Source organism: Pseudomonas sp. GM60, from assembly GCF_000282415.1.
GTDB classification, from domain to species: domain Bacteria; phylum Pseudomonadota; class Gammaproteobacteria; order Pseudomonadales; family Pseudomonadaceae; genus Aquipseudomonas; species Aquipseudomonas migulae.
The window spans coordinates 1-88,793 of the sequence record NZ_AKJI01000027.1; the positions used below are offsets into that span (position 1 = coordinate 1).

The following is an 88,793-nucleotide window of genomic DNA, read 5'->3' on the forward strand; positions in this document are numbered from 1 at the left end:
GCGAGGCACCGAACGAAAGGGGCAAGAGCCCTTGGTTACTTGGGGCTCTTCCAAGTGACTCGCCGTAAGGGCGAAACCCATAGCGGCCGTTACCCCAGAAATGGATATGTACCCCATCCAACACCGCCCTCCAGCTCGCGTGCTTCGTGGTGCTCACTAAAACGCAGCGATAAAAAAAGGCGCGAACCTCACGGAACGCGCCTTTTTCGTTGCAGCGATGTATCAGCTGGCCAGTGCCTTCGACGCCAGCCAGAACAGGCCGGCCGACAGGCCCACGGTTGCCGGCAGGGTCAGGACCCAGGCCAGCAGGATGGTTTTGACGGTGCCGCCCTGCAGGCCGCTTTTGTTGGCGACCATGGTGCCGGCCACGCCAGAAGACAGCACGTGGGTGGTGGACACCGGCAGGCTGAAGATGTTCGCCATGCCGATCAGGCTCGCCGTCGTGATCTGTGCCGACATGCCCTGGGAGTAAGTCATGCCTTGCTTGCCGATCTTCTCGCCGATGGTCAGTACCACGCGTTTCCAGCCAACCATGGTACCGAGGCCCAGAGCCAGTGCGACCGCCAGGATTACCCAGAACGGAGCGTATTCGGTGGTGGTTGTCAGGTCTTTGCGCAGCTTGTCCAGGTCAGCCTTTTCACGGGCCGCGAGGCTTGGCAGTTTGCTGACTTTCTTGGCCGTGTCGTCCAGGCAGAGCAGGTAGCGACGCACTTCGATGCGGCTTTCCGCCGACAACGAGTGGTAATCGGCCACACCTTTAAGGGTGTCGAGCAGGGCGGAAATGGTCGGTTCGGTCTGTTTCGGGTTGCAACGGAATTTCTCCGGCAGATCGCCTTCCACGCTTTTGCCCAGTGCCAGGAACTCGCCCAGCGTATCGGCATTGCGTTTGTAGAACTGGCTCAGGTGCAGGGTCGCATCGCGAGTCCGTTCGATCTGGTACGTGGTGCTGCCCAGGTCGAGCACGAACTGCGCCGGCACGATACCGATCAGCACCAGCATGATCAGGCCGATACCTTTCTGACCATCGTTGGAACCGTGCACGAAGCTCACGGCCATGGCCGAGATCACCAGCACCAGGCGGTTCCAGAACGGCGGATGCTTCTTGTCGTCGATCTTGCGGCGCTGTTCCGGCGTCTTGTGCATCTTCGACAGCGGACGCCACCATTTAAGGCCGATCAGAATCAGCGCGGCGACCAGGAAGCCGGCCATTGGCGAGAACACCAGGGAGGCACCGATATCGATCGCCTTCTGCCAGTTCACGCCATCGGCCAACGGAATGTCGTTGATCAGGGCGTTGGCCAGGCCGACCCCGAGGATCGAACCGATCAGCGTGTGGGAGCTGGAGGCCGGGATACCGAAGTACCAGGTGCCCAGGTTCCAGGTGATGGCGGCGGCGAGCAACGAGAACACCATGGCCAGCCCGTGACCGGTGTTCACATTGATCAGCAGTTCTACCGGCAGCAGGTGGACGATGGCATACGCCACGCCGACACCGCCCAGCAGCACGCCAAGAAAGTTGAACACACCGGAAAAGAACACGGCCAGATGAGGCGGCATGGCTTTGGTGTAGATAACAGTGGCCACCGCGTTTGCAGTGTCATGAAAGCCGTTGATGAACTCGAAGGCGAGGACAAAGGCGAGGGCGAGCAAGAGGCTCACAAGCACCCAAGCATCCAGTCCGCTGAATAAATCGATCATGAAGGTTTTCTGACCCGGTCATAAGGGGGCGCGATTATGCCAGAAAAGACTGCTAATCGATGCACTAGCTGCTCATCGGTAACATTCTTCAACGAATTAGTTTGCGGAAATAGCCCAGGCGCCGGGTTTTTACCGGGTTTTGCAAGTCGTTGAATTTCTTTGGAAAGCCCGCAGGCACAAGGGTTTCTCTCCTGTAAGTGAGAGGCTTGAACGCTTGTGTGAAATATCTGAGAAGAGGGCCAGACATGAGCCATTTGCCTCATCAGATGGATGAGGAGGCCGCTGCCCGCTCGTAGCGGCCGCGAATGGCAACATCATTGCTTCCCGCTTTTAACGGGGGCAGGCGCGGGCCCTTGAAAGGAATCAGGCCGGAGCAATCATGGCTCTTCGGCTTTGAGTTCCTTTTCCATCTTCTGCAATTCCTGGGAAAAAGCCTGATCCTGAACGGTGGCGCGTTTACGCCAGGGTTTGCGTTCCGGTTCGGGCTGAGCGGCGTAGGTGGTGACTTCCCCGCCGTAAACTTCCTTGTAACGTTGTTCCTGGCGCTCAAGTTCCGCGCGCAGTTCGTCTTTCGTCACAGTGCTACCTGTATGGGTTGAGATTAATTCTGGTAAATCGCGCTGCAGCAAATGCATTGACCACGCTCGCCGAAAGGACAATGCCCGCAAAGGCATCGTTTTACGACACGGCAATCAATACTTCCATGTTGCAGGCGGCCACGGCACCAGAGCAAAACGGCTGACGTAGCATCAGTTTCCTGTTTCAGCGAGCGCGCTGGCGGAGCATATGAAATGAACGACAGGCACTTGCTGCGGGCAGCCGCGATGGAACATCGTGCTGCCGGGTGACGCAATCGGCAAGTAAAAACCGAGGGGTCACTGAGTTGCATTATAGCGGTCGATTTGCAGAACACTATCGTCAAGGAGTTAAAAATGAATGGCAATGTGTGATTGTTTTGTTACTTGAAAGTTTTGCGGTCACTTAGCAGTGATGTCTTTCTGGCGTCATTAAGCCGAACAAGTTAAAGAATACATGAGGTGCTTTAACGGCGGGTTCAAGCAAAGGTAAAACATATAATAGAGGGCGCGAGCCGAAATCTGCACAGCGACTGTCGCGTCCATAGGGCTGATTGCGATTATCGGTCGGCCGTTCGATAATCGCCCGATCTTGGCTGCCTGTGGCTTGTGCGCCGAACCCGGGGCCGCATGTAATAGCCTTCGCCGATCCGTGTGGGAAAAGGACCTGATATGAACGAGCAAATGCGCAATTCCTTCGCTTCAGTAGCGCCGCCGATAGTCGCGTCGCCCGCCAAGCGGATCCAGGCCCTGACCGGCGACCCGGATTTCATGACGTCCCTGGCCCGTGGCCTGGCCGTGGTGCAAGCGTTCCAGGAGCGCAAACGGCATTTGACCATCGCCCAGATCAGTCACCGCACGGAAATTCCCCGCGCCGCTGTGCGACGTTGCCTGCACACCCTGATCAAACTCGGCTACGCCACCACCGACGGTCGCACCTATTCGCTGCTGCCCAAAGTGCTGACCCTCGGCCATGCCTATCTGTCCTCGACCCCGCTGGCGGTGTCGGCCCAGCCTTACCTCGACCGCATGAGCGAGCAACTTCATGAGGCCTGCAACATGGCCACACTGGAAGGCGACGACATTTTGTACATCGCCCGCTCGGCGACCACTCAGCGTCTGATCTCGGTGGACCTGTCGGTGGGCGGACGCCTGCCCGCCTATTGCACTTCCATGGGCAGGATTCTTCTCGCGGCACTGGACGACACGTCGCTGCGCGAATACCTCGATCATGCCGACCTGCAAGCCAAGACCAGTCGCACTCTGCATACCCCCGAAGCGTTGCTCGAGTGCCTGCAGGAAGTACGGCAACAAGGTTGGTGCATCGTCGATCAGGAACTGGAACAAGGCCTGCGCTCAATTGCCGTTCCGGTGTACGACGCTTCCGGGCAAGTGGTGGCGGCGCTCAACGTCAGCACGCACGCCGGCCGGGTCAGCCGCAACGAGCTGGAGCAACGGTTCCTGCCGGGTCTGCTGGCGGCCAGCCGCAACCTCAGCGCCCAGCTGTTTGCCTAAGCTGTTCGGTAATCGCCCAGACTCGCGTTTAACGAATTGACGCACTTTCCCCAGGATCACTAATGTCGCGGCAGCGCCAGCCTAGGCTGGCACCTGTCCGACTGCGTTCTTGCGTGGAATAAAAATAATGAACCAGCCTCAGTCTGCTGTAGGAAACTGCCTCGACGTGCAGTCCTTCATCAATGCTCAACCCATTTCGCGCTACCAGTGGCGAGTGGTGATCCTGTGTTTCCTGATTGTCTTCCTCGATGGCCTCGACACCGCCGCGATGGGCTTCATCGCGCCGGCACTGTCCCAGGACTGGGGCATCGATCGCGCCAGCCTCGGCCCGGTGATGAGTGCGGCGTTGATCGGCATGGTCTTCGGCGCACTGGGTTCCGGCCCGTTGGCTGACCGCTTCGGGCGAAAAGTCGTACTGGTGGGCGCCGTGTTGTTGTTCGGCGCCTTCAGCCTGGCGTCGGCTTACAGCACCAATGTCGATCAATTGCTGGTGCTGCGCTTCCTGACCGGCCTGGGCCTGGGCGCCGGTATGCCGAACGCCACGACGTTGCTGTCGGAATACACCCCGGAGCGCAAAAAATCCCTGCTGGTAACCAGCATGTTTTGCGGCTTCAACCTCGGCATGGCCGGTGGCGGGTTTATTTCGGCCAAGCTGATTCCGGCGTTCGGCTGGCACAGCCTGTTGCTGATCGGCGGAATTCTGCCGCTGATCCTCACCGTCGTTTTGCTGCTCTGGCTGCCGGAATCGGCGCGTTACCTGGTTGTGCGCAATCGCGGCACCGACAAGGTACGCAAGGCGCTGGCGCCGATCGATCCGAGCGTTGTCGCTCAGGCATCCAGCTTCAGTGTGCCGGAACAGAAAACCGTGAAGGCGCGCAACGTGTTTGCGGTGATCTTCTCCGGCACTTACAGCACCGGCACCTTGCTGTTGTGGCTGACCTACTTCATGGGCCTGGTGATCGTTTACCTGCTGACCAGTTGGCTGCCGACGTTGATGCGTGACAGCGGCGCGAGCATGGAGCAAGCGGCGTTTATCGGTGCGCTGTTCCAGTTCGGCGGCGTGTTGAGCGCCGTGGGTGTGGGTTGGGCGATGGACCGGTTCAATCCGCACAAAGTCATCGGCACTTTCTACTTGCTGGCCGGGGTGTTTGCCTACGCGGTAGGGCAGAGCCTGGGCAACATCACGCTGTTGGCAACCCTGGTGCTGGTGGCGGGGATGTGTGTCAACGGCGCGCAATCGGCGATGCCTTCTTTGGCGGCGCGGTTTTATCCGACTCAAGGGCGGGCGACGGGCGTGTCGTGGATGCTCGGGGTTGGTCGCTTTGGCGCGATCCTCGGGGCGTGGATGGGCGCGACGTTGCTGGGGTTGGGCTGGAACTTTGAACAAGTGCTGACGGCGCTGGTGATTCCGGCGGCGTTGGCGACGACGGCGGTGGTGATCAAAGGCATGGTCAGTCATGCGGATGCGACCTGAGTCCGGGTTTCAGAATCTTCAGTGAGTTTGATGGCCTCTTCGCGGGCAAGCCTCGCTCCTACAGGTAGTCACTGAACCTGTAGGAGCGAGGCTTGCCCGCGAAGCTTTTGAGGTCGGTAGCGAGACAACAATCTGTTCGATAAACGAACACTCAGTCGATTATCGGATTGTTTGGCGTTTTTATGGGGCTTACTCTCTAGTCATTCCGGCGCGCGCATCGCGCCTTTTTCTACCACTGTCGGTTCATAACAAAACGGGAGCCTGCCCCATGGCTGAAATCCTTTCGCTGCACGACGCGGTGAAGCAATTCGTTAACGACGGCGATACCGTTGCGCTCGAAGGCTTCACTCACCTGATCCCTACGGCGGCGGGTCATGAAATCATTCGTCAGGGCAAGAAAGATCTGACGCTGGTACGGATGACGCCTGACCTGATCTACGACCAATTGATCGGCGCCGGTTGTGCTCGCAAGCTGATTTTCTCCTGGGGCGGCAACCCGGGCGTGGGTTCGCTGCACCGTCTGCGTGATGCGGTCGAGAAGCAGTGGCCGCACCCGCTGGAAATCGAAGAACACAGCCACGCCGACCTGGCGAACGCCTACGTCGCTGGTGCCTCCGGCCTGCCGTTCGCGGTGCTGCGTGCCTACGCCGGTTCCGACCTGCCGAAGGTCAACCCGCTGATCAAATCCGTTACCTGCCCGTTCACCGGCGAAGTGTTGGCCGCTGTGCCTTCGGTGCGTCCGGACATCACCGTGATCCACGCGCAGAAAGCCGACCGTAAAGGCAACGTGCTGCTCTGGGGCATCCTAGGTGTGCAAAAAGAAGCCGCACTCGCCGCCAAGCGTTGCATCGTCACCGTCGAAGAAATCGTCGACGACCTCAACGCACCGATGAACTCCTGCGTGCTGCCGACCTGGGCGTTGAGCGCTGTCTGCCATGTTCCCGGCGGTGCGCATCCGTCCTACGCCCACGGCTACAACGAGCGTGACAACCGTTTCTACCAGGCCTGGGACCCGATTGCCCGCGATCGTGAAACCTTCACCGCGTGGATCAACGAGTACATCCATGGCTGCGCTGACTTCAGCGAGTTCCAGGCCAAGCTGGCCGCTGCTTCGGAGGCGAAGTAATGACTTACACCACCAATGAAATGATGACCGTTGCCGCCGCTCGCCGACTGAAGAACGGTTCGGTGTGCTTCGTTGGAATCGGCCTGCCGTCGAAAGCGGCCAATCTGGCGCGGCTGACGTCCTCGCCGGACGTGGTCCTGATCTATGAATCGGGTCCGATCGGTGCCAAGCCGAGTGTATTGCCGCTGTCGATTGGTGACGGTGAACTGGCGGAAACCGCTGACACCGTCGTCCCGACCGGTGAGATTTTTCGCTACTGGTTGCAGGGCGGGCGCATCGACGTCGGTTTTCTCGGTGCCGCGCAAGTGGACCGCTTCGGCAACATCAACACCACGGTAGTCGGCGATTATCACGCACCGAAAGTGCGTCTGCCGGGCGCCGGTGGCGCGCCGGAAATCGCCGGTTCGGCCAAAAGCGTGTTGATCATCCTTAAACAGTCGTCGCGTTCCTTCGTCGACAAGCTCGACTTCATCACCTCGGTCGGCCATGGCGAGGGCGGCGATTCGCGCAAGCGTCTGGGTCTGCCGGGCGCCGGTCCGGTCGGCATCATTACCGACCTGTGCATCATGGAACCGGAAGCGGGCACCCATGAATTCGTGGTCACGGCGTTGCACCCTGGCGTGACCCGCGAGCAAGTGGTTGCGGCCACCGGTTGGGCGATTCGTTTCGCCGACACTGTTGAGCACACCGCCGAGCCGACCGAGGTTGAACTCAAGGCACTCAGGGATCTGGAAGCCCGCACCGCTGCCGCCCACGGCCAAGCACCCGGAGAAGCGTGATGCGTGACGTTTATATCTGCGACGCGATTCGCACCCCCATCGGCCGTTTCGGCGGTGGCCTGTCGGCGGTTCGCGCCGACGACCTGGCTGCCGTGCCGATCAAGGCCTTGATGGAGCGCAACCCGTCGGTGGACTGGAACGCCGTGGACGAAGTGTTCCTCGGCTGCGCCAACCAGGCCGGTGAAGACAATCGCAACGTGGCGCGCATGGCGCTGCTGTTGGCGGGCCTGCCGGAAACCATTCCGGGCGTGACCCTCAATCGCCTCTGCGCTTCGGGCATGGATGCCATCGGCACCGCGTTCCGCGCCATCGCCAGCGGTGAAATGGAACTGGCGATTGCCGGCGGCGTCGAGTCGATGTCCCGCGCACCGTTCGTGATGGGCAAGGCCGATGCGGCGTTCTCGCGCAACATGAAGCTGGAAGACACCACCATCGGCTGGCGTTTCATCAACCCGTTGATGAAAGCGCAATACGGTGTCGATGCGATGCCGCAGACCGCCGATAACGTGGCGGACGATTATGAAGTGTCCCGTGAGGATCAGGACGCGTTTGCCCTGCGCAGTCAGCAGCGGACAGCCGCCGCGCAAGCTGCAGGATTTTTCGCGGAAGAAATCGTCGAAGTGCGGATTGCCCACAAGAAGGGTGAAACCGTCGTCAGCCAGGACGAACATCCTCGCGCCGACACTACGCTGGAAACCCTGGCCAAACTGAAACCGGTCAACGGTCCCGACAAAACCGTCACCGCCGGCAATGCGTCGGGTGTGAACGACGGCGCGGCGGCACTGATTCTGGCCTCGGCCGAAGCGGTGAAGAAACACGGTTTGACCGCTCGCGCCAAAGTGCTGGGCATGTCCAGCGCCGGTGTCGCACCGCGTGTCATGGGCATTGGCCCGGTGCCGGCGGTGCGCAAGCTGACCGAACGCTTCGGCCTGGCGGTCAGCGATTTCGATGTGATCGAACTCAACGAAGCCTTCGCCAGCCAAGGCTTGGCGGTGTTGCGTGAACTGGGTCTGGCGGACGACGCGGCGCAGGTCAACCCCAACGGTGGCGCCATTGCCCTGGGCCATCCGCTGGGCATGAGCGGTGCGCGCCTGGTGTTGACGGCGTTGCATCAGCTGGAAAAAACCGGTGGCAAGAAAGGTCTGGCGACCATGTGCGTCGGCGTTGGCCAGGGTCTGGCCTTGGCCATCGAACGGGTCTGACCCACAGCAGTGACAATAAGAACTGAGGAAAGCGAAATGACTGACAAGCCTGGTTACCGTCGCCCGCAGGAAGGCACCCAGCCGGAGTACCTGCACCCGACTTATCAATCCACTAACTTGCGCTCACCGTCGAAGCCGTTGGTGTTTTTGCCTCATTCGTTGTCGGAAATTACCGGTCCGACCGTCGGCGCCGAACGCGTCAACGAGAATGACAATGACCTGACCGCCCAGCACAAGGGCGAGCCGCTGGGCGAGCGCATCATCATTCACGGCCGCGTACTGGATGAAAACGGTCTGCCGGTGCCGGGGATTCTGGTGGAGATCTGGCAGGCCAACGCCGCCGGTCGCTACAACCATGCCCGTGACCTGCACGACGCGCCACTGGACCCGAACTTCACCGGCACCGGCCGCACCGTGACCGACGCCGATGGCTGGTATCAATTCCAGACCATCAAGCCCGGCGCTTACCCGTGGGGCAACCACCACAATGCCTGGCGTCCGGCGCACATCCATTTTTCGCTGTTCGGGCCGAGCATCCTGACGCGCCTCGTCACGCAGATGTATTTCCCCGGCGACCCGTTGCTGGCGTACGACCCGATCTACAACTGCGTGCCCGATACCAGCGCCAAAGAGCGCTTGATCGCCAGTTTCGACCTGGAAAAAACCATCCCTTCCTATGCCCTCGGTTACCGCTGGGACATCGTATTGCGCGGCCGCGACGCCACGCCGATGGAGAAATAAGATGACGCTGACTGCGACCACGTCCCACACCGTCGGGCCGTATTACCACATCGGCCTGACCTGGCTGAACCGCGAAAACCTGACCGTCGAACAAACCCTGGGCGAGCGCGTGGCGATCACCGGGCAAGTCATCGATGGCAACGGTGACATCGTCAACGATGCGATGCTGGAAGTCTGGCAGGCCAACGCCGCCGGCAAGTACGACCATCCCGAAGACGATCAGGCCAAACCGCTGGACCCGAACTTCGAAGGCTTTGGCCGGATCCCGGTGGATGCCGAAGGGCGCTTCCGCTTCACCACGATCAAGCCGGGCACGGTGGAAGGCCTGAAAGGTTCGACCCAGGCGCCACACCTGGTGGTGCTGGTGTTTGCCCGCGGGCTGGTGAAGCACTTGCTGACGCGGATTTACTTTGATGGCGAGCCGGCCAACGTCGCGGATCCGTTGTTGGAGTGCGTGCCAGCCGAACGCCGCAATACCTTGCTGGCGAAGCAGGATGCGACCGGTGTTTATCAGTGGAATGTGATTCTGCAAGGCACGGATGCGGAGACGGTGTTCTTCGATTATTGATAACACCACAAATCCCTGTAGGAGCCAGCTTGCTGGCGATGGTCGTTAACGATGACGCGTATTCATGGGTTATCCGCGTCGCTCTTGCGTTCATCGCTGGCAAGCCAGCTCCTACAGGGGGATCTGTATTGCTTGTGTGGAACGGGACTGTTGCAAAGTGTGTCTAGACTCTCACTGTCCCCATTGAGTGAAAAACAATGACAACGCCAATCGCTTCAACCGCGCTATACACCGGCGAAGAGCGCAGCAAACGGATCTTCGCGATTGTCGGCGCCTCGTCCGGCAACCTCGTCGAATGGTTCGACTTCTACGTCTACGCCTTTTGCGCGATCTATTTCGCCCCTGCCTTTTTCCCGTCCGATAACCCGACGGTGCAGCTGGTCAACACCGCGGGCGTGTTTGCCGCCGGGTTCCTGATGCGCCCGATTGGCGGCTGGATTTTCGGTCGCGTCGCGGACAAGCACGGGCGCAAGAATTCGATGCTGATATCGATTCTGATGATGTGCTTCGGTTCGTTGCTCATCGCCTGTCTGCCGACCTACAAGGACATCGGCGTCTGGGCGCCGATCATGCTGCTGTTCGCCCGTTTGCTCCAGGGCCTGTCGGTGGGCGGCGAATACGGCACCACCGCCACCTACATGAGCGAAGTGGCCCTCAAGGGCCAACGCGGCTTCTTCGCCTCGTTCCAGTACGTCACGCTGATCGGCGGGCAACTGCTGGCGGTGTCGCTGGTGGTGGTGCTGCAACAGTTCCTCACCGAGGATGACCTGCGTGCCTACGGCTGGCGGATTCCGTTCGTGGTCGGTGCCATGGCGGCATTGGTTTCGCTGTACCTGCGTCGCTCGCTGAAAGAAACCACCAGCAAGGAAATGCGCGAGAACAAGGACGCCGGCAGCATTCGCGCGCTGTTCCGCGACCATAAGGCCGCGTTCATTACCGTGCTCGGTTACACCGCAGGCGGCTCGCTGATTTTCTACACCTTCACCACGTACATGCAGAAGTATCTGGTGAACACCGCCGGCATGCATGCCAAGACCGCCAGCTACATCATGACCGGCGCGCTGTTCCTTTATATGTGCATGCAGCCGATCTTCGGCATGCTCTCGGACAAGATCGGCCGCCGGAACTCGATGCTGTGGTTTGGCGCACTCGGCACGCTGTGCACCGTGCCGATTCTGCTCAGCCTGAAAAGCGTCACCAGTCCGTTCCTGGCCTTCGTGCTAATTACCCTGGCGCTGGCGATTGTCAGTTTCTACACCTCGATCAGCGGTCTGGTAAAAGCCGAAATGTTCCCGCCTGAGGTGCGTGCATTGGGTGTTGGCCTGGCTTACGCGGTGGCGAATGCAATATTCGGTGGCTCAGCGGAGTATGTAGCCTTGAGCCTCAAAGCGGTCGGCATGGAAAACTCCTTCTACTGGTACGTGACGTTGATGATGGCGATAGCGTTCCTGTTCAGCCTGCGTCTGCCCAAACATGCGAAGTATCTAGAAAACGACCTTTGATCCACACCCGCGGGCCCAAGCGGCCCGCGCCTCCAGGGACTGTTTATGAACCAGCGACCGGGCAATCAATTGTTCGATGCCTATTTCACTGCGCGCGATATGCGCGAGGTGTTTTGCGATCAGGGCCGGGTTCAGGCCATGCTCGATTTCGAAGCGGCGCTGGCCCGCGCCGAGGCGCATGTCGGGTTGATTCCGCAGACGGCGGTGGCGCCTATCGAAGCGGCTTGCCGCGCCGGGCATTACGATTTCGCCGCCCTCGGCGAGGCGATTGCCACGGCCGGTAATTCGGCGATTCCGCTGGTGAAAGCGTTGGGCAAACAGATCGCGACCACCGATGCCGAAGCCGAGCGCTATGTGCATCTGGGCGCCACCAGCCAGGACGTGATGGACACCGGCCTGGTGCTGCAATTGCGCCGGGCGCTGGAACTGATTGAGAGCGATCTGGCGCAACTGGGCGAAACCCTTTCAACGCAAGCCCAGCGTTATGTCGCCACGCCGTTGGCCGGTCGCACCTGGTTGCAGCACGCAACGCCGGTCACCTTGGGCATGAAGATCGCCGGATGGCTGGGCGCCGTCACCCGCAGCCGTCAACGCCTGCAAGAACTCAAACCGCGCCTGCTGGTGCTGCAATTCGGCGGCGCCTCCGGGACCCTCGCGGCCCTCGGTGCGCAAGCGCTGCCGATTGCCGACGCGCTGGCCACGGAGCTGCACCTGACGTTGCCCGACCAACCGTGGCACACGCAACGCGACCGCTTGGTGGAGTTCGGTTCGGTGCTGGGATTGATCGCCGGCAGCCTCGGCAAGCTCGGTCGCGACATCAGCTTGTTGATGCAAACCGAAGCAGGCGAAGTGTTCGAGCCCTCGGCGCCGGGCAAGGGCGGTTCGTCGACCATGCCGCACAAACGCAACCCGGTGGGCGCCGCCGTGCTGATCGGCGCTGCAACACGGGTTCCCGGTCTGCTCTCGACCCTGTTCAGTGCGATGCCGCAAGAGCACGAGCGCAGCCTCGGCCTGTGGCATGCCGAGTGGGAAACCCTGCCGGAGATTTGCTGCCTGGTGTCCGGCAGCCTCAAGCAGGCATTGCTGGTGGCAGACGGACTGGAAGTGGACGCCGAACGCATGGCCCGCAACCTCGACCTGACCCAAGGCCTGGTGCTGGCCGAAGCGGTGAGCATCGTTCTCGCGCAACGGGTCGGCCGCGACACCGCGCATCATTTACTGGAGCAGTGCTGCAAGCGCGCCGTGGCCGAGCAACGGCATTTGCGCACGGTGCTGGGCGACGAGCCGCACGTGACCGCCGAACTCTCGGCCGCTGAACTCGATCATCTGCTGGACCCCGCTCACTACCTCGGACAGGCCCGTACCTGGGTCGAGCGAGCGGTGGCTGAACATTCTGCGTTAAGTGCCTGAAGGAGACTGCTGTGGCTTTCGTACAACTCGCCGAGGGCGAACTGCATTACCAAATTGAAGGGCCGCAACTCGATGGACCGGACGATGCACCGGTGCTGGTGCTGTCCAACTCGCTGGGCACCGACCTGCACATGTGGGACGCGCAAATTGCCGCGTTCACCGAGCATTTCCGGGTGCTGCGTTTTGATACCCGTGGCCACGGCAAATCCCTGGTCACGCCGGGGCCTTACAGCATCGAGCAACTGGGCCGAGACGTGCTGGCGCTGCTGGATGCGTTGCACATTGAGAAGGCACATTTCTGCGGTTTGTCGATGGGCGGCTTGATCGGCCAGTGGCTGGGCATCAATGCCGGTGATCGATTGAACAAACTGGTGGTGTGCAACACCGCCGCGAAAATCGGCGACCCGTCGATCTGGAACCCGCGCATCGAGACCGTGCTGCGTGACGGCGCGGCGGCCATGGTTGCGCTGCGCGATGCATCGATCGCGCGCTGGTTTACCCCGGACTTTTCCGAGGCCAATCCGGCGGCGGCGAAACGGATTACCGACATGCTCGCGGCCACTTCGCCGCAAGGTTACGCAGCCAATTGCGCTGCCGTGCGCGATGCCGATTTCCGTGATCAGCTGTCCTCGATCAAAGTGCCGCTGCTGGTGATCGCCGGCACCGAAGACGCGGTGACGCCGCCGTCCGGTGGGCACTTCATCCAGGAACATGTGGCAGGTGCCGAGTACGCCGAGTTCTACGCGGCGCACCTGTCCAACGTGCAGGCCGGCGATGCGTTCAGTGATCGCGTTCTCGCTTTTTTGCTGGGCCATTGAGGGGAAAATCCGTGGACGAGAAACAACGTTACGACGAGGGCATGAACGTCCGTCGCGCAGTCCTCGGCGACGCCCATGTCGACCGCAGCCTGAACGCGCTGACCGAGTTCAATTCGGAGTTTCAGGAGATGATCACCCGCCACGCGTGGGGCGACATCTGGACCCGTCCTGGCCTGCCGCGCCATACCCGCAGCCTGATCACCATCGCCATGTTGATCGGCATGAACCGGGAGGGCGAACTCAAACTGCACCTGCGTGCCGCCGCCAACAATGGCGTGACCCGTGGCGAGATCAAGGAAGTGATCATGCAGAGCGCCATCTACTGCGGCATCCCGGCGGCGAATGCGACGTTTCATTTGGCCGAGTCGGTTTGGGATGAGTTGGGCGTCGAGTCCCGGGAATAGACCAAACGCCACAAACCTGTAGGAGCCGGCTTGCTGGCGATTTGGACGACGCGGTTTGTCAGGCGGATCGCGTCGATCCTATCGCCAGCAAGCCGGCTCCTACAGGATTTGTGTTGCCGGGTGGATCTGGACTGTATTCAGACGGTCGCGACGATGAATATGCGTTTGAACGGAAACAGCGTTCGCCCGTCGCTCTCCGGCGGGTAATGCGCGTGTATGCGCATCAGGTAGTGGTAGATGAAGCGTGCCTGTTCGTCGGGCTTGAGTCCCTGCATCACTGGTCGCAGCGCCGAGACCTTGACCCAGTCATAGATCGGCGATTGGCCGCAGACCACCTGCAATTGCTCGGTCTCCCAGATGTCCAGGGTTTCGGTGATCGGGGCGAGCAAGCGGTAGTAATCTTCCAGCGACATGAGTGTTCGTGCGGCCATGGCCTCGCGCAGTTGCGCCGTGCCTAACGGTTGGCCGCACGCCCCCGCGTCTTCCAGCGTGTCGAGCACCAACCGATACCACAAGGCATCCCGCCAGTCGGGCATGTGCGCTGCCAGGCAACCGCCTGGGTTGAGCTGCCTGAGCAGTCGCGGCAGCAGTTGATGGTGATCCTTGATGAAGTGCAAAACGGCGGCGGCGAACAGCAGGTCTGCTGGCTGTTCGGGCTGCCAGTCGAGCAGGTCACACTGTTTCCACAGCGCCTTGATGGGCAGAAGGCGGGCTTCGTCGAGCATTTGTCCGGAGCTGTCGATGCCCTGCAACTGCGCGCGAGGCCAACGCTTGGCCAACAGTTGCGTGGCGATGCCGGTGCCGCACCCCAGGTCATAAATGCGTTGGGGTGATTTGAGTTCGACACGACCGAGCAATTCATTGACCGGTCGTTGCCTGAGACGCGAAAACTGCTGGTACGCCTTGGCGTCCCAGTGCGTGCAGGCGCTCCCTGCCTTATCAAGTTTGACGCTCATGAGGTGGTCCTCTCTGGCGGTTACAGTTGTCTTCCGATGACGTTCAGGGTTTTCAGGACAACAGCCACACCTTTGCGCGTGTCCGGCTCGTTCAGCAGTTTGATCAAGGCGTAGACCCCCGGTGGTTCCGGGGCGGCGGCGACTTCGGCGTGGGCCATGCGCACGGCGTTACTTAAAGTCCAGGTGGTTGCGGTAGCGTTTTCGAGCAACCGCGCCAGTTTTTCCACCATGGCCGCGTCCAGCAGGTCGACCATGTCCGAGGTCAACGAGAGCAGATCGACAAGGTTATCCAGTCGCCCGCCATCGATCAGTGGTTGCAGTTTTGCCATCAAGGCCTTGAGCCCCTCCGACCTGTCGGCCGTGCCGATGGCGAGGGTTTCATCTGTCAGGTTTGTCATTGCATTTTCCTCCCTGAGCCCGTCACAGCATGCCCCGGGCAACCAACCAGTACAGGCCATGATTGAAGCCGTGTCTGAGCAGGCCACCGAGTTTGGTCGGTGGAGTTGGCAGAACGTCGCACGCGTAGTTGTACCAAAGCGGCATGCCGGCACAGAGGCCCATTTGTGCGACGGCCTGAACCCGTCCGTCGTAGACATCGATGGGACCACCGAGGCGGATTTCAGCGGTAATGTTGTTGGCGATCACCGGTGCCTGGTTATGGCATGCGCCACCGGCCTTGCTCACCGGTAGATCGACGGTGTCGCCGATCACGTAGACGTTTTCCAGGTCGTAGACTTTCAGGGTTTCATGATTGGTGGGCAGCCAGCCTTCGTTATTGGGCGCTTGTGACGCTCCGGACTCGAGCACGGCATCCACGGCGCGGATCGGCGGCGTTGCCATCAGGATGTCGTAGGACTGCGCGTCGCCTTCTGCGGAGTAGGCGATTTTGCTGTCGGGATCGACACGATCCAGGGTGAACCCACGCTGAAAACGGATGTTTTTCTGCTCGAAAATACTCGGCAGAATTTCCCCTGTCGGTCGTTGCAGGAACAGGCAGTTACGCAGTAACTGAGCGGTTGTCGGGTAGGTGTAGATAATTTCCACTTTGTCTCGCACACCCCGACGCCGCAAATAATCATCGAGCATCAAGGTGGTTTCGACGGGCGCGATACCGCATTGATGCGGCACGTTGGGCGTTTGCGGGAAGGACACGGTAATGAAGATCCGGCCTTTTTCGATGGTGCTCAGCTTCTGCGCCAGTTGCCGGGCCGGGTCGTATTGATAGAAGTGGTCGCCGCCTTCTTTCAAACCTTCGATGCGTTCCGGGGCGGGCACGCAACCGGTGGCGATGACCAGATAATCGTAGTCGTAGACTTTGCCGCTGCGCGTCTTCAGGCGTTGCCCAGGGAAATCGAAACGCGTCACTTCTTCAACGTTGAAGGTGATTTCCGGGCGTAGCAATGAGCGTTCCGGGCGTTTGAGTTCTTCCTGAAAAAACAGGTTGAACGCCACGTACATGAACGCAGGTTTGTAGAAGTGATCGGGGGAGTTGGACAGCAGGGTAATCAGGACTTCGCCGCGCAGGATTTCTGGATACAGCTTGTTGACCAGTTGATTGGCCAGCATGGTTCCACCGACGCCGCCACCGACGATAACTATTCGCTTGCTCATACCTGACCTCCGTGGTCATGGCAGCTTCGCGTACAGCATCCGGAGATAACGGAAGAAAATGGGGGCTCCTACATCAGGCTGGAGAACTTGAACGCCTTGATGACTGTATCTGCGGTTCTGCAATTCGCCAGTTCATCGCGACCAGTGGTCAGCGCCAGCGTTTCCCACAAGGAGTCAACGCTGGCGCTGAGGCTTACAACAAACTGATCGGGTAGCTGATGATCAACCGGTTCTCGTCGAACTCGTTGTTGCTGTAATCGCGGCGCATGGTCGAGTTGCGCCATTTGACGTTCAGGTCTTTCAGCGCACCGCTCTGCACGGTGTAGCCCAGTTCACTCTCGCGGCCCCATTCCTTGCCGTCGGTGATGGTGCCGGTGTGTACGTTTTCGCCGCTGATGTAGCGGTTCATCAGGGTCAGGCCCGGTACGCCGAGCGCGACGAAGTTGTAGTCGTGACGTACTTGCCAGGATTTTTCCCGCGCGTTGTCATAGCTGGAGTTGTAGCTGTCGTTGGCCAGGGTGCCGCCGCTGGTGCCGTTGACGCGCATCCAGGCGCTGTCGCCGGTGAGTTTTTGCAGGCCGACGTAGAAGGTGTTGCCGCCGTACTTCGCGGAAAGCATTCCCGACCAGGTCTTGTTGTCCAGATCGCCGGCGCGGGCGCTGCCGTCTTCCTTGCCGTAGAAGAAACCGAGGTTGGCGCCCAGGGTCCAGTCGCCGACGGGTTGGCTGTGGGTCAGGTTGACGAATTGCTGGCTGTAGATGTCCTTGAGTTCGGCGTTCCACAGGCCGATCTGGGTGCGCTTCTCGTTGAACAGGTATTCGCCGCCCTGGAAGTTGAAGCGGTCGGAGGTGAACGCCGCTTTGCCGGTCATCGACATGTCGTTCATGCTGCTGTCGTCACGCGGGCTGTTCTGGCGGAACTGGCCGCCGTAGAGCGTCAGGCCGTTGATTTCCTTTGAGGTGATCTGACCGCCACGGAAGGTTTGTGGCAGCGAGCGCCCATCGTCCGAACGCAGGATCGGCAGCACCGGCATCCATTCGCCGACCTTCACTTCGGTCTGCGACAGCTTGGCCTTGAACGCCACGTTGGTGCGACCGAAGTTGTCCGCCGGGCGACCATCGTGGTCCAGCGGCAGCAACTGCGTACCGCCGGTGCCTTTACCGCCGTCGAGTTTTACCGAGTACAGCCCCAGCACATCCATGCCGAAGCCGACGGTGCCTTGGGTGAACCCGGATTTGGCGTCGAGGATGAAACTTTGCGTCCACTCTTCAGCCTTGCCTTGTGCCTTGGTCGGGTTGGTGAAGTTGCGGTTGATGTAGAAGTTGCGCAGGTTCAGGTTGACCTTGGCCCCTTCGACAAAACCCGCCTCTTCGGCCGAGGCGGGCAGGGCGACGCCGGCCAGTGCGAGGGCGATCAGGCTGGGAACGAAATAAGTGGAAGGCGTCATGGGCTCGGTCTCTCTAATTCTTGGAGATGAAACGGGGCGATGCCGCAACCGTCCGGTTGCAGACAAAAAGATTCGAATTCAAATGAAACGGGGCGAGATCAGCCGGACAGGGCGGGGCGCGGGGGCATGGTGTCGAACCTGTTGTTATTGGTTTTGTGTGGCGAATGGTGCGGGGAATGAACTGGATGGTTCAATTGGTAAAAGCGGGTTTTGGGCGATTATCGAACCGAGATTGCCTTGGATTGTGTGTTGGCATGCCGGCCCCATCGCGAGCAGGCTCACTCCCACAAAGAACCGCATTTCTTCTGCAAGAGCTCGGTTAACTGTAGGAGTGAGCCTGCTCGCGATGGGGCCGTAACAGACACCACAACTTTTCCAGCAGCCAACAAAAAGCCCACCAAACGGTGGGCTTCGTGTTTACAGCAACTCGATCAAAACAACTTCAGCTTCGGCGCTTCTTCTTTCAGCGGCTCGACTTTCGCAGTCTGCTCGTTCCAGCCACCGCCCAGTGCCTTGTACAGATTCACGGCGCTGGTCAGTTGCGCCAGGCGGTCGGTGATCAGCGCCTGTTGCGCACTGAACAGCTGACGCTGGGCATCGAGGAAGGTCAGGTTGCTGTCGACGCCAATGCGATAACGACGCTCCGCCAGACGGTAGTAGTCCTGGTTGGCGGTGACGAAATCACGCTGGGCCTGCAACTGCTCGGTGTAGGTCTGGCGGGCGGCCAGGCCGTCGGCGACTTCCTGGAAGGCCGTCTGAATGGACTTCTCGTAGTTCGCCACGCCGATGTCTTTCTGGATTTTCGAGTAATCCAGGCTGGCGCGCAGGCTGCCGGCGTTGAAGATCGGCAGGTTGATCTGCGGCTGGAACAACCACGTGCCCGAACCACCCTTGAACAGACCGGACAGGTCAGGGCTCAACGTACCGGCATTGGCGGTGAGGCTGATGCTCGGGAAGAACGCTGCGCGCGCCGCGCCGATGTTGGCGTTGGCCGCTTTCAGGTTGTATTCGGCTTGCAGAATGTCCGGACGACGTTGCAGCAGGTCCGACGGCAGGCCGGGCGGTACATCGCTCAGCAAATCGTCAGACAGCGGCCTGGCTTCTCGAAGATTGGCCGGGATGCCGGTGCCGAGCAGCAGCACCAGGCTGTTTTCGTCCTGGGCCACCTGACGCGTGTAACGGGCCAGTTGCGCACGGGCGTTTTCTACCGAGGTGCGCGACTGCGCCAGGTCCAGCGCCGAGGCTACGCCCACTTCGTTGCTGCGCGCGGTGAGCTTGTAGCTCTCCTCGAACGCAGCGAGGGTGTCCTGAGTCAGCTTGCGCAGCTCTTTGTCGGCCTGCCAGGTCAGGTAGGCATTCGCCACGCTGGCCACCAGGCTGATTTGCGTGCTGCGACGGCCTTCTTCGGTGGCGAAGTACTTTTGCAGGGCTTCTTCGTTCAGGCTGCGAACCCGACCAAACAGGTCGAGTTCATAGGCGCTGATGCCGACGGTGGCCGAGTAGGAACTGGTGATGCCTGCCTGACCGCTCTGTGAAGCGTCAGCCGGAACCCGCTGGCGACTGCCGGTACCGTTGGCCGAAACCGCCGGGAACAGGTCGGCACGCGAGATGCGGTACTGCGCCGCGAACGCGTCGATGTTCAGCGCCGCGACACGCAGGTCACGGTTGTTTTCCAGGGACAGCTGGATCAGCTGCTGCAGTGCCGGGTCATGGAAAAACTGCTTCCAGCCCTGTTCGGCGGCAGCCTGGCTCGGCGCCTGGGCCGGCGAATACGCCGGGCCTTGCGGGAACTGGGCGGCCACCGGTGCTTCAGGCTGCTGATAATCGGGTATCAGCGAGCAGCCGCTCAGCACGAAGGCCGCGACTGCGATGGAGAGTAGCGACTTGCTCATTAGCCAGCCTCTTTAGAAGGTTCAATAGCGTCGTCCTGATCGGCGATTTTTCGCTGACCCATGGCCGACACGGTGACGAAGAACAACGGGACCCAGAAGATCGCCAATACGGTGGCGGTGATCATACCGCCAATTACCACGGTACCGATGGCGTGTTGGCTGCCCGAGCCGGCGCCGCTGGAAATGGCCAGCGGCACCACGCCGAGAATGAACGCCAGGGAGGTCATGATGATCGGGCGCAAACGCATGCGACAAGCCTCGATGGCAGCCTCCTGCAAGCTCTTGCCCTGTTCATGCAGATCCTTGGCGAACTCGACGATCAGAATGGCGTTTTTCGCCGCCAGACCGATGGTGGTCAACAGACCCACGAGGAAGTACACGTCGTTGGACAGACCCCGCAGGCTGGTGGCCATCAACGCACCGATAATCCCCAGTGGCACCACGAGCACGACGGCAATCGGAATCGACCAGCTTTCATACAACGCCGCCAGGCACAGGAACACCATCAGAATCGACAGCGCGAACAGCGCAGGCGCCTGGGAGCCCGCCAGTCGTTCTTCATACGACAGACCGGTCCAGGAAATACCGACACCGGCCGGCAGTTTCAGGGCAAGCGCCTCGACTTCGGCCATGGCTTCACCGGTGGAATAACCCGGGGCAGGGGAGCCGAGGATTTCCATCGCTTCTACGCCGTTGTAACGGGCCAGTTTTGGCGAACCGTAAATCCACTCACCCTTGGCAAACGCGGTGAAGGGAACCATGGTCCCGGTGCTGTTGCGCACGTACCACTTCTTCAGGTCTTCAGGGCTCATACGCGCGCCGGGCTGGCCTTGCACGTAAACCTTCTTCACACGACCACGGTCGATGAAGTCGTTCACATAGCTACTGCCCAAGGCAATCGACAGGGTGTTGTTGATGTCGGCGATGGTAACGCCCAGCGCACTGGCCTTCTCATCGTCGATTTCCAACTGGAATTGCGGCTCGTCGTTCAGACCGTTCGGGCGCACTTGCGCCAGCACTTTGCTCTGCGCCGCCATGCCGAGGAACTGGTTACGGGCAGCCATCAGCTTTTCGTGACCGATACCGGCGCGGTCTTGCAGGAACACGTCGAAACCGGTGGCGTTACCCAGCTCCAGCACCGCTGGCGGTGCGAACGCGAACACCATGGCGTCACGGAAGGTGAAGAAGTGCTGTTGGGCACGGGCCGCGACCTTGAACACGTTGTTGTCGGCGTTACGTTCGTGCCACGGCCTCATCATGATGAACGCCATACCCGAACTCTGGCCACGGCCGGCGAAGTTGAAGCCGGTCACGGTAAACACCGAGTTCACCGCATCGCCTTCACCGCCATCCTTGCTTGGGCGCAGCAGGAATTCACGCATCTCGTCCACGACGACCTGAGTGCGCTGGGCAGTCGAGCCGGCCGGGGTTTGTACTTGAGCAAACAGTACGCCCTGGTCTTCCTCCGGGAGGAACGAGGATGGAATACGCATGAACAACCAGATCATGCCGACGACGATGATCACGTAGGCCAGCAGGTACGGCGCCTTGTTGCGCAGAATGTTGCCGACGCCACGCTCGTAGCTTTTCACGCTACGGTCGAAGTTGCGGTTGAACCAGCCGAAGAAACCGCGTTTCGGCACGCCGTGCTCGCCCTTGGGAATGGCTTTGAGCATGGTGGCGCAGAGCGCCGGGGTGAAGATCAGCGCGACCAGTACCGACAGGGCCATGGCGGAGACGATGGTGATCGAGAACTGCTTGTAGATCACACCCGTGGAACCGCCGAAGAACGCCATCGGCAACAGTACCGCCGAGAGCACCAGGGCAATACCGACCAGCGCACCCTGGATCTGCCCCATGGATTTCTTGGTGGCTTCCTTGGGTGACAGGCCTTCTTCGCTCATGACCCGTTCGACGTTTTCCACCACGACGATGGCATCGTCCACCAACAAGCCGATGGCCAACACCATACCGAACATGGTCAGGGTGTTGATGCTGAAACCGAACGCCGCGAGGATGCCGAACGTACCCAGCAATACCACCGGGACTGTCATCGTGGTGATGACGGTGGCGCGGAAGTTCTGCAGGAACAGGAACATCACCAGGAACACCAGCACGATTGCTTCGACCAGGGTTTCAACCACACCCTTGATCGACTCGGTCACCACTGGCGTGGTGTCGTACGGGAACACCACTTCCATCCCTTGCGGGAAGAACGGCTTGAGGCTGTCGATGGTCTTGCGCAGGGCTTTCGCGGTGTCGAGGGCGTTGGCACCGTTGGCCAGTTTCACCGCCAGGCCGGAAGCCGGGGCGCCGTTGAACTGGGCGTTGATGCTGTAGTTCTCGCCACCCAGACCGACGTCGGCGACATCTTTCAAGCGAACCTGGGAGCCGTCCTTGTTGACCTTGAGCAGGATTCTGTTGAATTGCTCAGCGGTCTGCAGGCGGGTCTTGCCGATGATTGTCGCGTTCAACTGAGTGCCGGGCAGGGCAGGCAGGCCGCCGAGCTGGCCGGACGATACCTGGACGTTTTGCGCGGCGATGGCGGTTTTGACGTCGATCGGGGTCAGGTTGAAGTTGTTCAACTTGGCCGGGTCGAGCCAGATACGCATGGCGTACTGGGAACCGAACACCTGGAAGTCGCCCACGCCGGCTGTCCGCGAGATCGGATCCTGCATGTTGGACACGATGTAGTTGGACAGGTCGTCCTTGGTCATGCTGCCGTCACGCGAGACCACGCCGATCACCAGCAGGAAGTTCTTCACGGCCTTGGTCACGCGGATACCTTGCTGCTGTACTTCTTGCGGCAGCAGCGGGGTGGCCAGGTTCAGTTTGTTCTGGACCTGAACCTGCGCGGTATCGGAGTTGGTGCCTTGCTCGAAGGTCGCGGTGATCGTCATGGTACCGTCGGAGTTACTTTCCGAGGACACATAACGCAGGTTGTCGATACCGTTGAGCTGCTGCTCGATCACCTGAACCACGGTGTCTTGCACGGTTTGCGCGGAAGCGCCCGGGTAGGCCACGGAAATGGCGATCGCCGGAGGCGCAATGCTCGGGTACTGGTTGATCGGCAACTTGAGGATCGATAGAGCCCCGACCAGCATGATCACCAGGGCAATTACCCAGGCGAAAATCGGACGGTCGATAAAAAATTTCGACATGGTTTACTCCCCTTTGCCGCTGGAAGCCTTGTTAGCTGCCTGTGCGGGGGCCGGGTTCTTTGCGCCAACGTTAGTTGCCTCAGTGGCCTTGACTTCAATGCCAGGTTTGACGAATTGCAGCCCTTCGGTGATCAGGCGATCACCGGCTTTCAGGCCGTCCTCGATCAGCCACTGGCTGCCGACAGTGCGGCTGGCCTTGAGCTGACGCAGCTCGACCTTGTTGTCCGCACCGACGACCAGCGCGGTCGGGGAGCCTTTCAGGTCGCGGGTCACGCCTTGTTGCGGCGCCAGGATGGCAGCTGCATTCACGCCGGCCTGAAGCTGGGCGTGAACGAACATGCCGGGCAACAGGGTGTGATCAGGGTTCGGGAACACCGCACGCAGGGTGACGGAACCGGTGGTCTGGTCAACCGAGACTTCGGAGAATTCGAGCTTGCCGTCGAGCTTGTACTGGCTGCCGTCTTCGAGGGTCAGCTTGACCGCAGCCGAGTTGTCGCCGGCCTTTTGCAGGCGACCGCTTTCCAGTTCGCGGCGCAGTTCAAGCAGCTCTACCGAGGACTGGGTGACGTCGACGTAGATCGGGTCGAGTTGCTGGATCACAGCCATGGCGTCCGCCTGGCCACTGGTGACCAGCGCGCCTTCGGTCACGCTGGAACGACCGATGCGACCGGACAGTGGCGCATAGACCTTGGTGTAGCGCACATTGATCTGGGCGCTTTGCAGGGCGGCTTCCGATTGCAGGCGGTTGGCCTGTGCGGTGTCGTATTCCTGACGGCTCACAGCCTGTTCGTTGACCAGTTGCTTGTAGCGATCGGAGATCGACTTGGTCTGTTGCAGGTTGGCTTCGGCGCTTTTCAGCGTGGCTTCATAGACGGCTGGATCGATCTGATACAGCTGTTGGCCGGCCTTGACGTCGCCGCCTTCCTTGAACAGACGTTTGAGAATGATGCCGTTGACCTGCGGGCGAACTTCCGCGATGCGGTAGGCGCTGGTGCGGCCCGGCAGCTCGGACGTCAGGGTGAAGGCTTGAGGTTGCAGGGTGACAACGCCGACCTGAGGCGGTGGAGCGGCCGGTGCCGCTTCTTCCTTTTTGCATCCGCTGAGCAGCGATGCCAAGGCGACGGCAGTGACCAGAGCGGTAACAGCTGGCTTGAATTGCATGAAAATCCTCGGGTCAGGCGCGCAAAAAAACGCACAAGAAAAGATGGAAGGTTAAAAATTGGGTACCGGGTGGATAAGTAGCATGCTAAGGAATATACTTACATTCACGGTTGTTTGTAAATACCTTGGCTGTGTACCCTCGCTGTTACAGAGGCCGTCGCAAGGTTGGAATTGTAGGCCCGGGGACGAGTCCCAAGAGCGCTCGCCCCACTTTTATTCAGCTGATATTCAGACATCGCTGAAGCATCCTGATTGAGGTTGTACTGCCATGGTCCGTCGCACCAAAGAGGAAGCTCAAGAAACCCGCAGCCAGATACTCGAGGCGGCCGAAAAAGCCTTTTTCGAGCGGGGCGTGGCCCGCACGACGCTGGCGGACATCGCAACCCTGGCCGGCGTCACTCGCGGCGCCATCTACTGGCATTTCAGCAACAAGGCCGATCTGGTGCAGGCCATGCTCGACAGCTTGCATGAGCCCCTTGATGAGCTGGCCAAAGCCGCGGAGAGCGAAGACGAGCTCGATCCGCTGGGCTGCATGCGTCGGCTGCTGATTCATTTGTTTCATGAAGTTGCGCTGGACCCCAAGACCCGGCGCATCAACGAGATTCTGTTTCATAAGTGCGAATTCACCGATGAAATGTGCGATCTGCGCCAGCAGCGCCGAACGGCCAGCCTCGAATGCAACACGCGCATTGGCCTGACCCTGCGTAATGCGGTGAATCGCGGGCAGTTGCCGGAAAATCTCGACACCGCCCGTGCGGCCATCAGCATTCATGCCTATATAGATGGCCTGCTGTACCAATGGTTGCTCGCGCCGGACAGCTTTGAACTGCATATCGATGCCGAACGTTGGGTCGATACCGGGCTGGACATGCTGCGTTTCAGTCCCAGCCTGCAAAAATGAAGCAACATGCGTAATTGGATCCGTTTATGTCAATAGACGCGGGCGAAGATCAACTCTTCGCCCGCTTTGACGTACTGGGGTGCTTTTATATAGGGACGCGCTTCAGGATGACAGGTAGCGAGCTACGTATTTTGTAGGAAATTTGTGTCGCAGATGTGAAAAGCCAAGAGCGATCCCCAGTGGTCGCTGCTTCAGCCCAGTGTGATTTCCACCTCAAAGTTGAAAGGCTGATCCTCTGCCATGCGGGTGATTTTGGTGGAACAATTGATTTTGGATGAGCCAATGGAGGTGACGGTGTTTTTTACCGTTGCCCTGTGTCTTGGCGAAATAACGCCGAAGGATTTGTTCATGATCATGCCGAGGTCAAAACGTACCCCGACGTTCTGATCGATAAAATCCACGAATTGATTGAACATGATTTTGTTCTTTGGCCACGGCGCGGCGTACGTATAGGCAAAGTCGGATTTGAATGCTGTCTTTGCGTGAGCCCGGAGCAGGAATGACTCGCGCTCTGATGGGTGTAAAGGCAGACTGGTTTGTGCGATTTTAAAAGTGTGCGGTGTGTTGTTAATGAGTTTGACGATCACACGAGTGTTTTTCGAGCTTTCATCTTGATGTCGCCACTGTTCTATTTTCTGATTCAACTCGCGTTCTGACTCGATTTTTTCGAGGAGGCCGATTAATTCCACCTCGGCGATCCCTATCAACTCATCCAGTGCTTGCTGATTCTCTTCGCTGAATAGTAGTGGTGTCAGGTTGTAAAGTGTGCCAATGGAAGTGTAATTGAAAAACGATAGTAGATCTTCGTACTTGTTACTGGTTTCTTTGATGTCGTTCATGTCGATTTTTTATTTTGCTAAGTAGGTGAGCTCCAGGTGCTTTTACCTGGGGGTTTATTTATTAAGAAGCGCAGATGCTGCTGAGCACCGCTTTGAACGCAATCGGGTTCTTCAGGCTAATTCACCAAGAGTAATTAGCACGCCGTAGCTATAAGGACTCTCTCTCATGCCTCGTGAGAGGCTGGAAGTACAAGTCAGTGAAGATTTACCAATAGAGTTTATCTGGTGATCCGCGTAGGGGGTTGACTTGCCGCCCGAATGCCTTAAATAAAGCTGCGAGGAAAAATCGAATGCGAATTTTTCGCTACGATACGTAAAGCCGTGGTTCACTTTGCTCGACACATGAATCTGCCGATGGGGGATACGTTGAGGTATGTCGCTGCGCAGTATGAATGACGTGTACTGCAAGGGCTTGATTTCATAGTCTTGAGCGGGGAGTTTGTCGTTGTTCCAGCTGGAGTAATCGAGTTTGAAAGTTTCTTCGGTAGCATTGAAGATGTAGAAGAGAACACTGGTGTGAGATTTTATGCGTTTAAGGGATGCCCAGGTTTCTTCCTCCCTCTTGAGGCTTTCCTTGCCAAGGGCCTCAAAGTATTTATCGACTTCCAGTTCTGTTCTTAGTCTTTCCTGGGTCTCAGGAGAAAAAAGAGTTGTGGCAGCACTTTGAAGAAAGCTTAGTATCATCGGAAAAGTGGAAAGAGTTGCAAGAGTGCTGGCTTGCTCGTAGAGGTTTTTTTCAAATGTCACATTCTGAATGTCTTCGTAGACTTCCTGGTCTTCGGAGGCGGCCTTTATAGGGGTATCATCCATGATGTCGATCTCTCTTGAGTTGAGTTGAATTGAGAGATTGAATATATCAGCGAGTCAAAAGGTCTGTTAGTTGGGTGTGTATTTGTTTGTTGCACGTGGTTGATGGAGCGCATAAAAAAGCCCCGGCTCTTTCGAGCCGGGGCTTTGCAATTGTTTAGTTGAAGTTACATCGCTGGATAGTCGATATAACCGACCGGGCCTTTGCCGTAGAACAACTCCGGACGCGCTTCGTTCAGCGGCGCATCGGCCTTCAACCGTGCCGGCAAATCCGGGTTGGCAATGAACGGCACACCGAAGGCGACCGCGTCAGCCTTGCCACTGGCCAGCCAGGCGTTGGCGCTGTCCTTGGTGAAGCGTTCGTTGACGATGTACGGACCGCCGAAGGCTTCCTTGATTTGCGGGCCGAGGCTGTCGGTGCCTTCTTTTTCGCGGGAGCAGATGAACGCGATGCCACGTTTGCCCAGTTCGCGAGCGACGTAGGTGAAGGTTTCGGCGAGGTTGTCGTCACCCATGTCATGGGAGTCTGCACGCGGTGCCAGGTGCACACCAACGCGGCCGGCGCCCCAGACTTCGATGGCGGCATCGGTCACTTCCAGCAGCAGGCGTGCACGGTTTTCCACGGAGCCGCCGTATTGGTCGGTACGCTGGTTGGTGCTGCTTTGCAGGAACTGGTCGAGCAGGTAACCGTTGGCACCGTGGATTTCCACGCCATCAAAACCGGCGGCCTTGGCGTTTTCGGCACCGACGCGGTAAGCGTCGACGATGTCGGCGATTTCAGCGGTTTCCAGAGCGCGCGGCGTCGGGTAATCGGCCAGTGGGCGAACCAGGCTAACGTGACCTTTGGGCTGGATGGCGCTCGGTGCGACCGGTTTTTCGCCGTTCAGGTACGACTCGTGGGAAACCCGGCCGACGTGCCACAGTTGCAGGAAGATCTTGCCGCCCGCGCCGTGGATCGCCTTGGTGACGTTGGTCCAGCCGCGCACTTGATCGTTGGACCAGATGCCCGGAGTGTCCGGGTAGCCAACGCCCATCGGCGTGACCGAGGTGGCTTCGCTGAGGATCAGGCCGGCCGAGGCGCGTTGAACGTAGTACTCGGCCATCAGCGCGTTCGGCACACGACCTTCGTCGGCGCGGCAGCGGGTCAGCGGAGCCATGATGATGCGGTTGGCCAACTCGAGGTCGCCCAGTTTGATCGGATCGAAAATAGTTGTCATGAAATGCACCCTCGTGAGGTATCAGTGAGTCAGTTGGTAGCAGGGGCCAGTTCGGGATTACCGCTCTGACGGAAAGTAATCAGGGTCACCAGCAGGGCGAGTACCGCCAGTGCGGCGGCCGCCAGTGGCACGCTGGTCAGGCCGTAGCCGTGGGCGATGACGCTGCCGCCGACCCAGGCACCGAGTGCGTTGCCGACGTTGAAGGCGCCGATGTTCAGGGTCGACACCAGGTTCGGTGCAGCCTTGCCGTAGGTCACCACGTTCACTTGCAGGGCGGGTACGGCGGCAAAGCACGCGGTAGCCCAGAGGAACAGGGTGATTTCGGTCGGGATCAGCGCAACGCTCGTCCAGGTCAGCACGGTGGACACCACGGCCATGCTGATGAACACCCCGATCAGCGTCGCCGCCAGGCCTTTGTCGGCCAGTTTGCCGCCGATGATGTTGCCGACCGTCAGGCCCAGACCGATGAGCATCAGCGTCCAGGTCACGCCGCGTGGCGAGACGCCGGTCACCTCGCCCAGCAGCGGGGCGACGTAGGTGAACAAGGTGAACACCGACGCGGCGAACAGCGCGGTCATGCTCAACGACAGCCAGATACCGGCGCCTTTGAGGGCACGCAGCTCGGCGCGCATGTCGAGTTTCTCTTCATCGCGCTTGGCCGGCAGGAAACGGATCAGGCCAATCAAGGCGATTACGCCGATAACGGTCACCGCCCAGAACGTCGAGCGCCAGCCGGCTTGTTGACCCAGCGCGGTGCCCAGCGGCACGCCGAGGACGTTGGCCAGGGTCAGGCCGGTGAACATCAGGGCCACGGCCGAAGCGCGTTTGTTGGCTGGCACCAGACCCGCAGCCACTACCGAACCGATACCGAAGAACGCACCGTGGCAAAGGGCAGTCACCACTCGGGCAAACATCAGCACGTTGTAGTCACTGGCCACTGCGCAGAGCAGATTGCCGATGATGAATATCCCCATCAACGCCACCAGTGCGGCCTTGCGCGGCAGCCTGGCGGTGGCCAGTGCCATGAACGGCGCACCGATGGCCACGCCCAGGGCGTAACCGGTCACCAGCCAGCCGGCGCCGGGGATCGACACACCGAGGTCAGCCGCCACATCGGGCAGCAAGCCCATGATGACGAACTCGGTGGTGCCGATGGCGAAGGCGCTCAAGGCCAGGATGAGGAGCGAGAGGGGCATTGTTGATTCCTTGTCAGCTTAAGGGTCAGAGCTCTTTACTGAAGGTTTTGAGGAATTCCTGGATGGTTTCCTCGTTGCGTTTGAAAAAGTGCCACTGGCCGACTTTGCGGCTGCTGATCAGGCCGGCGCGTTGCAGGGTCGCCAGGTGTGCGGACACCGTGGACTGCGACAAACCGCACCGTTGATCGATCTGCCCGGCGCAGACGCCGTGCTCGTTGCTGTGGGTCTGGTCGGGAAATTCGACGTCCGGGTCTTTGAGCCAGTGCAGGATTTCTCGCCGTACTGGGTGTGCCAGGGCTTTTATTATTTCGTCGAGGTCGAGGTTCATGGCTTGGGGCTCGTGATGAGTAAAACGCTATATCGCGATGAGGCGAACTTTAAATCGGTATTTCGCGATATACCAATATGATTTTGATCTGATGATCGCGTAAATCGGTATATCGGGTTATAACGATATGAATGCCGCAGTGTTAAGCTGGGCGGCATGAACTATCTCGCACATCTTCACCTCGGTGGCCAGCGTCCCGGTCAATTGCTCGGCAGTCTGTATGGCGATTTCGTCAAAGGACGGCTGCAAGGGCAGTTCGCCCCGGAGATCGAGGCGGCTATCCAGTTGCATCGCAGCATCGACGTGTTTACCGACCGCCATCCGATGGTGGACGTGGCGTTGTCGCGGTTTTCCCTGACCCGCCGGCGTTATGCCGGGATCATGCTCGATGTGTTTTTTGACCATTGCCTGGCGCGGGACTGGACGCTGTACGCCGACCGGCCGCTGGCGCTGTTCACCGGCGACGTGTATCGGGTGCTGTCCAATGAACCGCAATTACCGGAACGCCTGGCGAAGATTGCGCCGCACATGGTGGCGAATGACTGGTTGGGTTCTTACCGGGAGTTCGACGTGTTGGAGCAGGTCCTGCGGGGGATTTCGCGGCGGTTGACCAGGCCCGAGGAACTGGCGGCGGCGATGCAGGAGCTGCGGGTGTTGTATGAGCCGTTGAGCGAGGACTTTCGGTTGTTCTACCCACAGCTACAGGACTTCGCCCAAAACTACCCAACAACATAAATCCCTGTAGGAGCCGGCTTGCCGGCTCCTACAGGGGTTATGTGTTCAGGCAGCGATTGCCGGGCGCATCGGCGCTTGCTGTTTTTCGGGAATCGCGCCGAACAACACCTTCTGCACCGCCTGCTGCGCTTCGAATGCCAGCGCCGCACGTTCCCGGCCTTCGCAGGCAATCGGCTTGAGCAGATGAATCTCCACATCGCCCCGGTCGTTGGCAAACAAGCGCATCAGGTGTGAGAGCAAGTCATCATCGCCAATGAACGGCGCCAGCGAATCGATTTCACCCTCGCGCAAGTAACGAATCGCCAACGGTTGCAGCTTCGCTTGCGAATCAATCGCCGCCGACAGCAAGCGACCATGGAAGGTGCGCAACGAACGGCCATCGGTGGTGGTGCCTTCCGGGAACATCAGCAGCGGGTGCGCTTGCTCCAGGTGGCGCGTCATCTGTTTGCGGATCAACTGACTGTCACCCGAACCACGGCGGATAAACAGGCTGCCGGCCTTGGCCGCCAACCAGCCCGCCACCGGCCAGGTGCGCACTTCGGCCTTGGACAGGAACGACATCGGCGTGAGCATGCCCAGTAGCGGAATGTCCGTCCAGGACACGTGGTTGCTGACCCAGAGCATCGGCTCCTTCGGCAATTCACCGTGCACGGTCACGCGAAAGGGCAGGGCATTCGCCAGGCGCGCCATGAAAAACCGCGACCAGCGCTGACGGCGGACCATCGAATGGGCGATGCCCAAGCGTTCGAACAAACCGAAGACACTGGCCATGCTCAGCCCCAATGCCACCACGACCAACACTCGCGCAATCCGCGCGTACACCCGCAGGCGGCTCATTACACAGCCGCCTTGAAGTGCTTGGCGTAGCGCGGGCAGAGTTCGTCGCGTTTGAGCAGGATGAACACGTCGGCAACCTGGAAGTCTTCGTCCCAGCACGGCTCGCCGCAGATCTTCGCACCGAGACGCATGTAGGCCTTGAGCAGCGGCGGCATTTCGGCGATGACGTTGGAGGGGATGTCCAGAACCGGCAACGGTTTTTTCGGTTCGGCGCGCAGGTTCTCGGTGCACAGATAACGCTCGCGCAGACGCTGCATGATCGCGTGAGCCTGGATGCCGCCGTCTTGCATCGGGATGCTCGCGCAACCCATCAGATAACTGTAGCCGCCCTGGTTCAGGACTTCGGCCAGTTCCCCCCAGAGCACTGCGATGGTCCCGCCGTTGCGGTAGGCCGGGTCGACACAGGTACGGCCGATTTCGAGGATCGGGCCTTTGAGTTGGATCAGACCGTGCAGGCTGAATTCTTCTTCGCTGTAAAACTTGCCCAGGCTGCTGGCGGCGGTGTGGTCGAGCAAACGGGTGGTTGCCACCAGGCGACCGGTGTTCAGGTCACGCACGCCGATGTGGGCGCAGTGAACGTCATAGTCATCCATGTCCAGACCCAGTTCCGCGCCTTTGAGCTTGGCGTTGAACTCGCCGCTGAACACGTTGAAGCGCAAAGCCTGGGCTTCCTGCAAGGCCTCGGCGCCCACCAGGCGTTCGGCTTGCAGGCGGCGTTCATTGCCGGTGTCGCTGATGCGGGCGATCTGAGTCATTGCGATTCTCCGTGCGGGCTGGTCACCCGTCTTGGGTTAGAGCCGATCGACTTTCTTTATGCGGCCGTGTTGTGCAAAGTCAGGCTATGTAGCCCCGGTGTCATCGCCATGAAGCTTTGGTGATGCTTATATGACAGCCCACAAGGAGCCTCTTATGCCCTGGCAAACCCTGTTGAAACGCCGCGATCGCTTGCCCGCCAATCCGGACCTCGGTGAAGGCTTCGCGACCTTGTTGCAGCAGTTGGGCACGGTCACGCCGTTTGAGTTGGCGGTGGGCGGTGGACGCCTGATGGCGACACCGGGGCTGGCGTTTCTGGTGGGCTATCAGGCGGCTTTACGCATGCTGTGGCCGAGCGCGCCGCCGAGTCTTGGCGCGTTGTGCGCGACCGAGCAACGCAGCCTGCGGGTGGCGGACATGCAGACGCGCCTGAGCGAACTGCGCCTGAGCGGACGCAAGGATTTCGTGACCGCCGGCGATGCGGCCGACTGGCTGCTGATCGCTGCGCGCAGTGAAGCGCCTGGCGAGTCGCCGCGCCTGAGCCTGGCGGTGGTTTATCCCGGTGAGCCGGGTGTGCGTCTGGAAAAACTCCCGCCGATCCCGCTGATGCCGGACATCAGTCATGGCCGGCTGTTTCTCGACCATGCCTTGTGTGAATTGCTGGCGGGGGATGGCTGGGACGCGTACGTCAAACCGTTCAGAACGCTGGAGGACGTCTATGTGTTGAGCGCGATGACAGCGTGGTTGTATGGCGTCGGCCAGGACAGCGACTGGCCGCAGGCCTTGCAGTTGCGTTTGCTGGCGCTGTTGGCCGGGTGTGCGGAAATGAGCCGGCAGGCGCCGAACAATCCGGCGGGGCATGTGTTGCTGGGCGGGTTGTTTGCGCAGTTCGACGGGTTGAAGGTTGAGGTGAACCAGGCATTGGCCGATGGCCCGCCGCAGTGGACGGCGATGTGGCAGCGGGATCAGGCGGTGATGGATTTGGCGGCGGGGGCGCGGGGCAAGCGGTTGGCCAAGGCGTTGGCGGCGATCTGACGGGCCTCTTCGCGGGCAAGCCTCGCTCCTACAGGAGAGCGCATACCTCTGTAGGAGCGAGGCTTGCCCGCGAAGGCGTCTTCATTGACGACACAAACTCCAAAACTGTCATCAACCTCAACTAGGCTCAGCAATCAAATCCGCCGAGCCCCCACCATGTTCAAAGGCGTGTCCCTGTTTTTCATGCTGCTGCTCAGTCTCTCGACCCAGGCCGAAACCTGGCCCACCGAGCAATGGTCGCCCGGCCTCACCCCGAGCGGCCCGGCGCTGCAAGCCCTGGAAACCTACGCCTTCCCGCCCCGTGATGACATCAGCCGAAAAGGCATCCGCACCGACGCTTTGCTGGTGATCCGCGACGGTCAGTTGATCTACGAACGCTACGCCGGCCCGACCAGCGCCGACACGCCGCACCTGACCTGGTCGATCAGCAAGAGCCTCATGGCCACGGTGCTCGGCGTCGCCTATGGCGAAGGCCTGTTCAAATTGCAGGACCCGGCGCTGAAGTTCTATCCAGCGCTGGAAAAGCACCCGGCGATCACCCTGGCCGATCTGCTGCACTGGGCCTCGGGCCTGGACTGGCAGGAAGACTATGAATACGCGCCGTTGAAGTCCTCGGTGGTGGCGATGCTCTACACCCGCGGCCATCACGACATGGCCGCCTTCACCACCGATCACGCCGAGTACGCCAAGCCCGGTCAGGCTTTTCGCTATTCCAGCGGCGACAGCAATCTGTTGTCCGCGGCGCTGAAAAACATCGTCGGCCCGGCGCGTTATCCCGACTATCCATGGACCGCGCTGTTCGAGCCGCTGGGGATTCGTCACGCGGTGTGGGAAACCGACGGCACGGGCACTTTCGTCGCCTCGTCCTATGCCTACCTCACCGCCCGCGACCTGGCGCGAGTCGGCTTGTTGATGGCGCGTGACGGCCGTTGGGGGGACCGGCAATTGCTGCCCAAAGACTGGGTCACCTTCAATCGCGAGTCCTTCGCCCACTATCAAGCGAATCAGGACGACGCAGTGCCGGGCGGTCAGTGGTGGCTCAATCGCGCCGTGGATGGCGCCGCACAACCCTGGCCCGATGCACCTCCCGATACCTTCGCCGCACTTGGCCATTGGGGGCAGGCGATGTACGTGATCCCCAGCGAAAAACTGGTGATCGTGCGCTACGGCGACGACCGCGACGGTAGCTACAACCACAACGCATTGCTCAACCTTTCGCGCAAGGCATTCGCCGGGAAGGTGCAGCCATGAGCCGTCGCCCGTTTGTCCGCCGCCGACCGTTCAGCTCGCTGTTGTTGATCCTGCTGATCGCCTTGCTTGGCTGGATCTGGCACGAGCGCGTGGCGCTATGGGCCTTCCCGGACATCATCAGCGCCTACACCGCCAAGGAATACTGCTCGTGCCGATACGTGATGGACAACGACGCCGAGTATTGCCGTGGCTATGTGAAACAATGGCTGCCCTTCAGCGGTTTTACCGATGACGCCACCGGCAAACGCGTGACGGTCAGCGGCATGGGCCGCAGCAACAGCGCGCAATGGATCGGCGAACACCAAGGCTGCCGTCTGCAACCCTGACAGGTCGTCTTTGTAGGAGCCGGCTTGCCGGCGATGGCAATCTCCGGAACGCCATCGCCAGCAAGCCGGCTCCTACAGGTTTGGCGTGAACCTTCAATCTCGAGCACACCGCAAATCCGTAGGAGCCGGCTTGCTGGCGATGGCGATCTTTCGGGCGCTATCGCCGGCAAGCCGGGCTCCTACAGGTGCTGTGTTTGGACGTCGCGGTTTGCAATGCGCTCGCGGGCGGTTAAGGTTCGTTCAGGTTTATCTGCCCCACGAGTCTTTATGTTCAAGCGGTCCCTCACCAAAACCCTCGCCTTTGTGCTGCTGGCCAGCGCTACTTTGTCGGCTCAGGCCAATTGGTACCTGGACGGCGAATCCTCGCGGCTGTCGTTCGTCAGCACCAAAAACGCCAATGTTTCCGAAGTGCAGCGCTTCCTGGTGCTGCATGGCAAGGTCAGTCCCAAAGGCCTGGCCGAGGTGGAAGTCGAGCTGGATTCGATAAACAGCGGCATCCCCTTGCGTGACGAACGCATGCGCAAGGAGCTGTTCGAGATCCAGAACTTTCCCGAAGCGTTGATCACTGCGCAGATTGATTTGCGCCCGATCAACGACCTCGCTCCCGGTGCGCAACTCGAGCTGCGCTTGCCGGTCACCGTCAACCTCCACGGCAAAACCCGTGAGTACAACGCCGAGCTGTTGGCGACTCGCCTCGATGACCGACGCTTTCAAGTGGTGACGCTCGAACCGCTGGTGATCAACGCCGAGGATTTTGATCTGGCGCCGGGGCTGGACAGCTTGCGCAAGGTCGCCGGGTTGTCGGCCATCAGTCTGTCGGTGCCGGTGGGTGCGGTGCTGATTTTCACGGCGCGCTGACATGGCCGGCGCGATTTTTCCCTGGCGTGAAGGCAACAGCTTCGAACTGCTGATCGACGGTCCGCAGTTCTTTCCGCGGATGCTGGTCGCGATTGCGCGCGCCGAGGAACAAGTCGAACTGGAGCTGTACCTGGTGGAGGCGGGCGCGTGTGCCGAGGCCATGGTTCAGGCACTGGTCCAGGCCGCCGAGCGCGGCGTGCGGGTGCGCTGCCTGTTCGATGATTACGGCAGCCTCGCGTTTACCCTGACCCTGCGTCAGCGGCTGATGGCGGCCGGCGTAGAGCTGCGCTTCTACAACCGCCTGAGCTGGCGGCGCTGGGTCGGCAATTTCTACCGCGATCATCGCAAGCTGTTGCTGGTCGATCAGAGCATGGCCGTAGTCGGCGGCACCGGTGTCACCGATGAGTTCTGGACGCCGGGCGAAGACGCCAGCGAATGGCACGAAGTGATGGTGGAAATCACCGGCCCTCTGGTCATCGACTGGCAGTTGTTGTTCGATCGCCAATGGATCGCCAACCGCCATCGCCGCGCCTGGAAACCTGCCTCGCATTTCGGTTTGCCGCGATTGCCCCGCGTGCCGCCGATGGGCGAGGGCATGGGCCGGGTCGCGTATGCCGACGCCCGCCAACACCGCGATATCCTGCAATCGCTGGTTCGTGCGCTGAACAGCGGGCAAAAGCGAATCTGGCTGGCCACACCGTATTTCCTGCCGACGTGGAAAGTCCGCCGCTCGTTGCGTCGGGCGGCAGCTCGAGGCGTTGATGTGCGTCTGTTATTGACCGGTCCGCGCACCGATCACCCGTCGGTGCGTTATGCCGGGCATCGCTACTACCCGCGATTGCTCAAGGCCGGGGTGCAGATCTTCGAATACCAGCCGTGTTTCCTGCACCTGAAAATGGTGCTGGTCGATGATTGGGTGAGCATTGGCTCATGCAACTTCGATCACTGGAATTTGCGATTCAACCTGGAAGCCAACCTTGAAGCTCTGGACCCGGGGCTGACGCGTGCGGTGGCGGCGAGTTTCGAGAATGACTTTGCGCAGAGCCAGGAAGTCAGCCTGGAGGCCTGGCAACGCCGACCGCTGTGGCGGCGGGTGAAGCAAAGGATTTGGGGATGGGTGGATCGGCTGGTGGTGAATCTGCTGGATCGTAGAGGCTGATCCCGCTCTTCTGAACACCACAAACCACTGTGGGAGCGAGCCTGCTCGCGATGAGGCCCTGACATTCAACATCTCAGTTGACTGTCAGGCCGCCATCGCGAGCAGGCTCGCTCCTACAGGGGGCGGTGTTACAGGAGTTCGAAGCTCTGCTGCGTCACGTCCTGGGAGTCCAGGCCGATCTGCACGTTGAACTTGCCTGGCTCTGCTGCGTACTTCAACTGAGCGTTGAAGAACTTCAGGTCATCCTCGGTGATGGTGAAGTGCACGACTTTCTGTTCACCGGCCTTGAGCGTGATTTTCTGGAAGTTCTTCAGTTCCTTCAGTGGCCGGATCATCGAGCCGGTCACGTCCTGGATGTACAGCTGCACCACGGTTTCGCCGTCGCGCTTGCCGGTGTTTTTCACCATGACGCTGGCGTCGAGCTTGCCGGTCTTGTTCAGCGTGGTCGATGACAGGGCCATGTCGGTCAGGCTGAAATCGGTGTAGCTCAGACCGAAGCCGAACGGAAACAGGGGGCCGGTGGTGTCATCGAAATACTGCGAGGTGTAGTTGCCCGGTTTGCCCGGCGTGAACGGCCGGCCAATGCTCAGGTGGTTGTAGTAGGTCGGAATCTGACCCACCGAACGCGGGAAGGTGATCGGCAGTTTGCCCGACGGGTTGTAGTCGCCGAACAGCACGTCGGCGATGGCGTTGCCGCCTTCGGTGCCGCTGAACCAGGTTTCCAGAATCGCGTCAGCCTGGTCTTTCTCTTCGAGAATCGACAGCGGACGGCCGTTCATCAACACCAGCACCAGCGGTTTGCCGGTGGCTTTCAACGCCTTGATCAGGTCGCGCTGATTGGCCGGGATGTTCAGGTCGGTGCGGCTGGAGGATTCGTGGGACATGCCACGGGATTCGCCGACCGCCGCGACGATCACGTCCGCATCCTTGGCGGCTTTCACCGCTTCGTCGATCAGCACTTGCGCCGAGCGCGGGTCATCGACCACTTCCGGTGCGTCGAAGTTGAGGAAGTTCAGGTAATCCAGAACCTTCTTGTCGCTGGTGATGTTGGCGCCACGGGCGTAGACCAGCGTCGCCTTGTCGGCCACGGCAGCGTTCATGCCGTCGAACAGTGTCACCGATTGCGCGGGACGACCGGCGGCGGCCCAGCTGCCCATCATGTCGATCGGTGCCTTGGCCAACGGGCCGGTCAGCATGATCTTCGCGGTTTTCTTCAACGGCAGGGTTTCGCCCTGGTTCTTCAACAACACCAGGCTGCGGCGCGCAACGTCGCGGGCCTCGGCGCGGTGCAGGCGGCTGTCGGCGTAGGTGTCGGCCGGATCATCTTCCGCCTTGCCGATGCGCAGGTACGGGTCCTTGAACAGGCCCATGTCGTACTTGGCGGCGAGCACTTCACGCACGGCGTTGTCGATGTCGCTTTGCTCGATCTCACCGGCCTTCAACAGCCCCGGCAGTTCTTTGCCGTACAGGGTGTCGTTCATGCTCATGTCGATGCCGGCCTTGATCGCCAGCTTCGCAGCTTCGCGACCGTCAGCGGCAACACCGTGCTTGATCAGCTCGAAAATCGCCCCGTGGTCGCTGACCGCCAGGCCTTTGAAGCCCCATTCCTTGCGCAACAGGTCGTTCATCAGCCAGGTGTTGGCGGTGGCCGGTACGCCGTTGATCGAGTTCAACGCAACCATGACGCCGCCGGCGCCGGCGTCAATCGCCGCGCGGTACGGTGGCAGGTAGTCCTGGTACATCTTGACCGGGCTCATGTCGACGACGTTGTAGTCGCGACCACCCTCGACCGCGCCGTACAAGGCGAAGTGCTTGACGCTGGCCATGATGCTGTCGGCCGCGTTCGCACCGGTGCCCTGGAAGGCCCGGACCATGACGCCGGCAATGCGCGACACCAGGTAGGTGTCTTCGCCGAAGCCTTCGGAGGTGCGGCCCCAACGCGGGTCACGGGAAATGTCGACCATCGGCGCGAAGGTGATGTCGAGGCTGTCCGCCGCGGCTTCCTTGGCGGCGATGCGCCCGGACAGGCCGATGGCGTCCATGTCCCAGCTCGAAGCGAGGGCGATAGGGATCGGGAAAATCGTGCGGTGGCCGTGGATTACGTCGTAGGCGAAGAACATCGGGATCTTCAACCGGCTGCGCATCGCCGCGTCCTGCATCGGACGGTTTTCCGGACGGGTAATCGAGTTGAACGTACCGCCGATGTTACCGGCGGCAATTTCCTTGCGGATCAGCTCCCGAGGCATTTCCGGGCCGATGCTGATCAAGCGCAACTGGCCGATTTTTTCATCGAGGGTCATCTGCTTCATCAGGTTGCTGATGAAAGCGTCCTTGTTTTCCAGAGGTGTGGGCGTCGTGGCGGCCAATACGTTATGACTGGCCAGGCTGACGAACAGGCCCAGCAAACACAGCTTCTTCATGAATGGTTTTCTCAAAAGCCCAAACGGCAGTGAATACGCGCCGGTCAGCCAAAATTTAGGGAGCGACTATTGTTGTTCAAGTAAATGCGGGCACACTTGCGCAGTGTTTTCGCGCAGGGGCATCTTTTAGCCCATTGGCTCGATGCAATCCAGTGGCGGCGGCAGATTATGCCCGAAGAGTCCGGTCAGGAGGTTGCTGGTTGTTTTATCAACGGAATGTGCACGGGAGCGTCAACCAGATGAATGTACGACATCACACTCGGTCGAGCCTGCAGGTCGCAGCCTTGATGTTGCTGACCACGTTGCTGGCCGGTTGCGGCATCAACAATATTCCGACCCTCGACGAACAGGCCAAGGCCGCCTGGGGCCAGGTGCAGAACCAGTACCAGCGCCGCGCCGACCTGATCCCCAACCTGGTGGAAACCGTCAAAGGCTATGCGAAACACGAGGAGGAAACCCTGACTGCGGTGATCGAAGCCCGGGCCAAGGCGACGTCGATTCAGGTGGATGCCAGCACCCTCGACAACCCCGAGAAACTCAAGCAGTTCCAGCAGGCGCAGGATCAGCTGACCGGTGCCTTGAGCCGTTTGATGGTGGTGTCCGAGCGTTATCCGGACCTCAAGGCCAACCAGAATTTCCTGGCGTTGCAATCGCAACTGGAAGGCACCGAGAATCGCATCGCCGTGGCGCGTCGGGATTTCATTCTCGCGGTGCAGAACTACAACACCGAAATCCGCACTTTCCCGGGCCGCTTGTGGCACACCGTGATGTACAGCGACTTGCCGATCCGCGAAACCTTTGAAGCCACCACCCCCGGTGCCGAGAAAGCGCCTGAAGTGAAATTCTGACCGGCTTGAAGCATAACCACGGATGAGGTTGCCAATGCGCGTGTTGAATGTGGGCCTGGCGCTGTTGCTTTGGGTGTTTGCTGCCACGGCCCAGGCCGAGCTGAAGTTTCCGGAGTTGACCGGGCGGGTGGTGGACAACGCCGGGATGATCGAGCCGTCGGTGCGCGAGCAGCTGACGCAACAGCTCAATGCCCATGAAAAGGCCACCGGCGAGCAGTTGGTGGTGGTGACGTTGCCGGACTTGCAGGGCGCCGAGATTGCCGACTTCGGTTACCAACTCGGGCGTCATTGGGGCATCGGCCAGAAGGACAAGAACAATGGCGCGCTGCTGATTGTCGCCCGTGATGAGCGCAAGCTGCGGATTGAAGTCGGTTATGGCCTGGAAGATCGCCTGACCGATGCGCAGAGTTCGGTGGTCATCCATCAGGTGATCACCCCGGCGTTCAAGGCCGGTAACTTCAGCAAGGGCATCAGCGACGGGGTCGCGGCGATGCTGGTGGTGTTGGGCGGCAGCCCGCTGGATGAACCGTCGACTATTTATGAGTCGGGCGGCGATCAGGACGGTGATTTTGTTTCCCGACACCCGGGGATTTTCGTGTTTCTGGTGGTGCTGTTCATCCTGACGATATTCGTCTTGCAGATGTTCGGGATTCTGCCGGCGGGCCGAGGCGGGTCGGGCGGTTCGAGTGGTGGTTTCGGCGGTGGAGGTTTTGGGGGTGGCGGCGGTGGAGGCGGGGGCTTCAGCGGCGGTGGGGGCAGTTTCGGGGGCGGCGGTTCGTCGGGCGGCTGGTGATAACAATAATGAACGAGCACTTTAAGACATGGCATTACTGACTGAACACGAACAACGCAAAGTCGCCGAGGCAATCGCCCGGGTCGAGCGCGACACCGACGCCGAGCTGGTGACGGTGCTTGCAGCCCGTGCCGACGACTATGCGTACATCCCGCTGCTATGGGCCAGCCTGCTGGCGCTGGTGGTGCCGGGTGTCGTGCATTATTTGACCGGCTGGCTGACCATGCACAGCCTGCTGCTGGTGCAATGGCTCACCTTCATCGTGCTGTGCCTGGTGTTCCGTATTCCGAAAGTCACCACGCACCTGATCCCGCGCTCGGTGCGTCACTGGCGCGCCTCGAACCTGGCGCGCCGGCAGTTCCTGGAGCAAAACCTGCACCACACCGTCGGCAGCACCGGCATGCTGATTTTCGTTTGCGAGGCCGAGCGCTATGTGGAAATCCTGGTGGACGAAGGGATTTCCAAACGGCTGGACAACAAGAACTGGGACGCCATTGTGGCGGCGTTCACCCAGCAGGTGAAACAGGGGCAGACGTTGCAGGGTTTTGTCACGTGCGTGGAGGCGTGCGGCGAGTTGCTCAAGGTGCACGTGCCGGTGACGCATGTGCGCAATGAGCTGCCGAATCGGTTGGTGGTTCTAGGCTGACGCTGATCCCCTGTGGGAGCGAGCCCGCTCGCGATGGTCGTCAACGATGACGCGGGGTTGCAGGAAAATCGCGGTGCTCTTGAATCCATCGCCGGCAAGCCGGTCTCGCTCCCACAGGGGAATGCGTTCACATGCTGAACCGTTCGGGAAATTAGCCGTGCCCTGAACGGCCATCCCCCCTAAAATACCCGCCATTCCCGATTCGCTCCGCCCGAGGCCGTTTTTTCCATGTCTGTCACCGCCACTCCCGCCAGCCTCGCGCCGGATCACCACGCCCAGTTCATCGACCTGCTGCAAACCAGCCTCGACGCCAATGCCTTCATCAAACTGGTGCTGGCCAAATACGTCGGCACCGAAGCGGATCTGCAACGGCTGATCATCAAGCAACTGACGGTCAAGGATCAGCCTTGCCTGTCCTTCGTCTACCGCTACAAAACCCGCGACATCACCAAGAACCTGCCGCTGGCCGAGGGCGTGGCGACCATCGCCGCGTTGCTGCCGGCCTCGTTCAAAAATGCGCATTTGTTATCGCTGACCGACGAAGCCCAGCTCGAATACAGCAAAAAGGGCAAGTCTTCGCTGTTCAAGAGCAAACCTCAGCAATTGCGCGAAGTGCCGTCCGCCGAGCACAACCGCGAGAAAAACCGCTTCCTCGACCTCAGCCGGCCGTTCCTCGCCGACCTTGGTGTGACCAACAGCAAGCACGAGCTGATCCCGGCGATGTCGCGCAAGTGGAAGCAGATCAACAAGTTCATCGAAGTCTTCAGCCATGCCCTGACCACCTCGCCGCTGGCGCTGGACAAACCGGTGCGGGTCGCGGACTTCGGTTCGGGCAAGGGCTACCTGACGTTCGCGATCCACGACTATTTGCGCAACACCCTGAACGCCAAAGGCGAAGTGACCGGCGTCGAGCTGCGTGAAGAGATGGTCAACCTGTGCAACGCCGCCGCCGCGAAGCTGGAACACCCGGGGCTGGTGTTCAAGTGCGGTGACGTGCGCAGTGTGGCGCCGAGCGAGCTGGACGTGATGATCGCGCTGCATGCCTGCGACATCGCCACTGATTATGCGATCCACACCGGCATTCGTTCCGGCGCGTCGATCATCATGTGCTCGCCGTGCTGCCACAAGCAGATCCGCCTGCAAATCCAGAGCCCGGCGCTGCTCAAGCCGATGCTGCAGTACGGTTTGCACCTGGGTCAGCAAGCGGAAATGGTCACCGACAGTTTGCGTGCGTTGTTTCTTGAAGCCTGCGGTTACGAAACCAAGGTGTTTGAGTTCATCTCACTGGACCACACCAACAAGAACAAGATGATCCTGGCGGTCAAGCGCGCCGAACCGGTGGACCCGGCGCAGTTGTTGGTGAAGATTCAGGAGCTGAAGGATTTCTACCACATCACCGAACATTGCCTGGAAACCCTGCTGCGCGCTGACAACTACCTCTGAAACACCTTGTAGGAGCCGGCTTGCCGGCGATGGCGATTTCATGGACGCCATCGCCGGCAAGCCGGCTCCTACAGGATTGAGTTGTGTCAGTGCATTCGGGGGCGGTTAGAGTTATGCAGTGGCTATACGTGCAGGTTTGACCGCCGTTTTACGCCCCAACATCACCGTCACGATCACCCCGGCAGCAAACAGCCAGGTGATCGGTTCGATGTGTTCACCGAAAAACAACGCCGAGAACGCGATGGTGAAGAAGATCTGCAACAGCTGGATCTGACTGACCCGGGCAATGCCACCCATGGCCAACCCGGCGTACCAGGCGAAGAAGCCGATGAACTGCGAGAACAGCGAAACATAACCAAAGGCCCACCAGGTCTTGGCCGAAATTTCGCCCTGGTGTTGCAGCGCCAGGTACACCACCGGTCCGATCAACAGCGGCGTCGACAGCACCAGCGCCCAGCAGATCACCTGCCAGCCACCCATTTCCTTGGCCAAACGACCCCCTTCGGCATACCCCAGACCGCCTACGGCAATTGCGCCGAGCATCAGCAAATCACCGGCCTGAATGCTCCCGGCACCGCTGATCAGCGCGTAACCCAGCACCAGCGCACTGCCCAGCGCGGCGCAGGCCCAGAAGGCTTTCGACGGGCGTTCGTGGGACAACCACGCGGCGTACAGCGCCACGCACAAGGGTTGCAGGCCGTTGACCAGTGCGCCGTGGGACGCGGGCAAGGTTTGCATCGCCCAGGCGGATAAAACCGGGAAGCCAAGGATCACGCCGGCGATCACCAGCGTCAGGCCTTTGACCTGTTTCCAGGTCGGCCATTTTTCCCTGCGCCACAGCAACAACAGCGCCGCCGGAATCGCCGCGAACAGCGCACGTCCGAGGCCGTTGAGCAACGGATGGAGTTCCTGCACGACGATCCGTGTGAAGGGCAGGGTCAGGCTGAAAATCACAACGCCGAGCAGGCCGAGGGCCATGCCGGTGTTTTCGCGCGTGGACATGAGGGCAACCAGAATTCAGGGTGGCGGGGAGGTGGCTTCATCTAGCCATAAACTGTGCGGGGTGCGGTGCTACAGCTAGGCGCAGAGTTATCCGTACAGTTTGAGGGTCCCATCGCGAGCAGGCTCGCTCCCACATTTGGAATGCGTTCCCCTGTGGGAGCGAGCCTGCTCGCGATGAACGATAACGTGGTCTTCAAGTAGTAGCTGGTTATTACCCGCCCCCCTGGATAACGACTACCTTGAATACTCCTAAGCATTTCCCCAGAGGAGTCCTCCCCATGGCTGCCAAGAAAATCCTGATGCTGGTCGGCGATTACGTCGAAGACTACGAAGTGATGGTGCCGTTCCAGGCACTGCTGATGGTCGGCCACACGGTGCACGCCGTCTGCCCGGACAAATCCGCCGGCCAGACCGTGCGCACGGCGATCCACGACTTCGAAGGCGACCAGACCTACAGCGAAAAGCCCGGCCATCTGTTTGCCTTGAACTTCGATTTTGCCAAGGTCGCTGAAGCCGACTACGACGCGCTGCTGATCCCCGGCGGTCGTGCCCCGGAATACCTGCGCCTGAACGAAAAAGTCCTGGACCTGGTGCGTGCCTTCGACAAGGCCGGCAAACCGATCGCCGCCGTGTGCCACGGTGCGCAATTGCTGGCGGCGGCGGGAGTTCTGGAAGGTCGCGAATGCAGCGCCTACCCGGCTTGCGCACCGGAAGTGCGCTTGGCCGGCGGTACGTTTATCGATATCCCGGTGACGGAAGGTCATGTTCAAGGCAATCTGGCCACTGCTCCGGCCTGGCCGGCCCACCCGAGCTGGCTAGCCGGTTTCCTCGGGTTGCTGGGCACCAAAATCACGCTGTAACGAGGGACTTTTTCATGTGCGAGCTCTACGTCAAGGCCGACCCGATTCTCTACGAATCGCGCTCCCGCTCGCTGCGCATCTGCGGGGTGGTCACCACCCTGCGACTGGAGAATCAGTTCTGGGACATCCTCAGCGAAATCGCCGAGGTCGACGGCATGACCACCAACCAGTTGATCGCCAAGCTGTATGAAGAGGTGATGGATTATCGCGGGGAAGTGGTGAATTTTGCTTCGTTCTTGCGGGTGAGTTGTACGCGGTATTTGTCGCAACGGCGGGTGCAGGCGCCGGAGCTGTCGGTGGTGCGTGCTGTGGTGAAATAGCTTAGACCGTGTCGACCCCATCGCGAGCAGGCTCGCTCCCACATTGGAATGCGTTCCCCTGTAGGAGCGAGGCTTGCCCGCGAAGAGGCCGGTTCAGGCGACAAAAATCCATGGCTGGTCTTTACTCTGAAGCGCGAAACCCCTCAATCGCCAAGGAGAAAAATTATGTCTGGATGGTATGAGTTGAGCAAAACCAGCAACGGCCAGTTTCGTTTCGTGCTGAAAGCGGCGAATGCCGAAACCATTCTGAACAGCGAGCACTACACCACTCGCAGCGCCGCCGAAAACGGCATCGCCTCAGTGCAGAAGAACAGCCCGCTGGATGAGCGCTACGAGAAAAAGACTACCAAGGATGGCCATCCGTATTTCAACCTCAAGGCTGCCAACCACGAGATCATCGGCAGCAGTGAGGCCTATTCTTCCGAGGCCGCGCGGGAAAAAGGCATTGCCAGCGTGAAGACCAACGGCCCGACCACCGTGATCAAGGACAAGACCTTGCCGGTGCTCTAACAACACAAAACCCTTGTAGGAGCCGGCTTGCCGGCGATGGTGTGTCAGCTACACAGGTGTCGACTGACACACCATCGCCAGCAAGCTGGCTCCTACAGGGTTTGGTGATCAGCGTAACGCGTTCAACAAGCCTTGAAGCTGACTCAGCCCAGCCTCACCGAGAGGAAACACCGGCAATCGCGGATCCCCCACTTCCAGCCCGGTCGCACGCAAACCGGCCTTGATCGTCGCCGGCAGCCCACCCTTCAAAATGAAGTCCAGCAACGGCAACTGGCGATAGAACAGTTCACGCGCCTTGCTCAAATCGTTGGCCAATACCGCTTCATACAAATCGAGATTGAGCTGCGCAATCAGGTTCGGCGCCGCCGTGCACCAGCCTTTCGCCCCGGCGGCAAACGCCTCCAGTGCCAGCGGATTGCAGCCGTTGTAGAACGGCACCTGACCCTCGCCGAGCCGTTGCAGTTGATGCATGCGCTGGATGTCGCCGGTGCTCTCCTTGACCATGGTCACGTTGTCCACGGTGTTGACGATGCGCAGGATCAGGTCGACCGACATGTCCGTGCCGCTGGTGCCCGGGTTGTTGTAGAGCATGATCGGCACGCCGATGCTGTCGCCGATGGCGCGGTAATGGGCGAGGATTTCCGCCTCGCTGAGTTTCCAGTAAGACGTCGGCAAGACCATCACCACGTCGGCGCCATGGGCTTCGGCGAAACGTGCGCGGCGCACCGCTTTGGCGGTGGTCAGGTCGGATACGCTGACGATGGTCGGCACCCGTTTGGCCACGTGTTTGATACTGAACTCGCTGACCTGGTCCCACTCCGCGTCGCTCAGGTAAGCGCCTTCGCCGGTGCTGCCCAGCGGCGCGATCGAGTGGACGCCGTCGTCGATCAGACGGTCGATGGAACGTCCGAGCGCGTCGAGATCAACGCCTTCGCCATTGGCGGTGAACGGGGTGATGGTGTAGCCGATGATGCCGTGAATCGTTGGGGTCGACATGGCGACGCTCCTCTTGAAAATGCGTGGGTTCAGTTCAGGCAATCGGCGTGTTGGCGCAGGTTCTGCCGAGCGTAGTAGTTGAACGCAGCGCCATGGCGCTTGGGTTTCGAGATCCAGTCGTGGGCTTCACGGCCCAGTTCCGGAATGATCGGCTTGATGGTCCCGGCGCTCATGGCCAACAGTTGCAGTTTCGCGGCGCGTTCGATCAGTTGCGCGATCACGCAGGCTTCCTCGATGGTCGTGCCGGTGGACAACTGGCCGTGGTGCGACAGCAGGACCGCGCGCTTGTCGCCGAGGGCGCCGGCAATCAGCTCGCCTTCTTCATTACCGACCGGCACACCCGGCCAGCCTTCGAGAAACGCGCAATCGTCGTAGAGCGGGCAGAGGTCCATGTGGGAAATCTGCAGCGGCACTTCGAGCATCGACAGCGCCGCGACGTGCGTCGGGTGCGTGTGAATGATGCAATTCACGTCCGGCCGGGCGCGGTACACCCAACTGTGGAAACGGTTGGCCGGGTTGGGCATGCCGTGGCCTTCAAGCACTTCCAGGTCTTCGTTGACCAGCAGCAGGTTGCTGGCGGTGATTTCGTCGAAACCCAGGCCCAGTTGTTGAGTGTAGTAAGTGCCGGGCTGCGGGCCACGGGCGGTGATCTGCCCGGCTAGGCCGGAGTCGTGGCCATGCTCGAACAGAATGCGGCACGTCAGGGCCAGCTTTTGCCGGTCGGTCCACGTATTATCTGCCAGGGTATTTTGCATCTGGGTCAGCGCTTGCTTGACCAGTTGCTCTTTGGGTAATGCTAAGGTCTTGGCCATATCGGTGTCCTTTGGGTGGTTCAATGGACGTCGGATTTGCCGTTCACTCGTTGCTCGCAAGGCCTTGGTGAATGCAAATGACACAAATGATGCTATATGACACTTTGTGTCATTGGCAAGGATGAATCGTTGCCTCCTCGATGGATTAATCGTTCTGCATGTCTATCCGTTTGAAATTATTGAGAAAAAAACTGGGCGTGACGCTCGAGGCCCTGGCTGAAAAATCCGGGATGACCAAGAGCTATCTGTCGAAAGTCGAGCGCGGGTTGAATACGCCGTCCATTGCGGCTGCGCTGAAACTGGCCAAGGCGCTGAACGTCAAGGTCGAGGAATTGTTCTCCGAAGACAGCGTCAGCCTCGACAGCTACAGCCTGGTGCGCAGCCATGAGCGTCAGTCGCTGGCGGCCAATGATGAGAGCCCCGGCTATGCGGTGCTGGCGCATCAGGTGAGTGAGCGCAGTCTGCTGCCGTTCATCATTTATCCGCCGTACGAATTCGCGGACAAAACCTTCAAGGAACACGTGGGGGAGGAGTTTCTGTTTGTCCACGAAGGGCAGGTGGAAGTGGACTTCATGAATGAGCGCGTGCTGCTCGAACGCGGTGATGCGCTGCACTTCAATGCGCAGAAACCGCACCGGATCCGCTCAGTGGGCGAGGTTCAGGCGCAGTTGCTGGTGGTGGTGCATAGCGCTGAAGAGTGAGCTGCATAACACCGCATACCCCTGTAGGAGCCAGCTTGCTGGCGATAGCGGTGGGTCAATCAACATCTGCATTGACTGAGCCACCGCCATCGCCAGCAAGCCGGCTCCTACAGGACCGGTGTTACACCTCGACGGGAACGGTGAGCTTGGGACTTCCAAGCGCATGCGTCTTCGAATCAAAAAAACGCAGCTCTGATCCGGTCCCCTCAAACACCTTCGCGTAATGCCGCTTCTGATGCTGGATAAACGCCTTGCTGCGCGGATAAATCGAAATCGCGACCACCTTGGGTTTCGCCTGGCGCAGCGCATGAATGATGTGGCTGTCCTGCTCGCCCAGCGCATGCCCAAAGATGCACAAGCCTTCGGCATGCCCCAATAACTGGTCATAGCAAAACGACAAATAATCCGAGCTGCGGATGGTCTTGAGCTTGTCTGCGCTCGGCCCTTCGTTCACAAACAGCGGCACGTCATCCAGCGTCTTGATCGTGTTGTTGATCGCAAAGCTGCCCAGCAGCGTGCCTTCGGTCGACATCAGTTTGCGTGCCGTGCCGTCCTGATTGCGCACCAGATGCAAACCGCCGTGCAGGTACAGCAGACGGGTTTTATCGGTCGCCGTGGCGCTCAAATCAAACCCCGGCTCGGCCCCTTGGAACAGGTCGGTGATCGCATCCGGCTGGTGCTGGATCGCCCAGTAGTTGAGCAAGTCGTAATTGGTGGTGAACACCGTCCGGTAACGGCCCAGTTCCTGATTGATCGTCGCCAGTGTCGAAGGCACCACCAGTCGCCACGGGATGTGCACCGCGTGCACGGTGTTGATCAGCGCTTCCTTGATCGCGTAGTAGCGATTGCGCGGCGCGGCGGAGCTGACGGCCAGGGCCTTGTTCACCCGGCTGGTGGTTTTCAGCGCACCCAGCACCTGCTCGAAACTGCGCGTTTGCATCGCGTCGAAAACGCTGAGCTCGGACTGGCTCAGGGGTTTTTCTTCGACGGTGCGGGCGTTTTCGAACAGCGAGTCGTAGCCGAAATCGTCCCAGACCGCGCGGCTGGCGCCGTTGCCCACCAGCAGGCCGCTGATCGAGGCGGTGGCGCGCAGGGCGTTCCAGTCTTCAAGTTGGGCATCGACATCCTGGAAATCGGTCATTGCGGTCGTCGTCTCAAAAAGCAAAAGGTCGGATGGGCGGCGACTTTATCACGACCCGGACTTGAGCCAGATCAAGTTAACGCCGCGCCGATGGGTCGATCCTGTGGGTATCCGCCGGATCGAACCACCGATACGGCCCAGACCTGGAGATTCGCCATGAGCAGCACGTTTTTCATCCCCGCCGTGAACATCATGGGTATTGGTTGCCTCGACGAGGCCATGGACGCCATCGGCAAGTACGGTTTTAAAAAGGCGCTGATCGTCACCGACGCCGGGCTGGCCAAGGCGGGCGTGGCTGCGATGATCGCCGAAAGGCTGGCAATGAAAGACATCGACTCGGTCATCTTCGACGGCGCCAAGCCCAACCCGAGCATCGCCAACGTCGAGAGCGGGCTGGGCCTGCTCAAGGAAAGTCGCTGTGATTTCGTGGTATCGCTGGGCGGTGGTTCGCCCCACGACTGCGCCAAAGGCATCGCGTTGTGCGCGACCAATGGCGGGCAGATCCGTGACTACGAAGGCGTCGATCAATCCGAGAAGCCGCAACTGCCGTTGATCGCCATCAACACCACCGCCGGCACCGCCAGCGAGATGACGCGTTTCTGCATCATCACTGACGAAACCCGTCACGTGAAAATGGCCATCGTCGACCGCAACGTCACGCCGCTGCTATCGGTCAACGACCCGGCGCTGATGGTCGCCATGCCCAAAAGCCTGACCGCCGCCACCGGCATGGACGCGCTGACCCACGCCATCGAAGCCTACGTGTCCACCGCCGCCAACCCGATCACCGATGCCTGCGCGCTGAAGGCGATGACGCTGATCAGCAGCAACCTGCGTCTGGCCGTGCGCGATGGCAGCGACCTGGCCGCGCGGGAAAACATGGCTTACGCACAGTTTCTCGCAGGCATGGCGTTCAACAATGCGTCCCTTGGCTACGTGCATGCCATGGCCCACCAGTTGGGTGGTTTCTACGACTTGCCCCATGGCGTCTGTAACGCCGTGCTGTTGCCGCATGTGCAAAGTTTCAACGCGCTGGTGTGCGCCGAACGCCTGACCGACGTGGCCCACGCAATGGGAGCCGATATTCGCGGCTTCAGCCCGGAAGAGGGCGCTCAGGCAGCCATCACGGCGATCCGCAGCCTGGCCAGGGATGTGGAAATCCCCGCCGGATTGCGTGAACTCGGTGCCCGCCTCAACGACATCCCGACGCTCGCCAGCAACGCCTTGAAAGACGCGTGCGGCGTGACCAACCCACGTGCGGCGGATCAGCGGCAGATCGAGGAGATTTTCCGCAGCGCGTTCTAAGCGGTTTTACGGCCGGGCGCGATGATCACGCAGAGCATCGCGCCCAGGGCCAGCAACGTGCATAACAGTGACAACGGCCATGCCTGCTGGCTGGCGATCAGGCTCGCGATACCACCGATGACGGCAGCCATCAGTTGATGGATGAACCCGCTCAACGCCATCGCATACGCACCGCCGACCGGCGAACCGTCGTTGGCCAGCGACAGGCTGATCGGGTAATTCAACGACTGGCCGAACACCGCTACGCAGTAGGGCAACCAGAACAACAGCGCAATCGAAGTGCCGGCGATGCTCCCCAGCAACATTACCGCACTGCCGGCCAGCACCAGCCCCACCCCCGCCGTCATCATCCGACGCTGACCGGTGCGCAGCACTAGACCGTTGACCGCCAATGCCCCGAGAAAATACCCCGCGCTAATGGGCCAGCCCAACAGCCCGTATTCCACGGCCGACCAGTTGAACGGTCCTTGCAGAATCAGCGGCGCCGCGGTGTTGAAGGCGATGATCACCCCATAACCCAACCCACCGGTGAGCGCCGGCAGCAGAAAGGCCCTATCACGCAGAATGCGCCAATAGCTCGGCCACGCGGACGACTGAACAGTGTCTTCCACCCGCACCGGGAACGTGACCCGTGCCACGACCATCGCCAGCAACAGACTCACACTGCCCAGCAGGTAGAAAATCGCCGGCCAGCCCAACGCGACCTGGATGACCGACCCCAGATACTGGCCGATCCCCAGCGCCACCACGAAAGAAATCGAAAGCCAGGACAGCGCTTTGGCCAACAGGTCGCCACGAAAACTGTCACGGATCAACACCCGGGCCATGACCGAAATTCCGCTGGCGCCGATGCCCTGAGCCAGTCTGAAAAAGAGAAAGGATTCCAGCGTCTGGCCCAAGGGCAGCGCAAGGTTGCCCACCCCATAAATACCAAGCGCCGCCAGCAGCACCGGTTTTCGGCCGATGCGCTGACCAAGGCTGCCCCAGAACAGCATCGGCAGCGCCATTCCGATCAGATACACGGCCAGTCCCCACGAAACCTGCGAGGCGTCGGCAGACAGATACCGAGCCATCTCCGGCAGCGCCGGCAGGTAAATGCTCATGCCTAACTGCGCGAGAAAAACCGTGCTGCAGGTGACGAGGAGGGTGGTGCTGCTCTTCATGGAAAGCCTTGGGTGATGTTTTCAGTCGGGCGTTTTGATTGCGGCAAGACTATACCGAGGTGACCGGTCGCGGACGAATCGTCCATGGTTTTGTGTTGCCAGACCTCAATGGCGATATCCTCCCGACTCCGCCACCCCCAAAACCATCGAGCCCTCCATGTTGCAAAAAAGCCTGATCCGCCGTCTCGATCTGATGACCCTTCAGTTGTTCGTCGCCGTCCACGAAGAAGGCACGCTGACCCGTGCCGCTGCGCGCGAAGCGATTGCGGTGTCGGCGGCGAGCAAGCGGTTGATGGAGTTGGAGGAGGCGCTGGGCATCAGTCTGTTTGTGCGTCAGGCCAAAGGCATGACCCTGACACCGGCCGGCGAAACCCTGTTGCACCACGCTCGGCAGATGTTGTTCAACGTCGAGAAAATGGGCCTGGAGTTGGGCGAGCACAGCCACGGTATTCGCGGCTATGTGCGGATGCTCGCCAACCTGTCGGCGATCATTCAATTCCTGCCGGAAGACTTGCGGGACTTTTCCGAACGTCATCCGCAGGTCAAGACCGACCTCGAAGAACGCCCCAGCAGCGGGGTGATTCAAGGGGTGCTGGATGGCGTGGCGGACCTCGGGATCTGTTCCAGCGACAGCGATGTGAAAGGTCTGCACAGCGTGCTGTATCGCCAGGACAAACTGGTGGTGCTGATGCTGCCGGATCATCCCTTGGCCAGCCGTTCCAGCCTGGCGTTCGCCGATACGCTGGACAGCGATTACGTCGGCCTGCACGCCGCCAGTTCCATCAACATGCGCACCCACGCAGCCGCGCGTCAGGCGGGCAAAGTGCTGCGGCTGCGGATTCATGTGCCGGGGTTCGATGCGATGTGCCGGATGGTCCAGGCCAACATGGGCATCGGGATTTTGCCGCAGAAGGCTTACGAGTTGTTTGGCCGGGCGCTGGGGTTGCATGCGGTGCCGTTGACGGATGACTGGTCGGATCGGGCGTTGATCATCGTCGTGCGCGATGAAGCAGCGTTGTCGCCGGTGAGCCGGATGTTGTTTGAGCAGTTGCGCGGGCAGGGTTGAGATTATTGTTGGCAGGTCCGGCGCCTTCGCGGGCAAGCCTCGCTCCTACAGGGATCTCGCAAACCTGTAGGAGCGAGGCTCGCCCGCGAAGACTGACCTGAGGTCGCGGCAATTCCTCTACCGACCGTTCGCGTTTGGCGAACGCCCGTTGCCAACTGAAGGTTGGATTCCATTCCCCTCGCTCCTCTAGCCTTGGCGCATATTCCAAGAATAAGAGGTACCCCGCGATGACTGCCCCCCTGAGCGCAATCAAAGTGATCGAAATCGGCACGCTGATCGCCGCGCCGTTCGCCGCCCGCATGCTCGCCGAGTTCGGCGCCGAAGTGATCAAGATCGAAGCCATGGGCCAGGGCGACCCCCTGCGCAAATGGCGCAAACTGCACGAAGGCACCTCGCTGTGGTGGTACCTGCAATCGCGCAACAAGAAGTCTCTGGCGCTGAACCTGAAATCCCCCGAAGGCATCGAACTGGTCAAGCAACTGGCGACCAGCGCCGACGTGTTGATCGAAAACCTGCGCCCCGGCGCCCTGGAAAAACTCGGTCTGGGCTGGGACGTGCTGCATGCGCTCAATCCCAACCTGACGCTGGTACGCATCTCCGGTTACGGCCAGACCGGCCCTTACCGCGACCGTCCGGGTTTCGGCGCGATCGGCGAGGCCATGGGCGGCATTCGCTACACCACCGGCACCCCCGGTTCGCCGCCGGCGCGGGTCGGTGTCAGCCTTGGCGATTCCCTGGCGTCTTTGCACGCGGTGATCGGTGCGTTGATGTCGCTGCTGCGGGTCAAGACCGGGCAGGGCGGGGGGCAAGTGGTCGACGTGTCGCTGGCTGAAAGCGTGTTCAATGTCATGGAAAGCCTGGTGCCGGAATACGACATGCTCGGTCATGTCCGTGAACGCAGCGGCGGTGCCTTGCCGGGCATCGCGCCGTCCAACACCTACCTGACGGCCGATGGCGCCTACGTGGTGATCGCCGGTAACAGCGACCCGATCTACAAGCGTTTGATGGAGGTGATCGGTCGCCGCGATCTGGCCGAAGCGCCAGAGTTCGCTCACAACGATGGCCGCGCATTGAAAAGTAATGTGCTCGACGCCGCCATCACCCACTGGACCAGCAGCCTGCCCATCGATGACGTGCTGGCGGCACTGGAAGCCGCTGAAGTACCGGCCGGGCGCATCTATTCCGTGGCCGACATCGTCGCCGACCCGCACTATCAGGCGCGGGACATGTTGCTCAGCGCCGACCTGCCCGGCGGCGCGAAAGTGAAGATGCCGGGCATCGTGCCCAAACTTTCCGAAACCCCCGGCGGCGTGAATTGGTCGGGGCCGGGCCTGGGCCAGCACACCGACGGGATTCTTGCGGGGCTGGGCCTGACGGATGCGGACATCGAACGCCTGAAAACCCAAGGGGTTGTGCAATGATCACTGATTTTTCCGAGACCCTGATCGTTCAGGAAGTCTCCCCGCGCGACGGCTTGCAGATAGAGCCGACCTGGGTGGAAACGGTCGACAAAATCGCGTTGATCGATCAGCTGTCACTGGCTGGATTCAGCCGCATCGAAGCCGGCTCGTTCGTGTCGCCCAAAGCCATTCCCGCCCTGCGCGATGGCGAGCTGGTGTTCAAGGGCATCACCCGCCAACCGGGGGTGATCTATGTCGCGTTGATCCCCAACCTCAAGGGCGCGCAACGGGCGTTGGCGTGCCGCGCCGATGAGCTGAATCTGGTGATGTCCGCCAGCCAGACTCACAACCTGGCCAACATGCGCATGCGTTGCGAAGCTTCATTGGCTGCGTTCGGCGAAATCGTGCAATACGTGGGTGACACCAAGGTGCGATTGAACGGCAGCATCGCCACCACTTTCGGTTGCCCGTTCGAGGGCAAGATCGATGAGGACCGCGTGCTGCAAATCGTCGATGAATATCAGGAGCTTGGAATTCAGGGCATCACCCTGGCCGACACCACTGGCATGGCCAATCCGCGGCAGGTGGATCGGCTGGTACGGCGGGTGTTGCAGCGGGTTTCACCTGCGGATTTGACCCTGCATTTCCACAACACCCGCGGCCTCGGCTTGTGCAACGTGCTGGCGGCTTACGAGGCGGGTGCCCGACGCTTCGACGCGGCCCTCGGCGGGCTCGGTGGTTGCCCGTTCGCACCCGGCGCCTCGGGCAATATCTGCACCGAAGACCTGGTCAACCTGTGCGATGAAATCGGCATTCATACCGGCATCGATCTGCCATTGTTGTTGAACTTGTCGCGAGGATTACCCGCGCTGCTCGGCCACGAAGTCCCCGGCCAACTGGCCAAGGCCGGCCGCAATTGCGACCTGCACCCAAGCCCCTCCTGACCACACAAATCCCCCTGTAGGAGCCGGCTTGCTGGCGATAGGGCCCGTCCATCCAACATGGATGCTGCCTGAACCACCGCTATCGCCAGCAAGCCGGCTCCTACAAAAAAGCGATATCCACCAGACAACAAAAACAATCGGACACCCACGGGAAGTCCGCCTGGAGAAACAGCATGAGCCTCAATGTACTGGAGGCGGGCGCGAGCCCGTCCGTTAGCCACGACGAAGAAAAAGCCCTGGTCAGCAAAGTCGCCTGGCGCCTGATGCCGCTGATCATGGTCTGCTACCTGTTCGCCTTTTTCGACCGTATCAACATCAGCTTCGCCAAGTTCCAGTTGCAGGCCGACCTGAGCCTGAGCGACACCGCGTACGGCCTCGGCGCCGGGCTGTTCGTGGTCGGCTATGTGATCTTCGAAGTGCCGAGCAACATGATGCTGTACAAGGTCGGCGCCCGGCGCTGGATCGCCCGAATCATGATGTCCTGGGGCCTTGCGACGGCGGCGATGGTCTTCGTCAACAGCGAATGGCAGTTCTACGCGCTGCGCTTCGTGATCGGCGCGATGGAAGCGGGTTTTGCGCCGGGCGTGCTGTATTACCTGACGCTGTGGTTCCCGCAGCATTATCGTGGGCGCATCACCTCGATGCTGTTCCTGTCATCAGCATTTGCCGGGCTGGTCGGTGCACCGTTCTCCGGGCTGGTGCTGCAACACCTCGATGGTTTCCTGGACATGCGCGGCTGGCATTGGCTGTTTCTGCTCGGCGGCGTGCCCTGCATCGGCCTCGGTTTGCTGGTGCTGACCTTGCTCAAGGACCGCATCGAAGACGCCCATTGGCTGACACCGTCGGAGAAGACGTTGCTGGCCAGCCGCATCGCCCACCACGAACCGCACAAGAGCGGTGGCTCGCTGCTCGCCGCGCTGCGGATTCCCGGTTTTCTCACGCTGGGCCTGATCTACTTCCTGATTCAGGTGGCGTCCTACGGCTTGAACTTCTGGGCACCGCAACTGATCCGCAGTGCAGGCACCGAGAGCCCGGTGATGATCGGTTTGCTGACCGCGATTCCGTACATCTGCGGCGCTATCAGCATGGTGGTGATCGGGCGGTTGTCCGACTCGACCGGCGAGCGGCGCAAGTTCGTCGCCGGGCTGGTGGCGGTGGGCGCGCTAGGGTTCTTCTGTGCCGGGATCTTCGCCAACCACACGACTTTCCTGATCGTCGCGCTGGGTTTGCTCGGCGCCGGGATCATCGCCTCGATTCCGAGCTTCTGGACCCTGCCACCGAAACTGCTGGCCGGTGCCGGCGCAGGGGCTGCGGGCGGGATCGCGGTGATCAACACCCTCGGCCAATTCGGCGGCATCGTCAGCCCGGTCATGGTCGGGCGCATCAAAGACCTGACCGGCAGCACCACACCGGCGCTGTACGTCATCGGCGTCTGCGCGCTGATCGCGGTTGCGCTGTTGTTGTGGGGGCTGCCGCAAAAACTGCGCACACTCGACAAATTTTAGGGAAGTACACAGCCCTGTAGGAGCCGGCTTGCTGGCGATGAGTCCCTCGAAAACCGCATTGCAATCTCAGACCGCAATCGCCAGCAAGCTAGCTCATACAAGAAATCTGGTCCTGGATCAGACGTTGAACGGGTTGTATGAGCGGATTGAGGAGGAGATATTGCACAGCCTGTCTTTCGACGTTCGAGGTAATCAGATTGCTAACCGGCCTCAACCACCTGACCCTCGCCGTCACCGACCTGAACCGCAGCGTGGCGTTCTATCGCGACATCCTGCAGCTTCAGCTCGAAGCCACATGGGACTCCGGCGCCTATCTCTCGCTACCCGGCCTGTGGTTGTGCCTTTCCCTCGATCCGCAACGCAACACCGAGCCCGCCACCGACTACACCCATTACGCCTTCAGCATCAGCGCATCCGGCTTCCCGCCATTCGTCGAACGTCTTCGAGCCGCCAACGTCCGCGAATGGCGCGAAAACCGCAGCGAAGGCGCGTCGTTCTACTTCCTCGACCCCGACGGCCACAAGCTCGAAGCCCATGTCGGCGACCTGGCGTCGCGATTGGCCGCCTGTCGTCAGCGGCCGTACGCAGGAATGAAGTTCTTCGACGATCAGTCAGTCGATTCCCCGGGACCTGATATAGACTTGCGCCCATTCACCGGATAGTACAAAAGGATTTCCCGATGACCCCATCGCTGCTAATGGCCGTTCTCGCCTCGGGCTTTATCTACGGCATCACGCCCGGGCCCGGCGTTTTGGCGGTGTTCGGTATTGGTGCAGCGCGTGGACGAAGGGCAGGGGCAGGCTTTTTGTGCGGGCATTTGCTCGGGGACTTGGTCTGGTGCAGCACCGCGCTGATCGCGATTGTCGGTGCGCGGGAAATCGGCAGCACCGCGTTTGACGTGTTGGGCGTGCTCAGCGGGCTCTATCTTTTCTGGCTCGGTTTGCGCGCAGTGCGGGCCAAACGCAGCAGCGCCGAAGTGCCGCAAGGCCCGGCGCGGCAGCCGTTCTGGCACGGCATTCTGTTCGGTCTGACCAATCCGAAAGCCTATCCGGTGGCGGTGGCGACTTTTACGGCGTTGCTGTCCAGCCGTGCGGAACTGCTGCATTGGTCGATGTTGCCCTGGCTGATCGTTCTGAGCTTCGTTGGCGGTTTGATCGCCTACGCTATCCTCATTGGCATCGTCGGTGCACGGCAGGTGCGCAGCCTGTATCAACGGCATGAACTGGCGATCACCCGGTTGTGCGGGGTGATGTTTATCGGTTTCGCCATCAACGCCCTGGTGCATGCCTTGCCGGGGCTGATGCCGAACAAGGCTTGAAACTGATCGCAGGGACGCGTCAGCGGCATCATCACTGGTCAGGGATGGTTCTTTATTGCTGCATTGTTCGGACATGCTCTCTGCACCATGGCAACCAGAAATTCCGCGCCGTCGGCGAGTTACATCGATCTACTGCTGGACGCCGTTTGCGCGGTCGATAAACAGGGTCGCTTCGTTTTTGTCAGCGCGGCCTGCGAGCGCATTTTCGGCTACACGCCTGACGAGTTGGTCGGCCAGCCGATGATCGAACTGGTGCATCCCGCCGACCGCCAGCGCACCCTCGACGCCGCGCGGGAGATCATGGGCGGCGACCCCAAACTCAACTTCGAAAACCGCTACGTGCGCAAGGATGGCCGGGTGGTGCACATCCTGTGGTCCGCACGCTGGTCGGAAGTCGATCAACTGCGCATCGCCGTGGCCCGTGACATCACCGAACGCAAGCAGGCCGAGTCCCGACAAGCGGCGCTGTACGCAATTTCCGAAGCGGCCCACGCGGCGGAAGATTTGTTGGCGTTGTTCAAACGCATCCACCTGATCATCGGTGAATGGCTGCCGGCGCTGAACTTCTCCGTGGCGCTGTATGACGAGCATTGCGCGCAGCTCAATTTCCCTTACCACGTCGACGACAACGAGCAGCAACCCGAACAGCCTGGAACGGTGACCGGACGCTTGTGTGCCGAAGTAATCCGCAGCGGTCAACCGATCCTGCTGACCCCGAATCAGGAAAACACCCCCGCCGGATTCGAGGCACTGGTCACGGGCCAGCATTCGCCGTGCTGGCTGGGCGTGCCGTTGAACTCTCAGAAAGGCACCATCGGCGCGCTGATCGTCAAAAGTGTGGCGGGCGGCGAGCGCTACACCGAGCAAGACAAGGAACTGTTGCAGTACGTGTGTGCCCAGGTCGCCACCGCCATTGAGCGCAAGCAGTTGCATGCCCGGCTGCAGCGCATGGCCCAATACGATCAACTGACCCAACTGCCCAATCGCGAGTTGCTCCGGGACCGGCTGAAAGCCTCACTGGCACTGGCCAAGTCGGAAAGCGGGCGCATGGCGCTGTTGTACGTCGACCTCGACCGCTTCAAGGAAGTCAACGACACCCACGGCCATGCAGTCGGCGACATGCTGCTGCAAGCGGTCGCCAATCGCCTGAAAGGCTGCGTGCGTGAAACCGACACCGTGGCGCGTATCGGCGGCGATGAGTTCGTGGTGCTGCTGCACAGCATCCAGGCCTCGGAAGATGCCGACAGCGTGGCGGGCAAAATCCGTCATATCCTCGCGCAACCGCTGCGGCTGGATGGGCACAGCCTGAACATTCAATTGAGCATCGGCGTCGCGCATTTCCCCGAGCATGGCACAGAAGAAAAGCAATTGTTCCGCCATGCCGACGAGGCGATGTACACAGCCAAACGCCAGCATCACCTGCGGCTCGGGGCCTGAAAACCACGGCACCGTTCGTCGCGTCGATCCCGTTTTTTTTTAAACCTTTGCGGTGATGGAAATTCAGATCCTATGCGGGCTCCTGCTCGCTGCGATCATCACCAAGAGGTAGAGAATCATGCCTAACTCAAGAAACTCGAACTCGGGAAGTTTCGCCAACGATCGAACGAAGGCGTCTGAAGCCGGTCGCAAAGGTGGGAAAACGACCACCACGACTGTCGATAAAGAACCTTTGAAACCCGACATGGGCCGCAAAGGTGGCCAGAAATCCAAGTAGTGGTGAAAGTGGTTTTGATTGAGAGGCGGGAGCGAAAGCTCCCGTTTGAATTTATAGAGAGGAGGGCGCGACCATGAGCCAGATGGCCACCCGATTATGCAGCACCGGATTTGCCACGTTACTGGGCCTGTGTGCCAGCAGTGCCTTTGCCCAGTCCCCCGCCGAATTCATCAACGATGCCTCGGCCAAAGGCATGGCCGACATCGAAGCCAGTCGCCTGGCGCACCAGAAGTCCGAATCCAAAGAGATCAAGGACTTCACCATCATCGTCATCAACGACCGCACCACCGCGAACCAGCACCTGGCAAAAATCGCCAGGCAACTGGACCTGCCGGTAGCGCCACGGGAAGAGGTGGTCGACAAGGCCAAAGCCTTGATGCCGCAAGTGCAGGAGGGCGATTCTTTTGATCAGGCATACGCCGCCAGCCAGGTGAAAACCACGCAGGAAGCCATCGAACAACTGGAGCAGGAGGCGCAGAGCACGGACGTACCGGAAATCAAAGCCTTCGCTGAAGAAACCCTGCCCAAACTGCAGAACCACCTGCAAATGGCCAGGGAGCTGCAAGCAGATTGCTGACGCGCTTTCTGTAGGAGCCGGCTTGCTGGCGATCCGGACAACGCGGTGTGGCTGATTAACCGCGGTGATGCCATCGCCAGCAAGCCGGCTCCTACAGATCAGGGCACCCTTATTTCAACCGCCCAGCTGAAATACCCCAACGCCTCGCAGTTTTTATCAACCAGCATGAAATGCAGCTCACACGCCTCGACCCCGGCGGCGAGTCGGGTGCATGCCCAATAATGATCATCGGCTTGGTGAGTACCCGGTTCAGTCGGGTTTTCAGGGGCGGGTGCCGGCACTGTGAGGTCGCCCCGCACCACCAGTTCCGGCGTCGACAATACGCCGGCGTCACCCACAGACATCTCGTAAAACACCACGCTGTGCTCAGCGAGCAAGCTGACGGTTCTTCCGCGGATATGGAAAGTCGCATCGCCGCCAGCGGTCAACGTGATCAGGCTGTCATTTGTTGTACTTTGTGGTTCTGACGATCCGTTGATGCTGAAGACGAATCCATCGGAAATGGGGGTCGGATTGTCCGCCTCAAGACTCGGGTCCGGGTAGCGTAGAAGCAGTGATTCGGCATCGACGATCAGCAACACATTGTTGGCAGTCGCGACGCTTGAGGAAGGAGATTTGATCGGTTCGGAAGTCATCATGGATTCCTTTCATGATGGTGACACTTGACGGTAGCCGCTTCGGTTTATGCAAGGCATTCCGTTCCTGTCGAGGCGGCAACGCAGTCAGCAAAAGCCCCTCGTTACCAAGGGGCCTGACGCTCGTCAGTTGCGGATGGTAATGAATGGGTCCCACGAACAGCAGCCGACAATCTTGCACTCGCGATCCACGATCAGGAAGTGGAAGTGATACGTCACGCTGCCGCTGGACAGGGTTTCCGAAGACCAGTAATGGTTATCGACTTTCTGGCAGCTGGGCACTGATGGATTGCTGGTGTTGGGCACGGCTACGCAGGCGACAGCCTTGCGTGGCGTGGGTGTGGAGATCAAGTCGAGGCCGATATTGCCGACGAACTTGTAGAAAATCACCGCTGTCTCGAAGCTCTGCGACAGGCTGGTTTCACGCCAGCGTATCAGATCGCCCACCTGAGCTTTCAAGTTGAGTTCGCCACCGGCCTGGCCGCTCACCACGTTGTTCTGGTTGGTCACCATGTACACGTGATTGACGTCGATCAGCGTTGGTGCAGCTGGGTTTTTGCTGATGTTCGGGTAGTTTTTCAGAATGGTTTCGGTGTCGATGGAAACCAGTACATCCGTGACTCGAGACATAGTGAAACTCCTTGTTCATAGTGAATGCCTGGCATCTTTCCAGGCTCAACAACGCTTGCTTGCCTTGCGGTCGTTGCGCAAACACTACGGACGGAACCCACCTGTCACGGGCATGAGCTGGCCTTGCTCCTTGAGTACAAACCAACGGGTTCGGGTTCCTTCCGACGGGCCGCGATTGGACTATAGAAGTGAATATCAGGCTGTCAAAACTGCTTTGGTGGTGGCTCGACGAACGGTCGATCTGGTTATGGATTCTGATCATTTGGCGATAAGAAACGACCTGCATAGCCTTAGAACATCCAAAAGTCGGATAGGGAGGGATGCGTGGGGCGAGGTATCGTAGCGAACCGGTTGTAGGCCCAGGCCCGGACAACGATTCGACAGGAGAACGCAATGAGTTGGTCCGCCAAGCAATACGTCGCTTTTGAAGATGAACGCACGCGCCCGGCCCGGGATCTGCTCGCGGCGATCCCGCCCGTTGACGCCCGCTCGGCCATCGACATCGGTTGCGGCCCCGGCAACTCGACCGAGCTGCTGGTGGAGCGCTTCACCAGTGCCACGGTGCGTGGCGTCGACAGTTCGACCGACATGATCGAAGCCGCCCGCAAGCGCTTGCCGCAGGTGCAGTTCGACACCGTGGATATCGGCACCTGGAACGAGAGCGGCCCGTTCGACGTGATCTTTGCCAACGCGGTGTTGCAGTGGTTGCCCGATCACGCGAATTTGCTGCCGGCTCTGGTGAGCAAGCTTTCTCCCGCTGGCAGCCTGGCGATTCAGATGCCGGACAACCTCAACGAACCGTCCCATCGCCTGATGCGCGAAGTTGCTGCCGATGGCCCGTGGGCCAGCAAATTGGCGGACGCCGCCGGGCAACGCACAGAAATGGCCAGTGCCAGCGACTATTACTCGATGCTGCGACCGCACTGCGCGCGCGTCGATGTGTGGCGCACCACCTACCATCATCCGCTGGCGGGCGGCGCGTCGGGCGTGGTCGAGTGGTTCAAGGGCAGCGGCTTGCGGCCGTTTCTCGAACCGCTGGATGACGCGGAAAAGGCGCAATACCTCAAGCAATATCACGCCGCTATCGAGCAGGCGTACCCGACGCTGAGCGATGGTTCAGTGCTGCTGCCGTTCCCGCGATTGTTCATCGTCGCCACCCGCTAAGTGCGGAAAAGGGACGGATAACGCTGAACGTCATCTGTCCCTTCGCTTGGTGCTCAAGTAATCGAAAAGAAACGACGCAAAGCCGAATAACCCGATCATTGAAATGATCATGAGCCCCAACTCTGAATTGTCCATGCTGATCTCTGCGTGAAAGGTGAGAGGGCAGGGTAGGTGGTTTTTTGTCGGGTTTGAGGGGGCGCTACGGCTTCTTTACTGGCTGGTGGGGATCTATACGGAAACTATACGTGGGGCGCCGAAGTGCTCAGCGTTGAACGTTGGATATGGAGATCTCTACTTCTTCCCAGACACATTCAGCGTACTTCGGATTGGCTGTGTGCAGCGTGATTTTGCTGGCAGGTGGAATCGGTAAACCGTTTTCAGCCAGTATTTCGAAATGACCCTGAATGGCTTCGCGCGCCATAGCCACTGCATCGTCCAGATCTTCGCCTGCGGAAAAACAACCTGGGACATCCGGGATATCCACGCCCCACGCGTGTTTGCCATCGCCAATTGAAATCGCTATCGGATAAAGCATGTTCACTGCTCTCCTGCTGATCCAGTTACTGACGCTAAAAACGCAAAGGGCGCCCCGAAAGGCGCCGCTGTTTAGCGTCAGGACGGTTCCGCATCCATACGTCGTGCGATGACATCCATCACGTCGCAGCCATCGCGCAGCGGTATGGCGCAGAGCAATGCAAAGTCGCTGAGAATCACCGAGTCAGTGGATATTTCACCACGCATCGCGAGGTTTTCCAGGACCTGCGTTACCGCGCCGATTCTGTAGCGGGCGGAGCTGAGAAGGGAATGCAGCGGTTGGGTGGTGTTTACGTAGAAGGTGGGGAGGTCGTCGGCGTTGCTGATTAAAGCCATATATTCGTTCATGAGTGATTACCTTGAAGTGAAGTTATGTCTTCCACCACTCGTTGTCGCCAAACAATGGGTGGCAGCTGTACGCGGGTTGGCGAACCGGACAAGGCACAAACCGGCAGACCCGAAGGTCTCCCACGCACAGCCACCAAAAAGCAGGTAGCCGCGTGCGTTCAGAAAAGCTCCGAGCGGGCTCGGAGGTTTCTGTACCTTGCTATCGAGTCGCCAAACCCGATACGCCATTTGGGCGCGTTCGGACTATAGGTCTCATGACAAAGGCACAGCAATGGACAAGTCTACGGACAATTCCCAGTGTCGTGTAGGACCTTGCCTATTCAGCTATTGGCCACTTTTTGGCCACCAGTATTCGTGTACTTGACCCCTGGTTTTTCAGGTGTTGATTGGCCGTTCAGGATGAAGTGTCAGTGTCCCAACAAGTCCCGCCCATAAAAAACCTTTACTGGCCCGAGAAAAACGCTAACAAAGCATCGACTTTATGTGAAAACGTTAATTTATTCCTATGCCCCACCCGACACCTTATCGTCGCGACGCGTTGATGAAGCAGGGGGCAGACGCCACTCTTTTCGTCCGCCCCTTCCGCGCATTTGAGGACCGAAAATCCCTTAGCCGCTAATCAATCAACTGATCAACCAAAACCGCGTTGCTGTAGATCAGGCAGCCATCACTCGCTCGATGTCCCACCAGATGAAACTGACCGCGCTCGTTGTGGATATAGACGCGCATCTGGCAGTCGGACAAAGGCCCGTAGCCCCCTGGCAAGATCAACTCCAGTGTGCTCATGTCGACGTCAACCATGGCTTCCTTTTCATGGGTCTCCTGCAAGCGTTCTTCAGCCTGCTCCAGGCCCCGATGGAGGGGGCCATCGACGTAAAAATGGATTTCACCTATGGGGGTCGATTTTTGCGCGCCGTTGAATTTGCACCAGCCTTCGATCGTCAAGGCACTCATGACGAAATCTCCGTTGTGGACGGCTGGACGTTGTAGCTCTTAGCCGTCATGGGTCTGACCGCTATACCCGGCAAGGACCGTCTTCAGTGGCATTTTCAGCCGATCCCTGCCTGCGTAACACAGATACTAATTATAGCTGGCCACCGCGTTTCGCTTACTCGATGTCTCTGCGCGCCTTATTAGTCTGAAGGGGTGTTACTGAATAGAGACAGTTAGATATAGCGAATAGGTTTTAAGTAATCAGCATGATGCCAAAGTTGGAATATCCAGGTGCGCGGGCCTTGTAGTAACAGCGTCTGTAGCGCCCATGAACTATACTTCCAGCGAACTTTGCCACGACGAAAGGTGGTATTGGGTCAGCCTGTTTTGGCGTCGGATGAGTCGTGATTAGACGCTGCTGTTCTGTGGGGATGCTTATGCATGCCAATGAGTGACAGGAATAGGAAGAAGGCAAAATGGCAATGGCAATTATTCTTGTCCTGATCGTTATTGCATCCGTGCTCTTCCATTTATTAGCGCCCTGGCATGCGGCACCACCCGCTTCCAATTGGGGTTCAATAGACACCACGCTGTTCATCACGCTGGTCATCAGCGGGATATTTTTCATCGCCATCACCGTGTTCATGGCGGTGGCCGTCATGCGTTTCCGTCACAAGGAGGGCGTCAGGGCCGCCTACCAGCCAGAAAATAAACGGTTGGAATTCTGGCTGATTGTCGTGACGTCGATCGGGATTGCCGGGATGTTGGCGCCAGGTCTTGTTGTTTATAACGATTTCATCCGGGTACCCAAAAATGCGTATGAACTTGAGGTGGTCGCCCAGCAATGGCAATGGGCTTTTCGTTTTCCGGGGCAGGACGGGAAGTTGGGGAAGTCGGATATCAAGTTTGTTGATTCGGTCAATTCACTCGGTCTTGATCCCAAGGACCCTGTTGGACAGGATGATGTAATAGTCAGAAGTAATGAAGTTCGTCTGCCGGTCGATCAGCCGGTGAAAGTCTTGTTGCGTTCCAAAGATGTTCTGCACAATTTTTATATACCGCAGATTCGCAGCAAGATGGACATGGTGCCGGGAATGGTGTCGTACTTCTGGTTTACGCCAACTGTCATGGGCAAGTATGAAGTGCTGTGTGCCGAGTATTGCGGTGTCGGTCATTACAACATGCGCGGCAATATGATCGTGGTAGACCAGGCCGCCTTCGCTCAATGGCTGGGCAGCCAACCGACCTTTGCGCAGACATTGACCACGGCCGCCAGGCCCGGTCGGGACAGCGTGCTGGAAAAAGGCCGCCAACTGGTCGAGCAATACGGCTGCCATGCCTGCCATAGCCAGGATGGCAGTGCCAGTCTCGGCCCGGGATGGAAGGGCTTGTATGGCCGCACCGAACAACTCGCCGATGGCAGCAGCGTGCAGGTCGATGAGGCTTACCTCAAAGAGTCGATCCTCGATCCGAAGGCCCGCCTGGTGCAAGGCTACCCGCCGGTGATGGTGGCCTATACTCTCAAGGATGATGAATTGGCTGCTCTCATCGCCCTGATCAAATCGCTGGGTGCCGGGCAGCCAGCCGAAGAACCGTCTACCGGCGACGTGTCGGGCTCAGGTGACGATCTGGTGGCACAGGGACAGCGGCTGGCGCAGTCGCTCGGTTGTCTGGCCTGCCACAGTGTCGATGGCAGCAAGGGTATCGGCCCCGGTTGGCAGGGCCTGTATGGCAAGGCAGAAACCCTTGCCGACGGTACGAGCATCAAGGTTGATGAGGGCTATTTGAAAGAGTCGGTTCTCAATCCCGCTGCCAAAATCGTCAAGGGCTACGCAGCCGTCATGCCGCCCTTCACGCCGAGCGACAAGGAGCTGAACGCCCTGATCGCTTTTATCAAATCCAAAGCGAACGCTGACGCTGAAGCGAGCAAGGCTGAGCCAGGGAAATCGCCGTAAAGCCGCCAGAAACACACTGAAACTTCGGCAGGAGGATGACGTGATGGCCTATGCGGAGCAAGCCGAAACAGAGGCACTGCACGAGCCGAAAAGTTTCCTGACCAAATACATCTGGAGTCAGGACCACAAGGTCATTGCCGTTCAATATTCCTTGACGGCGCTGTTCGTGGGTCTTATCGCCGTGGTGCTGTCCGGCTTGATGCGCATGCAGATTGGCTTCCCCGGCAGTTTGGCGTTCATGGACGCCAGTGCTTATTACCAGGCGATGACCATGCACGGCATGATCATGGTTATTTATTTGCTGACGGCCTTGTTTCTGGGAGGCTTCGGCAACTATCTGATCCCGCTGATGGTGGGCGCCCGCGACATGGTCTTCCCCTACGTCAACATGCTCAGCTACTGGTTTTACCTGTTGGCTGTCGTGGTGTTGCTCTCCAGTTTCTTTGTCCCGGGCGGCCCCACCGGTTCGGGCTGGACGCTCTATCCGCCACAGTCCATTACCCAGGGGACACCGGGGGTCGAGTGGGGCATCGTCCTGATGCTCGTCTCTCTGGCGATTTTTATTGTTGCCGCCACCATGGGCGGGTTGAACTACGTCACCACGGTGTTGCAGGCGCGCACCCACGGCATGACGTTGTTTCGCATGCCGCTCTCGGTGTGGGGAATCTTCATGGCCTCGATCATGGCCTTGCTGGCGTTCCCGGCGTTGTTTGTCAGCGCCGTCATGATGCTGTTCGACAAACTGTTGGGCACCAGTTTCTTTATGCCGGCGATCATCTCTCTGGGGCAGCAACTCGATCATCAAGGGGGCAGCCCCATCTTGTTCCAGCACCTGTTCTGGTTCTTTGGCCACCCGGAGGTCTACATCGTTGCGCTCCCGGCGTTTGGCCTGGTCTCGGACCTGATCAGCACCCATGCGCGGAAAAACATCTTCGGTTACCGAATGATGGTGTGGGCCATTATCGCGATTGGCGTGCTCAGCTTTGTGGTCTGGGCGCACCATATGTATGTCAGCGGAATGAACCCGTACTTTGGCTTTTTCTTCGCCGTCACCACCTTGATCATCGCGGTGCCGACCGCATTGAAAGTCTACAACTGGGTGCTGACCCTGTGGCACGGCGACATTCATCTGACCGTGCCGATGCTGTTTGCCCTGGCCTTTATCGTCACCTTCCTGGTCGGTGGCCTGACCGGGTTGTTTCTCGGCAATGTGATCGTGGACATTCCGCTCTCGGACACCTATTTCGTCGTCGCCCATTTTCATATGGTCATGGGCGTCGCGCCGGTACTGGTGGTGTTTGGCGGCATTTATCACTGGTTCCCGAAAGTCACCGGGCGCCTGTTGAATGACACACTGGGCAAGTTGCATTTCTGGATTACCTTCCTGGGCACCTACGCCATCTTCTTCCCCATGCACTACCTGGGTTTCCAGGGCATGCCGCGCCGTTATTACGCTTATGACAACTACGCGTTCATCCCGCAGTCGGCGCAAGAGTTGAATGCTTTCATTACGGTGGTGGCCTTGACCGTCGGCGTTTCCCAGCTGCTGTTTGTGTTCAACCTGGCTTGGAGCACATTCAAGGGCAAGCCCGCCGGCGGCAACCCGTGGGGCGCGGCCAGCCTGGAGTGGCAAACGCCGAACACTCCGCCGATACACGGTAACTGGGGCGCGAAGCTGCCGGTCGTGCATCGTTGGGCCTATGACTACAGCGTTCCGGGGATTGAACAGGATTTCGTGCCGCAAACAATCTCCGCCGAGGAGCTGGAGCAGATGCGGCAACTCAGTGCCGGACCCCGGATAGCGGACGTTAAAACATGAACAGACTGCTATTGAAAAACGCCGATGGCGCGGACCCCAACGGCAGCTGGAGTCGTGATCCCGAAGGGATTCAGTCCGCTGAAGGTGCCGATCGAAACCAGACCGCAAAAATAGGCCTGCGCCTGTTTCTGGTCGTGGTGAGTTCGTTGTTCTTTCTCTTTCTGCTGGCCTTTATCGCCCGTTCACAAATGTCTGACTGGCTACCGCTGACAGAGCCCTTGGCGCCGTTAGCCAATCCATGGCAACTCTGGGTGAATTCGGCGTTTCTGGTGTTGAGTTGCATCGCGTTGCAGTGGGCGCGCATGGCCGCTCGCCGGGCCCGGCTGAACGCAACGGTCATTGGCTTTGTAGTGGGAGGCGTATTTGCAATTGCCTTTCTGGCGGGGCAGTTCTGGGTCTGGCAGCAGTTTGTCGCCTGGGGCTATTTTGTCGCCAGCAACCCGGCCAATAGTTTCTTCTACCTGTTGACCGGTGTGCACGGGCTCCACCTGCTGGGCGGGTTGTTTGCCTGGGGCAGGACCGTCGCCAGATTCCTGAGTCACGTGCCGTTGCCGCAACTCAGCGCCAGCGTCGAACTCTGTGCCATCTACTGGCATTACTTATTGGGTCTGTGGATTGTGTTATTCGCTTTGCTGACCAGCACGCCACAGACTTATGAAGCCATCGCCAGACTCTGCGGCTTGAGGTGATCAGCCATGGCATCGCATCCACAAGCTCCAGGCGAAAGCTCATCCAATACCCTCGGCTCGCCGTCTGCACCAGGATGGCAAGGCATCGCCAATGACTGGGCCTCGGACAAGGAGGCTTTCAAGCAGGTGCCTTGGGGCAAGGCGATGATGTGGATATTCCTGCTCAGCGACACATTTATATTCACCTGTTTCTTGACCGGCTACATGTCGGTTCGCATGACCATCACCACGGCTTGGCCAAACCCCAGTGAAGTGTTCGCCTTGACCATCGGCGGTCGAGAAATCCCGTTGATTCTGATCGCCATCATGACGTTTGTGCTGATCAGCAGCAGCGGCACCATGGCCATGGCCGTGAACTATGCCTATCGCTGTGATCGCGCGAAAACCACTGCCCTGATGTTGGCGACCGCTGCCTTGGGCGTGACCTTCGTCGGCATGCAGGCATTTGAATGGAGCAAGCTCATCGCAGAAGGGGTACGTCCCTGGGGGAACCCCATGGGAGCGGCGCAATTTGGCGCCAGCTTTTTCATGATTACCGGTTTTCACGGCCTGCATGTGTCCATCGGCGCCCTCTACCTCAGCATTGTGGCGAGGAAAGTATTGCGGGGCGATTATGAGCGCTCCGGAAACTATCAAAACGTCGAGATAGCCGGGCTGTACTGGCACTTCGTGGATTTGGTGTGGGTGTTTATTTTTGCGTTTTTCTATTTATGGTAAATCCGGGACGCTGTTCATGAAGGGGAGAGCAGGATCCGCAGAGGAGCACTGATGATGGCGCATGCTCAAGGTCAGCAACATCCGATCAGCCTGTACCTGAAAATCTGGGGGCTGTTATTCGTCCTCAGTACCCTGTCGTACCTGGTCGATTACTTTCACTTCCACGGCTACCTTCGCTGGGCCCTGATCATCACCTTCATGTTGCTGAAGGCCGGTCTGATCGTCTCCATCTTCATGCACATGGCCTGGGAACGATTGGCCATGGTCTACGCCATCCTGGTGCCACCGTTGTGTTTACTGGTGCTTGTCGGACTGATGGCCACCGAGGCGGACTATGTGTTTCTCAGTCGGGTGATTTTCTTCGGTCAATAGCAAACGCCCCGGACGGCCTTGAGCCTCCGGGGACTGATCGGCAACCAATGCCTTTATATCGTTCGCTTGAACTGATGCCACCTGTGCAGCCAGGCGACTGTCCAGTGAGGGGCTGCCGTGCCTGTACCGGCGATCTTCAGCAGTGGATGGTGTTCGAGAACCCCGTCCAGAACCGGCTCTTGATTCGGCTCGACGTCCACAAAGAAGATGTGTTTTCCCTCTTCTACCACCTGTTTAAAACTGCGGAAGTGAGCGTTTGGCACCTGAATACCAAAAAAACCGCCTTCCCAGATGCAGAAGCCGAATATAACAACGGCGAGAAAGATAAAAGGCATCCAGCCTGCGACGGATTCGGTCCAGCCCAGCCAGTAGGCGCCGCCAAGGACCAGCGCGGCGAGTGGCAAACCGATCACCGCACCGATTTCGCCAGAGTGAACGACATCCTGCTCCATCAACGAGTTGATCTCGTGCAGGTGATGTTGTTCAACATCAGCCACATGTTCGCTGAGCACATGGATTTGTTCGGAATTGATGCCGTTGGCTTCCAGTTCATTTTCAACGGCTTCAAGGTCGTCGAGATTGTCACTGATGTAATAGTGTCGATTCATGCCACACCTCCCATCCCGTGCTTGCCGTAGACCTCCTCTGTCTTGCAGCTGTTTGCCGGAATTTGCAGTCGGTATCGGTACCCGTGGGCAACGCTTCTCACTTCGTTCAAGCCATGAAAAGTATAGCACTGCATGGCGTGCGGGCAGGGTAGGGGCATCGGGTCGGCTGGCCTTGCGGCAGGCTCGCGGGACTCCAGATTCCGGGCACAAAAAAACCGGTCACTTGGACCGGTTTTTTGTGTTTCTGCATCTCCCGTCAAAACCATCCTGACGTGAGACATAAATTCGATTGGAGCGGGTGAAGGGAATCGAACCCTCGTTATCAGCTTGGGAAGCTGGAGTAATGCCATTATACGACACCCGCTCAGAGCGGCTGACTTTGTACCAGATGTGCGCATGAAAATGAAGTTTTTCTTTGCGCGTGAGGGCTTTGGCACAGGTGAAACAAGACATCGGACCGGGTGACGGTCGTTCGCGGGCAAGCCTCGCTCCTACAGGACTGCATTAGGCTGCGGGACTTGCTCGCGATGACGCTGTTTCAGATGGACAATGCATGTTGGTCCTGGACGTAGTGGTAACGCGGTCGGCTTGCCTGTTGCTCAGGTTTCAGGAAACCCAGCAACGCATTGCGACTGTCTCGGCAGGCGGCTTTGTGTTCCATGTCGAGAAAGTGGCCCGTCGCATCCAGCGTCGTGAACGTGGCGTGTTGCACGTGGTTGGCGAACAAAGCCGCGCCATCGGCGGCGGTGTATTCGTCCCATTCGCCGTTCATGAACAGCACCGGCACATTGATTTTCTCCGCAGCCTTGAAGAAGCACTGGCGGTCGCTGTGCAGCAGGTCGCTGATGTGGAAGTGCATCTGCCCGTATTCATGATCGGCCAGGCTGCTGACGTGACGGTAGTTGAAGCGCTTGAACAGGGTCGGCAGGTGTTTGCCGATGGTGCTGTTCACCAGGTTGCCGACCCGGTCGCCGTCACGGCTGCCGAGGTAATCGACGCCGCGCTCGAGGTAGTCGAGCATGTGCGCGTTGATCTCCGGGGAGAACGAGCTGATCACGGCTTTTTCGATCCGTCGCGGTTGTTGGGCGAGGGCGACCAGGGTCGCGGCGCCGCCCCAGGAAAACGACAGCACGTGTTCGGCGGCGAAGTGGTCGATCAGCTCCAGGAGGATCTGCCCTTCGACTTCCTTGGTCAGCAATTTTTCATGCAGGTTGTGGGCTTTTGACTTGCCCGCGTAGGGCTGGTCGTAGCAGACCACATTGAACTGCGGGTGGAGGTTTTTCACGGTTTGTGCAAACGACGCAGTCGTGGCCATCGAGCCGTTGACCAAGATAATGGTCTTCTCTGCGGCGTCTGCGCGATAGAACTCCGTGTAAACCCGATACTGACCTTGTATATCCAGCACAGCGATTTCTGGCCTCATGTCATAAGACTCCTGGCAAGCGGGTATGCGCGCAAATGAGATTGCACGAGCTTTGTGACAGGTAGGCATATGCCTGGAATTTGAAGGCCCATGTCGATCCATTGCAGTCCGGTCGACGGGTGTTGTTATTGGCGGGCAGTCTGTCGGTCTGAGGCGGAACCTTGAGGTTCTCTAACCGACAAAAAGTTTCTTGGACGTATGTTGTGACTCGTCAGTCACATTTCGGCTGACGACCTGATTCAAGCAGGGGAGTCGGCATCGCGCAAGTGCCATTCGTAAATTGTTCGACAACTTCTGCTGAGCGGTAGGCTGCTTAGATCAATCCGATCTCTTCATCGCTCAAAGGGCGGTATTCGCCCGGTTTCAACGTGCTGTCTAGCACCAGCGGCCCCATGCGTTCGCGGTGCAGGCGCAGCACTTTGTTGTCGAAGTGGCCGAACATCCGCTTCACCTGGTGATAACGGCCTTCGACGATGCTCAGACGCGCTGATTTCGGCCCGAGCAGCGCCAGTTCGGCCGGCAGCGTGGTGAGGTCTTCGAAGGCGAAGTACAGGCCTTCGCTGAATTTCAAAGCATATTCCGGGCCGATGTCTTGCTCGGTCTCGACGTAGTAGACCTTGGGCAATTTGGTCTGCGGCTGGGTCAGGCGCCTCGACCAACTGCCGTCGTTGGTGATCAGCATCAGGCCGGTGGTGTTGAAATCCAGGCGGCCGGCGATGTGCAGGTCTTCCTTGTCCGGCTCGTCGAACAGATCGAGCACCGTGGGGTGCTCCGGGTCGCGGGTGGCGCTGACGCAACCGGGGGGCTTGTGCAGCATGAAATAGCGGGCGGGTTTGCCGAGTTGCAGCACTTCTTGATCGACTTCGACGCGGCTGAACTCCAGCACCTCGGTGTGAGGGTCGCTGACGATTTTTCCGTCGACCCGCACGCGCTTTTCCACCAGCAACAGGCGAACCTGCTTACGGTTGAAGCGGGGCAGGTTGCTGAGGAAACGGTCAACGCGCATGACAAAACATCGGCAGGAAACGGGCCGCGCATCTTACGTGATCGGCCACAAGGATGCTTACAACTGCGCCTCGACCTGGGCGCAGCGCGGGCACAGGCAGGATTTGTCGCGCAGTTCGGGCGGCAGTGCTTCGAGCACCGCCGGGTCGATGCTGACGCCGTAGCACCAGCAGGCCCGATCGGCGGTTCGCGGGTCGGCCAGGGTGCAGTCGTTGGAGGCGCCGCAGGCCGGGCAGAATTCAGGCTTGTTCATGTAGGGCTATGCATAACTGGTGTGAGGCATTTCCGCGCAGGTACGGTTACGGCCGGATTGCTTGGCCCGATACATCGCATGATCGGCGCGGGAGAGCAGGGTGTGCAAGGTGTCATCCGGTTGCAGCGTGGTCAAGCCAATGCTGACCGTCAGCTGCAAGGTGTGACCGTTGTAGGCATAAAGCTGTTCTTCGACATGCTGACGAATTTTCTCGGCAATCATCAGACCGGTCTCACCGTCCGTGTCCTTGAGCAGCACGATGAATTCCTCGCCGCCCCAACGGCAGACGATGTCGGAATGGCGCAGGCAACTCTCCAGATCCCTTGCGAAGCCGATCAGCACCTGATCGCCGGCGAGGTGACCGTAGGTGTCGTTCAAGGCCTTGAAGTGGTCCAGATCCAGCAGCAACGCGGTCAGCGGTTTCGGTTCGCGTTGGGCTTCGTGCATGGCTTGTGCGGCCAGCAGATCGAAGCCGCGACGGTTCGGCAGTTCGGTCAGGCTGTCGAGGGTCGCCTGCGCCTGGATCTTGCCCTGATAACGCTTGATCACCCGGTTGAGCAGGGCCAGCACAGTCAGGGTCACGAGCAGGCAAATCACCAGGTTGAGGTACAGCGACTGGCGGATTTCGTTGAGGGCGCCGTCTTCGCGTTTGTCGACGAACAAGTACCAGTTCAGTTCTGGAATGAAGCGCACGTTGAGGAAATGGCCCTGGCCCTGGACGGAATATTCGTAGCTACCGCTGTGGGGCTTGGGCAGCTGGTTGACCAGGCCTTTCATGCTTTCCAGGTCGTTGAGTTTCTGGCCGATATGCGCGCCCTGCGGGCCACCCTCGGCACCGGTAAGCACCAATCGGCCGAAGCTGTCGACGAAATACACACTGCGTTGATAGCGCTGTTGATACTTGTCGATCAGCTTGATCACCGCATCGACGGTCAGACCAACGCCTGCCGCGCCGATGAAACGGTTGTTGTAGTCGTAGACCTTGTAGTTGATGAAGAACGTCAGGTTGTCCTTGTTGGCCAGGTCCGGGTCGACGTTGATCTCGTAAGGGGCAGCCATGTCACGCACGCGGAAATACCAGGCATCGCGCGGCTCAGTGACCTTGACCTGCTTGAGCACACCTTTGGCGTGGTAGTAGGTGAGCGTGCCGTTGGAGACGAAGAATGCGGTGTAGGCGCCGTAGTGGGTCATGACCTCGTTGAGGTAGCGGGTCATCTGGTCGGGGTCGTGTTCGCCGTTGACCACCCAATCACGCATGAAGGTGTCGCGGGACATCATCGAGGAAATCAGGATTGGTCTGACGAGGTCTTTCTGAATTTCCGAGTAGACCGTGTCCGAAGTCAGCGGCAGCTCGGTGTTGACGATGTTGTCGCGGATCGAGGCGCGCGAGGCGTAGTAGCTGAGAAATGACGTGGCGAGAAAACCTGCGCCCAGCAGCGCGATCAGCGTGAGGACCAGCGAACGTTGCGAATACAGCGGCGAGTGAAGCAGCATGGCGATTCCGTTGGCAGTGACCCGTTGGGGAGCATTCTAGTGGCACTGCGGGGAAATAACTGCGGGATTTGTGGGGTGAATCGGCGAGGATCAGGTCTTGTGGTGCCTGTGCTGACGTCTTCGCGGGCAAGCCTCGCTCCTACAGGGGATTGCGTAAACCTGTAGGAGCGAGGCTTGCCCGCGAATCGAAAGATCACCTCAAATCTGTCAGGTACGCACGCCATCCACCCAAATGACTGATGTCCACCGCCCCCTCCAGCCCATACGCCTCGCAGATAAACCCACTCTCCCAACGCCCATCCGCCAGTTGCACCTTGCCCAACCCCAGCGGTGCCGGAATCCCGGTCAAAAACGACCCCAGTTCACTGCTCGGCAACTCCCAGACCTCCACCGCAATCGCTACGCCGCCATCCTTCACCCGCACCATCCCCGGACGAAACGGCGGGCCACCGGCCAATGCATACAGTTGATAGTCCGGCGAGCTGAAGGTCGTCTCGACCAACGTCGCACCGCGCCGCTTCAACTGCCAGTTCAGCGCCAACCCATCCAGATGCGCGCCACACACCACCAGCCGTGCATGATCGTTACGCGCGACCGTTGCGGGCGCAGGAGAACGACGCTGAAACGCATCCGCCACACTCAACAAATACTGATCGGTAAACGCCCGGCCAAACACCGTCACGCCCCACGGCAAACCATTGCCCATGAACCCGCTCGGCACCGCGACGGCGGCGTAATCGAGCAGGTTCATGAAGTTGGTGTAGTAACCCAGTTCCGAATTGCGCAGCACCGGCTCAGCCTCAAGCTCCGCCAGTGTGACGGGACGGCCGATGGTTGGCGTGACCACGCAATCGAGTCCATCCAGCGCCTTGTCGCACAGCGCTTTCAAGGCTTGCAGCCGATATTGGGCGCGGAAGGTTTGCACACCGTTCACAGCCGGCGCCTTGGCCAACACCGCACGAATCACCGGCAACACCGCTTGAGGATTTTGCTCCATCAACTCGCCGGCGACGCTGTAGCGCTCCGCCACCCACGGGCCTTCATACAGCAGGCGCGCCGCTTCAAGGAAAGGCGACAAATCCAGTTCCACGGCTTCACCGCCCAACGCCTTGAGCCGGTCGATGGCATCGCCGAACAACAGCGGACCTTCAGGGCAACCGAAGAACTCCAGGTCCTGCGCACGCGGTACGCCGAAGCGGAAGGGGCGCGGTGTGCCGAACGCCGAGCCGTCATTCCACAGCGGATTACGTCGGCTGTATTCGTCCCGTGGATCGAGATGCGCGGTGAGTGCCAGCAATTGACTGGCTTCCCGAGCCGTCGCGGTAAAGGTCGTGACGCAATCGAGCGTACGACAGGCCGGCACCACGCCCGCCGTGGAGATCAACCCTTTGGTGGCTTTCATCCCCACCAGATTGTTTAACCCCGCCGGCACTCGCCCCGAGCCCGCCGTGTCCGTGCCCAACGAAAAACTCGCCACGCCCAGCGCCACCGCCAGCGAAGAACCGGCGCTGGAACCGCCTGACGGATACTCCGGCAACACGCTGTTCGGGCACGCGCCATACGGCGAGCGGCTGCCGTTGAGGCCGGTGGCGAACTGGTCGAGGTTGGTCTTGCCCAGCGGAATCGCGCCCAGCGCCAGCAATTGCTCGACGATGGTCGCCGACTGCTGCGGCACATAGGCAAATGCCGGGCACGCTGCCGTGGTCGGAATGCCCGCCAGATCGATGTTGTCCTTGATCGCGAACGGCACGCCGTACAGCGGCAGGCTGTCGATATCGCGGCCGTCGAGCGCGGCGAGGTACGGCTCCAGTTCTTCAATGCTGAGCAAATGAATGAACAGGTGATAGTCCGGGTTCAGGGCGGCGGCTTTATCGCGCAGGGCCAGCAGCAGCTGTCGCGGTGTGATGCTGGCGTCGCGATAAGCGCTGCGCAGGGCGTCGAGTTGCAGATTGATGGGCATGAAGTGAGTCCTTTGCAAAATGGGTTCAGTCGAGTTCCAGCACCACGACGCGCTGTCCGGCGCGCACGGCCGACCCCGGTTGCACGCGGATTTCGCGTACCACGCCGGCCATCGGTGCGAGCAGCGGGATTTCCATCTTCATCGACTCCAGAATCACCAGCACATCGCCGGCGGCGACGCGGCTGCCGGTCTCCACCTGGACCTGCCAGAGGTTGCCGGCGATGTGGCTGTCGACGCTCATTTCGCCACTGGCCAACGGTGCGTCTTCGGTCGTTTCCGGGGCCGCTTCCTCACTGTCGAAGTGGGCCTGGCCGCTGGCGATCCAGCGCTCGCGCTCGGCGTTGAACGCGCCTTTCTGTTGATCCCGAAAAGCTGCAATGCTCGAGGACTCTTTGGTCAGGAACGCCTGGTAATCCGCGAGGTTCAACTGGCTGTGTTCGATGTTCAAATCGAAGCGCCCGAGGGGGAAATCCCGACGGATGCGCAGCAGTTCATCGGCGCTCACCGGGTAGAAACGGATCTGGTCGAAGAAGCGCAGCAACCACGGTTTGCCATCGAACGCGGCGACTTCGCGGTAGCGGTTCCACATCTGCAACGTGCGACCGACGAACTGATAACCGCCGGGGCCTTCCATGCCGTACACGCACATGTACGCGCCGCCGATGCCCACCGAGTTTTCCGCAGTCCAGGTGCGGGCCGGGTTGTATTTGGTGGTCACCAGGCGATGGCACGGGTCGAGCGGGGTGGCGACCGGCGCGCCGAGGTAGACGTCGCCCAGCCCCATCACCAGATAGCTGGCGTCGAACACCGTGCGCTGTACTTCATCGAGGTTCGGCAGGTCGTTGATGCGGCGGATGAACTCCAGATTGCTCGGGCACCACGGTGCGTCCTTGCGCACGGTGGTCATGTATTTCTCGATCGCCAATTGGCAGGCCGGGTCGTCCCAGGACAGCGGCAGATGGACGATGCGCGAGGGCACTTGCAGATCCTTGGCGGCGCACACCGCGTCCCATTCACCGGCGACGATACCGAGCAGATCGGCCAGCGGCAGTTGCTCGGGTTGGTAGTGCACTTGCAACGAGCGGATGCCGGGTGTGAGGTCGATCACACCGTGCAGGTGTTTGCATTCCAGGGCTTGCATGAGGGCGTGGGCGCGGAAGCGCAGGACCAGGTCCAGTTCCGGTGCGCCAATCTCAAGCAACAGGTGCGTATCCCCCGACAGTCGCGCAACCAACCGCGTATCGTCCTGACCCAAATCCAAAACCACAGGCGATACAACCCCCTGTAGGAGCCGGCTTGCTGGCGATGAAATTGACGCGGTGTCTGTTAGGGCCCCATCGCCAGCAAGCCGGCTCCTACAAGGGGTATTCCATTTCAGGGCGAGGGTGCGGGCGGTTTTGATATCGACTGGCGAGAACTGCACTTTGTCCCCGGCCTTGAGCTGGCCGAGTTGCCAAAGATCCGCCTCGATCACCGTCACCGGGCACACAAACCCGCCGAGGCTCGGGCCGTCCGGCCCCAGAATCACTGGCATGTCCCCGGTGAAATCCACGGCGCCAATCGCGTACGGATTGTCGTGAATATTCGACGGGTGCAGCCCCGCCTCACCACCGTCAGCACGCACCCATTCCGGCTTCGGCCCGATCAGGCGCACGCCGGTGCGGCTGGAGTTGAAATGCACTTCCCACTGCGTCTCGAAAAACGTGCCGATGTAGTTTTCGGTGAAATATTCCGGTGCGCCATGGGGGCCGTAGATCACCCGGATTTGCCGCACGGCAGGCAGCTCAGCAATTGCAGGCAGTTGCTCGCCGACGCTGTGATCGGTCAACGCCGGCACATGCAACACATCACCGGCCCGTAATGCGCGACCACCATGGCCACCAAACTGTCCGAGGGTGAAGGTGCTTTTGCTGCCCAGATAGTTGGGCACCTGCAGTCCGCCGCGCACACACAGATAGCTGCGGGCGCCTGCGCCAGCAATCGTGCCGAGACTCAACGTAGTGCCTGCCGGAACCAGCAGCGCCGTGTTCATCGCCACGGTTTCACCGTTCAACGTCAGCGGAATCACTGCTCCGGTGACCGCCACCACCGCGTCGCAATTGAAGCGCAGCAACGGCCCGCTCATGGTGATTTCCAGCGCGGCGGCGCCTTCGTCGTTACCCAGCAAAAGGTTGCCCAATCGCAATGCGCGACTGTCCATCGGCCCTGACGGCGGCACGCCCACGGCCCAATAACCGAGTCGCCCCGGATAGTCTTGAACGCTGGTTTGAGTGCCGGCGCTGAGCACTTCAAAAGTGTTGGCCTGATACACCAGACCTTCGAGGCAACGGGTCCACGGTTGGCCGCTGGTGAACGGCGCGTCGAGCAAAATCTGCCGCAGGTAGTCGCGGTTGGTTTCCACGCCGTAGAGCTGGCTGTCGCCCAGTGCTTGATGCAAATCCGCACGCGCTTGTTCGCGGGTCGGCGCCCAGCAGATGACCTTGGCGATCATCGGGTCGAAGTACGGCGGTATCTCGCAACCGGCCTCGACCCAGGTGTCGATCCGCAGCTGTTTGCCGTCGGCGGTGGGGAAGTTCACAGCCGTCAGCAAACCGGGGCTCGGTTGAAAATCGCGCCCCGGATCTTCCGCATAAAGCCGCGCCTGAATCGCATGCCCCTCGGCTTTCAAACCTTGGCTCAACACGCTCAACGGCGGCAAATCACCCGCCGCCAGTTCCACCATCCAGCGCACCAGATCCACGCCCCACACCTGTTCGGTGACGCCGTGCTCCACCTGCAAACGGGTGTTCACTTCCAGAAAGTAGAAGCGCTGGTCTGCGCTGTCGAACACAAATTCCACGGTGCCGGCGCTGCGGTAGTTCACCGCTTTTGCCAGTTTGATCGCCGCCGCGCACAGCTCATCGGCCATGCCGTCGGGCAGGTTCGGCGCCGGGGTTTCTTCGAGGACTTTCTGGTTGCGCCGTTGTACCGAACAGTCGCGCACGCCGAGGGCGATCACTTCACCGCGACCGTCGCCGAACACTTGAACTTCCAGGTGTCGGGCGCGTTGGATGTACTTCTCGATGAACACGCCGGCATCGCTGAAATTGTTTTGGCCGAGGCGTTTTACGGCTTCGAAGGATTCACTCAACTCGTCAGCACTGCGACACACGCGCATGCCGATGCCACCACCACCGGCAGTGCTTTTGAGCATTACCGGATAGCCGACCTGATCGCCGGCGATCAATGCCGCGTCGAGGCTGTCGAGCAGCTCGGTGCCTTCGAGCATCGGCACGTCGTGTTGCTTGGCCAGGGCGCGCGCGGTGTGTTTGAGGCCGAACACGCGCAACTGTTCTGGCGTCGGGCCAATGAATGCGATATTGGCCGCCTCGCAGGCTTCGGCGAACGCGGCGTTTTCCGAGAGGAAACCGTAGCCGGGATGGATCGCCGTGGCGCCGCTGGCTTTGGCGATGGCGAGGATTTTATCGACCGCCAGATAGGTGCCGGCGGCCGCGCCTTCACCGAGGCTGTGGGCTTCATCGGCATGCAGGATGTGCAGGCTCGCGGCATCGGCTTCGGAGTAAACGGCGACACCTTTGACGTGCAGTTCACGCAAGGTGCGCAGGACGCGGCAGGCAATGGCGCCACGGTTGGCAATCAGGACTTTTTCGAACATGGCATAACCCCTGGAGGGGATGCGGGCCGTCCCGCAGTTTTTCGTTGGGCGCCGGGGTCGTCCCCGGCGGAAAAAACCAATTCACTTCAAACCACCACCGACCCCTGTAGGAGCGAGCCTGCTCGCGATGGTCGTGAACGATTACGCGTAAAACCAGATGCCCCGCGGCGCACTTGGGTTTTTCGCGAGCAGGCTCGCTCCTACAGTGGGTGGTGGTGTTCCTGAGGTTTGAGGCACTGCCCGGAACGGGCCTGGCACAGGGCAAACAACCAGCGACGCAGACGGTTCAGTTTCAATTCCATACCAGCAGCTCCGCAGGCGTAGGGTTGTAGGCATTGCACGGGTTATTCAGTTGCGGACAATTGGAAATCAGCACGATCACGTCCATCTCCGCCCGCAAATCCACGTACTTGCCCGGCGCCGAAATACCGTCCTCAAAGGTCAGCCCGCCATCCGCCGTGACCGGCACGTTCATGAAGAAGTTGATGTTCGGCCCGATGTCGCCCTTGCCCAGTCGACCGTCGTGGACGCAGGCGCGCAGGTAGTTGTCGCGGCAGCTGTGCATGTAGCGTTTTTCCAGGGCGTAGCGCACGGTGTTGCTCTCTTGCGCGCAGGCACCGCCGAGGGTGTCGTGGCGTCCGCAGGTATCGGCGACGATGGTCAGCATCGGTTTGCCGAGGTTGGAATAGAGCACGCTGCCGGTGCTCAGGTAGACGCTGTTCTGCCGGCGCAAGGTGCGTTGCACGTCGTAGCGTTCTTTCGGATTGGCGACGCTGTAGAACAGCGTATCAATCGCCTGATTGCCTTCCAGGTCGAGGATGCGCAGGGTCTGGCCGGCCTTGACCTCCATCAGCCACGGTTCGCCGGCGGGAATGGTGGCGCGGTAGACCGCTGTTTCTGGATGCTTTTGAGCGGTAGCGATTGCGAGTGACATGGCAGCGATCCTCAGGCGAACAGGCGGTCGGTGTTGATGAAGCCGCGCTCGTTTTCCGGGCGCGAGGTGCGGCAGTGTTCGGCGACACTGGCGTCTGCGTTCATCCAGCTCAGCTTCAATGGTTTTGGTGCGTATTCCGGCGACGGGTCCATCGGATGTTGCAGGGCGGTGAGCACCACAAGCGTGTCCATCGGCGCGTACAACTCGATGTAGTCGCCGGCCCTGGAGTTGCCTTCGACGAAGTGAAAACGCCCGGCTTCATCGACGTTCACGCGGCTGAACAGGTTGAGGGTCATCAGCAAGTCCGACAGGCCCAAACCCCATTTGCCGAGTTCCACCAACAGGTTGTCGGTGCCGTTGCGGAAGAAGCCGTTGCGCAGTTCCTGATAGCGGCCTGCGCCGTATTTTTCCGCGACTTCTTCAGCGCACAGCACGCCGCCGAGGCTGTCGCTCCAGCCGCAGGTGTCGGCGGTGATTGCCGCCAGCACGCGGCCCATGTCCGAGTACAAACAATGGCCCGTGGTGAGCTTGGCGGTGTGTTGGCATTTGAGGCTGTCGGGCAGGTTCAGGCGTTCGGTTTTTTCGTTGGCGTTGAGCAGCGTCAGGCTGACGTTGGCGCCACCGCGCAGGTCGGTCAGGCGCAGCAATTGGCCGCGTTTCAATACGAAGGAGCGATGGCCGCCGCCGGGGAGCATTTCCTCGGCGAAGGGCGGGAACAGTTGGGTCGAATCAGTCATGTGAAAAATCCTCTTATGCGGTACGAAGCGTGCCCGCCAATTCAGTCGGCAGAGCATCGACGGCGGCGCGCGTGGCGCGGCGGTCGCTGTTCAAAGGGATGTCGTAAGTGATGCGCGCGCCATAGGCGCCGGGGGCGTGCGGGTCGACGCGGACCTTGTCGAATACGAGCAAGCGGGTGCCGAGGCTGAAACCTTCGGACAGGTCGTGGGTGACCATGAACACCGTCAGTTGCGTCTCGCGCCACAGCTCCAGCAGCAAGGCGTGCATGTCTTTGCGGATGCCCGGATCGAGCGCGCCGAACGGTTCGTCGAGCAGCAACACGCGGGGTTTCATGATCAGCGCCTGGGCGATGGCCAACCGTTGCTGCATGCCGCCGGACAGCTGCGCCGGGTACTTGTCCAGCGAGTGGCCGAGGCCGACCTTTTGCAGCAGCACCGAGGCCTGTTCGCGGGCGTCTTTTTTAGCGCTGCCGAACAGGCGCCCAAGCAGCGGTGAGCGCGGCAGTTCGAGGCCGAGGGCGACGTTGTCCAGCACCGTCAGGTGCGGGAACACCGAGTAGCGCTGGAACACCACGCCACGGCTCGAATCCGGTTCGCCGGCCAGCAGTTGACCGTCCAGCAGAATCTCGCCGCGACTGGCGCGTTCCTGGCCGAGCAACAGGCGCAGGAAGGTCGATTTGCCGCAGCCCGACGCGCCGACCAAGGTGCAGAACTCACCCTCGTTGACGTTCAGGTTCAAGCCTTCGAGCACCACTTGATCGGCGTATTGCTGCCAGACGTTTTTTACCGTGATGAAGCTCATGCGCGGGCTCCTTCATACCAAGGGAACGCACGTTGAGTCAGGCGCTTGAGGCCCCAATCCATCAGCCAGGCGAGCAGGGTGATCCACACCACGTACGGCAGGATCACGTCCATCGCCAGGTAACGGCGCACCAGGAAAATCCGGTAACCGAGACCGTCGGTAGAGGCGATGGCTTCGGCGGCGATCAAGAACAACCACGCCGAACCCAGCATCAGCCGCAACGAGATCAGCAGGCGCGGCAACAATTGCGGGAGCACCACGCGCAGCATCAGCGTCCAGGTCGAAGCGCCGAGGGTCTGGGCCTTGATCAGCAACTCGACCGGTATTTCCCGGGCGCGTTGTTCCAGATCCCGCGCCAGGCACGGGGTGATGCCGATGACGATCAGCATCACTTTCGATAACTCCCCCAGTCCAAAGACGATGAACAGAATCGGCAGGATCGCCAGCGGCGGCACCATCGACAGCACCGTCAGCAACGGCGACAACGGCGCGCCGAACAACGGCAGCGTGCCGGCGGCGATGCCCAGGCACAACCCGGCCAACGCGCTGATGCCGAGGCCGATGGCCAGGCGACGCAGGCTGGACGCGGTGTCCTGCCACAGCACGTATTCGCCGGTGCGGCTGTCGGCGGTGAACGCCAGGCGCTTCACCGCGTCGGTCATTTGCACGGCGCTCGGCAACAGCTTGTCGTTAGGGTTGTCCAGCAGCCGTTCGGCCGAGCCCATGAAGTAGGCGAACAGCACCAGGGCGAACGGCAGGATCACCAACAACAGGCGACTCGGGCGATCCGGGTGGCGATTGATCAGGCGCATGGCCAGGTCCTCTTGTTACAGCTTGGCGTCGGCAGCCATCTGCACGTAACTCGGATCGAAGCGAAGCTTGAGGTTGCTCTTGTCGCCGCTGGTCACGCCGTTGGCGAAGGCCATGCCGACCGCGCTGGTGTCCTTGGCGCCTTCACCGAGCAAGCCGTGCTGGAAGGAAAACTCCGCGACCTTGCGCATGGTTTCCGGCAGTTGCTTGCTGGTGGAGAACGCCAGGGCTTCTTGCGGCGTGGCGAACAGTTTGGTGGTGTCGAGTTGCGCCTGGAAACCCGCGAGGTCAGTGCCCGAGGCCTTGGCCATGTGTTCGAGCGCAGCCTTGCTGGCGGCGTTTTTCGCGTTCATCAACTCGACCACTTCGAACCAGGCGCCGGTCAGTGCCTTGCCCAGGGCCGGGTTGTCTTTGAGGGTGGCGCTGTTGACCACCATCATGTCCATGATCTCGCCGGGGATCTGGCTGGAATTGAACACTTCGGTCACGCCCGGCTTGGCCTTGATGTCCGAGAGCATCGGGTTCCAGGTGGTGACGGCGTTGACCTGCTCCGTGTTGAAAGCGGCGGAGATGTCGGCGTCGGAGGTGTTGACCACTTTCAGGTCTTTCTCGGTGAGGTCTACCGAATCCAGGGCCCGGGCCAGCAGGTAATGGGACACCGAGAGCTCGACCAGATTGACGTCCATGCCCTTGAGGTCGGCGACTTTCTTGCCGTCGCCTTTGAGCACGATGCCGTCGTTACCGTTGGAAAAGTCGCTGACGATCAGCGCGGTGCTGTCGACGCCGCCGGCGGCCGGAATGGTCAGCGCGTCCATGTTGGTCATGGTGCAGCCGTCGAACTGGCCGGCGGTGTATTGGTTGATGGATTCGACGTAGTCATTGAGCTGCACCACATCAATCTTGATGCCGTACTTCTTCGCCCATTTGTCGACGATGCCTTGGCTGCCTGCGTATTCCCAGGGCATCCAGCCGGCATAAATGGTCCAGCAGACGCTGAAGTGGTCTTTTGGCGCGGCCTGGGACGAGACGCTCACGATGGCTGCGAAGGCAGCGGCGAGGAGGGCGGGTAAACGAAGTCGGGACATGGTGGTTCTCCAGTTGATCAAGGGCGGGCAGGAGTCAATGCGGCACCGCGAACGGTGGCTTGTCTCCCGGGCTTTTGTCCCGCCGTGTAACCTCAACTGGAGGTCGCCAACTCTCGGACCAGCCACTCGCGTTAGCGAGCCGGAACCCTAGTCAGCCATTGCAAATTGTGGTGCCGCGAACCTGTGATGACTCCTGCACGGGTTTGCTAAAGCGAGAGCCGTGCCAAGTCGCTCGAAGCGCTCTGGGCCGGGGGATTGCCATTTTTCGGGAGGGCGCAAGGGCCGTTCGCTGCTTTGTGATGGTGCGCCCGTGCACTGAGATGCAGCGTGGCTGGCCGCTGATCCGAAGGTCGGGCGTCGTCCGGCACTCGCCAACGCATTGCCAGTCAAAACAGGTGTCAGCCGGCTGTATCGGCTGTGGTCTTTCAGGAGGCCGCCATGTTTCGTCGACTGTTACTGGGCGTTGTGCTCGGTGTCGGGTTGTCCGGCTGCTATTACTACGCCGGCACCTACGACGTGTATTCCACGCCTTATTACTATCCCGGCTATGCGCCGTATTCCTACTATTACGGCCCGCGTTATTACTATGGCCCGCGCTTTTACGGTGGCTATCGCTACTACTATTGGGGCGGGCATCACCCTCGTTATTACGGCGGTGGATACCATGGGCGGCACCATTAATCAGCGGGTGAATAGATGAAAAACCTTTCATCGGCTAGATGTTTCAACTTGTTTCAAGAGCGCACCGGATGTCGAAAACGATGTCTGATCTTTCGACAGTCACCGAATAATTGACTGTCGCTCGCCAGCGTCGCTGGTGTGGCTCACTCGCGGTCCAGGAGGCCGCCATGCTCTGTCGAAAACAGCTCCGCCCAATTCTTCTGATGGCTGTATTGGGATTGTCACTTGGCGCGTGCGTGCCCTATGCCGATGGAGGAGGCAGCTACTACAGTTCCGAGGTTTACACGTCCCCCGCGCCGTACTACTCAGATGGCGGGGGTTACTACTCCAGTGGCGGTTACTACACCTCGCCGCGCCGGTATTACTCACCACCGGCTCGCTATTACCAGCCAACGCCGCGGTACTACTACCAGCCGCGGGTGTATCAACCGGCACCGCGTTATTACCAGCCTTCGCCACGAAGCGATTACCGGGCGCATCAGGGGCGCGGTTGGGACGGCAATGGCCGGGGCGGTTGGGATGGCCGTAACCGTGGCAATTGGAACAATGATTACCGTGGTGGCGGACGCAATCACGGTGGACGAGGTGACCACTACGGTCGCGGCGATCACTCTGGCCGAGGCAGCCACCGATAACATGAGTTGAATGCAATACCTGTGGGAGCGGGCTTGCTCGCGAAGGCGGATTGTCAGTCACATCATTGATGAATGACAAACCGCCTTCGCGAGCAAGCCCGCTCCCACATTTCGTTTTGTGACCTTACAAATCCGCCAGCGGATGCCGGCCTTCCCAGACCTTGCGAAAATGCGCCTCCACCACCGTATCCGGCACGTGATTGATATCAGGCCAATGCCAGTGCGGTTTCTGGTCTTTGTCGATCAACCGCGCACGCACGCCTTCGCTGAACTCCGGATGCCGGCAGCAGTTGAGGCTCAAGGTGTATTCCATCTGGAAAACCTGAGCCAGCGACATATGCCGGGCGCGGGCGATCTGTTGCCAGATCAGATGAGCGGTCAGCGGCGAACCTTCACTCAGGGTCCGCGCTGCGCGGCTAAGTACCAAGTCCGTGCTATCACGCTGTTGGCTGATGGCTTTCCAGGCGCAACGTACATCACTGACATCCAGCAATTCGTCGATCTGCTGGCGGCGCGGCAGCCACTGGGCTTCGGGCATTCGCGCCAGCGCTTCCTGCTGCAGGGCCTTGAGCAGGCTGTTGAGCTGCATCGGCGTCTGTTCTTGCCAGTTCAATTGCAGCAAGCCTTCGATCAGCTCTTCTTGCTGTTCATCGAGCAGGAAGCGGTCGGCCAGGCACAGATCGATCGCATCGCGACCGTTCATGTGCGCGCCGGTCAGGCCGAGGAACAAGCCGAGCTTGCCGGGCAGGCGCGACAGAAACCAACTGGCACCGACATCCGGATACAAACCAATGCTGATTTCCGGCATCGCCAAACGGCTGCTCGGGGTGACAATGCGGATGTTCGCGCCCTGCAGCAGGCCCATGCCGCCGCCGAGTACATAACCGTGACCCCAGCAGATCAGCGGTTTCGGGTAGGTGTGCAGGCTGAAGTCCAGCCGGTATTCCGCTGCGAAGAAAGTTGCGGCCAGCGGGGGCACTACGCCGGGGTGCGCGCGACAGGCTTCCACCAGGCTGCGCACTTCGCCACCGGCGCAAAAGGCCTTGGCGCCATGACCGCGCAATAGCACGCAGACGATTTGCGGATCCTTGGCCCAAGCGTCCAGTTGATCGCGCAGGGCGTTGATCATTGGCAAGGACAGGGCGTTCAGGGATTTTTCGGCATCCAGGCTGGCAACGCCGATGCGGGCGCCATCGGTGCCGGTGAGTTCTTCGAAGTGCAGATTCATCGTGACCTCGATCGGGAATTTGAGCGTTCAGTATGATCGCAATGCAGGAAAGTGCCGGATCTGCGTCAGATCAATTGACAAGCGTGATGGGGTTTCCTAGGGTTCGCCCCATTGTTTTTGCCGGATGTAACCATGACTGCTGACGACCGTATCAAACTCGAACCGAGCTGGAAGGAGGCACTGCGTGCCGAATTCGACCAGCCCTACATGGCAGAGTTGCGCGATTTCCTGCAACAGGAGCGTGCGGCCGGCAAGGAGATTTATCCGCCGGGCCCGATGATTTTCAACGCGCTCAACTCGACGCCGCTGGACAAGGTCAAGGTCGTCATTCTCGGTCAGGATCCGTATCACGGGCCAGGCCAGGCCCATGGATTGTGCTTCTCGGTGCAACCGGGCGTGCCGGCGCCACCGTCGCTGGTGAACATCTATAAGGAGTTGAAACGCGACCTGAACATCGACATTCCCAATCACGGTTATCTGCAGAGCTGGGCCGATCAGGGCGTGTTGATGCTCAATACCACCATGACTGTCGAGCGCGCCAATGCCAATGCGCACAAGGACAAGGGCTGGCAGTTTTTTACCGACCGGATCATTGAAGTGGTCAGCCAACAGCAACCGCATCTGGTGTTCATGCTGTGGGGCGCACATGCCCAGAGCAAACAGAAGCTGATCGACGCGACCAAGCATCTGGTGCTGACGTCGGTGCATCCGTCACCGCTGTCCGCTTATCGCGGGTTTCTCGGGTGCGGGCACTTCAGCCGGACCAACAAGTTTCTTGAGCAGAATGGCGAGACGCCGATTGATTGGCGGTTGCCGCCGGTTTGATGGGTTAGCAGGGCGGGCCCCATCGCGAGCAGGCTCACTCCCACACTGGATCTCGGATGATCACAAAATTTGTGTTCACTGGAGATCCAGTGTGGGAGTGAGCCTGCTCGCGATGGGGGCGACTCGGTCTATCAGACCGAATCCGGATTCCGATTCCAATACTTGAACAACGGCTCCGCCAGAAACAACACAAACAACAGCCGCATCACCTGCATCGCCGTCACCAGCGGCACCGACAATTGCAGGGTCTCCGCCGTCAGGCTCATCTCCGCAATCCCGCCGGGCATCATGCCCAGGGTCAGCGAACGCAAATCCAGATGTGTCAGCGCACTCAATCCCAAGGCTGCCGCCGTGGCGATCAACATGGTCAACACCGTACCAATCAACGTCCGCCCCATAAACGAGGGCGCACGCCGGAAAAACTGCCGATTGAAGTGGCAGCCCAAGCCACTGCCGATCAGCCATTGGCCAATCTGGCTAGCGCCGTTGGGCAAACCAATGTGCAGATCCCAACCAATGCTCACCGCCGCACTGACCAACAACGGCCCGAACAGCCACGGGTTGGGTTGACGCAAACGTTCCCAAATCCACGCTGCCAAGGCGCCCGCCGGAAATAGAAGGGCCAGCCACCACCAGTTGACGGCCGTCGGATGAAAGACCGGCACGCCGTCGCCCAGCAAATACTTGAACGCCGCCGGTACGCAAAGCACCACCACCAGCACCCGCAGGCTTTGCCCGGCCGCTACGCGACTGAGCACCGCGCCATTGCGTGCGCCAAGGTTGACCATCTCCCCTGAGCCGCCGGGCATGCTGGAAAAGAATGCGGTGGCGCGATCCTCACCGGTACGGCGCATCAACCAGACCCCGACCACGGCGGACAGGCTGGTGATCAACGCACCGAAGAAGATCAGGCCAAAGTGGCTCAACACCTGCTCCATCACCACCGGGGTGAAGTGCAGGCCGATGCCGATGCCGACGACCCACTGGCCGACCTTGCGGCCGCCAGGGATTTCGGCCAATTGCCAGGGCGTCAGGCAACGCACGAGGATGATCGCCAGCAACGAGCCGACCATCCACGGCAGTGGCCAGCCGATCT

85 protein-coding genes, 1 tRNA gene, 1 pseudogene and 1 riboswitch are annotated in these 88,793 nt (G+C 60.0%); of the genes and pseudogenes, 45 read left to right on the forward strand and 42 right to left on the reverse strand.

The genetic code is table 11. The annotated features are described in order from the left end of the window. Positions 1–222: 222 nt before the first annotated feature. Together PMI32_RS24160 and PMI32_RS0128670 are read right to left on the reverse strand one after the other, a co-directional pair. On the reverse strand, positions 223–1,698 hold the full coding sequence (locus PMI32_RS24160; protein WP_008025627.1) for an inorganic phosphate transporter: 1,476 nt from the start codon (positions 1,696–1,698) through the stop codon (positions 223–225). Positions 1,699–2,075: 377 nt separating this feature from the next. Then, positions 2,076–2,276: a hypothetical protein gene (locus PMI32_RS0128670; protein WP_007903846.1), complete on the reverse strand. Its 201-nt coding sequence runs from the start codon at positions 2,274–2,276 to the stop codon at positions 2,076–2,078. Between the two features lie 669 nt (positions 2,277–2,945). Here PMI32_RS0128670 and pcaR point away from each other — a divergent pair. From pcaR to pcaC, 11 genes are all read left to right on the forward strand, one after another. Then, the gene (gene pcaR / locus PMI32_RS24155) at positions 2,946–3,788 is read left to right on the forward strand and encodes a pca regulon transcriptional regulator PcaR (RefSeq protein WP_008025635.1); all 843 of its coding nucleotides are present in this window, start codon (positions 2,946–2,948) and stop codon (positions 3,786–3,788) included. 127 nt (positions 3,789–3,915) lie between these two features. Next, a complete protein-coding gene (pcaK, locus tag PMI32_RS24150; RefSeq protein ID WP_008025637.1) occupies positions 3,916–5,262 on the forward strand; it encodes a 4-hydroxybenzoate transporter PcaK in 1,347 nt (448 codons plus the stop codon). Between the two features lie 268 nt (positions 5,263–5,530). Then, entirely contained in the window at positions 5,531–6,388 is an 858-nt protein-coding gene (locus tag PMI32_RS24145; protein ID WP_008025638.1) for a CoA transferase subunit A, read from the forward strand. Next, entirely contained in the window at positions 6,388–7,167 is a 780-nt protein-coding gene (locus tag PMI32_RS24140) for a CoA-transferase subunit beta (RefSeq protein ID WP_008025640.1), read from the forward strand. The genes PMI32_RS24145 and PMI32_RS24140 overlap by 1 nt, the downstream gene beginning before the upstream one ends. After that, positions 7,164–8,369: a 3-oxoadipyl-CoA thiolase gene (pcaF, locus tag PMI32_RS24135; protein ID WP_177318873.1), complete on the forward strand. Its 1,206-nt coding sequence runs from the start codon at positions 7,164–7,166 to the stop codon at positions 8,367–8,369. Before PMI32_RS24140 ends, pcaF begins: the two co-directional genes overlap by 4 nt. 36 nt (positions 8,370–8,405) lie before the next feature. Further along, on the forward strand, positions 8,406–9,110 hold the full coding sequence (pcaH, locus tag PMI32_RS24130) for a protocatechuate 3,4-dioxygenase subunit beta (RefSeq protein WP_008025644.1): 705 nt from the start codon (positions 8,406–8,408) through the stop codon (positions 9,108–9,110). A 1-nt stretch (position 9,111) separates the two neighbouring features. Further along, a complete protein-coding gene (gene pcaG, locus PMI32_RS24125; RefSeq protein WP_008025646.1) occupies positions 9,112–9,678 on the forward strand; it encodes a protocatechuate 3,4-dioxygenase subunit alpha in 567 nt (188 codons plus the stop codon). A 197-nt stretch (positions 9,679–9,875) separates the two neighbouring features. Next, the gene (locus tag PMI32_RS24120; RefSeq protein WP_008025647.1) at positions 9,876–11,180 is read left to right on the forward strand and encodes an MFS family transporter; all 1,305 of its coding nucleotides are present in this window, start codon (positions 9,876–9,878) and stop codon (positions 11,178–11,180) included. Between the two features lie 45 nt (positions 11,181–11,225). Further along, entirely contained in the window at positions 11,226–12,590 is a 1,365-nt protein-coding gene (locus PMI32_RS24115) for a 3-carboxy-cis,cis-muconate cycloisomerase (RefSeq protein ID WP_008025649.1), read from the forward strand. A gap of 11 nt (positions 12,591–12,601) precedes the next feature. Continuing rightward, on the forward strand, positions 12,602–13,408 hold the full coding sequence (pcaD, locus tag PMI32_RS24110; protein WP_008025651.1) for a 3-oxoadipate enol-lactonase: 807 nt from the start codon (positions 12,602–12,604) through the stop codon (positions 13,406–13,408). Between the two features lie 11 nt (positions 13,409–13,419). Then, on the forward strand, positions 13,420–13,812 hold the full coding sequence (gene pcaC, locus PMI32_RS24105) for a 4-carboxymuconolactone decarboxylase (RefSeq protein ID WP_008025653.1): 393 nt from the start codon (positions 13,420–13,422) through the stop codon (positions 13,810–13,812). A gap of 137 nt (positions 13,813–13,949) precedes the next feature. Here the strand turns inward: pcaC and PMI32_RS24100 are convergent, their stop codons facing one another. From PMI32_RS24100 to emhA, 7 genes are all read right to left on the reverse strand, one after another. Further along, positions 13,950–14,768 (reverse strand): methyltransferase domain-containing protein, encoded by an 819-nt coding sequence (locus PMI32_RS24100; RefSeq protein WP_008025655.1) that lies wholly within the window; start codon positions 14,766–14,768, stop codon positions 13,950–13,952. Between the two features lie 20 nt (positions 14,769–14,788). After that, positions 14,789–15,166, reverse strand: coding sequence for a DUF1641 domain-containing protein (locus PMI32_RS24095; protein WP_008025656.1), 378 nt, complete (start codon positions 15,164–15,166; stop codon positions 14,789–14,791). 22 nt (positions 15,167–15,188) lie between these two features. Further along, a complete protein-coding gene (locus tag PMI32_RS24090) occupies positions 15,189–16,379 on the reverse strand; it encodes an NAD(P)/FAD-dependent oxidoreductase (RefSeq protein ID WP_008025659.1) in 1,191 nt (396 codons plus the stop codon). A 193-nt stretch (positions 16,380–16,572) separates the two neighbouring features. Beyond that, complete coding sequence (locus PMI32_RS24085) at positions 16,573–17,826, reverse strand: OprD family porin (RefSeq protein WP_008025660.1); 1,254 nt, start codon at positions 17,824–17,826, stop codon at positions 16,573–16,575. A gap of 431 nt (positions 17,827–18,257) precedes the next feature. Further along, entirely contained in the window at positions 18,258–19,718 is a 1,461-nt protein-coding gene (gene emhC / locus PMI32_RS24080) for an efflux RND transporter outer membrane subunit EmhC (protein ID WP_008025662.1), read from the reverse strand. Further along, positions 19,718–22,879, reverse strand: a complete 3,162-nt coding sequence (emhB, locus tag PMI32_RS24075; protein WP_008025664.1) for an efflux RND transporter permease subunit EmhB — start codon at positions 22,877–22,879, stop codon at positions 19,718–19,720. Before emhB ends, emhC begins: the two co-directional genes overlap by 1 nt. Before the next feature lie 3 nt (positions 22,880–22,882). Continuing rightward, positions 22,883–24,040 carry an efflux RND transporter periplasmic adaptor subunit EmhA gene (gene emhA / locus PMI32_RS24070; RefSeq protein WP_008025666.1) on the reverse strand — a complete coding sequence of 386 codons (1,158 nt, stop codon included), beginning with the start codon at positions 24,038–24,040 and terminating at the stop codon, positions 22,883–22,885. A 268-nt stretch (positions 24,041–24,308) separates the two neighbouring features. On the opposite strand from emhA, the gene emhR reads away from it, so the two are divergent. After that, positions 24,309–24,941 (forward strand): efflux system transcriptional repressor EmhR, encoded by a 633-nt coding sequence (gene emhR, locus PMI32_RS24065; protein WP_008025668.1) that lies wholly within the window; start codon positions 24,309–24,311, stop codon positions 24,939–24,941. Between the two features lie 191 nt (positions 24,942–25,132). Here emhR and PMI32_RS24060 read toward each other — a convergent pair whose 3' ends face one another. From PMI32_RS24060 to PMI32_RS24040, 5 genes are all read right to left on the reverse strand, one after another. Further along, positions 25,133–25,780 carry a hypothetical protein gene (locus tag PMI32_RS24060; protein ID WP_008025670.1) on the reverse strand — a complete coding sequence of 216 codons (648 nt, stop codon included), beginning with the start codon at positions 25,778–25,780 and terminating at the stop codon, positions 25,133–25,135. Between the two features lie 111 nt (positions 25,781–25,891). Beyond that, entirely contained in the window at positions 25,892–26,590 is a 699-nt protein-coding gene (locus tag PMI32_RS24055) for a hypothetical protein (protein WP_008025672.1), read from the reverse strand. A gap of 164 nt (positions 26,591–26,754) precedes the next feature. Further along, complete coding sequence (locus PMI32_RS24050) at positions 26,755–27,804, reverse strand: alkene reductase (protein WP_008025674.1); 1,050 nt, start codon at positions 27,802–27,804, stop codon at positions 26,755–26,757. 29 nt (positions 27,805–27,833) lie between these two features. Next, on the reverse strand, positions 27,834–29,000 hold the full coding sequence (locus PMI32_RS24045) for an MFS transporter (RefSeq protein ID WP_008025675.1): 1,167 nt from the start codon (positions 28,998–29,000) through the stop codon (positions 27,834–27,836). 25 nt (positions 29,001–29,025) lie between these two features. After that, entirely contained in the window at positions 29,026–29,328 is a 303-nt protein-coding gene (locus tag PMI32_RS24040) for an ArsR/SmtB family transcription factor (protein WP_008025677.1), read from the reverse strand. 156 nt (positions 29,329–29,484) lie between these two features. Here PMI32_RS24040 and PMI32_RS24035 point away from each other — a divergent pair, with 156 nt between their 5' ends. After that, entirely contained in the window at positions 29,485–30,063 is a 579-nt protein-coding gene (locus PMI32_RS24035; RefSeq protein ID WP_008025679.1) for an acyl carrier protein phosphodiesterase, read from the forward strand. Between the two features lie 45 nt (positions 30,064–30,108). Here PMI32_RS24035 and PMI32_RS24030 read toward each other — a convergent pair whose 3' ends face one another. Both PMI32_RS24030 and olsB read right to left on the reverse strand, forming a co-directional pair. Beyond that, positions 30,109–30,900, reverse strand: a complete 792-nt coding sequence (locus tag PMI32_RS24030; RefSeq protein WP_008025680.1) for a lysophospholipid acyltransferase family protein — start codon at positions 30,898–30,900, stop codon at positions 30,109–30,111. Continuing rightward, entirely contained in the window at positions 30,900–31,655 is a 756-nt protein-coding gene (gene olsB / locus PMI32_RS24025) for an L-ornithine N(alpha)-acyltransferase (RefSeq protein WP_008025682.1), read from the reverse strand. The genes PMI32_RS24030 and olsB overlap by 1 nt, the downstream gene beginning before the upstream one ends. Positions 31,656–31,809: 154 nt before the next feature. Here olsB and PMI32_RS24020 point away from each other — a divergent pair, with 154 nt between their 5' ends. From PMI32_RS24020 to PMI32_RS24000, 5 genes are all read left to right on the forward strand, one after another. Further along, positions 31,810–32,688, forward strand: a complete 879-nt coding sequence (locus PMI32_RS24020; protein WP_008025684.1) for an acyl-CoA dehydrogenase middle domain-containing protein — start codon at positions 31,810–31,812, stop codon at positions 32,686–32,688. A gap of 156 nt (positions 32,689–32,844) precedes the next feature. Next, positions 32,845–33,939, forward strand: coding sequence for a serine hydrolase domain-containing protein (locus PMI32_RS24015; RefSeq protein ID WP_008025685.1), 1,095 nt, complete (start codon positions 32,845–32,847; stop codon positions 33,937–33,939). After that, positions 33,936–34,265, forward strand: coding sequence for a hypothetical protein (locus tag PMI32_RS24010; RefSeq protein WP_008025687.1), 330 nt, complete (start codon positions 33,936–33,938; stop codon positions 34,263–34,265). Before PMI32_RS24015 ends, PMI32_RS24010 begins: the two co-directional genes overlap by 4 nt. A gap of 267 nt (positions 34,266–34,532) precedes the next feature. Next, complete coding sequence (locus PMI32_RS24005; RefSeq protein WP_008025688.1) at positions 34,533–35,123, forward strand: YceI family protein; 591 nt, start codon at positions 34,533–34,535, stop codon at positions 35,121–35,123. A 1-nt stretch (position 35,124) separates the two neighbouring features. Next, positions 35,125–36,282, forward strand: coding sequence for a phospholipase D-like domain-containing protein (locus PMI32_RS24000; protein ID WP_008025690.1), 1,158 nt, complete (start codon positions 35,125–35,127; stop codon positions 36,280–36,282). Between the two features lie 128 nt (positions 36,283–36,410). On the opposite strand, the gene bglX is transcribed toward PMI32_RS24000, so the two are convergent. Next, positions 36,411–38,702: a beta-glucosidase BglX gene (bglX, locus tag PMI32_RS23995; RefSeq protein ID WP_008025693.1), complete on the reverse strand. Its 2,292-nt coding sequence runs from the start codon at positions 38,700–38,702 to the stop codon at positions 36,411–36,413. A gap of 239 nt (positions 38,703–38,941) precedes the next feature. Between bglX and PMI32_RS23990 the strand changes: the two genes are divergently transcribed. From PMI32_RS23990 to PMI32_RS23975, 4 genes are all read left to right on the forward strand, one after another. Then, on the forward strand, positions 38,942–39,550 hold the full coding sequence (locus PMI32_RS23990) for a LemA family protein (RefSeq protein WP_008025694.1): 609 nt from the start codon (positions 38,942–38,944) through the stop codon (positions 39,548–39,550). A 34-nt stretch (positions 39,551–39,584) separates the two neighbouring features. Continuing rightward, on the forward strand, positions 39,585–40,343 hold the full coding sequence (locus tag PMI32_RS30865) for a TPM domain-containing protein (RefSeq protein WP_008025696.1): 759 nt from the start codon (positions 39,585–39,587) through the stop codon (positions 40,341–40,343). A 28-nt stretch (positions 40,344–40,371) separates the two neighbouring features. Continuing rightward, complete coding sequence (locus PMI32_RS23980) at positions 40,372–40,989, forward strand: TPM domain-containing protein (protein ID WP_008025698.1); 618 nt, start codon at positions 40,372–40,374, stop codon at positions 40,987–40,989. Between the two features lie 228 nt (positions 40,990–41,217). Further along, on the forward strand, positions 41,218–42,432 hold the full coding sequence (locus PMI32_RS23975) for a class I SAM-dependent methyltransferase (protein ID WP_008025700.1): 1,215 nt from the start codon (positions 41,218–41,220) through the stop codon (positions 42,430–42,432). A 111-nt stretch (positions 42,433–42,543) separates the two neighbouring features. On the opposite strand, the gene PMI32_RS23970 is transcribed toward PMI32_RS23975, so the two are convergent. Then, complete coding sequence (locus PMI32_RS23970; protein ID WP_008025702.1) at positions 42,544–43,434, reverse strand: DMT family transporter; 891 nt, start codon at positions 43,432–43,434, stop codon at positions 42,544–42,546. Between the two features lie 278 nt (positions 43,435–43,712). On the opposite strand from PMI32_RS23970, the gene PMI32_RS23965 reads away from it, so the two are divergent. The 3 genes from PMI32_RS23965 to PMI32_RS23955 all read left to right on the forward strand — a co-directional run bounded on the left by PMI32_RS23965 (position 43,713) and on the right by PMI32_RS23955 (position 45,124). After that, positions 43,713–44,294 carry a DJ-1/PfpI family protein gene (locus tag PMI32_RS23965; RefSeq protein ID WP_008025704.1) on the forward strand — a complete coding sequence of 194 codons (582 nt, stop codon included), beginning with the start codon at positions 43,713–43,715 and terminating at the stop codon, positions 44,292–44,294. A gap of 14 nt (positions 44,295–44,308) precedes the next feature. Then, positions 44,309–44,614 carry a ribbon-helix-helix domain-containing protein gene (locus tag PMI32_RS23960; RefSeq protein WP_008025707.1) on the forward strand — a complete coding sequence of 102 codons (306 nt, stop codon included), beginning with the start codon at positions 44,309–44,311 and terminating at the stop codon, positions 44,612–44,614. A gap of 165 nt (positions 44,615–44,779) precedes the next feature. Beyond that, on the forward strand, positions 44,780–45,124 hold the full coding sequence (locus tag PMI32_RS23955) for a YegP family protein (RefSeq protein ID WP_008025708.1): 345 nt from the start codon (positions 44,780–44,782) through the stop codon (positions 45,122–45,124). Positions 45,125–45,232: 108 nt separating this feature from the next. Here PMI32_RS23955 and PMI32_RS23950 read toward each other — a convergent pair whose 3' ends face one another. Beyond that, positions 45,233–46,120 carry a dihydrodipicolinate synthase family protein gene (locus PMI32_RS23950; RefSeq protein ID WP_008025710.1) on the reverse strand — a complete coding sequence of 296 codons (888 nt, stop codon included), beginning with the start codon at positions 46,118–46,120 and terminating at the stop codon, positions 45,233–45,235. 29 nt (positions 46,121–46,149) lie between these two features. Next, a complete protein-coding gene (locus PMI32_RS23945; RefSeq protein ID WP_008025714.1) occupies positions 46,150–46,932 on the reverse strand; it encodes an aldolase in 783 nt (260 codons plus the stop codon). A 158-nt stretch (positions 46,933–47,090) separates the two neighbouring features. On the opposite strand from PMI32_RS23945, the gene PMI32_RS23940 reads away from it, so the two are divergent. Next, positions 47,091–47,633, forward strand: a complete 543-nt coding sequence (locus tag PMI32_RS23940) for a helix-turn-helix domain-containing protein (RefSeq protein ID WP_008025716.1) — start codon at positions 47,091–47,093, stop codon at positions 47,631–47,633. A 121-nt stretch (positions 47,634–47,754) separates the two neighbouring features. On the opposite strand, the gene PMI32_RS23935 is transcribed toward PMI32_RS23940, so the two are convergent. Continuing rightward, positions 47,755–48,774: a DUF4917 family protein gene (locus PMI32_RS23935; protein ID WP_008025718.1), complete on the reverse strand. Its 1,020-nt coding sequence runs from the start codon at positions 48,772–48,774 to the stop codon at positions 47,755–47,757. Positions 48,775–48,930: 156 nt separating this feature from the next. Here PMI32_RS23935 and yiaY point away from each other — a divergent pair, with 156 nt between their 5' ends. Beyond that, entirely contained in the window at positions 48,931–50,079 is a 1,149-nt protein-coding gene (gene yiaY, locus PMI32_RS23930; protein ID WP_008025719.1) for an L-threonine dehydrogenase, read from the forward strand. Here yiaY and PMI32_RS23925 read toward each other — a convergent pair. Then, a complete protein-coding gene (locus PMI32_RS23925; RefSeq protein ID WP_008025721.1) occupies positions 50,076–51,242 on the reverse strand; it encodes an MFS transporter in 1,167 nt (388 codons plus the stop codon). The two genes, yiaY and PMI32_RS23925, sit on opposite strands and share 4 nt — an antisense overlap. A gap of 157 nt (positions 51,243–51,399) precedes the next feature. Here PMI32_RS23925 and PMI32_RS23920 point away from each other — a divergent pair, with 157 nt between their 5' ends. The 9 genes from PMI32_RS23920 to PMI32_RS23885 all read left to right on the forward strand — a co-directional run bounded on the left by PMI32_RS23920 (position 51,400) and on the right by PMI32_RS23885 (position 59,766). Further along, on the forward strand, positions 51,400–52,308 hold the full coding sequence (locus tag PMI32_RS23920; protein ID WP_008025723.1) for a LysR family transcriptional regulator: 909 nt from the start codon (positions 51,400–51,402) through the stop codon (positions 52,306–52,308). Between the two features lie 227 nt (positions 52,309–52,535). Continuing rightward, on the forward strand, positions 52,536–53,729 hold the full coding sequence (locus tag PMI32_RS23915; RefSeq protein WP_008025725.1) for a CaiB/BaiF CoA transferase family protein: 1,194 nt from the start codon (positions 52,536–52,538) through the stop codon (positions 53,727–53,729). Continuing rightward, positions 53,726–54,652 carry a hydroxymethylglutaryl-CoA lyase gene (locus tag PMI32_RS23910; RefSeq protein WP_008025727.1) on the forward strand — a complete coding sequence of 309 codons (927 nt, stop codon included), beginning with the start codon at positions 53,726–53,728 and terminating at the stop codon, positions 54,650–54,652. Before PMI32_RS23915 ends, PMI32_RS23910 begins: the two co-directional genes overlap by 4 nt. 173 nt (positions 54,653–54,825) lie before the next feature. Continuing rightward, positions 54,826–56,157: an MFS transporter gene (locus PMI32_RS23905; RefSeq protein WP_008025730.1), complete on the forward strand. Its 1,332-nt coding sequence runs from the start codon at positions 54,826–54,828 to the stop codon at positions 56,155–56,157. Between the two features lie 197 nt (positions 56,158–56,354). After that, a complete protein-coding gene (gene fos, locus PMI32_RS23900) occupies positions 56,355–56,819 on the forward strand; it encodes a fosfomycin resistance glutathione transferase (RefSeq protein WP_008025731.1) in 465 nt (154 codons plus the stop codon). 17 nt (positions 56,820–56,836) lie between these two features. Then, positions 56,837–57,475: a LysE family translocator gene (locus tag PMI32_RS23895; protein ID WP_008025732.1), complete on the forward strand. Its 639-nt coding sequence runs from the start codon at positions 56,837–56,839 to the stop codon at positions 57,473–57,475. Positions 57,476–57,562: 87 nt separating this feature from the next. Beyond that, the gene (locus PMI32_RS23890; RefSeq protein ID WP_008025733.1) at positions 57,563–58,912 is read left to right on the forward strand and encodes a sensor domain-containing protein; all 1,350 of its coding nucleotides are present in this window, start codon (positions 57,563–57,565) and stop codon (positions 58,910–58,912) included. A gap of 118 nt (positions 58,913–59,030) precedes the next feature. Then, the gene (locus PMI32_RS29550) at positions 59,031–59,189 is read left to right on the forward strand and encodes a KGG domain-containing protein (protein ID WP_008025734.1); all 159 of its coding nucleotides are present in this window, start codon (positions 59,031–59,033) and stop codon (positions 59,187–59,189) included. Between the two features lie 73 nt (positions 59,190–59,262). After that, complete coding sequence (locus tag PMI32_RS23885) at positions 59,263–59,766, forward strand: DUF4142 domain-containing protein (protein WP_008025736.1); 504 nt, start codon at positions 59,263–59,265, stop codon at positions 59,764–59,766. A 98-nt stretch (positions 59,767–59,864) separates the two neighbouring features. On the opposite strand, the gene PMI32_RS23880 is transcribed toward PMI32_RS23885, so the two are convergent. Together PMI32_RS23880 and PMI32_RS23875 are read right to left on the reverse strand one after the other, a co-directional pair. Further along, positions 59,865–60,401 carry an AidA/PixA family protein gene (locus PMI32_RS23880; protein WP_008025739.1) on the reverse strand — a complete coding sequence of 179 codons (537 nt, stop codon included), beginning with the start codon at positions 60,399–60,401 and terminating at the stop codon, positions 59,865–59,867. A 126-nt stretch (positions 60,402–60,527) separates the two neighbouring features. After that, positions 60,528–61,031 (reverse strand): inclusion body family protein, encoded by a 504-nt coding sequence (locus PMI32_RS23875; protein WP_008025740.1) that lies wholly within the window; start codon positions 61,029–61,031, stop codon positions 60,528–60,530. Positions 61,032–61,424: 393 nt separating this feature from the next. Here PMI32_RS23875 and tam point away from each other — a divergent pair, with 393 nt between their 5' ends. Then, positions 61,425–62,195 carry a trans-aconitate 2-methyltransferase gene (gene tam, locus PMI32_RS23870; RefSeq protein WP_008025743.1) on the forward strand — a complete coding sequence of 257 codons (771 nt, stop codon included), beginning with the start codon at positions 61,425–61,427 and terminating at the stop codon, positions 62,193–62,195. Positions 62,196–62,472: 277 nt separating this feature from the next. On the opposite strand, the pseudogene PMI32_RS23865 reads toward tam, so the two are convergent. The 3 genes and pseudogenes from PMI32_RS23865 to PMI32_RS23855 all read right to left on the reverse strand — a co-directional run. Beyond that, positions 62,473–62,730, reverse strand: a pseudogene (locus PMI32_RS23865) (type II toxin-antitoxin system HicB family antitoxin); the annotation flags it as partial. Between the two features lie 77 nt (positions 62,731–62,807). Next, positions 62,808–63,077, reverse strand: a complete 270-nt coding sequence (locus PMI32_RS23860) for a hypothetical protein (protein WP_008025747.1) — start codon at positions 63,075–63,077, stop codon at positions 62,808–62,810. A 615-nt stretch (positions 63,078–63,692) separates the two neighbouring features. Further along, complete coding sequence (locus PMI32_RS23855) at positions 63,693–64,031, reverse strand: hypothetical protein (RefSeq protein ID WP_008025748.1); 339 nt, start codon at positions 64,029–64,031, stop codon at positions 63,693–63,695. A 455-nt stretch (positions 64,032–64,486) separates the two neighbouring features. Between PMI32_RS23855 and PMI32_RS23850 the strand changes: the two genes are divergently transcribed. Genes PMI32_RS23850 through PMI32_RS23830 form a run of 5 tightly spaced genes read left to right on the forward strand, consistent with a single transcriptional unit; the run spans position 64,487 to position 69,562 of the window. Continuing rightward, positions 64,487–65,965 (forward strand): cytochrome c oxidase subunit II, encoded by a 1,479-nt coding sequence (locus tag PMI32_RS23850; protein WP_008025750.1) that lies wholly within the window; start codon positions 64,487–64,489, stop codon positions 65,963–65,965. A gap of 43 nt (positions 65,966–66,008) precedes the next feature. Beyond that, complete coding sequence (gene ctaD / locus PMI32_RS23845; RefSeq protein ID WP_008025752.1) at positions 66,009–67,784, forward strand: cytochrome c oxidase subunit I; 1,776 nt, start codon at positions 66,009–66,011, stop codon at positions 67,782–67,784. Then, entirely contained in the window at positions 67,781–68,473 is a 693-nt protein-coding gene (locus PMI32_RS23840; protein ID WP_008025753.1) for a cytochrome c oxidase subunit 3, read from the forward strand. The genes ctaD and PMI32_RS23840 overlap by 4 nt, the downstream gene beginning before the upstream one ends. A gap of 6 nt (positions 68,474–68,479) precedes the next feature. Further along, the gene (locus tag PMI32_RS23835; RefSeq protein WP_008025754.1) at positions 68,480–69,190 is read left to right on the forward strand and encodes a heme-copper oxidase subunit III family protein; all 711 of its coding nucleotides are present in this window, start codon (positions 68,480–68,482) and stop codon (positions 69,188–69,190) included. A gap of 54 nt (positions 69,191–69,244) precedes the next feature. Continuing rightward, positions 69,245–69,562 carry a cytochrome C oxidase subunit IV family protein gene (locus tag PMI32_RS23830; RefSeq protein WP_007988247.1) on the forward strand — a complete coding sequence of 106 codons (318 nt, stop codon included), beginning with the start codon at positions 69,245–69,247 and terminating at the stop codon, positions 69,560–69,562. A gap of 53 nt (positions 69,563–69,615) precedes the next feature. Here the strand turns inward: PMI32_RS23830 and PMI32_RS23825 are convergent, their stop codons facing one another. The 13 genes from PMI32_RS23825 to PMI32_RS23770 form a co-directional block, all read right to left on the reverse strand. After that, entirely contained in the window at positions 69,616–70,170 is a 555-nt protein-coding gene (locus tag PMI32_RS23825; RefSeq protein WP_008025758.1) for a hypothetical protein, read from the reverse strand. Positions 70,171–70,460: 290 nt separating this feature from the next. Beyond that, positions 70,461–70,534, reverse strand: a tRNA-Gly gene (locus tag PMI32_RS0128675). A gap of 174 nt (positions 70,535–70,708) precedes the next feature. Further along, the gene (locus tag PMI32_RS23820; protein ID WP_008025760.1) at positions 70,709–71,593 is read right to left on the reverse strand and encodes an alpha/beta fold hydrolase; all 885 of its coding nucleotides are present in this window, start codon (positions 71,591–71,593) and stop codon (positions 70,709–70,711) included. 313 nt (positions 71,594–71,906) lie between these two features. Next, on the reverse strand, positions 71,907–72,599 hold the full coding sequence (locus tag PMI32_RS23815) for a pseudouridine synthase (RefSeq protein WP_008025762.1): 693 nt from the start codon (positions 72,597–72,599) through the stop codon (positions 71,907–71,909). Positions 72,600–72,656: 57 nt separating this feature from the next. Further along, a complete protein-coding gene (locus PMI32_RS23810; protein ID WP_008025763.1) occupies positions 72,657–72,851 on the reverse strand; it encodes a cysteine-rich CWC family protein in 195 nt (64 codons plus the stop codon). A 6-nt stretch (positions 72,852–72,857) separates the two neighbouring features. After that, entirely contained in the window at positions 72,858–74,345 is a 1,488-nt protein-coding gene (locus PMI32_RS23805; protein WP_008025764.1) for a sensor domain-containing diguanylate cyclase, read from the reverse strand. Positions 74,346–74,538: 193 nt separating this feature from the next. Continuing rightward, positions 74,539–76,305, reverse strand: a complete 1,767-nt coding sequence (gene atzF / locus PMI32_RS23800; RefSeq protein WP_008025766.1) for an allophanate hydrolase — start codon at positions 76,303–76,305, stop codon at positions 74,539–74,541. A gap of 25 nt (positions 76,306–76,330) precedes the next feature. Beyond that, entirely contained in the window at positions 76,331–79,960 is a 3,630-nt protein-coding gene (gene uca / locus PMI32_RS23795) for an urea carboxylase (RefSeq protein ID WP_008025767.1), read from the reverse strand. Positions 79,961–80,252: 292 nt separating this feature from the next. Then, positions 80,253–80,894 carry an urea amidolyase associated protein UAAP2 gene (locus tag PMI32_RS23790; protein ID WP_008025771.1) on the reverse strand — a complete coding sequence of 214 codons (642 nt, stop codon included), beginning with the start codon at positions 80,892–80,894 and terminating at the stop codon, positions 80,253–80,255. Positions 80,895–80,905: 11 nt separating this feature from the next. Then, a complete protein-coding gene (locus tag PMI32_RS23785) occupies positions 80,906–81,631 on the reverse strand; it encodes an urea amidolyase associated protein UAAP1 (protein ID WP_008025773.1) in 726 nt (241 codons plus the stop codon). 13 nt (positions 81,632–81,644) lie between these two features. Next, positions 81,645–82,433 (reverse strand): ABC transporter ATP-binding protein, encoded by a 789-nt coding sequence (locus PMI32_RS23780; protein ID WP_008025774.1) that lies wholly within the window; start codon positions 82,431–82,433, stop codon positions 81,645–81,647. Beyond that, entirely contained in the window at positions 82,430–83,245 is an 816-nt protein-coding gene (locus PMI32_RS23775; RefSeq protein ID WP_008025776.1) for an ABC transporter permease, read from the reverse strand. The genes PMI32_RS23780 and PMI32_RS23775 overlap by 4 nt, the downstream gene beginning before the upstream one ends. A gap of 15 nt (positions 83,246–83,260) precedes the next feature. Beyond that, positions 83,261–84,328 (reverse strand): putative urea ABC transporter substrate-binding protein, encoded by a 1,068-nt coding sequence (locus PMI32_RS23770; protein WP_008025779.1) that lies wholly within the window; start codon positions 84,326–84,328, stop codon positions 83,261–83,263. A 61-nt stretch (positions 84,329–84,389) separates the two neighbouring features. Next, positions 84,390–84,490, reverse strand: a riboswitch (guanidine-I (ykkC/yxkD leader). A gap of 276 nt (positions 84,491–84,766) precedes the next feature. On the opposite strand from PMI32_RS23770, the gene PMI32_RS23765 reads away from it, so the two are divergent. Beyond that, positions 84,767–85,009 carry a hypothetical protein gene (locus PMI32_RS23765; protein WP_008025780.1) on the forward strand — a complete coding sequence of 81 codons (243 nt, stop codon included), beginning with the start codon at positions 84,767–84,769 and terminating at the stop codon, positions 85,007–85,009. A 167-nt stretch (positions 85,010–85,176) separates the two neighbouring features. Then, on the forward strand, positions 85,177–85,644 hold the full coding sequence (locus tag PMI32_RS29560; protein ID WP_008025782.1) for a hypothetical protein: 468 nt from the start codon (positions 85,177–85,179) through the stop codon (positions 85,642–85,644). Positions 85,645–85,768: 124 nt separating this feature from the next. On the opposite strand, the gene dspII is transcribed toward PMI32_RS29560, so the two are convergent. Further along, the gene (gene dspII / locus PMI32_RS23760; RefSeq protein ID WP_008025784.1) at positions 85,769–86,872 is read right to left on the reverse strand and encodes an enoyl-CoA hydratase/isomerase DspII; all 1,104 of its coding nucleotides are present in this window, start codon (positions 86,870–86,872) and stop codon (positions 85,769–85,771) included. Positions 86,873–87,004: 132 nt separating this feature from the next. Here dspII and ung point away from each other — a divergent pair, with 132 nt between their 5' ends. Then, entirely contained in the window at positions 87,005–87,697 is a 693-nt protein-coding gene (ung, locus tag PMI32_RS23755) for a uracil-DNA glycosylase (RefSeq protein ID WP_008025785.1), read from the forward strand. Positions 87,698–87,828: 131 nt separating this feature from the next. Here the strand turns inward: ung and PMI32_RS23750 are convergent, their stop codons facing one another. Beyond that, positions 87,829–88,791, reverse strand: coding sequence for an AbrB family transcriptional regulator (locus tag PMI32_RS23750; RefSeq protein WP_008025788.1), 963 nt, complete (start codon positions 88,789–88,791; stop codon positions 87,829–87,831). Positions 88,792–88,793: the final 2 nt, after the last annotated feature.

What these genes read in the sequence shown, in the direction of transcription:
- PMI32_RS24160 (WP_008025627.1), bottom strand. Translation starts at nt 1,698, where the DNA reads ATGATCGATTTATTCAGCGGACTGGATGCTTGGGTGCTTGTGAGCCTC.
- pcaR (WP_008025635.1), top strand. Translation starts at nt 2,946, where the DNA reads ATGAACGAGCAAATGCGCAATTCCTTCGCTTCAGTAGCGCCGCCGATA.
- pcaK (WP_008025637.1), top strand. Translation starts at nt 3,916, where the DNA reads ATGAACCAGCCTCAGTCTGCTGTAGGAAACTGCCTCGACGTGCAGTCC.
- PMI32_RS24145 (WP_008025638.1), top strand. Translation starts at nt 5,531, where the DNA reads ATGGCTGAAATCCTTTCGCTGCACGACGCGGTGAAGCAATTCGTTAAC.
- PMI32_RS24140 (WP_008025640.1), top strand. Translation starts at nt 6,388, where the DNA reads ATGACTTACACCACCAATGAAATGATGACCGTTGCCGCCGCTCGCCGA.
- pcaH (WP_008025644.1), top strand. Translation starts at nt 8,406, where the DNA reads ATGACTGACAAGCCTGGTTACCGTCGCCCGCAGGAAGGCACCCAGCCG.
- pcaG (WP_008025646.1), top strand. Translation starts at nt 9,112, where the DNA reads ATGACGCTGACTGCGACCACGTCCCACACCGTCGGGCCGTATTACCAC.
- PMI32_RS24120 (WP_008025647.1), top strand. Translation starts at nt 9,876, where the DNA reads ATGACAACGCCAATCGCTTCAACCGCGCTATACACCGGCGAAGAGCGC.
- PMI32_RS24115 (WP_008025649.1), top strand. Translation starts at nt 11,226, where the DNA reads ATGAACCAGCGACCGGGCAATCAATTGTTCGATGCCTATTTCACTGCG.
- PMI32_RS24100 (WP_008025655.1), bottom strand. Translation starts at nt 14,768, where the DNA reads ATGAGCGTCAAACTTGATAAGGCAGGGAGCGCCTGCACGCACTGGGAC.
- PMI32_RS24095 (WP_008025656.1), bottom strand. Translation starts at nt 15,166, where the DNA reads ATGACAAACCTGACAGATGAAACCCTCGCCATCGGCACGGCCGACAGG.
- PMI32_RS24090 (WP_008025659.1), bottom strand. Translation starts at nt 16,379, where the DNA reads ATGAGCAAGCGAATAGTTATCGTCGGTGGCGGCGTCGGTGGAACCATG.
- PMI32_RS24085 (WP_008025660.1), bottom strand. Translation starts at nt 17,826, where the DNA reads ATGACGCCTTCCACTTATTTCGTTCCCAGCCTGATCGCCCTCGCACTG.
- emhC (WP_008025662.1), bottom strand. Translation starts at nt 19,718, where the DNA reads ATGAGCAAGTCGCTACTCTCCATCGCAGTCGCGGCCTTCGTGCTGAGC.
- emhB (WP_008025664.1), bottom strand. Translation starts at nt 22,879, where the DNA reads ATGTCGAAATTTTTTATCGACCGTCCGATTTTCGCCTGGGTAATTGCC.
- emhA (WP_008025666.1), bottom strand. Translation starts at nt 24,040, where the DNA reads ATGCAATTCAAGCCAGCTGTTACCGCTCTGGTCACTGCCGTCGCCTTG.
- emhR (WP_008025668.1), top strand. Translation starts at nt 24,309, where the DNA reads ATGGTCCGTCGCACCAAAGAGGAAGCTCAAGAAACCCGCAGCCAGATA.
- PMI32_RS24060 (WP_008025670.1), bottom strand. Translation starts at nt 25,780, where the DNA reads ATGAACGACATCAAAGAAACCAGTAACAAGTACGAAGATCTACTATCG.
- PMI32_RS24055 (WP_008025672.1), bottom strand. Translation starts at nt 26,590, where the DNA reads ATGGATGATACCCCTATAAAGGCCGCCTCCGAAGACCAGGAAGTCTAC.
- PMI32_RS24050 (WP_008025674.1), bottom strand. Translation starts at nt 27,804, where the DNA reads ATGACAACTATTTTCGATCCGATCAAACTGGGCGACCTCGAGTTGGCC.
- PMI32_RS24045 (WP_008025675.1), bottom strand. Translation starts at nt 29,000, where the DNA reads ATGCCCCTCTCGCTCCTCATCCTGGCCTTGAGCGCCTTCGCCATCGGC.
- PMI32_RS24040 (WP_008025677.1), bottom strand. Translation starts at nt 29,328, where the DNA reads ATGAACCTCGACCTCGACGAAATAATAAAAGCCCTGGCACACCCAGTA.
- PMI32_RS24035 (WP_008025679.1), top strand. Translation starts at nt 29,485, where the DNA reads ATGAACTATCTCGCACATCTTCACCTCGGTGGCCAGCGTCCCGGTCAA.
- PMI32_RS24030 (WP_008025680.1), bottom strand. Translation starts at nt 30,900, where the DNA reads ATGAGCCGCCTGCGGGTGTACGCGCGGATTGCGCGAGTGTTGGTCGTG.
- olsB (WP_008025682.1), bottom strand. Translation starts at nt 31,655, where the DNA reads ATGACTCAGATCGCCCGCATCAGCGACACCGGCAATGAACGCCGCCTG.
- PMI32_RS24020 (WP_008025684.1), top strand. Translation starts at nt 31,810, where the DNA reads ATGCCCTGGCAAACCCTGTTGAAACGCCGCGATCGCTTGCCCGCCAAT.
- PMI32_RS24015 (WP_008025685.1), top strand. Translation starts at nt 32,845, where the DNA reads ATGTTCAAAGGCGTGTCCCTGTTTTTCATGCTGCTGCTCAGTCTCTCG.
- PMI32_RS24010 (WP_008025687.1), top strand. Translation starts at nt 33,936, where the DNA reads ATGAGCCGTCGCCCGTTTGTCCGCCGCCGACCGTTCAGCTCGCTGTTG.
- PMI32_RS24005 (WP_008025688.1), top strand. Translation starts at nt 34,533, where the DNA reads ATGTTCAAGCGGTCCCTCACCAAAACCCTCGCCTTTGTGCTGCTGGCC.
- PMI32_RS24000 (WP_008025690.1), top strand. Translation starts at nt 35,125, where the DNA reads ATGGCCGGCGCGATTTTTCCCTGGCGTGAAGGCAACAGCTTCGAACTG.
- bglX (WP_008025693.1), bottom strand. Translation starts at nt 38,702, where the DNA reads ATGAAGAAGCTGTGTTTGCTGGGCCTGTTCGTCAGCCTGGCCAGTCAT.
- PMI32_RS23990 (WP_008025694.1), top strand. Translation starts at nt 38,942, where the DNA reads ATGAATGTACGACATCACACTCGGTCGAGCCTGCAGGTCGCAGCCTTG.
- PMI32_RS30865 (WP_008025696.1), top strand. Translation starts at nt 39,585, where the DNA reads ATGCGCGTGTTGAATGTGGGCCTGGCGCTGTTGCTTTGGGTGTTTGCT.
- PMI32_RS23980 (WP_008025698.1), top strand. Translation starts at nt 40,372, where the DNA reads ATGGCATTACTGACTGAACACGAACAACGCAAAGTCGCCGAGGCAATC.
- PMI32_RS23975 (WP_008025700.1), top strand. Translation starts at nt 41,218, where the DNA reads ATGTCTGTCACCGCCACTCCCGCCAGCCTCGCGCCGGATCACCACGCC.
- PMI32_RS23970 (WP_008025702.1), bottom strand. Translation starts at nt 43,434, where the DNA reads ATGTCCACGCGCGAAAACACCGGCATGGCCCTCGGCCTGCTCGGCGTT.
- PMI32_RS23965 (WP_008025704.1), top strand. Translation starts at nt 43,713, where the DNA reads ATGGCTGCCAAGAAAATCCTGATGCTGGTCGGCGATTACGTCGAAGAC.
- PMI32_RS23960 (WP_008025707.1), top strand. Translation starts at nt 44,309, where the DNA reads ATGTGCGAGCTCTACGTCAAGGCCGACCCGATTCTCTACGAATCGCGC.
- PMI32_RS23955 (WP_008025708.1), top strand. Translation starts at nt 44,780, where the DNA reads ATGTCTGGATGGTATGAGTTGAGCAAAACCAGCAACGGCCAGTTTCGT.
- PMI32_RS23950 (WP_008025710.1), bottom strand. Translation starts at nt 46,120, where the DNA reads ATGTCGACCCCAACGATTCACGGCATCATCGGCTACACCATCACCCCG.
- PMI32_RS23945 (WP_008025714.1), bottom strand. Translation starts at nt 46,932, where the DNA reads ATGGCCAAGACCTTAGCATTACCCAAAGAGCAACTGGTCAAGCAAGCG.
- PMI32_RS23940 (WP_008025716.1), top strand. Translation starts at nt 47,091, where the DNA reads ATGTCTATCCGTTTGAAATTATTGAGAAAAAAACTGGGCGTGACGCTC.
- PMI32_RS23935 (WP_008025718.1), bottom strand. Translation starts at nt 48,774, where the DNA reads ATGACCGATTTCCAGGATGTCGATGCCCAACTTGAAGACTGGAACGCC.
- yiaY (WP_008025719.1), top strand. Translation starts at nt 48,931, where the DNA reads ATGAGCAGCACGTTTTTCATCCCCGCCGTGAACATCATGGGTATTGGT.
- PMI32_RS23925 (WP_008025721.1), bottom strand. Translation starts at nt 51,242, where the DNA reads ATGAAGAGCAGCACCACCCTCCTCGTCACCTGCAGCACGGTTTTTCTC.
- PMI32_RS23920 (WP_008025723.1), top strand. Translation starts at nt 51,400, where the DNA reads ATGTTGCAAAAAAGCCTGATCCGCCGTCTCGATCTGATGACCCTTCAG.
- PMI32_RS23915 (WP_008025725.1), top strand. Translation starts at nt 52,536, where the DNA reads ATGACTGCCCCCCTGAGCGCAATCAAAGTGATCGAAATCGGCACGCTG.
- PMI32_RS23910 (WP_008025727.1), top strand. Translation starts at nt 53,726, where the DNA reads ATGATCACTGATTTTTCCGAGACCCTGATCGTTCAGGAAGTCTCCCCG.
- PMI32_RS23905 (WP_008025730.1), top strand. Translation starts at nt 54,826, where the DNA reads ATGAGCCTCAATGTACTGGAGGCGGGCGCGAGCCCGTCCGTTAGCCAC.
- PMI32_RS23895 (WP_008025732.1), top strand. Translation starts at nt 56,837, where the DNA reads ATGACCCCATCGCTGCTAATGGCCGTTCTCGCCTCGGGCTTTATCTAC.
- PMI32_RS23890 (WP_008025733.1), top strand. Translation starts at nt 57,563, where the DNA reads ATGGCAACCAGAAATTCCGCGCCGTCGGCGAGTTACATCGATCTACTG.
- PMI32_RS29550 (WP_008025734.1), top strand. Translation starts at nt 59,031, where the DNA reads ATGCCTAACTCAAGAAACTCGAACTCGGGAAGTTTCGCCAACGATCGA.
- PMI32_RS23885 (WP_008025736.1), top strand. Translation starts at nt 59,263, where the DNA reads ATGAGCCAGATGGCCACCCGATTATGCAGCACCGGATTTGCCACGTTA.
- PMI32_RS23880 (WP_008025739.1), bottom strand. Translation starts at nt 60,401, where the DNA reads ATGACTTCCGAACCGATCAAATCTCCTTCCTCAAGCGTCGCGACTGCC.
- PMI32_RS23875 (WP_008025740.1), bottom strand. Translation starts at nt 61,031, where the DNA reads ATGTCTCGAGTCACGGATGTACTGGTTTCCATCGACACCGAAACCATT.
- tam (WP_008025743.1), top strand. Translation starts at nt 61,425, where the DNA reads ATGAGTTGGTCCGCCAAGCAATACGTCGCTTTTGAAGATGAACGCACG.
- PMI32_RS23860 (WP_008025747.1), bottom strand. Translation starts at nt 63,077, where the DNA reads ATGAACGAATATATGGCTTTAATCAGCAACGCCGACGACCTCCCCACC.
- PMI32_RS23855 (WP_008025748.1), bottom strand. Translation starts at nt 64,031, where the DNA reads ATGAGTGCCTTGACGATCGAAGGCTGGTGCAAATTCAACGGCGCGCAA.
- PMI32_RS23850 (WP_008025750.1), top strand. Translation starts at nt 64,487, where the DNA reads ATGGCAATGGCAATTATTCTTGTCCTGATCGTTATTGCATCCGTGCTC.
- ctaD (WP_008025752.1), top strand. Translation starts at nt 66,009, where the DNA reads ATGGCCTATGCGGAGCAAGCCGAAACAGAGGCACTGCACGAGCCGAAA.
- PMI32_RS23840 (WP_008025753.1), top strand. Translation starts at nt 67,781, where the DNA reads ATGAACAGACTGCTATTGAAAAACGCCGATGGCGCGGACCCCAACGGC.
- PMI32_RS23835 (WP_008025754.1), top strand. Translation starts at nt 68,480, where the DNA reads ATGGCATCGCATCCACAAGCTCCAGGCGAAAGCTCATCCAATACCCTC.
- PMI32_RS23830 (WP_007988247.1), top strand. Translation starts at nt 69,245, where the DNA reads ATGGCGCATGCTCAAGGTCAGCAACATCCGATCAGCCTGTACCTGAAA.
- PMI32_RS23825 (WP_008025758.1), bottom strand. Translation starts at nt 70,170, where the DNA reads ATGAATCGACACTATTACATCAGTGACAATCTCGACGACCTTGAAGCC.
- PMI32_RS23820 (WP_008025760.1), bottom strand. Translation starts at nt 71,593, where the DNA reads ATGAGGCCAGAAATCGCTGTGCTGGATATACAAGGTCAGTATCGGGTT.
- PMI32_RS23815 (WP_008025762.1), bottom strand. Translation starts at nt 72,599, where the DNA reads ATGCGCGTTGACCGTTTCCTCAGCAACCTGCCCCGCTTCAACCGTAAG.
- PMI32_RS23810 (WP_008025763.1), bottom strand. Translation starts at nt 72,851, where the DNA reads ATGAACAAGCCTGAATTCTGCCCGGCCTGCGGCGCCTCCAACGACTGC.
- PMI32_RS23805 (WP_008025764.1), bottom strand. Translation starts at nt 74,345, where the DNA reads ATGCTGCTTCACTCGCCGCTGTATTCGCAACGTTCGCTGGTCCTCACG.
- atzF (WP_008025766.1), bottom strand. Translation starts at nt 76,305, where the DNA reads ATGCCCATCAATCTGCAACTCGACGCCCTGCGCAGCGCTTATCGCGAC.
- uca (WP_008025767.1), bottom strand. Translation starts at nt 79,960, where the DNA reads ATGTTCGAAAAAGTCCTGATTGCCAACCGTGGCGCCATTGCCTGCCGC.
- PMI32_RS23790 (WP_008025771.1), bottom strand. Translation starts at nt 80,894, where the DNA reads ATGTCACTCGCAATCGCTACCGCTCAAAAGCATCCAGAAACAGCGGTC.
- PMI32_RS23785 (WP_008025773.1), bottom strand. Translation starts at nt 81,631, where the DNA reads ATGACTGATTCGACCCAACTGTTCCCGCCCTTCGCCGAGGAAATGCTC.
- PMI32_RS23780 (WP_008025774.1), bottom strand. Translation starts at nt 82,433, where the DNA reads ATGAGCTTCATCACGGTAAAAAACGTCTGGCAGCAATACGCCGATCAA.
- PMI32_RS23775 (WP_008025776.1), bottom strand. Translation starts at nt 83,245, where the DNA reads ATGCGCCTGATCAATCGCCACCCGGATCGCCCGAGTCGCCTGTTGTTG.
- PMI32_RS23770 (WP_008025779.1), bottom strand. Translation starts at nt 84,328, where the DNA reads ATGTCCCGACTTCGTTTACCCGCCCTCCTCGCCGCTGCCTTCGCAGCC.
- PMI32_RS23765 (WP_008025780.1), top strand. Translation starts at nt 84,767, where the DNA reads ATGTTTCGTCGACTGTTACTGGGCGTTGTGCTCGGTGTCGGGTTGTCC.
- PMI32_RS29560 (WP_008025782.1), top strand. Translation starts at nt 85,177, where the DNA reads ATGCTCTGTCGAAAACAGCTCCGCCCAATTCTTCTGATGGCTGTATTG.
- dspII (WP_008025784.1), bottom strand. Translation starts at nt 86,872, where the DNA reads ATGAATCTGCACTTCGAAGAACTCACCGGCACCGATGGCGCCCGCATC.
- ung (WP_008025785.1), top strand. Translation starts at nt 87,005, where the DNA reads ATGACTGCTGACGACCGTATCAAACTCGAACCGAGCTGGAAGGAGGCA.